The 111,972-nt window shown below is 73.3% G+C and carries 112 protein-coding genes and 2 tRNA genes (2 of these 114 running past the window's edge); 88 read left to right on the plus strand and 26 right to left on the minus strand.

What is annotated here, in order from left to right:
* The 3 genes in view from GFH29_RS06340 to GFH29_RS06350 are tightly spaced (at most 24 nt apart) and all read right to left on the minus strand, a layout consistent with a single transcriptional unit that may run on beyond the window.
* Positions 1–929, minus strand: partial view of a PQQ-dependent sugar dehydrogenase gene (locus GFH29_RS06340; RefSeq protein ID WP_228387799.1) — the 5' portion only. The gene continues 229 nt to the left of window position 1, outside the view; 929 of the gene's 1,158 nt are visible here — the first part of the coding sequence; its start codon is at positions 927–929; its stop codon lies beyond the left edge, outside the window.
* Position 930: 1 nt separating this feature from the next.
* Positions 931–1,869 carry an alpha/beta fold hydrolase gene (locus GFH29_RS06345; protein ID WP_153322549.1) on the minus strand — a complete coding sequence of 313 codons (939 nt, stop codon included), beginning with the start codon at positions 1,867–1,869 and terminating at the stop codon, positions 931–933.
* 24 nt (positions 1,870–1,893) lie between these two features.
* Positions 1,894–2,766: an EamA family transporter gene (locus tag GFH29_RS06350; protein WP_228387800.1), complete on the minus strand. Its 873-nt coding sequence runs from the start codon at positions 2,764–2,766 to the stop codon at positions 1,894–1,896.
* 97 nt (positions 2,767–2,863) lie between these two features.
* Between GFH29_RS06350 and GFH29_RS06355 the strand changes: the two genes are divergently transcribed.
* The 11 genes from GFH29_RS06355 (at position 2,864) to ilvC (ending at position 14,983) form a co-directional block, all read left to right on the plus strand.
* The gene (locus tag GFH29_RS06355) at positions 2,864–3,943 is read left to right on the plus strand and encodes a WD40/YVTN/BNR-like repeat-containing protein (protein WP_153322550.1); all 1,080 of its coding nucleotides are present in this window, start codon (positions 2,864–2,866) and stop codon (positions 3,941–3,943) included.
* 56 nt (positions 3,944–3,999) lie between these two features.
* Positions 4,000–5,679 (plus strand): dihydroxy-acid dehydratase, encoded by a 1,680-nt coding sequence (gene ilvD / locus GFH29_RS06360; RefSeq protein ID WP_153322551.1) that lies wholly within the window; start codon positions 4,000–4,002, stop codon positions 5,677–5,679.
* 80 nt (positions 5,680–5,759) lie between these two features.
* Positions 5,760–6,716, plus strand: coding sequence for a hypothetical protein (locus GFH29_RS06365; protein WP_153322552.1), 957 nt, complete (start codon positions 5,760–5,762; stop codon positions 6,714–6,716).
* A complete protein-coding gene (locus tag GFH29_RS06370; RefSeq protein WP_228387801.1) occupies positions 6,716–7,783 on the plus strand; it encodes an FUSC family protein in 1,068 nt (355 codons plus the stop codon). The genes GFH29_RS06365 and GFH29_RS06370 overlap by 1 nt, the downstream gene beginning before the upstream one ends.
* Before the next feature lie 68 nt (positions 7,784–7,851).
* Complete coding sequence (locus GFH29_RS06375) at positions 7,852–9,087, plus strand: kynureninase (protein ID WP_153322553.1); 1,236 nt, start codon at positions 7,852–7,854, stop codon at positions 9,085–9,087.
* Positions 9,088–9,091: 4 nt separating this feature from the next.
* Positions 9,092–10,117, plus strand: a complete 1,026-nt coding sequence (locus GFH29_RS06380; protein WP_153322554.1) for a S66 family peptidase — start codon at positions 9,092–9,094, stop codon at positions 10,115–10,117.
* Between the two features lie 49 nt (positions 10,118–10,166).
* Complete coding sequence (locus tag GFH29_RS06385) at positions 10,167–10,583, plus strand: VOC family protein (RefSeq protein WP_153322555.1); 417 nt, start codon at positions 10,167–10,169, stop codon at positions 10,581–10,583.
* On the plus strand, positions 10,580–11,266 hold the full coding sequence (locus GFH29_RS06390; RefSeq protein WP_228387802.1) for a VOC family protein: 687 nt from the start codon (positions 10,580–10,582) through the stop codon (positions 11,264–11,266). Before GFH29_RS06385 ends, GFH29_RS06390 begins: the two co-directional genes overlap by 4 nt.
* A 278-nt stretch (positions 11,267–11,544) precedes the next feature.
* A complete protein-coding gene (locus GFH29_RS06395; RefSeq protein WP_153322556.1) occupies positions 11,545–13,299 on the plus strand; it encodes an acetolactate synthase large subunit in 1,755 nt (584 codons plus the stop codon).
* Entirely contained in the window at positions 13,299–13,838 is a 540-nt protein-coding gene (ilvN, locus tag GFH29_RS06400; protein WP_153322557.1) for an acetolactate synthase small subunit, read from the plus strand. Before GFH29_RS06395 ends, ilvN begins: the two co-directional genes overlap by 1 nt.
* Before the next feature lie 116 nt (positions 13,839–13,954).
* The gene (gene ilvC, locus GFH29_RS06405) at positions 13,955–14,983 is read left to right on the plus strand and encodes a ketol-acid reductoisomerase (RefSeq protein WP_153322558.1); all 1,029 of its coding nucleotides are present in this window, start codon (positions 13,955–13,957) and stop codon (positions 14,981–14,983) included.
* 97 nt (positions 14,984–15,080) lie between these two features.
* On the opposite strand, the gene GFH29_RS06410 is transcribed toward ilvC, so the two are convergent.
* Positions 15,081–15,926, minus strand: a complete 846-nt coding sequence (locus GFH29_RS06410) for an ABC transporter permease (RefSeq protein WP_228387804.1) — start codon at positions 15,924–15,926, stop codon at positions 15,081–15,083.
* Positions 15,923–16,822 carry an ABC transporter ATP-binding protein gene (locus GFH29_RS06415; RefSeq protein WP_153322559.1) on the minus strand — a complete coding sequence of 300 codons (900 nt, stop codon included), beginning with the start codon at positions 16,820–16,822 and terminating at the stop codon, positions 15,923–15,925. The genes GFH29_RS06410 and GFH29_RS06415 overlap by 4 nt, the downstream gene beginning before the upstream one ends.
* 142 nt (positions 16,823–16,964) lie before the next feature.
* Here GFH29_RS06415 and GFH29_RS06420 point away from each other — a divergent pair, with 142 nt between their 5' ends.
* Positions 16,965–17,672 (plus strand): DsbA family oxidoreductase, encoded by a 708-nt coding sequence (locus GFH29_RS06420; RefSeq protein WP_153322560.1) that lies wholly within the window; start codon positions 16,965–16,967, stop codon positions 17,670–17,672.
* Between the two features lie 3 nt (positions 17,673–17,675).
* Here GFH29_RS06420 and GFH29_RS06425 read toward each other — a convergent pair whose 3' ends face one another.
* Positions 17,676–18,125: a DUF6069 family protein gene (locus GFH29_RS06425; protein WP_153322561.1), complete on the minus strand. Its 450-nt coding sequence runs from the start codon at positions 18,123–18,125 to the stop codon at positions 17,676–17,678.
* Entirely contained in the window at positions 18,109–19,116 is a 1,008-nt protein-coding gene (locus GFH29_RS06430) for an RNA polymerase subunit sigma-70 (protein ID WP_153322562.1), read from the minus strand. The genes GFH29_RS06425 and GFH29_RS06430 overlap by 17 nt, the downstream gene beginning before the upstream one ends.
* Before the next feature lie 676 nt (positions 19,117–19,792).
* On the opposite strand from GFH29_RS06430, the gene GFH29_RS20900 reads away from it, so the two are divergent.
* The 5 genes from GFH29_RS20900 to GFH29_RS06455 all read left to right on the plus strand — a co-directional run bounded on the left by GFH29_RS20900 (position 19,793) and on the right by GFH29_RS06455 (position 24,503).
* Positions 19,793–20,410 (plus strand): DUF222 domain-containing protein, encoded by a 618-nt coding sequence (locus GFH29_RS20900; RefSeq protein ID WP_153322563.1) that lies wholly within the window; start codon positions 19,793–19,795, stop codon positions 20,408–20,410.
* A 21-nt stretch (positions 20,411–20,431) separates the two neighbouring features.
* Positions 20,432–20,896, plus strand: coding sequence for an MSMEG_6728 family protein (locus GFH29_RS06440; protein WP_153322564.1), 465 nt, complete (start codon positions 20,432–20,434; stop codon positions 20,894–20,896).
* Between the two features lie 133 nt (positions 20,897–21,029).
* A complete protein-coding gene (serA, locus tag GFH29_RS06445) occupies positions 21,030–22,616 on the plus strand; it encodes a phosphoglycerate dehydrogenase (RefSeq protein WP_153322565.1) in 1,587 nt (528 codons plus the stop codon).
* Positions 22,617–22,694: 78 nt separating this feature from the next.
* Positions 22,695–23,393: a YczE/YyaS/YitT family protein gene (locus GFH29_RS06450; RefSeq protein WP_153322566.1), complete on the plus strand. Its 699-nt coding sequence runs from the start codon at positions 22,695–22,697 to the stop codon at positions 23,391–23,393.
* A gap of 12 nt (positions 23,394–23,405) precedes the next feature.
* Positions 23,406–24,503: an NAD(P)H-binding protein gene (locus GFH29_RS06455; RefSeq protein ID WP_153322567.1), complete on the plus strand. Its 1,098-nt coding sequence runs from the start codon at positions 23,406–23,408 to the stop codon at positions 24,501–24,503.
* 41 nt (positions 24,504–24,544) lie between these two features.
* Here GFH29_RS06455 and GFH29_RS06460 read toward each other — a convergent pair whose 3' ends face one another.
* Positions 24,545–25,114: an O-methyltransferase gene (locus GFH29_RS06460; protein ID WP_153322568.1), complete on the minus strand. Its 570-nt coding sequence runs from the start codon at positions 25,112–25,114 to the stop codon at positions 24,545–24,547.
* 401 nt (positions 25,115–25,515) lie between these two features.
* Here GFH29_RS06460 and GFH29_RS06465 point away from each other — a divergent pair, with 401 nt between their 5' ends.
* From GFH29_RS06465 to GFH29_RS06500, 8 genes are all read left to right on the plus strand, one after another.
* Positions 25,516–25,653, plus strand: a complete 138-nt coding sequence (locus GFH29_RS06465; protein WP_153322569.1) for a hypothetical protein — start codon at positions 25,516–25,518, stop codon at positions 25,651–25,653.
* A gap of 10 nt (positions 25,654–25,663) precedes the next feature.
* Positions 25,664–26,749, plus strand: a complete 1,086-nt coding sequence (locus GFH29_RS06470) for a 3-isopropylmalate dehydrogenase (RefSeq protein WP_153322570.1) — start codon at positions 25,664–25,666, stop codon at positions 26,747–26,749.
* Positions 26,750–26,894: 145 nt separating this feature from the next.
* Positions 26,895–27,983, plus strand: coding sequence for a branched-chain amino acid aminotransferase (locus GFH29_RS06475; RefSeq protein WP_153322571.1), 1,089 nt, complete (start codon positions 26,895–26,897; stop codon positions 27,981–27,983).
* 131 nt (positions 27,984–28,114) lie between these two features.
* The gene (locus GFH29_RS06480; RefSeq protein ID WP_153322572.1) at positions 28,115–29,176 is read left to right on the plus strand and encodes a FecCD family ABC transporter permease; all 1,062 of its coding nucleotides are present in this window, start codon (positions 28,115–28,117) and stop codon (positions 29,174–29,176) included.
* Positions 29,173–30,246 carry a FecCD family ABC transporter permease gene (locus tag GFH29_RS06485; RefSeq protein WP_153322573.1) on the plus strand — a complete coding sequence of 358 codons (1,074 nt, stop codon included), beginning with the start codon at positions 29,173–29,175 and terminating at the stop codon, positions 30,244–30,246. Before GFH29_RS06480 ends, GFH29_RS06485 begins: the two co-directional genes overlap by 4 nt.
* 48 nt (positions 30,247–30,294) lie before the next feature.
* Complete coding sequence (locus GFH29_RS06490) at positions 30,295–31,194, plus strand: ABC transporter ATP-binding protein (protein WP_153322574.1); 900 nt, start codon at positions 30,295–30,297, stop codon at positions 31,192–31,194.
* Between the two features lie 83 nt (positions 31,195–31,277).
* Entirely contained in the window at positions 31,278–32,324 is a 1,047-nt protein-coding gene (locus GFH29_RS06495) for an iron-siderophore ABC transporter substrate-binding protein (protein ID WP_228387806.1), read from the plus strand.
* A gap of 57 nt (positions 32,325–32,381) precedes the next feature.
* Positions 32,382–34,106, plus strand: a complete 1,725-nt coding sequence (locus tag GFH29_RS06500) for a serine/threonine-protein kinase (protein WP_153322575.1) — start codon at positions 32,382–32,384, stop codon at positions 34,104–34,106.
* Positions 34,107–34,240: 134 nt separating this feature from the next.
* Here the strand turns inward: GFH29_RS06500 and GFH29_RS06505 are convergent, their stop codons facing one another.
* On the minus strand, positions 34,241–34,837 hold the full coding sequence (locus GFH29_RS06505) for a TetR/AcrR family transcriptional regulator (protein ID WP_153322576.1): 597 nt from the start codon (positions 34,835–34,837) through the stop codon (positions 34,241–34,243).
* Between the two features lie 160 nt (positions 34,838–34,997).
* On the opposite strand from GFH29_RS06505, the gene GFH29_RS06510 reads away from it, so the two are divergent.
* The 3 genes from GFH29_RS06510 to GFH29_RS06520 are packed head-to-tail and all read left to right on the plus strand — an operon-like array spanning position 34,998 to position 37,470.
* Positions 34,998–35,543 carry an NAD(P)H-dependent oxidoreductase gene (locus GFH29_RS06510; RefSeq protein WP_153322577.1) on the plus strand — a complete coding sequence of 182 codons (546 nt, stop codon included), beginning with the start codon at positions 34,998–35,000 and terminating at the stop codon, positions 35,541–35,543.
* Between the two features lie 35 nt (positions 35,544–35,578).
* The gene (locus GFH29_RS06515; protein WP_153322578.1) at positions 35,579–36,982 is read left to right on the plus strand and encodes an amidase; all 1,404 of its coding nucleotides are present in this window, start codon (positions 35,579–35,581) and stop codon (positions 36,980–36,982) included.
* A 29-nt stretch (positions 36,983–37,011) separates the two neighbouring features.
* Positions 37,012–37,470 (plus strand): hypothetical protein, encoded by a 459-nt coding sequence (locus GFH29_RS06520; protein ID WP_153322579.1) that lies wholly within the window; start codon positions 37,012–37,014, stop codon positions 37,468–37,470.
* 11 nt (positions 37,471–37,481) lie between these two features.
* On the opposite strand, the gene GFH29_RS06525 is transcribed toward GFH29_RS06520, so the two are convergent.
* The 3 genes from GFH29_RS06525 to GFH29_RS06535 are packed head-to-tail and all read right to left on the minus strand — an operon-like array spanning position 37,482 to position 39,390.
* The gene (locus GFH29_RS06525) at positions 37,482–38,090 is read right to left on the minus strand and encodes a CbiQ family ECF transporter T component (protein ID WP_153322580.1); all 609 of its coding nucleotides are present in this window, start codon (positions 38,088–38,090) and stop codon (positions 37,482–37,484) included.
* Entirely contained in the window at positions 38,087–38,773 is a 687-nt protein-coding gene (locus GFH29_RS06530; protein ID WP_153322581.1) for an energy-coupling factor ABC transporter ATP-binding protein, read from the minus strand. The genes GFH29_RS06525 and GFH29_RS06530 overlap by 4 nt, the downstream gene beginning before the upstream one ends.
* Positions 38,770–39,390 (minus strand): biotin transporter BioY, encoded by a 621-nt coding sequence (locus tag GFH29_RS06535; protein ID WP_153322582.1) that lies wholly within the window; start codon positions 39,388–39,390, stop codon positions 38,770–38,772. The genes GFH29_RS06530 and GFH29_RS06535 overlap by 4 nt, the downstream gene beginning before the upstream one ends.
* A gap of 99 nt (positions 39,391–39,489) precedes the next feature.
* Here GFH29_RS06535 and GFH29_RS06540 point away from each other — a divergent pair, with 99 nt between their 5' ends.
* Positions 39,490–40,080: a TetR/AcrR family transcriptional regulator C-terminal domain-containing protein gene (locus GFH29_RS06540; RefSeq protein ID WP_228387807.1), complete on the plus strand. Its 591-nt coding sequence runs from the start codon at positions 39,490–39,492 to the stop codon at positions 40,078–40,080.
* 4 nt (positions 40,081–40,084) lie between these two features.
* Here GFH29_RS06540 and GFH29_RS06545 read toward each other — a convergent pair whose 3' ends face one another.
* Positions 40,085–40,684 (minus strand): 2'-5' RNA ligase family protein, encoded by a 600-nt coding sequence (locus GFH29_RS06545; protein WP_228387808.1) that lies wholly within the window; start codon positions 40,682–40,684, stop codon positions 40,085–40,087.
* 176 nt (positions 40,685–40,860) lie between these two features.
* Between GFH29_RS06545 and mraY the strand changes: the two genes are divergently transcribed.
* A complete protein-coding gene (gene mraY, locus GFH29_RS06550; protein ID WP_153322584.1) occupies positions 40,861–41,946 on the plus strand; it encodes a phospho-N-acetylmuramoyl-pentapeptide-transferase in 1,086 nt (361 codons plus the stop codon).
* Between the two features lie 21 nt (positions 41,947–41,967).
* On the opposite strand, the gene GFH29_RS06555 is transcribed toward mraY, so the two are convergent.
* A complete protein-coding gene (locus GFH29_RS06555; RefSeq protein ID WP_153322585.1) occupies positions 41,968–42,843 on the minus strand; it encodes a 3-methyladenine DNA glycosylase in 876 nt (291 codons plus the stop codon).
* Positions 42,844–43,101: 258 nt separating this feature from the next.
* On the opposite strand from GFH29_RS06555, the gene GFH29_RS06560 reads away from it, so the two are divergent.
* The 7 genes from GFH29_RS06560 (at position 43,102) to bsh (ending at position 49,163) form a co-directional block, all read left to right on the plus strand.
* A complete protein-coding gene (locus tag GFH29_RS06560) occupies positions 43,102–44,340 on the plus strand; it encodes a M14 family zinc carboxypeptidase (RefSeq protein ID WP_228387809.1) in 1,239 nt (412 codons plus the stop codon).
* A gap of 119 nt (positions 44,341–44,459) precedes the next feature.
* Entirely contained in the window at positions 44,460–45,269 is an 810-nt protein-coding gene (locus GFH29_RS06565) for a fumarylacetoacetate hydrolase family protein (RefSeq protein ID WP_153322587.1), read from the plus strand.
* 35 nt (positions 45,270–45,304) lie between these two features.
* Complete coding sequence (gene gltX, locus GFH29_RS06570) at positions 45,305–46,747, plus strand: glutamate--tRNA ligase (RefSeq protein WP_228387878.1); 1,443 nt, start codon at positions 45,305–45,307, stop codon at positions 46,745–46,747.
* 10 nt (positions 46,748–46,757) lie between these two features.
* Positions 46,758–47,696: a CPBP family intramembrane glutamic endopeptidase gene (locus GFH29_RS06575; protein ID WP_153322589.1), complete on the plus strand. Its 939-nt coding sequence runs from the start codon at positions 46,758–46,760 to the stop codon at positions 47,694–47,696.
* 55 nt (positions 47,697–47,751) lie between these two features.
* Positions 47,752–47,823 (plus strand) — tRNA-Gln (locus GFH29_RS06580).
* A gap of 111 nt (positions 47,824–47,934) precedes the next feature.
* Positions 47,935–48,007: transfer RNA gene (locus tag GFH29_RS06585), tRNA-Glu, on the plus strand.
* 208 nt (positions 48,008–48,215) lie between these two features.
* Positions 48,216–49,163 carry a choloylglycine hydrolase gene (gene bsh / locus GFH29_RS06590; RefSeq protein ID WP_153322590.1) on the plus strand — a complete coding sequence of 316 codons (948 nt, stop codon included), beginning with the start codon at positions 48,216–48,218 and terminating at the stop codon, positions 49,161–49,163.
* A 19-nt stretch (positions 49,164–49,182) separates the two neighbouring features.
* On the opposite strand, the gene GFH29_RS06595 is transcribed toward bsh, so the two are convergent.
* Complete coding sequence (locus GFH29_RS06595; protein ID WP_153322591.1) at positions 49,183–50,337, minus strand: LCP family protein; 1,155 nt, start codon at positions 50,335–50,337, stop codon at positions 49,183–49,185.
* 116 nt (positions 50,338–50,453) lie between these two features.
* Here GFH29_RS06595 and GFH29_RS06600 point away from each other — a divergent pair, with 116 nt between their 5' ends.
* Both GFH29_RS06600 and GFH29_RS06605 read left to right on the plus strand, forming a co-directional pair.
* A complete protein-coding gene (locus GFH29_RS06600; protein WP_153322592.1) occupies positions 50,454–51,992 on the plus strand; it encodes an Ada metal-binding domain-containing protein in 1,539 nt (512 codons plus the stop codon).
* 2 nt (positions 51,993–51,994) lie between these two features.
* A complete protein-coding gene (locus GFH29_RS06605; protein ID WP_153322593.1) occupies positions 51,995–52,477 on the plus strand; it encodes a methylated-DNA--[protein]-cysteine S-methyltransferase in 483 nt (160 codons plus the stop codon).
* 8 nt (positions 52,478–52,485) lie between these two features.
* On the opposite strand, the gene GFH29_RS06610 is transcribed toward GFH29_RS06605, so the two are convergent.
* Positions 52,486–53,211, minus strand: coding sequence for an IclR family transcriptional regulator (locus GFH29_RS06610; RefSeq protein ID WP_153322594.1), 726 nt, complete (start codon positions 53,209–53,211; stop codon positions 52,486–52,488).
* A gap of 179 nt (positions 53,212–53,390) precedes the next feature.
* Here GFH29_RS06610 and leuC point away from each other — a divergent pair, with 179 nt between their 5' ends.
* The 3 genes from leuC to GFH29_RS06625 all read left to right on the plus strand — a co-directional run bounded on the left by leuC (position 53,391) and on the right by GFH29_RS06625 (position 56,326).
* On the plus strand, positions 53,391–54,803 hold the full coding sequence (leuC, locus tag GFH29_RS06615) for a 3-isopropylmalate dehydratase large subunit (protein WP_153322595.1): 1,413 nt from the start codon (positions 53,391–53,393) through the stop codon (positions 54,801–54,803).
* Between the two features lie 22 nt (positions 54,804–54,825).
* Positions 54,826–55,422, plus strand: coding sequence for a 3-isopropylmalate dehydratase small subunit (leuD, locus tag GFH29_RS06620; protein WP_153322596.1), 597 nt, complete (start codon positions 54,826–54,828; stop codon positions 55,420–55,422).
* A 220-nt stretch (positions 55,423–55,642) separates the two neighbouring features.
* Positions 55,643–56,326 carry an HU family DNA-binding protein gene (locus GFH29_RS06625; protein WP_153322597.1) on the plus strand — a complete coding sequence of 228 codons (684 nt, stop codon included), beginning with the start codon at positions 55,643–55,645 and terminating at the stop codon, positions 56,324–56,326.
* A gap of 17 nt (positions 56,327–56,343) precedes the next feature.
* On the opposite strand, the gene cofC is transcribed toward GFH29_RS06625, so the two are convergent.
* A complete protein-coding gene (gene cofC / locus GFH29_RS06630; RefSeq protein ID WP_153322598.1) occupies positions 56,344–56,997 on the minus strand; it encodes a 2-phospho-L-lactate guanylyltransferase in 654 nt (217 codons plus the stop codon).
* A 144-nt stretch (positions 56,998–57,141) separates the two neighbouring features.
* Between cofC and GFH29_RS06635 the strand changes: the two genes are divergently transcribed.
* Both GFH29_RS06635 and GFH29_RS06640 read left to right on the plus strand, forming a co-directional pair.
* Positions 57,142–57,939 (plus strand): lysophospholipid acyltransferase family protein, encoded by a 798-nt coding sequence (locus tag GFH29_RS06635; protein WP_153322599.1) that lies wholly within the window; start codon positions 57,142–57,144, stop codon positions 57,937–57,939.
* The gene (locus GFH29_RS06640) at positions 57,936–58,943 is read left to right on the plus strand and encodes an NAD(P)H-dependent glycerol-3-phosphate dehydrogenase (RefSeq protein WP_153322600.1); all 1,008 of its coding nucleotides are present in this window, start codon (positions 57,936–57,938) and stop codon (positions 58,941–58,943) included. Before GFH29_RS06635 ends, GFH29_RS06640 begins: the two co-directional genes overlap by 4 nt.
* A 68-nt stretch (positions 58,944–59,011) precedes the next feature.
* Here GFH29_RS06640 and GFH29_RS06645 read toward each other — a convergent pair whose 3' ends face one another.
* Positions 59,012–60,088, minus strand: coding sequence for a trans-sulfuration enzyme family protein (locus tag GFH29_RS06645; protein ID WP_153322601.1), 1,077 nt, complete (start codon positions 60,086–60,088; stop codon positions 59,012–59,014).
* Positions 60,089–60,123: 35 nt separating this feature from the next.
* Between GFH29_RS06645 and GFH29_RS06650 the strand changes: the two genes are divergently transcribed.
* From GFH29_RS06650 to GFH29_RS20450, 3 genes are read left to right on the plus strand one after another with little or no spacing between them, the layout of a single operon-like run.
* Entirely contained in the window at positions 60,124–60,876 is a 753-nt protein-coding gene (locus GFH29_RS06650; RefSeq protein ID WP_153337749.1) for an alpha/beta fold hydrolase, read from the plus strand.
* Positions 60,873–62,393 carry a Mur ligase family protein gene (locus GFH29_RS06655; protein ID WP_153322603.1) on the plus strand — a complete coding sequence of 507 codons (1,521 nt, stop codon included), beginning with the start codon at positions 60,873–60,875 and terminating at the stop codon, positions 62,391–62,393. The genes GFH29_RS06650 and GFH29_RS06655 overlap by 4 nt, the downstream gene beginning before the upstream one ends.
* A 44-nt stretch (positions 62,394–62,437) precedes the next feature.
* Entirely contained in the window at positions 62,438–63,559 is a 1,122-nt protein-coding gene (locus GFH29_RS20450; RefSeq protein ID WP_194289082.1) for a hypothetical protein, read from the plus strand.
* A 76-nt stretch (positions 63,560–63,635) separates the two neighbouring features.
* On the opposite strand, the gene GFH29_RS06665 is transcribed toward GFH29_RS20450, so the two are convergent.
* The 3 genes from GFH29_RS06665 to GFH29_RS06675 are packed head-to-tail and all read right to left on the minus strand — an operon-like array spanning position 63,636 to position 65,406.
* Positions 63,636–64,598 (minus strand): D-alanine--D-alanine ligase family protein, encoded by a 963-nt coding sequence (locus tag GFH29_RS06665; RefSeq protein ID WP_153322605.1) that lies wholly within the window; start codon positions 64,596–64,598, stop codon positions 63,636–63,638.
* Positions 64,599–64,641: 43 nt separating this feature from the next.
* Positions 64,642–65,139: a DUF3515 domain-containing protein gene (locus tag GFH29_RS06670; RefSeq protein WP_153337748.1), complete on the minus strand. Its 498-nt coding sequence runs from the start codon at positions 65,137–65,139 to the stop codon at positions 64,642–64,644.
* Positions 65,140–65,169: 30 nt separating this feature from the next.
* The gene (locus GFH29_RS06675; protein WP_153322607.1) at positions 65,170–65,406 is read right to left on the minus strand and encodes an Lrp/AsnC family transcriptional regulator; all 237 of its coding nucleotides are present in this window, start codon (positions 65,404–65,406) and stop codon (positions 65,170–65,172) included.
* A gap of 173 nt (positions 65,407–65,579) precedes the next feature.
* On the opposite strand from GFH29_RS06675, the gene GFH29_RS06680 reads away from it, so the two are divergent.
* Positions 65,580–66,530 (plus strand): thiamine-phosphate kinase, encoded by a 951-nt coding sequence (locus GFH29_RS06680; protein WP_153322608.1) that lies wholly within the window; start codon positions 65,580–65,582, stop codon positions 66,528–66,530.
* 252 nt (positions 66,531–66,782) lie between these two features.
* On the opposite strand, the gene rpmB is transcribed toward GFH29_RS06680, so the two are convergent.
* Complete coding sequence (gene rpmB, locus GFH29_RS06685) at positions 66,783–66,968, minus strand: 50S ribosomal protein L28 (RefSeq protein ID WP_028645381.1); 186 nt, start codon at positions 66,966–66,968, stop codon at positions 66,783–66,785.
* Positions 66,969–67,157: 189 nt separating this feature from the next.
* Between rpmB and GFH29_RS20615 the strand changes: the two genes are divergently transcribed.
* From GFH29_RS20615 to GFH29_RS06790, 22 genes are all read left to right on the plus strand, one after another.
* On the plus strand, positions 67,158–67,766 hold the full coding sequence (locus GFH29_RS20615) for a DAK2 domain-containing protein (protein ID WP_228387810.1): 609 nt from the start codon (positions 67,158–67,160) through the stop codon (positions 67,764–67,766).
* A 146-nt stretch (positions 67,767–67,912) separates the two neighbouring features.
* Positions 67,913–68,833 carry a hypothetical protein gene (locus GFH29_RS20620; protein WP_228387879.1) on the plus strand — a complete coding sequence of 307 codons (921 nt, stop codon included), beginning with the start codon at positions 67,913–67,915 and terminating at the stop codon, positions 68,831–68,833.
* A 15-nt stretch (positions 68,834–68,848) separates the two neighbouring features.
* Positions 68,849–71,077, plus strand: a complete 2,229-nt coding sequence (locus GFH29_RS06695; protein WP_153322609.1) for an ATP-dependent DNA helicase RecG — start codon at positions 68,849–68,851, stop codon at positions 71,075–71,077.
* Positions 71,078–71,081: 4 nt separating this feature from the next.
* Positions 71,082–71,708 carry a 16S rRNA (guanine(966)-N(2))-methyltransferase RsmD gene (gene rsmD / locus GFH29_RS06700; RefSeq protein ID WP_153322610.1) on the plus strand — a complete coding sequence of 209 codons (627 nt, stop codon included), beginning with the start codon at positions 71,082–71,084 and terminating at the stop codon, positions 71,706–71,708.
* Between the two features lie 5 nt (positions 71,709–71,713).
* Complete coding sequence (coaD, locus tag GFH29_RS06705; protein ID WP_153322611.1) at positions 71,714–72,220, plus strand: pantetheine-phosphate adenylyltransferase; 507 nt, start codon at positions 71,714–71,716, stop codon at positions 72,218–72,220.
* 130 nt (positions 72,221–72,350) lie between these two features.
* The gene (locus GFH29_RS06710; protein WP_228387811.1) at positions 72,351–72,896 is read left to right on the plus strand and encodes a YceD family protein; all 546 of its coding nucleotides are present in this window, start codon (positions 72,351–72,353) and stop codon (positions 72,894–72,896) included.
* A gap of 52 nt (positions 72,897–72,948) precedes the next feature.
* The gene (gene rpmF / locus GFH29_RS06715; RefSeq protein WP_153322613.1) at positions 72,949–73,134 is read left to right on the plus strand and encodes a 50S ribosomal protein L32; all 186 of its coding nucleotides are present in this window, start codon (positions 72,949–72,951) and stop codon (positions 73,132–73,134) included.
* A 25-nt stretch (positions 73,135–73,159) separates the two neighbouring features.
* Complete coding sequence (gene rnc / locus GFH29_RS06720; protein WP_153322614.1) at positions 73,160–73,873, plus strand: ribonuclease III; 714 nt, start codon at positions 73,160–73,162, stop codon at positions 73,871–73,873.
* 3 nt (positions 73,874–73,876) lie between these two features.
* Positions 73,877–74,791: a bifunctional DNA-formamidopyrimidine glycosylase/DNA-(apurinic or apyrimidinic site) lyase gene (gene mutM / locus GFH29_RS06725; RefSeq protein ID WP_153322615.1), complete on the plus strand. Its 915-nt coding sequence runs from the start codon at positions 73,877–73,879 to the stop codon at positions 74,789–74,791.
* A gap of 111 nt (positions 74,792–74,902) precedes the next feature.
* The gene (locus GFH29_RS06730; protein WP_153322616.1) at positions 74,903–75,115 is read left to right on the plus strand and encodes a hypothetical protein; all 213 of its coding nucleotides are present in this window, start codon (positions 74,903–74,905) and stop codon (positions 75,113–75,115) included.
* Positions 75,116–75,433: 318 nt separating this feature from the next.
* The gene (gene smc, locus GFH29_RS06735) at positions 75,434–78,982 is read left to right on the plus strand and encodes a chromosome segregation protein SMC (protein ID WP_153322617.1); all 3,549 of its coding nucleotides are present in this window, start codon (positions 75,434–75,436) and stop codon (positions 78,980–78,982) included.
* Positions 78,979–79,440 carry an acyl-CoA thioesterase gene (locus GFH29_RS06740; protein WP_153322618.1) on the plus strand — a complete coding sequence of 154 codons (462 nt, stop codon included), beginning with the start codon at positions 78,979–78,981 and terminating at the stop codon, positions 79,438–79,440. Before smc ends, GFH29_RS06740 begins: the two co-directional genes overlap by 4 nt.
* 186 nt (positions 79,441–79,626) lie before the next feature.
* Positions 79,627–79,863 carry a hypothetical protein gene (locus GFH29_RS06745; protein ID WP_153322619.1) on the plus strand — a complete coding sequence of 79 codons (237 nt, stop codon included), beginning with the start codon at positions 79,627–79,629 and terminating at the stop codon, positions 79,861–79,863.
* Between the two features lie 112 nt (positions 79,864–79,975).
* Complete coding sequence (locus GFH29_RS06750; protein WP_153322620.1) at positions 79,976–81,571, plus strand: ABC transporter substrate-binding protein; 1,596 nt, start codon at positions 79,976–79,978, stop codon at positions 81,569–81,571.
* Complete coding sequence (locus tag GFH29_RS06755) at positions 81,565–82,602, plus strand: ABC transporter permease (protein ID WP_228387812.1); 1,038 nt, start codon at positions 81,565–81,567, stop codon at positions 82,600–82,602. Before GFH29_RS06750 ends, GFH29_RS06755 begins: the two co-directional genes overlap by 7 nt.
* Positions 82,599–83,444, plus strand: a complete 846-nt coding sequence (locus GFH29_RS06760) for an ABC transporter permease (RefSeq protein ID WP_153322621.1) — start codon at positions 82,599–82,601, stop codon at positions 83,442–83,444. Before GFH29_RS06755 ends, GFH29_RS06760 begins: the two co-directional genes overlap by 4 nt.
* Positions 83,441–84,325: an ATP-binding cassette domain-containing protein gene (locus tag GFH29_RS06765; RefSeq protein ID WP_153322622.1), complete on the plus strand. Its 885-nt coding sequence runs from the start codon at positions 83,441–83,443 to the stop codon at positions 84,323–84,325. The genes GFH29_RS06760 and GFH29_RS06765 overlap by 4 nt, the downstream gene beginning before the upstream one ends.
* Positions 84,322–84,984: an ABC transporter ATP-binding protein gene (locus GFH29_RS06770; RefSeq protein ID WP_153322623.1), complete on the plus strand. Its 663-nt coding sequence runs from the start codon at positions 84,322–84,324 to the stop codon at positions 84,982–84,984. Before GFH29_RS06765 ends, GFH29_RS06770 begins: the two co-directional genes overlap by 4 nt.
* A 48-nt stretch (positions 84,985–85,032) precedes the next feature.
* On the plus strand, positions 85,033–86,214 hold the full coding sequence (gene ftsY, locus GFH29_RS06775; protein ID WP_153322624.1) for a signal recognition particle-docking protein FtsY: 1,182 nt from the start codon (positions 85,033–85,035) through the stop codon (positions 86,212–86,214).
* Positions 86,215–86,484: 270 nt separating this feature from the next.
* Positions 86,485–87,831, plus strand: a complete 1,347-nt coding sequence (locus GFH29_RS06780; protein WP_228387813.1) for an ammonium transporter — start codon at positions 86,485–86,487, stop codon at positions 87,829–87,831.
* Complete coding sequence (locus GFH29_RS06785; protein ID WP_153322625.1) at positions 87,828–88,166, plus strand: P-II family nitrogen regulator; 339 nt, start codon at positions 87,828–87,830, stop codon at positions 88,164–88,166. Before GFH29_RS06780 ends, GFH29_RS06785 begins: the two co-directional genes overlap by 4 nt.
* Positions 88,167–88,387: 221 nt before the next feature.
* Positions 88,388–90,619 (plus strand): [protein-PII] uridylyltransferase, encoded by a 2,232-nt coding sequence (locus GFH29_RS06790; RefSeq protein WP_194289081.1) that lies wholly within the window; start codon positions 88,388–88,390, stop codon positions 90,617–90,619.
* On the opposite strand, the gene GFH29_RS06795 is transcribed toward GFH29_RS06790, so the two are convergent.
* On the minus strand, positions 90,616–90,828 hold the full coding sequence (locus GFH29_RS06795; RefSeq protein WP_153322627.1) for a YbdD/YjiX family protein: 213 nt from the start codon (positions 90,826–90,828) through the stop codon (positions 90,616–90,618). The genes GFH29_RS06790 and GFH29_RS06795 overlap by 4 nt on opposite strands.
* A complete protein-coding gene (locus tag GFH29_RS06800; RefSeq protein ID WP_153322628.1) occupies positions 90,825–93,041 on the minus strand; it encodes a carbon starvation CstA family protein in 2,217 nt (738 codons plus the stop codon). The genes GFH29_RS06795 and GFH29_RS06800 overlap by 4 nt, the downstream gene beginning before the upstream one ends.
* A 169-nt stretch (positions 93,042–93,210) precedes the next feature.
* On the opposite strand from GFH29_RS06800, the gene ffh reads away from it, so the two are divergent.
* Both ffh and GFH29_RS06810 read left to right on the plus strand, forming a co-directional pair.
* Positions 93,211–94,779, plus strand: a complete 1,569-nt coding sequence (gene ffh / locus GFH29_RS06805; protein WP_153322629.1) for a signal recognition particle protein — start codon at positions 93,211–93,213, stop codon at positions 94,777–94,779.
* A 7-nt stretch (positions 94,780–94,786) separates the two neighbouring features.
* Positions 94,787–95,152 (plus strand): hypothetical protein, encoded by a 366-nt coding sequence (locus tag GFH29_RS06810; protein ID WP_153322630.1) that lies wholly within the window; start codon positions 94,787–94,789, stop codon positions 95,150–95,152.
* A gap of 36 nt (positions 95,153–95,188) precedes the next feature.
* On the opposite strand, the gene GFH29_RS06815 is transcribed toward GFH29_RS06810, so the two are convergent.
* On the minus strand, positions 95,189–96,358 hold the full coding sequence (locus GFH29_RS06815; RefSeq protein ID WP_153322631.1) for an ROK family transcriptional regulator: 1,170 nt from the start codon (positions 96,356–96,358) through the stop codon (positions 95,189–95,191).
* 166 nt (positions 96,359–96,524) lie between these two features.
* Between GFH29_RS06815 and GFH29_RS06820 the strand changes: the two genes are divergently transcribed.
* From GFH29_RS06820 to GFH29_RS06890, 15 genes are all read left to right on the plus strand, one after another.
* Positions 96,525–98,660, plus strand: coding sequence for a glycoside hydrolase family 3 protein (locus GFH29_RS06820; protein ID WP_153322632.1), 2,136 nt, complete (start codon positions 96,525–96,527; stop codon positions 98,658–98,660).
* A gap of 53 nt (positions 98,661–98,713) precedes the next feature.
* The gene (locus tag GFH29_RS06825) at positions 98,714–99,793 is read left to right on the plus strand and encodes an amidohydrolase family protein (protein WP_153322633.1); all 1,080 of its coding nucleotides are present in this window, start codon (positions 98,714–98,716) and stop codon (positions 99,791–99,793) included.
* A gap of 187 nt (positions 99,794–99,980) precedes the next feature.
* Positions 99,981–100,514, plus strand: coding sequence for a 30S ribosomal protein S16 (gene rpsP, locus GFH29_RS06830; RefSeq protein ID WP_153322634.1), 534 nt, complete (start codon positions 99,981–99,983; stop codon positions 100,512–100,514).
* Between the two features lie 5 nt (positions 100,515–100,519).
* Complete coding sequence (locus GFH29_RS06835) at positions 100,520–100,762, plus strand: RNA-binding protein (protein ID WP_153322635.1); 243 nt, start codon at positions 100,520–100,522, stop codon at positions 100,760–100,762.
* Between the two features lie 115 nt (positions 100,763–100,877).
* Positions 100,878–101,468, plus strand: coding sequence for a ribosome maturation factor RimM (rimM, locus tag GFH29_RS06840; protein WP_153337741.1), 591 nt, complete (start codon positions 100,878–100,880; stop codon positions 101,466–101,468).
* A 6-nt stretch (positions 101,469–101,474) separates the two neighbouring features.
* On the plus strand, positions 101,475–102,641 hold the full coding sequence (gene trmD, locus GFH29_RS06845) for a tRNA (guanosine(37)-N1)-methyltransferase TrmD (RefSeq protein ID WP_153322636.1): 1,167 nt from the start codon (positions 101,475–101,477) through the stop codon (positions 102,639–102,641).
* A gap of 197 nt (positions 102,642–102,838) precedes the next feature.
* Positions 102,839–103,189, plus strand: coding sequence for a 50S ribosomal protein L19 (gene rplS / locus GFH29_RS06850; protein ID WP_153322637.1), 351 nt, complete (start codon positions 102,839–102,841; stop codon positions 103,187–103,189).
* A 44-nt stretch (positions 103,190–103,233) separates the two neighbouring features.
* Positions 103,234–103,995 carry a signal peptidase I gene (lepB, locus tag GFH29_RS06855; RefSeq protein WP_228387814.1) on the plus strand — a complete coding sequence of 254 codons (762 nt, stop codon included), beginning with the start codon at positions 103,234–103,236 and terminating at the stop codon, positions 103,993–103,995.
* Positions 103,992–104,717 carry a ribonuclease HII gene (locus GFH29_RS06860; RefSeq protein ID WP_153322638.1) on the plus strand — a complete coding sequence of 242 codons (726 nt, stop codon included), beginning with the start codon at positions 103,992–103,994 and terminating at the stop codon, positions 104,715–104,717. Before lepB ends, GFH29_RS06860 begins: the two co-directional genes overlap by 4 nt.
* Entirely contained in the window at positions 104,714–105,022 is a 309-nt protein-coding gene (locus GFH29_RS06865; RefSeq protein ID WP_153322639.1) for a DUF2469 domain-containing protein, read from the plus strand. Before GFH29_RS06860 ends, GFH29_RS06865 begins: the two co-directional genes overlap by 4 nt.
* Before the next feature lie 120 nt (positions 105,023–105,142).
* Complete coding sequence (locus GFH29_RS06870; protein ID WP_153322640.1) at positions 105,143–105,511, plus strand: YraN family protein; 369 nt, start codon at positions 105,143–105,145, stop codon at positions 105,509–105,511.
* Between the two features lie 130 nt (positions 105,512–105,641).
* Positions 105,642–105,812, plus strand: coding sequence for a hypothetical protein (locus GFH29_RS06875; protein ID WP_153322641.1), 171 nt, complete (start codon positions 105,642–105,644; stop codon positions 105,810–105,812).
* Positions 105,813–106,454: 642 nt separating this feature from the next.
* Positions 106,455–108,065, plus strand: coding sequence for a YifB family Mg chelatase-like AAA ATPase (locus tag GFH29_RS06880; protein WP_153322642.1), 1,611 nt, complete (start codon positions 106,455–106,457; stop codon positions 108,063–108,065).
* A complete protein-coding gene (gene dprA, locus GFH29_RS06885; protein WP_153322643.1) occupies positions 108,062–109,198 on the plus strand; it encodes a DNA-processing protein DprA in 1,137 nt (378 codons plus the stop codon). The genes GFH29_RS06880 and dprA overlap by 4 nt, the downstream gene beginning before the upstream one ends.
* 28 nt (positions 109,199–109,226) lie before the next feature.
* Positions 109,227–110,186: a tyrosine recombinase XerC gene (locus GFH29_RS06890; protein WP_153322644.1), complete on the plus strand. Its 960-nt coding sequence runs from the start codon at positions 109,227–109,229 to the stop codon at positions 110,184–110,186.
* Here GFH29_RS06890 and GFH29_RS06895 read toward each other — a convergent pair.
* Positions 110,159–110,821 (minus strand): M23 family metallopeptidase, encoded by a 663-nt coding sequence (locus tag GFH29_RS06895; protein ID WP_153322645.1) that lies wholly within the window; start codon positions 110,819–110,821, stop codon positions 110,159–110,161. The genes GFH29_RS06890 and GFH29_RS06895 overlap by 28 nt on opposite strands.
* A 399-nt stretch (positions 110,822–111,220) precedes the next feature.
* Here GFH29_RS06895 and rpsB point away from each other — a divergent pair, with 399 nt between their 5' ends.
* Positions 111,221–111,972, plus strand: partial view of a 30S ribosomal protein S2 gene (gene rpsB, locus GFH29_RS06900; RefSeq protein WP_153322646.1) — the 5' portion only. Its footprint extends 181 nt past the window's final position; only the first 752 of its 933 coding nucleotides appear in the window; the start codon lies at positions 111,221–111,223; the stop codon falls past the right edge of the window.

A 111,972-nucleotide genomic window follows, 5' to 3' on the forward strand; every position in this document is an offset into this window, starting at 1 on the left:
TAGGCCAGTCCCGAGGGGGAGGCCTCGGCGGTGGTCCAGGTGGCCTGCGGGTCCACGAAGTCCGGCTCGCCACCGGTGCCCTCGACCTCGGGCCAGCCGTAGTTGGCGCCGGCCTCGATGCGGTTCAGCTCGTCGAACTCGTTGGCGCCGAACTCCGAGGCCCACAGCTGGTCACCGGCGAAGGCCAGGCCCTGCACGTTGCGGTGGCCCCAGGACCACACCGGGGAGCCGAACGGGTTGCCCGGTGCGGGGTCGCCGTCGGTGGTGATCCGCAGGATCTTGCCGCCCAGGCTGTCGCGGTCCTGGGCACGCGCGGACTCGTTGGCATCGCCCGTGGAGACGTAGAGGTAGTCGTCGGGGCCGAACAGGAGGCGGCCGCCGTCGTGGATGAAGTCGCTGGGGATCCCGGTGAGGATCGGCTCGAGGTCGCCCAGGGTGTCGCCGCGCAGCGTGGCGCGCACGACGCGGTTGTCCTCGGCGGTGGTGACGTAGAGGAAGACCCGGGCGTCGTCGGCGAAGTCGGGGGACACCGCGACCCCGAGCAGGCCGGCCTCGCCCTCGGGGACGACCTCGTCGATGGTGCCGACCTCGGTGACCCGGTGGCGTGGGCCGCTGATGCGCAGCACCCGCCCGGAGTCGCGCTCGGTGACCAGCGCGTCGCCGTCGGGCAGGAACGCCAGTCCCCACGGAGCCTCGAGCCCGGTCGCGACGGTGCCGACCACCCGCGGCCGCGCCGAGGCGGTGGCCTCCTCGGTCGCCTTCTCGGTGGCGGACGGGCTGCCGGCGCCGTCCTGCGACCCCGCAGCGGACGGCGACGGGCTGACGTCGTACTCGACCTCGTTGCCGCCCTGCCCGCAGCCGGCGAGCGCCAGCGGGACCAGGAGCGCGCCGATCGCGGAGAGCGCCACGGAGCGGGGTCGCGCGGTCACGTCAGCCGACCTTGCGCAGGAAGTCCAGCAGCAGCGCGTGGACCCGCTCGGGCTGCTCCATCTGGATGAAGTGGCTGCCGGGCAGCTCGACGTACGTCGCGTCGCTGAGGCGCGCGGCGGCCTGGGCCATGTGCCGGGCGCCGGCCATCAGGTCCCAGGTCCCGGCCACGAAGACCGCTGGCACCCGCACCTGGCTGAGCCGCACCCGCCGGTGCTCGGCGGTGCGCAGCGCGACGTGGAAGTACCAGTCCAGCGGCACCTGGAGGAACTCGCGGATCGCGGCGGCGGTCAGGTCGACATCGGCCACCGGGAACATGAACCCGCTGTGCGACAGCACGCCCACCGTGCGCGGGCCGATCGGGAGACGCCGGGCGATCGGGCTCAGGGCCCGGCCGGAGAGCCGCACCGCGTGGGAGAAGCCGAGCGTCGCCGCGCGAGCCGCGGCGCGCGGCAGCCGCAGCGGGCCGAGCATCGTGGCGAAGGTGTCTCCGGGGACGCCGGCGACCGCGAACAGCCCCGCGACCCGCTCGGGGTGGCGCGCCGCGAGCTCGAACATCGTGTTCACGCCGATCGACCAGCCGAGCGTGACTGCGCGGTCGACGCCGTAGTGGTCCATCACCGACAAGGCGTCCTCGACGAAGGCCTCGACGTCGACCCGCTCGGGGTCGCGCGGGCGCGCCGATCCGCCGATGCCGCGGTGGTTCCACGAGATCACCCGCACGCCGCAGTCGGGGTCCAGGAGGGCCGGCCAGGCGAAGGCATTGGTGCCGAGGCCGTTGCACAGCAGCACCGTCGGGGCGCCACGCTCGTCGTCCGGGTCGTTGCTCCAGGCCCGGATCCGGGTGCCGTCGTCGGAGAGGACGTCGGTGAACACCACTGCGGGCCGGGGACGCCGGCTGGGGTCCGCGGTCGGCTGGACGGGCTCGGCGGAGGTGGTCATGCGCCGATCATGCCCGAGAGCGCCTCAGTCCGGCACCGGCTCGGCGGGAGCGCGGCCGGAGCGGGTGGCCCCGATGCTCGCCGCCACGACGCAGGCCACGGCCAGCCACTGCACGGGGGAGAGGAACTCGGCCAGCACCACCATCCCGACCAGCGCGGCGGCCGCGGGCTCGATGCTGAGCAGGATGCCGAAGACCCCCGGCCGCATCGAGCGCAGCGCGATCAGCTCGCAGGTGTAGGGGATGACCGAGCTCAGCAGTCCGACCACCGCCCCGATCAGCAGGATCCGGGCGTCGTCGAGGTCGCCCGCGTGCCGGCCCAGCGCGAGCGGGGCGATCAGCGCCGCCGCGACCACGCTGGCGACGGCGAGCCCGTCCAGGCCGGGCCAGCGCCGTCCGGTCTCCGCGCTCATCAGGATGTAGCCGCCCCAGCACGCGCCGGCGAGCAGCGCGTAGGCCACGCCGACCGGGTCCAGGTCCGCGCGCTCGAACCCGAGCAGCAGCACCCCGACACCGGCCAGCCCGACCCACGCGAGGTCGCGCCGGCGCCGGGAGCCGAGCACCGCGACGACCAGCGGGCCCACGAACTCGATCGTCACCGCGATGCCCAGCGGGATGCGCTGGAAGGACTGGTAGAACGACCAGTTCATCAGCCCCAGCGTCGCGCCGAAGGCCAGCACCGTCGTCCAGTCGTGGCGGTCGCGCCCGCGCAGCGTCGGGCGGGCGATGGCGAGCATCACCAGCGCGCTGGCGCACAGGCGCAGCCACACCACCGTCGTGGGGTCCACCTCGTCGAAGATCGTCTTGGCGACGCCCGCGCCGAGCTGCACCGAGGCGATCGCCACCAGCACCAGCCCCACCGGGGAGACCCTCCACAGCGATGACTTCGAGGCGACCACCGGGTCAATCTAGACGTCAAGGTGGACAAGGCCGGGCCGTCGTGCGCACCACGCCGCGGTTCGCACGGCGTACGACGAAGTGGCCAGGAGGTCGGCGATGGCGACGGTGCTGATGGTGGGGACCCGCAAGGGGCTGTGGATCGGGCGTTCGGACGACGAGCGCCGGGAGTGGGACTTCACCGGCCCGCACTTCGACATGGAGGAGGTGTACTCCTGCCTCATCGACACCCGTGGCCCCCGGCCACGGCTGCTCGCCGGCGCCTCGTCGAGCTGGCTGGGCCCGCAGGTGCGGCGCTCCGACGACCTCGGGGCGACCTGGGAGGCGACCCCCGGGTCGGTGCGCTTCCCGGAGGCCTACGACGCCTCGGTCGAGCGGATCTGGCAGCTCGTGGCCGGCACCGAGCCCGGGGTGGTCTGGGCCGGCACGGAGCCGGGTGCGGTCTGGCGCTCGGCGGACGCCGGCGAGACCTTCGCCCTCGTGGAGGGGCTGTGGAACCACCCGCACCGCACCCAGTGGGACGCCGGGTACGGCGGCCAGGCCTTCCACACCGTGCTGCCGCACCCCACCGACCCCGGGTCGGTGACGACGGCGATCTCCACCGGCGGGGTCTACCAGTCCTCCGACGGCGGCGCCTCCTGGGCGCCGCGCAACGTCGGCATCAAGGCCGAGTTCATGCCCGGCGAGGTGCAGTACCCCGAGTTCGGTCAGTGCGTCCACAAGGTGGCGCGGCACCCCTCGCGACCGGAGCGGATGTTCCTGCAGAACCATGGCGGGGTCTACCGCTCCGAGGACCACGGCGCCAGCTGGCACTCGATCGCCGACGGGCTGCCGAGCGACTTCGGCTTCCCGGTGGTCGTGCACCCTCACGACCCGGACACCGTCTACGTCTTCCCGCTCGGCCAGGCCTGGGCCCGCTACCCCGTCGACGCGCGCCCGCTGGTGTGGCGCTCCCCGGATGCGGGGGAGAGCTGGGAGCCGCTCGGCAAGGGGCTGCCCGAGCAGCTGTGGGTCGGGGTGATGCGCGATGCGATGTGCACCGACGACCACCCGTCCGCCGGGGTGTACGTCGGCGCGCGCAACGGCGCGGTCTGGGCCTCGGCGGACTCGGGGGAGACCTGGGGCCCGGTGGTGGCCAACCTCCCCGACGTGATGTGCGTGCGGGCCGCCGCGGTGTGAGGGTCAGCCGTCGGACCGCTCGCGGGACGCGGCGGCGCCGGGACTACCCTGAGCCCATGACCGAGCACGACATGAAGCCCCGTTCCCGCGACGTCACGGACGGCCTCGAGCGTGCCGCCGCCCGCGGGATGCTGCGGGCCGTCGGCATGGGTGACGACGACTTCGCCAAGCCCCAGATCGGCGTCGCGTCGAGCTGGAACGAGATCACCCCCTGCAACCTCTCCCTCGACCGGCTGGCCAAGGCGGTCAAGAACGGCGTGCACGCGGCGGGCGGCTTCCCGCTCGAGTTCGGCACCATCTCGGTCTCCGACGGCATCTCCATGGGCCACGAGGGCATGCACTTCTCGTTGGTCTCCCGCGAGGTCATCGCCGACTCGGTCGAGGTCGTGATGAGCGCCGAGCGCCTCGACGGCTCCGTGCTGCTCGCCGGTTGCGACAAGTCGCTGCCCGGCATGCTGATGGCGGCGGCGCGCCTCGACCTCTCCAGCGTCTTCCTCTACGCCGGCTCCACGATGCCCGGCCAGGTCGACGGCAAGGACGTCACGATCATCGACGCCTTCGAGGCCGTCGGTGCCTGCCTGGCCGGCAAGATCAGCCGTGAGGAGGTCGACCGCATCGAGCGGGCGATCTGCCCCGGCGAGGGTGCCTGCGGCGGCATGTACACCGCCAACACGATGGCCTCGGTCGCCGAGGCGATCGGCATGTCGCTGCCCGGCTCCGCCGCGCCGCCGGCGGTCGACCGTCGTCGTGACGGCTTCGCGCACCGCTCCGGCGAGGCAGTGGTCAACCTGCTCAAGCACGGCATCACCGCCCGCCAGATCATGACCAAGGAGGCGTTCGAGAACGCCATCACCGTGGTCATGGCGCTGGGCGGCTCGACCAACGCCGTCCTGCACCTGCTCGCGATCGCTCGCGAGGCCGAGGTCGACCTCACCATCGATGACTTCAACCGCGTCGGCGAGAAGGTCCCGCACCTCGCCGACCTCAAGCCGTTCGGCCGCTTCGTGATGACCGACGTGGACCGCATCGGCGGCATCCCGGTGGTCATGAAGGCGCTGCTGGACGCCGGCCTCATGCACGGCGACTGCCTCACCGTGACCGGCAAGACGATGGCGGAGAACCTCGCCGAGCTGAACCCGCGCGCGCTCGACGGCGACGTCATCCGCACCCTCGACAAGCCGATCCACGCGACCGGCGGACTCACGATCCTCAAGGGCTCGCTGGCTCCCGAGGGCGCCGTGGTCAAGAGCGCCGGCTTCGACGACACCGTCTTCGAGGGCACTGCCCGGGTCTTCGACGGCGAGCAGGCCGCGATGGACGCGCTGGCCGCCGGCCAGGTCCAGGCCCGCGACGTGGTCGTGATCCGCTACGAGGGCCCCAAGGGCGGCCCCGGCATGCGCGAGATGCTCGCGATCACCGGCGCCATCAAGGGCGCGGGCCTCGGCAAGGACGTGCTCCTCGTGACCGACGGCCGCTTCTCCGGCGGCACCACCGGCCTGTGCGTGGGCCACATCGCGCCCGAGGCCGTCGACGGCGGCCCGATCGCGTTCGTCCGCGACGGTGACCCGATCATCCTCGACGTCGTGAACCGCACCCTCGACGTGCGCATCGACGACGAGGAGCTCGCCCGTCGCCAGGACGGCTGGGAGCCGCGCGCCCCGAAGTACACCCGCGGGGTGCTCGGCAAGTACGCCCGCACGGTGCAGTCCGCCGCGCACGGCGCCGTCACCAGCTGAGCGCGCCACCGACACCAGGGCCCGGGGCCGGCGAGCAGCCGGCCCCGGTCTCGCGTCGCGCGCGCGGCGTACTGCTCCTGGTGATGCTGCTGGTCCTGGCCCTCGCCGGCACCGCGGTGCTCCTCACGGTCGGCCCCGCCGCCGAGGACGCCGAGCCGGTCGCGGTGTCCGCGGCCGACCCGACCGCGTCGGCGACGCCGGCGACCCCTGGGATTCCTGACGCCACCCCTGCGGCGGTGGCGCCGGCGCGCGCCACGCTGCCGCACGGCGGCCGTGCGGTCTTCGAGGGGAACCGGTTCCTGGTGGCCTACTACGGCACCGCCGGAACCGGTGCCCTGGGCGTGCTCGGCGAGGACCGGCCGGCGCTCATGCACCGCCGCCTGGTCGCCGCCGCGGCGCCGTTCGCGCGCCCGGGACAGCCGGTGCAGCCGGTCTATGAGCTGATCGTCACCATCGCCGACGCCGCCCCCGGCCCGGACGGCGACTACCACCACGACCTCGACCGACGCGCGGTGCAGCGCTACATCGATGCCGCGCACCGTCACGGCGCGCTGGTGCTGCTCGACCTGCAGCCCGGGCACGCCGACTTCCTGACCGTGGCGCGGCGCTGGGCGTGGGCGCTGCGCGACCCGTACGTCGGGCTCGCGCTGGACCCCGAGTGGCGGATGCCGGGCGGGGAGGTCCCCGGCCGGGTGATCGGCCACGTGCGTGCCGCGGAGGTGAACCGCACCTCGGCCTGGCTCGCCCGCCTGGTGGCCCGCCACGACCTGCCGCAGAAGCTCTTCGTGCTGCACCAGTTCCGCGGCTCGATGCTGCCGGATCTGGAGCGGGTGCGTGCCCGGCGCGGGCTGGTGATGGTGCAGCACGCCGACGGGTTCGGCACCCGCGGGGAGAAGCTCGCCGGCTACCGCGCGATCGCCCGGCCGCGCCAGTTCACGATGGGCTGGAAGCTGTTCTACGACGAGGACGTCGACCGCATGGGCGCCGCCGCGGTGCACCGGGTGCGACCGCGGGTGCGCTTCGTGAGCTTCCAGTGATGCTGCACCGCGAGACCCTCGGGCGTCTGGGGCGCGTCGGACGCGGGGTGGTCGAGGTCCGTCCCCACGGCGACGCCCACTTCGTCGCGCTGCGCGCCGCGGTCTCCACCCTGGTGCCGCTGGTGGTCCTCGGCGTGGCCGGGCGCCTCGACCTCAGTATGTACGCCGCGTTCGGCGCCTTCACCGCGCTCTACGGGCGCAACCACGTGCACGTGCCGCGCCTGCAGATGCAGCTGCGCCTCGGCGCGCTGCTGACCCTGGTCGTCGGGGCCGGCGTGCTGGTCGGGGTGTCCGCGGAGCGGGCCTGGCTGGCGGTGCCGCTGGCGGCGCTGCTGGCCTCGGCCTGCACGCTGCTCTCGGAGCGCCAGGACTGGCACCCGCCCGGGGCGCTGTTCCCGGTCTTCGCGTTCACCGCGTGCGCCTCGCTGGAGAGCCGGCCGCGCGACGTCGCCGTGGCGCTCGCGGTCGCCGGCACCAGCGCGGTGTTCGCCGTCGTGGTCGGCAACATCGGGGCCTTCTGGCGAGATCGCCGCGACGCCGGCCCGGCGTGGTCCGGGCGCCCCGTGCCCACCCGTCGCCCGGTGCAGGTGCGACGGTTTCCGCGCAACGGCGTCGCCGTGCTCCTCGCCGGCACCCTGGCCACCGGGGTCGGCATCGGCCATCCCTACTGGGCGATGGTCTCCGCGGTGGTGCCGCTGGTCGCGCGCGACTTCGGCGCCCAGCTGGTGCGGGGCACCCAGCGCGTGCTCGGCACCTTCCTCGGCCTGGCGGTCACCGGTGTGCTGCTGGCGCTGGAGCCCTCCGCGTGGGTGGTGATCGCGCTGATCGTCACCCTCCAGGGAGGTGCCGAGCTGCTGATCGGGCGCAACTACGCGCTCGCCCTCACCTGCGTGACGCCGCTGGCGCTGCTGGCCGTGCACCTCGCGAGCGCGGCGAGCGACCCGTGGGTCCTGGTCGTCGACCGCGGCGTCGAGACCGTGATCGGCGTGGCCATCGGCCTGCTCGTCGGCTTCCTCGCCCGGCCCAGCGCGCGGGAGATCGTGCGCCGCCGCGCCATCCCCGGCTGACCGGACCGCACCGCCGGGCGGCTGTCGATCGGGCGCCGGCGCGACCGCGGGGGAGGCAGGATGGCGCCGTGACCACCGTGACCCCCGGGCCCGCCGCCCTCGATGCCGCCGACCCGCTCGCGGCGTACCGGGACCGCTTCGTCGGGGCCGAGAGCCCGCTCGTCTACTTCGACGGCAACTCGCTGGGGCGCCCGCTGCGCGTCACCGGCCCGCGGCTCGCGCGCTTCGTGGACCAGGAGTGGGGCGTGCGGCTGATCCGGGGCTGGGACGAGGACTGGCTCGCGCTGCCCGAGCGCATCGGCGACGACCTGGGCCGCGTCTGCCTCGGCGCGGCGCCCGGCCAGAGCGTCATCGGGGACTCCACGACCGTGCTCCTCTACAAGCTGGTGCGGGCCGCTGTCGCGCTGCGCCCCGGGCGCAGCGAGATCGTGCTCGACCGTGACAACTTCCCGACCGACCGCTACGTCGCCCAGGGCGTCGCCGCGGAGTGCGGGCTGACGCTGCGCTGGATCGAGACCGACCCCGCCGGCGGCGTCGAGCCCGACCAGCTCGCCGCGGTGGTGGGGGAGCGCACCGCGCTGGTGCTGCTCAGCCACGTGGCCTACCGCTCGGCCTGGCTCGCCGACGCCCCGCGGCTGACCCGGATCGCCCACGACGCGGGCGCCCTGGTGCTGTGGGACCTGTGCCACTCCGCCGGCGTGGTCCCGGTCGAGCTCGACGCCTGGGACGTCGACCTGGCCGTGGGCTGCACCTACAAGTACCTCAACGCCGGCCCCGGCGCCCCGGCCTTCGCCTACGTCGCGCGCCGGCTGCTCGAGGACGACCAGCACCCCTTCACCCAGCCGGTGCAGGGCTGGATCGGCGCTGCCGAGTCCTTCGCGATGGGACCGGACTACCGCCCCGCGCCGGGGATCCGCCGGGTGCTGTCCGGCACGCCGCCGGTGCTCGGCATGCTCGCGCTCCGCGACATGCTCGAGGTCCTGGAGGAGGCCGGGATCGCGGCCGTGCGCGCCAAGTCCGTCGCGCTCACGTCGTACGCCGCGGAGCTGGGCGAGGAGCTGCTCGGCGACCTCGGGGTCCGGCTGGCCTCCCCGCGCGACCCCGACCGGCGCGGCGGCCACGTGACGCTCGACCACCCGCTGATGCGCGAGGTCACCGCGCGGCTGTGGTGCCGCGACGTGCTTCCGGACTTCCGCGAGCCGCACGGGCTGCGGTTGGGCCTCTCGCCGCTGTCGACGTCGTTCGCGGAGGTGGCGACCGGCATCGAGGCCGTTCGCCACGAGCTCGAGGACCTGCGACGCTGAGGTCATGCGCTTCCCCCGCCCTCTCCGCCCCGGCGACACGATCGGCGTGGCCGCGCCGTCCTCGGGTGTCGCGCCCTCCTTCGTCCCGCGCCTCGAGGTCGCCTGCGCGGCGCTGAAGGAGCGCGGCTTCGACGTGCGCCTCGGCGAGCACCTCGTCGTCCACGACGGCGGGGTCGCCGGCACCGCGCAGCAGCGCGCCGCCGACCTGATGGCGATGCTGCTCGACCCCGCGGTCGCGGCCGTCGTACCCCCGTGGGGCGGGGAGCTGGCGATCCAGGTCCTCGACGACCTGGACTGGGACGCGCTCGCGGCCGCCGAGCCGACCTGGCTGGTCGGCTACAGCGACCTCACCACGGTGATGCTGCCGCTCGCGACCCGGCTGGGCTGGGCCAGCCTGCACGGCGCCAACCTGCTGGAGACCCCCTACGACCAGCCCGCCGGGCTGGTGCACTGGACCGACGTCCTGGCCACCGCGCCCGGCACCCCGCTCACCCAGCGCTCGCCGGGTCGCCACAAGGGCCCCGGCTTCGACGACTGGGAGGCGGACCCGACCACGGCGGGGGAGCGCGAGCTCCCGGTGCCCGGCTCCTGGGAGGTCGTCGGCGGTGGTGGCGTCGACGTGACCGGGCGCCTGGTCGGCGGTTGCCTGGAGGTGCTCGGGCCGCTGGTCGGCACGCCGTACGGCGACGTGCCGCGGCTGGGCCGCGACCTCACCGAGGACGGGCTGGTGGTCTACCTCGAGGCCTGCGAGCAGGACGCGTTCAGCATCTGCCGCACCCTGCACGGCATGCGGATGGCGAGCTGGTTCGAGGAGGCCGAGGCGGTGCTGATCGGCCGCACGGCGGCCCCCGACTCGCCCGGGCTCACCCAGCACGAGGCGGTGCGCGACGCGCTCGGCGGCCTCGACCTGCCGCTCGTGCTCGATGTGGACTTCGGGCACGTGTGGCCCTACCTGCCGATGGTGAACGGCGCCCTGGCGCGCGTGGTCGTCGACGGCGAGCGGGCCGAGATCACCCAGACCTGGGGCTGATCGCCCGCGGGCCCTGGCCGCTGTCGGCAGCGGCTGGCATCGTGCTCGCATGGACCCACGGATCAGCTTCATCACCCTGGCGGTCGCCGATCTCGAGGCGAGCCGGGCGTTCTACGTCGACGGCCTCGGGTGGCGCCCCGAGCTGCACGTGCCCGGCGAGGTGCTGATGCTCGCGGCCGGCGATCGGCTGGTGTTCTCGCTGTGGCAGCGCGCGCACTTCGAGGCCGAGGTCGGCGCGATCGCGACCGGGCCCGGGGTGGCGCCGTTCACGCTGTCGCACAACGTCGCCACCGAGGCCGAGGTCGACGCGGTGCTCGCCGAGGCGCGCGCGGCGGGCGCCGACCCGGTGGAGGCCGCGCAGCGGCGCGAGTGGGGCGGGTGGACCGGCTACTTCGCCGACCCCGACGGACACCGCTGGGAGATCGCCACCAACCCCGGCCCGATCGGTCAGCGGGTGCTGCCGTGAGCCGGCCGAGCGAGGAGGACCGCCGGGTGCTGGGCGGTCGCGAGGTCGCGGCCGCGGGGTTGTCGGACTGGGTGCTGCTGACCGGTGTGCTGCACGCCCGCTTCCGCACCCCCGACTACGCCACCGGCCTCGCCCTGGTCGCCCAGGTCGGTGCCGCCGCGGTGGCCGCCGACCACCACCCCGACCTCGCGCTGCGCTACGCCGAGCTCGACGTGCGCCTCTCCAGCCACGACGTCGGCGGGGTCACCGCGCGCGACCTCCGGCTGGCCCGCGAGATCAGCGTGGCCGCGGCCCGGGCCGGTGCCCGGCCGTCCGTGGTCGACCTCTCCGTCGTCGAGGTCGCCCTGGACACCTCCGACGTGGCGCTGGTGCGGCCGTTCTGGGCGGCGGTGCTGGGCTACACCGATCGCGAGGGCACCCCGCACGGCGGTGCCGACGAGGTCCGCGACCCGCACGACACCGGGCCGTCGCTGTGGTTCCAGGAGGCCGGGCCCGACCCGGCGCCGCCCGCGCAGCGCTTCCACCTCGACGTGTGGGTGGCGCCGGAAGCGGTGGAGGCCCGCATCCGCGCCGCGCTCGCGGCCGGCGGCACGCTGCACAGCGACGCCGAGGCCCCGGCGTACTGGGTGCTCGCCGACCCGCAGGGCAACAAGGCGTGCCTGTGCACCTGGCAGGCCCGCTGAGGTGCGCCCGCCCAACCACATCGTGGGACTGCCGTCCCGCATCGTGGGACGACGTGAGAGGGTGGACACCTGGACGAGGGACCAACGGTGCTATCGTGCCTACATGCGCCAGGACATTCTTGTACGCACGCGACGCGCCCGCTGACCACAAGTCAGCCAGCGCGTCACCCCTCGTTGCCCAGCAACCGAGGGGTTTTTTGTTGCCACGATGGCCCACGACCGTCGCCGGGGCAGCACTGCACAGCCACCCGCATGGTCACAGACAGGGAAAGCAAGGAATGAGCGAGCAGATCACCGGCGCGCAGAGCCTGGTCACGTCGCTGGAGGCGGCCGGGGTCGAGCACATCTTCGGGATCCCGGGCGGCGCGATCCTCCCGGCCTACGACCCGCTGATGGACTCCACCATCCGCCACATCCTCGTGCGCCACGAGCAGGGCGCCGGACACGCCGCGCAGGGCTACGCAACCGCGACCGGCAAGGTCGGCGTCTGCATGGCCACCTCCGGTCCGGGTGCGACCAACCTCGTGACGCCCCTCGCTGACGCCCACATGGACTCGGTCCCGCTGGTGGCGATCACCGGCCAGGTCGGTGCTTCCCTGATCGGCACCGACGCGTTCCAGGAAGCCGACATCCGCGGCATCACGATGCCGATCACCAAGCACAACTTCCTGGTGACCGACCCCGCCGAGATCCCGCAGAAGATCGCGGAGGCCTTCCACCTCGCCTCCACCGGTCGTCCCGGCCCGGTGCTGGTCGACGTCACGAAGTCCGCGTTGCAGGCGATGACCACCTTCCGCTGGCCCACCGAGCTGCACCTGCCGGGCTACCGGCCGGTGACCAAGCCGCACGCCAAGCAGATTCGCGAGGCCACCAAGCTCATCCTCGAGGCGCGCCGCCCGGTGCTGTACGTCGGCGGCGGCACCATCCGCGCCCGCGCCCACCGCGAGCTGCGGGTGCTCGCCGAGCTCACCGGCATCCCGGTCGTGACCACCCTGATGGCCCGGGGCGCCTTCCCCGACAGCCACCCGCAGCACCTCGGCATGCCGGGCATGCACGGCACCGTCGCCGCCGTGGCCGGTCTGCAGAAGAGCGACCTGATCATCAGCCTCGGCGCCCGCTTCGACGACCGCGTCACCGGCAACCTGGACTCCTTCGCGCCCGGCGCCAAGGTCATCCACGCCGACATCGACCCCGCCGAGATCGGCAAGAACCGCGCCGTCGACGTCCCGATCGTGGGCGACTGCCGCGAGGTCATCTCCGACCTGGTCGTCGCGCTCAAGGCCGAGGCCGACGCCGGCAACACCGGCGACTTCGAGGGCTGGGTCGACTTCGTCGCGGGCATCAAGCGCAGGTACGCCCTGGACTACGAGCGCCCTGCCGACGGCTCGCTGGCTCCGCAGTACGTGCTCGAGCGCCTCGGGAAGATCGCCGGCCCCGACTCGATCTACGCCGCGGGCGTGGGCCAGCACCAGATGTGGGCCGCGCAGTTCATCGGCTACGAGAAGCCCAACACCTGGCTGAACTCCGGCGGCCTCGGCACCATGGGCTACTCGGTGCCCGCCGCGATGGGCGCGAAGGTCGGCATGCCCGACACCACCGTGTGGTCCATCGACGGCGACGGCTGCTTCCAGATGACCAACCAGGAGCTCGCGACCTGCGCGATCGAGGGCATCCCGATCAAGGTCGCGATCATCAACAACGAGTCGCTGGGCATGGTGCGCCAGTGGCAGACGCTCTTCTACAACGAGCGCTACTCCAACACCAACCTCCAGCGCCACGGCGGCCCGGTGCGGATCCCCGACTTCCCCAAGCTCGCCGAGGCCTACGGCTGTGTGGGGCTGTCGTGCGAGCGTCCCGACGACGTCGACGCCACCATCGAGAAGGCGATGTCGATCAACGACGCGCCGGTCGTCGTGGACTTCCGCGTCCACCGCGACGCCATGGTGTGGCCGATGGTCGCGGCCGGTACGAGCAACGACGACATCAAGTACGCGCGCGACCTCGCGCCCGAGTTCGACGAGGACGACCTCTGATGAGCAAGCACACGCTGTCGGTCCTGGTCGAGGACAAGCCCGGCGTCCTGGCCCGCATCGCCGCCCTGTTCAGCCGGCGCGGCTTCAACATCGAGTCGCTCGCCGTGGGCCCCACCGAGCACCCCGAGGTCTCGCGGATGACCATCGTGGTCAACGTCGACCGCTCGCCGCTCGAGCAGGTCACCAAGCAGCTGAACAAGCTGGTCGAGGTGATCAAGATCGTCGAGCTCGACCCCAACGCCTCGGTGCACCGCGAGCTGCTCCTGGTCAAGATCGCCGCCACCGCGGAGACCCGCGGTCAGGTGCTCGACACCGTCCAGCTGTTCCGCGCCAAGGTGGTCGACGTGACCGTCGACGCCCTCACCGTCCAGATCACCGGCAACGCCGACAAGCTGGCCGACTTCCTGCGCGTGGTGGAGCCGTTCGGCATCCGCGAGCAGGTGCAGTCCGGCATGGTCGCGATCGGTCGCGGGTCGCGCTCGGTCTCCGAGCGCAGCCTGCGCCCGGTGCCGATCCCCGCGCCCCCCGCCGCGATCTGACCGGCGTACGCCGCGCACGCCAGGGGGCCCCGCGCGCCCCGGCGTACCGGCTTGCAGACTTGTCCCACTTCCCAGACTCACTCAACTGAAGTTCCAAACCCGAAGGAGAAGCCCCCGTGGCTGAGATGTTCTACGACGACCACGCCGACCTGTCCCTGATCCAGGGCAAGAGCGTGGCGGTCATCGGCTACGGCAGCCAGGGCCACGCCCACGCGCTGTCGCTGCGCGACTCCGGCGTCGACGTGCGCGTCGGTCTGCAGCCGGGCTCCAAGAGCCGCCCCAAGGCCGAGGCGGAGGGCCTGCGCGTCCTCACCCCCGCGGAGGCGGCGGCCGAGGCCGACGTCGTCGTCATCCTCGCTCCCGACCAGCACCAGCGGAAGCTGTACGCCGAGGAGATCGCCCCCCACCTCAACGCGGGCGACACCCTGGTCTTCGGCCACGGCTTCAACATCCGCTTCGGCTACATCACCCCGCCCGAGGACGTCGACGTCTTCATGGTGGCCCCGAAGGGCCCGGGTCACCTGGTCCGTCGTGAGTACGTCGACGGCCGCGGCGTGCCCGTGCTCGTCGCGGTGGAGAAGGACGCCTCGGGCAAGGCCTGGGACCTCGCGCTCTCCTACGCCAAGGCGATCGGCGGCCTGCGTGCCGGCGGCATCAAGACCACCTTCACCGAGGAGACCGAGACCGACCTGTTCGGTGAGCAGGCCGTCCTGTGCGGTGGCGCCTCGCAGCTGGTCATGTACGGCTTCGAGACCCTGATCGAGGCCGGCTACCAGCCCGAGGTCGCCTACTTCGAGTGCCTGCACGAGCTCAAGCTCATCGTCGACCTGATGTACGAGGGCGGCATCGCCAAGCAGCGCTGGTCGGTCTCCGACACCGCCGAGTTCGGTGACTACGTCTCCGGCCCGCGGGTCATCACCCCCGAGGTGAAGGAGAACATGAAGGCGGTCCTCGCCGACATCACCAGCGGCGCGTTCGCCGAGCGCTTCATCACCGACATGGACAACGGCAACCCGGAGTTCACCAAGTTCCGCGAGCAGGGCGAGGCGCACCCGATCGAGAAGACCGGCCGCGAGCTGCGCAAGCTCATGGCGTGGGTGAAGAGCCACGACTCGGACTACACCGAGGGCACCGCTACTCGCTGAGGTCCACGCCGGACCGCATCACCATCGCGAAGGGCCTCCCACACAGCAGCTGCTGTGTGGGAGGCCCTTCTCGTGTCTGCGGGGAGCGGCGGGCGGGCTACTTCACCTCGGCGCGGAGGATGAGGCGCAGGCCGATCGCGAGCGGGACCAGCAGCCAGATCGTGCCGGAGGTGGCCAGCTGGGCCCACTGCTCGGCGGTGGGCACCCCGTCGAAGAGCGGGGTCGTGGCGTAGTTGAAGTCGATCCACGGGCCGAGGTCGCGGTACCACTCCTGCGCGGCGGCCAGGGCGCTGGTCGCGCCCGGGAGCACGAAGGAGTAGACGAAGTAGGCCACGATCGCGGCCGCCGAGCTGCGCAGCAGGGTGCCGAGCATGAAGCCGACCAGCAGCCCGAGCACGTTGGCGATCATGATCATCCCCAGGGTGGCGGCGCTGATGTCCCAGACCGTGTCGGTGCCGGCGATCGCGGTGCCGACGATGTTGCCGAGCGCCCCGATCGCGGCGGCGAGCAGCATCGAGACGACGCCGATGGCGATCGCGAGGCCCGCCTTGACCGCGATCACGCGGCCCCGGTCCGGCACGAGGGTGAACGTGGTGAGCCCCGTGCGCTGGCTCCACTCGCTGGTGACCGCGAGGATCGCGACGATCGGCAGGATCACCGCCATCGGGACCCCGATCGCCGTGGCGAACGTGTCGTAGGTCAGCGCGGAGTCCGGGGCGAAGACGATGACCGCGGCGGTCGCGCCGATCGCGAGGATCGCGATGCCGGCCATCAGCCAGAAGCCGGAGCGGGTGTCGAACATCTTGCGCAGCTCCACGCGGACCACGCGGGACAGCGGGATTCGTGCCGGCGGCGTACGCGGGCCGGTGTGCTGCTCGGCGATCGTGGCGAGCGGGTCGCTCGACTCGAGGGTGCCGGTCGATGCGGATGAGGTGGTGCTCATGCTGCTGCTCCTTCGCGCTGGGTCTCGGCGGTGAGCTCGAGGAACATCTCCTCCAGGCCGGCGCCGTCGGCGGACCTGAGCTCGGTGAGGGGTACGCCGGCGGCGTGGGCGACCTGCCCGACGTGGGCGAGGTCGGCGTCGGTGCGCAGGGCCCCGTGGCCGGCGGCGGTGACGGTGATCCCGGCGTCCTGCAGGGCGCGGGCGAGGCGGTCGGGATCGGCCGCGCGGACGACGGTGCCCGCGGCGGCGAGCAGGTCGGCCTTGGTGCCCTGGGCGACGATCCGGCCGTGGCCGATGACGAGGATGTCGTCGGCGATGACCTCGATCTCGTGCAGCAGGTGGCTGGAGAGCAGCACGGTGCCGCCGCGGTCGGCGTACCCGCGCAGCAGGTCGCGCATCGCCCGGATGCCGGCGGGGTCGAGGCCGTTGGCGGGCTCGTCGAGCACCAGCACCTCGGGGTCGCCGATCAGGGCGGTGGCGATGCCGAGGCGCTGGCGCATGCCCAGGGAGTAGTGGCGCACCCGACGCTCCGCCTCGGCCTCGGTGAGGCCGACGTGGGCGAGGGTCTCGGCGACCCGCGCGCGGGGCAGGCCCATGGTGAGCGCGGCGAGGGTGAGGATCTCGCGGCCGGTGCGTCCGGCGTGCTGGGCGGAGGCGTCGAGCAGCACGCCGATCTCGCGGCCGGGGTTGGGCAGGTCGGCGAAGCGCCGGCCGAGCACCGTGGCGGTGCCCGAGGTCGGCGGGGTGAGGCCGACCAGGATGCGCATCGAGGTGGACTTCCCGGCGCCGTTGGGGCCGAGGAAGCCGGTGACGCGGCCGGGCCGCGCCGTGAAGGTGATGTCGTCGACGGCGGTGAAGGGGCCGTACTTCTTGGTCAGGGACTCAACGGTGATCATGGCTTCGAGCCTGTGTCCTGGAGCACGGTCGGCGCATCGGGGACCTGGCCCCGACGGCCCCTGATCCGACCCTGAGGCGTCTCGGGGGTGAGGCGTCGGGGTCGCGGGGGAATGGTCCGGTGCGCGGCGGGGTTCGACCGGCATGCGTATCGAGATCTGGAGTGACGTCGTCTGCCCGTGGTGCTACGTCGGCAAGCGCCGCCTGGAGGCGGCCCTGGCCGGCTTCGCGCACGCGGACGAGGTGGAGGTCGTCTACCGCTCCTTCGAGCTCGACCCCTCGGCCCCGCAGCACGGCACCGAGCCCAGCGTCGTCTCGCTGGCCCGCAAGATGGGCCGCCCCGAGGAGCAGGTGCGCGAGATGGTCGGTGGGCTGATGGAGACCGCGGCCGCCGACGGCCTCGAGCTGCGGCTGCTCGACACCGTGCACACCAACACCGTGGACGCGCACCGGCTGCTGCACCTCGCGCTCGAGACCGGCGGCCCGGCGCTGCAGGGGGCGCTCAAGGAGGAGCTGCTCGCGGCGTACTTCACCCGCGCCGAGGACATCGGCGACCACGCGGTCCTGCGCACGGCCGCCCTCGCCGCCGGCCTCGACGCCGAGCGGGTGGACGCCGTCCTGGCGGGACAGGAGTACGCCGACGCGGTGGCCGCCGACGTCGCCCAGGCGCGGGCCTACGGCGCCACCGGCGTGCCGTTCTTCGTGGTCGAGGGCACCTACGGCATCTCCGGCGCCCAGCCGACCGAGGTCTTCAGCCAGGTGCTCGAGCAGGTCTGGACCGAGACGCACCCGGTGCTGCAGACCGTCGGCGGCGACGCCGAGGCCTGCGGCCCGGACGGCTGCGCGATCTGAGCCTCACCCGGTCCGGGTGCGCAGGCCCCACCACAGGGCCGGGACCATCACGCCCGCCGCGACCAGGTGGAGCCCGACCAGGGCACTGGCGGTGGCGGCGTCCGCCCCGGACAGGAGCGGCGGGACCAGCGAAGCCGCGGTCAGCGCCCCGGCCGTCCACGCGAACCGCGGGGCGGGTCGGGCGCTGAACCGCAGGAACGCCGCCGCCAGGACGACCCCGAGGAGCGAGAAGACGCCGGTCATGGTCGTGACACCTGCCAGGGGGATGCGCTCGCCGTCCGCGGGCACCTCGAGGTCGACCCCACCGGCCGCGGCCAGTGCGGCGACGGCCGTGGTCAGCGCCATCGCGACGACCGTGGCCACGAGACCGGTGACGGCGAGCCCGCGGAACCGGTGAGTCGTGCGGTCGGGTGCCGGGGCCGCCACGATCCGGGGGTCACGTGTCCTGGTCATGCCCGTCCTCCATCAGACGCTCGGGCAGCGCGAGGCGCGGGAACTGGTCGGCGTGGAAGGTCAGGATCTCGGTGATCGCGCCGCCGGTGATCCGCAGGACGTCGAGCGTCAGCGGCAGGTACGCGCCCTCGGAGTCGTGCCACAGGTAGAAGGCGACGGCGGGCTGCCGGTTCACCGAGGTGGGTACGGCGCGCAGGCGCCCGAGCTCCTCGAAGCCGTCCTGCACCCAGTCCTCCACCACCGCGTCCCGCCCGACCCGCAGGCCGGGCGTGGGCGGCATCGAGCAGCGCACGTCCTCGCGCAGCAGCGCGGCGAGCGCACCGACGTCCGTGGCGAGGCTGGCGTCGGTGAACCGGCGTACCAGCTCCCGGGTCGCGGCGTCCTCCTCGCCGTAGGTCCAGTCCTGCCGCTCGGCCGGCAGGTGCGCCCGCATGCCGGCGCGGGCCCGCTGCAGCGCGCTGTTGACGGAGTTGACGGAGTCCCCGAGGAGCGCCGCGACCTCCTTGGCCGGCCAGCCGAGCACGTCGCGCAGGACCAGGACGGCGCGGGGGCGCGGGGCGAGGTGCTGGACCGCGGCCAGGTAGGCCAGCTCGATGGTCTCCTGCGCGACGGCGACGGCCTCCGGCTGCTCCGTGTCGTCGGCCACGAGCTCGTCGAGCAGCCGGTCGGGGTAGGGCTGCAGCCAGCGCACCTCGCCGCCGGCGGCCGCCTGCGGGCGGCGCTTGGCGAGCAGGTCGAGGCAGGCGTGGGTGGCGATGCCGTAGAGCCAGGCGCGCACGGTCCCGCGACCCTCATAGGTCTCGCGGCGCCGCCAGGCCCGCAGGTAGGTCTCCTGCACGGTGTCCTCGGCGTCCTCGAAGGACCCGAGCATCCGGTAGCAGTGCACGTGCAGCTCGCGGCGGTGGCGCTCGGTCAGCCGCGAGAACGCCGCCTCGTCGGCCTCGCCCAGCCCGCTCACCGCCGGCTCCTCACGTTGTGTGTCCGTGCTCATCGCGTGATCCTCAGCTTCTCGGTCTCGTCGTGTCATACGTGTGACGGCAGCCGGCGGGAGAACTCATCACCGAGGGCGCGAGGCCCCGGAACTGTCCCCGGTCATCTCTACGATGACGCCATGTCGTAGAGCTCCGCAGGACGTGATCTCGGGAGGCCCCGGATGGCCGCAACGCTCGATCCCTACCTGGCGGATCTGGAGCGCCTGCACACCGATCTCGACCGGATCGCGGAGCGGGACCCGGTGTTCCTTCCGGTGGGCACGAAGCGGCAGGCGCTGCTGCTGATGGCGTCGGCGTCGTCCCGGGCCCAGGCTGTCCTGGCGCGGCTGGTCGCGTGCGCCGACGACGTCGCCGACGCCGAGGGGCACCGGGATGTCGCCTCGTGGCTGACCCATCGCACCCATGACTCGCTCACGACGTCGCGGCGTGCGCAGCGGCTGGGAGTGGCGTGCGAGCAGCGCTGGCACCGGGTCGGCCTGGCGCTGCTCGGCGGGCGGGTGACGCCCGACCAGGGTCAGGTGATCGCGGCGGCGCTCGACGAGCTCGCCTGTGGCCGCGACCTGGTGGACGCGCCGGCTGAGGAGTGGGCCGAGGTGCTGGTCCGTGCGGAGGCCTACCTGGTGGCGCAGGCGGTCGACTTCGGAGCGCGCGGCCCGGCGGCGTACGACGCTGTCAATGCAGCACCAGGGCGACGGCACGGCGTTGGTCCGGGCTCGCGTTCCGGAGTCGGTCGCGCTGAGGCTGACCACGATGCTGGAGTCGTTCACCAACCTTCGCCGGGAGAGCGGCGAGGCGGTGGCTGCGGACGGCGACGGGCGACGGGTGCCGTACGAGCGGCGGCTGGGGGAGGCGTTCTGCTCGCTGATGGAGGCCCTCGACCCGGCGAGGTTGCCGCTGCACGGCGGTGACGCGACCACGCTGGTGATCACGATGGACCTCGCCACGCTGACCGCAGGCCTCGGGACCGCGTCGCTGGCGGACGGCACGCGGATCTCCGCCGGCGAGGCGCGACGGTTGGCCTGCACCGCAGGTCTGGTGCCCGCGGTGCTCGGCACCCGCTCGGTACCGCTCGACCTGGGCCACGCGAGCCGGCTGTTCAGCCCGGGCCAGCGCAAGGCGCTGGCGATCCGGGACCGGGAGTGCCGGGCGGACGGACCTCGTGAACGCGGTCCTGCTCTGCTCCCACCACCACCATCTGGTCCACGACGACCGTTACCTGCACCAACGGATGCCGAACGGCGACCTCCGGTTCGCCCGGCGGACGTAGACACCGCTGCGACGAGTGAGTGCTGACCGGCGGGTCACCGGTGGCTCGTGCAGACGTTCCTGCCCTACCCCGGCTTCGAGGCCTCGGCGCGGGTGCTCGACGCGCGGCGGCTCGGCAAGCAGCGGGTGGAGGGGATCCAGGTGATCCGCGGGCTGATCGTGCCGGGGTACGGCTGGCGCCACCACCCGGCGGTGAAGATGTGGCGGGGGTACGTCGAGGCGCTGGGGCGCTACGCGCTCACCTGCTGCGAGGTGTGGGTCGAGGCGGGCCGCGCCGACACCTGCGCGGCCACCATCCGCACGGACCTGGCCGGGGCCGGCGTGGAGCGGGTGCGCAGCCAGGCCGCGCTGGGGCGTGCCGGCGCGCTCCCGCCGTGGCTGGGGGAGGAGGCCTTCCACCGCAGCCACCGCTCGGCGCTGGTGCGCAAGGACCCGGACTTCTACCGCCCGCTGTTCCCCGACGTCCCCGACGACCTGCCCTACGTGTGGCCCGCGGCCTCGCCGCCGTCGTGAGGCTGGACCGGCCCGGGGCCACGGGTCTGCTCCGGTAGGCTCGGCCACCGGCACAGCGTCGTGCACCACCGGCCCCGGCGGCGCCCACCGGCACCTCGGGTCCGTCTCCTCCAACGATCTAGGAACGCCCGCTGTGAGCAAGCCCGTCGTCCTCATCGCCGAACCCCTGAGCCCCGCCACGGTGGAGGCGCTCGGAGGAGACTTCGACGTGCGCCACTGCGACGGCACCGACCGGGCGGCGCTGCTGAGCGCGGTGGGGGAGGCCGAGGCGCTCCTGGTGCGCTCCCAGACCCAGGTCGACGCCGAGCTGCTCGCCGCCGCGCCCCGGCTGCGGGTGGTCGCGCGGGCCGGCATCGGCCTGGACAACGTCGACGTCCGCACCGCCACGACGTGCGGTGTCATGGTGGTCACCGCGCCGACCTCGAACGTCGTCTCGGTCGCGGAGCTGACGGTCGCCCTGATGCTCGCTGCGGCTCGGCACGTGACGCGCGCCGACGCCGCGCTGCGCGCCGGCAGCTGGGACCGGGCCCCGTTCGTCGGCACCGAGCTCTTCGACAAGACCGTCGGCATCGTCGGGCTGGGGCGCATCGGCGTGCTGGTCGCGCAGCGGCTCGCGGCCTTCGGGATGCGGGTGCTCGCCCATGACCCCTACGTGCAGGCCGGCCGGGCCGCCCAGATGGGCGTGCGTCTCGTCGACCTGGACACGCTGCTCGCCGAGTCCGACTTCATGTCGGTGCACCTGCCGCGCACCAGCGAGACGATCGGCCTGATCGGCGAGGCCGAGCTGCGCCGGGTCAAGCCCTCCCTGGTGCTCGTCAACGCCGCCCGCGGCGGCATCGTCGACGAGGCGGCGCTCTACGCGGCGCTGTGCGAGGGCCGGGTGGCGGCCGCGGGGCTCGACGTGTTCGCCGATGAGCCCTGCGTGGAGAGCCCGCTGCTCACCCTGCCCAACGTCGTCGCCACGCCGCACCTGGGCGCGTGCACCGCCGAGGCGCAGGAGAAGGCCGGCCTCGCCGTGGCCCGCTCGGTGCGGCTGGCGCTCGCCGGCGACCTGGTGCCGGACGCGGTCAACGTGCAGGGCGGGGTGATCGCCGAGGACGTGCGCCCCGGCATCCCGCTCACGGAGAAGCTCGGCCGGATCTTCACCGGCCTGGCCGGCGGGGTGGCCCAGCAGCTCGACGTCGAGGTCCGCGGCGAGATCACCGACCACGACGTCAAGGTGCTCGAGCTGGCCGCGCTCAAGGGCATGTTCGCCGACGTCGTCGAGGGCAACGTGTCCTACGTCAACGTCCCGCTGCTGGCCGCCGAGCGCGGCACCCTGGTGCGCCTGGTCGTCGACCCGGAGAGCCCCGACCACCGCAACCTGATCACGCTGCGCGGCACCATCGCCGACGGCTCGCAGGTGTCGGTCAGCGGCACGCTGGTCGGCATCGCTCAGCGTGAGCGGCTGGTCGAGGTCAACGGCTTCGACGTCGACCTCGAGCCGACCGACCACCTCGCGTTCTTCGCCTACACCGACCGCCCGGGGATGGTCGGCGTCCTCGGGCGCGTGCTCGGCGAGGCCGGCGTCAACATCGCCGGCATGCAGGTCGCGCGCGACACCCGCGGTGGCCGCGCCCTGGTCGCGCTCTCCGTGGACTCCGTGATCCCGGTCGGTGCGCTCGAGGAGATCGAGAGCTCCCTGGACGCCGCCACCGTGCGCGCGGTCGACCTGGTCTGAGCCTCAGGCGATGACAACCCTCGGCCAGTTCCACGATTGGCACTGGGCAAGCAGGCCAACCCGGGATGGGGTGGACCCATGACCCGCACGTCACCCGCCGGCCTGGCCGACCTGGGCCCGGTGGCCCAGCTGCGCGCCGGGCGGCTCGGGCGCCGCCTGCCCCAGCTGTTCCTGGGACTGGTCCTCTACGGCGTCTCGCTGGCGATGATGGTCCGCGGCGACCTGGGCCTGGCGCCGTGGGACGTGCTGCACTCCGGGCTGATCCGGCACCTGCCGATGAGCCTCGGGCAGGCGGTCGTGCTGATGAGCTTCGTGGTGCTGGTGCTGTGGATCCCGCTGCGGGAGGTTCCGGGCCTGGGCACGGTCGCCAACGCCTTCGTCGTGGGGATCTCCGCGGACGCCACCCTGGCGGTGCTCGACGCCCCGGCCGCACTCGTCTGGCGCGGAGGTCTGTGCGTCGGCGGGGTGGCGCTGTGCGGGCTGGCCGGCGCGATGTACATCGGTGCCCAGCTGGGCCGCGGGCCCCGCGACGGGCTGATGACCGGCCTGGCGCGGCGTACCGGCGGGTCGCTGCGGCTGGTGCGCACCGGCATCGAGGTGACGGTCGTCGTGGTCGGCCTCGCCCTCGGTGGTGCGCTCGGCGTCGGCACGGTGCTCTACGCCCTCGCGATCGGGCCGCTCACCCAGCGCTGGCTGACGGCCTGGACCGTCCGACTGCCCACTGATAGCAGGATATATGATCTGCGTCATGGCCCGTCGGGCCGTCATCCTGCCTGAGAGGGAGCAGCCATGGCCTTCAGCACCATCACCGATCTCGACGTCGCCGCCGCGCAGGGCCACAGCCGCGAGCTGCGCAGCCGTCTGCTCGAGACCGAGTCGACCACCTATGTGACCGGCCCGGTCGGCACCGGCAACGGTGAGCGCGTGCTCCTGCTCGGCGGCACCGGCTACATCGGGCGCGCCGTGGTCAAGGAGCTCGCCGCTCGTGGCTACCGTCCGGCCGTGCTGGCCCGCAGCGCCGAGACCAAGAACGACCCCGACTACGCCGAGGCCGAGGTCGTCGTGGGCGACCCGACGCGCGCCGCCGATGTGGAGTCCGCGGTGGCGGCGGCCCCGACGGCGGTGGTGATCTCGCTGCTGAGCGGGCGCAAGCCCAACGACGCCGAGGAGTGCGAGATCGTCGACCACGACGCGGTGGTCAACGGGATCCGCGCGGCCGTCGCGCACGAGGTCGAGCAGTTCATCCACATCAGCGACTTCGGCGCCTACCGCCCCGAGCTGATCCCGCAGGTCTACAAGCTCCAGGTCGAGGGCGAGCTGATCGGTGAGCACCACGGCCGGCTGAACTGGACGATCGTGCGCCCCACGGCGTACTACCCCTACCTCTCGATGACCTTCGGTGATGTCAAGAACGGCGAGCCGTACCGGATCTTCGACCACGGCGAGTACAGCGTCGTGAACCCGATCGCGCGCGAGGACCTCGCCGAGTTCATCGTCAACCAGGTGCTCGCGCCGGACGCCTACCGCCGGGTGCTGCCGGTCGGCGGCCCGTGGGTCCCCGAGAACGTCGTGACGCTCAAGGCCGCCGGCGAGATGATGTTCGACGTGCTGGGCCGGACCCCGGAGTTCAACGTGGTCACGATGGCGTCGTGGGACAAGAAGATCGCCCGCCTGACCCGCCTCGGCAAGATCAGCAAGCAGCTCAAGCCGGTCGCCTTCTACCTCGAGGCCGCGAAGTACTGGTCGGTCGTCGACCACGTCGCCCCGGCGTACGGCACCCGCACGCTGCGCGGCTTCATGGAGAAGCTCAAGGACCGCGAGTTCCCCACCGGCAGCTTCAAGGAGCGGATGAAGAACGGCACCCAGATGATGCCGACCGACATCTGACCCACCCCGCGCCCCTCCCGTCGTACACCGACTGGGAGGGGTCAGCGGCGGGTGGCGACGATCACGGAGGCGTCGGAGGCGACCATCACCTCGACGGCCGTGAACCGCTCGTCGGTGAGCCACTGCTCGCGCAGGGTGTCGACGCGGCCGTAGGTGACCGGCGGCCAGATCTCGCACGGGGTGAAGTCGTCGAGCACGACGAGGCCGCCGTCCTCGACCAGGTCGGCGATGGCGTCGACGCCGACGTCGCCGGGCTCGGTGGAGTCGAGGAACAGCAGCGAGAACGGGCCCTTGTCGAGCAGCGTGGACCAGTCCGCGGCGAGCACCTCGACCTGCGGGTCGTCGGCGAAGATCGTCGCGGCCGCCCGCGCCAGCTTGGGGTTGAGCTCGGCGGTGATGATCCGCGCCGCGTCACCGCGTACGCCGGAGCGCAGCCAGGCGGTGCCGACGCCGCAGCCGGTGCCGAACTCGGCCATGGTCCCGCCCCGGGTCGCGGCGAGGGTGGCCAGCAGCCGCCCGGTCTCGTTGCGGCAGAACGACACGTACCCCGCGGTCCGGGAGACGGCGAACGCGCGGGAGACCACGTCGGGAAGGTCGGGCGGTGCGCTCATGTCGGCGAGTCTTGCACCTGCACGAGCCCGTCTCGCATGGCGAACAGTTCCTGAGAACCCGGTTCCCGCGGCGGCGAACCCGGGAGTAACATCACCGCCACCATGCGGAGCGTCTTCGTACTTCTCGAGCGCCGCGGCGAGGCCTGAGCAGCACTGCTCACGAGAGGCCACCTCGCCGCGGTGGTCGGCGTTGACGGCTTCTCGCACATCTGTCGATGTCTCCGCGGCGGGTACGCCCTCGAGCTGGCGTGATCCGCACTTCTCCTGACCGGCTGGTGCCGTTCCCCGGGTGATCCCCGGCCCGGCGCCGCCGCACCGTCGTCCCGCCGCGGGGCCGTCGTACGGATGTGGCACCACGTCATCCGCACCGCACCCGTCCCGCGACGACCAGGAGAGCACCGATGTATGACATGTATCCCGAGTGGGGACCCGCCAGCCACCACCCCGACAACCCGCACAGCCGCGAGAACACCGCGCTGGCCGTCCAGCGGGCGCTCGACCTGCGGGACAACGGCGGTCAGCGCCCCGACGACAACTAGCGTGAGCCCCATGACCAGCACGAACTCCGCCCCCGCACCCGCCTCCGGCACCGTCCGTCTCGCCGTCGTCCCCGGCGACGGCATCGGCAAGGAGGTCACCCCCGAGGCCCTGAAGGTCCTCGAGGCGGCGGCCCCCGCGGGCGTGAAGTTCGAGCAGACCCACTACAGCCTCGGTGCCGAGCACTACCTCGCCACCGGCGAGGTGCTGCCCGACGGCGCGCTCGCCGAGATCCGCGAGCAGGACGCGATCCTCCTCGGTGCGATCGGCGGCAAGCCCAACGACCCGAACATCCCCCCGGGTCTGCTCGAGCGCGGCCTGCTGCTGCGCCTGCGCTTCGAGCTCGACCACTACGTCAACCTGCGACCCTCGCGCCTCTACCCCGGCTCGAGCTCGCCCCTCGCCGACCCCGGCGAGATCGACTTCGTGGTCGTCCGTGAGGGCACCGAGGGCCCCTACACCGGCAACGGCGGCGCGCTGCGCGTCGGTACGCCGGCCGAGGTGGCCACCGAGGTCTCGGTCAACACCGCGTACGGCGTCGAGCGCCTGGTGCGCGACGCCTTCGCCCGCGCCCAGCGCCGGCCCCGCAAGAAGCTCACCCTGGTCCACAAGACCAACGTGCTCGTGCACGCCGGCTCGGTGTGGTGGCGGCTGTTCAACGAGGTGGCCGCGGAGTACCCCGAGGTCACCACCGACTACCTGCACATCGACGCGGCCACGATCTTCATGGCCACCGACCCCGCACGCTTCGACGTGATCGTCACCGACAACCTCTTCGGCGACATCATCACCGACCTCGCCGGCGCCGTCACCGGCGGCATCGGCCTGGCCGCCTCCGGCAACGTGAACCCGTCGGGCACCGCCCCGTCGATGTTCGAGCCGGTGCACGGCTCCGCTCCCGACATCGCCGGGCAGCAGAAGGCCGACCCGACCGCGGCCATCCTCTCCGCGGCCATGCTGCTGGACCACCTCGGTCACCCCGAGGCGGCCCGTCGCATCGACGACGCCGTCGTCGCCGACCTCGCCGCCCGCACGCCCGGCCAGGCGCGCCGTACTCCCGAGGTCGGCGACGCGATCGCCGCCCGAGTATCCGGCTGACGCCCGCTCCGCCCTCCGGTCGGACGCCGGGCACCCCAGACGGTGCCCGGCGTCCGCCATTTCCCGCTGCTTCCCCGACTGAGCGCGCGTGCTCGTTCCCGCACCGCGAGCCCGCGCCGACCCGACTAGGACTACCGTGCCTTCTATGCAGATCCGCACCACGACCAACCCGAACCCGGTCAGCGACGAGCGCCTCGCGGAGGTGCTCGCCGACCCCGGTTTCGGCAACCACTTCACCGACCACATGCTCACCGTGGAGTGGACGCCCGAGGCGGGCTGGCACGACGCCCGCATCGAGCCGTACGGCCCGATCACCCTGGACCCGGCCACCGCGGTGCTGCACTACGCCCAGGAGACCTTCGAGGGCATGAAGGCCTACCGCCACGCGGACGGGTCGATCTGGACCTTCCGTCCCGAGGCGAACGCCGAGCGCATGGCCCGCTCCAGCCAGCGGCTGGCGCTTCCGGTGCTCGAGGTCCCCGACTTCCTCCAGGCGGTCGAGGAGCTGGTCCGCATCGACCAGCGCTGGGTGCCCGACACCACCGCGCCGGGCGCGGGGGAGAAGAGCCTCTACCTGCGTCCGTTCATGTTCGCCTCGGAGAAGTTCCTGGGCGTGCGTCCCTCCCAGCACGTCACGTTCATGGTGATCGCCAGCCCGGCCGGCTCCTACTTCAAGGGCGGGCTGAAGCCGGTCTCGCTGTGGCTGACCGAGGACTACACCCGCGCCGGCCGCGGCGGCATGGGCGCGGCCAAGACCGGCGGCAACTACGCCAGCTCGCTGGTCGCCCAGCAGCAGGCCACCGCGAACGGCTGCGACCAGGTCGTGTTCCTCGACGCCCAGGAGGGCAAGTACGTCGAGGAGCTGGGCGGCATGAACATGTACTTCGTCTACGCCGACGGCCGCATCGTCACCCCCGCGACCGGCACGATCCTCGAGGGGATCACCCGCAGCAGCATCATCGACCTCGCCCAGCAGATGGGGCACAAGGTCGAGGAGCGCCGCTTCGGCATCGACGAGTGGCGCGAGGGCGTCGCCAGCGGCGAGATCGTGGAGATCTTCGCCTGCGGCACCGCCGCGGTGGTCACCCCCGTCGGCAGCCTGAAGTGGGACGGCGGCGAGGTGCCGTGCGTCCACGAGAGCGGCGAGGTCACGATGGCGATCCGCTCCGCGCTCGTCGACATCCAGTACGGCCGCGCCGAGGACACCTTCGGCTGGATGCGCCGCGTCGTCTGAGCCGTGACGGGCGCCCGGGCTCGGGCCCGGGACCCCCAGCGGTACGCCGGTGGGACTCGCCACCTCGCAGACGTGAGGTTAGCCTTACCTTCGAGGCGCGCCGTCCGGGCGCGCGCACAGCGGAGGTGGCGATGAGCTCGACGCTCGACCGGCCCCCCGCCGTACCCTCCGCGCCGCCGCGGGTGCGCACCACCCGGGTCTCCCGCGGCGTGGTGAGCGTGCTGGTGCTGCTCGCGCTGCTGGCCCTGGTCGCGCTCGCCAGCCTGATGTGGGGCGCGCGCGACATCAGCCCGGGCCAGGTCTGGGCCGGGCTCTTCTCCCCGGACGCGGACGACAACGACCACGCGGTGGTGCGTGACCTGCGCGTGCCGCGGACCCTGATCGGCATCGTCGGGGGAGCCGCGCTCGGGGCAGCCGGGGCGCTGCTGCAGGGCGTGACCCGCAACCCGATCGCCGACCCCGGCCTGCTCGGCATCAATGCGGGGGCCTCGCTCGCGGTCGTCACCGCGATCTCCGCCCTCGGCGTCTCCTCGGTGGCCGGCTACCTGTGGTTCGGCTTCGCCGGGGCCGCGATCGCGGCGGTGGTGGTCTACGGAGCCGCCTCGCTCGGCTGGGAGGGCGTGACGCCGATCAAGCTCGCGCTGGTCGGGGCCGCGTTCACCGCGACCGCGACGTCGCTGAGCAGCGTCGTGCTGCTCACCGACCAACGCACGCTGGGGGAGTACCGCTTCTGGCAGGTCGGCTCGCTGGCCAACCGACCCCTCGACGTGCTGGTGGTCGTGCTCCCGTTCGTGGTCGTCGGCCTGCTGCTCGCGCTCGCCTCCGGGCGGGTGCTCAACGCCCTCGCCCTCGGCGACGACGTCGCCCGCGGGCTGGGCCAGGACGTCGCCCGCGGCCGGCTGATCGTCGTGGTCGCCGTGGTGCTGCTGTGCGGCTCCGCGGTCGCGCTGGTCGGCCCGATCGCCTTCATCGGTCTGGCCGTCCCGCACCTCGCGCGCGTGCTCGTCGGCCCCGACTACCGCTGGCTGGTCGCCCTCTCCGCGCTCCTCGGCCCGGTGCTGCTGCTCGCCGCCGACGTGGTCGGGCGCCTCGTCGTACGACCCGGCGAGCTCGAGGCCGGGCTGGTCGTCGCCGTGCTCGGCGCCCCGGTGCTGATCGGCATCGTGCGCCGCTCGCGGGCGGTGGCCGCATGAGCACGCCCACGCTGCTTCCCGGGGTCCCCGACGAGCGCCTCGAGGTCGCCGCCCGCGGCCTGCGCGCCACCCGTCGGCACCGGCAGACTCGGCGCGCCGTGGTCACCCTCGGACTCCTCGTCGTCGCCGTGGCACTGTGCCTGACCTCGCTGATGATGGGCGACTACCCGCTCTCCGTCGGCCAGGTGCTGGCTGCGGTCGCCGGCTCCGACGCCGCCCCGGCGTCCTTCATCGTCACCGAGCTGCGTCTGCCCCGGGTCGCGCTCGGCGTGCTGGTCGGGGTCGCCTTCGGCATCGCCGGGGCGCTGTTCCAGTCGGTGCTGCGCAACCCGCTCGCCAGCCCCGACGTCATCGGCATCTCCCAGGGCGCGAGCGCCGGCGCGGTCGCCGCGATCCTGCTCGGCGGTGCCAGCGGCGCCCTGGTCTCGCTCTCCGCGATCGCCGGGGGAGCGGCCGTCGGCCTGCTGCTGTACGCCGTGGCGTGGCGCGGCGGGATGACCGGGCACCGCTTCGTGCTCGCGGGCATCGGCGTGGCCTACGTGTGCTCCTCGGTGATCGGCTACCTGCTGACCCGCAGCGAGGTGCAGCAGGCCCAGTCCGCGCTGCTGTGGATGACCGGCAGCCTGGCCCAGGCCGACTGGAGCCTGGTGCGCCAGCTGGCGCTCGCCCTGGTCGTGCTGGTCCCGCTCGTCGCCGGCGTGGCGCGCGCGCTCGACGTGCTCCTGCTCGGCGACGACCAGGCCCGCAGCCTGGGCCGTCGCCCCGACCTGACCCGCGGGCTGGTGATCGCCCTCGGGGTCGCCCTGGCCTGCGTGGCCACCGCGGCCGCCGGCCCGGTCGCGTTCGTGGCGTTCACCGCCGCGCCCATCGCCCGGCGCCTGCTCGGCGACGGCACGCTGGCGCTGCTCCAGGCCGCGCTGGTCGGGGTGGTCCTGGTCGTCGGCGCCGACCTGGTCGCCCAGCACCTGCTCCCCGCCGACATGGCGGTCCCGGTCGGGGTCGTGACCGGCGCCATCGGCGGGCCCTACCTGATCTGGCTGATGGCCAGCGGGCGCGCCCGCGCCGCCTGAGCCCGCCCCACCGAGACCCGCAGGCCACCAGTGAGAAGGAGAACCGCGATGACGCTGACCGCGCACCGGTCGGAGGAGACCGGCACCCGCGACGGGGCGCCGGTGTCGCTGGTGGCCCGTGGCGTGCACCTGGCCTACGACCAGCGCACGGTCGTGCACGGCGTCGACCTGGCCGTCCCGTCGGGACAGGTCACGGTCATCGTCGGGGCCAACGGCTGCGGCAAGTCCACCCTGCTGCGCGGCCTGGGCCGGATCCTGCGCCCCACCGCCGGCACCGTGGAGCTCGACGGCACCGACCTGCAGCGGCTGCGCCCGCGCGACGTCGCGGCCGTGCTCGGGCTGCTGCCCCAGCAGCCGATCGCGCCCGAGGGCATCACGGTCAGCGATCTGGTCGCCCGCGGGCGCCACCCGCACCAGGGCGCCTTCCGGCGCTGGAGCTCGACCGACGCGGACGCGGTCGCCGCCGCCCTCGCGCTCACCGACACCCACGAGCTGGCCGGGCGCCGGGTCGAGGAGCTCTCCGGCGGCCAGCGCCAGCGCGTCTGGGTCGCGATGATGCTGGCCCAGGACCCGCGCATCATGCTGCTCGACGAGCCCACGACGTACCTCGACATCGCCCACCAGGTCGACCTCCTCGACCTGCTCGCCGAGCTCAACGCCACCCGCGGCACCACCGTGGTGATGGTGCTGCACGACCTCAACCTCGCCGCGCGCTACGCCCACCACCTGGTCGTGATGGCGGACGGACGGCTGCTGCGCGAGGGCCCGCCCGCGGAGGTGCTGGACGTCGACTGCGTGCGCGACGCGTTCGGCCTGGAGTCGCGGGTGATCGCCGATCCGGTGACCGGCTGTCCCCTCGTCGTACCGGTCGGGCGGTACGCCGCGGGCGCGCCGACGCACCCCGTCCCGCCGACCGCTCCGCCAGCGGCCCCGCGACCCACACCGTGACCGGGGCCCCGACCGCGCGTTAAGGTAAGGCTGTCCTAATCAGTCGGGTCGCTCGCTGACCCCCTCCACCCCGAGGAGTGGACGTGACGTCCGTTCGCCAGATCCCCACCCGGTCCCGCTCCCGCGCGGCCCTGTCGCTCGCGGCGGCCGCCCTGCTCGCCCTGCCGCTGGCCGCCTGCGGCTCCGACGACGACTCGGACGCGCCCGCGGCGGGCACCAGCAGCGACACCTTCGAGCCCGTGACCATCGAGCACGCCTTCGGCGAGACCGAGATCGAGGAGAAGCCCGAGCGGGTCGCCACCTGGGGCTGGGGCTCCCCGGATGCCGCCCTGGCGCTCGGCGTCACCCCCGTCGCGATGGAGAAGCTCAGCTACGGCGCCTCCGAGGACGGCTTCATGCCGTGGCAGGAGGAGGCCTTCGAGGAGTCCGGCGACGAGACCCCCATCGCGCTGACCCCGGGTGAGGCGCCGCCGTTCGAGGAGATCGCGGCCGCGGACCCGGACGTCATCCTCGCGACGTACTCCGGCATCACCGAGGCCGACTACGAGAAGCTCTCGAAGATCGCCCCGACCGTCGCCTACCCCGACCAGCCCTGGGCGACCCCGTGGCGCGACGTGGTCACCACCGTCGGCGAGGCGCTCGGCCAGTCCGAGGACGCCGAGCAGCTGCTCGAGGAGATCGACGCCGAGGTCGCCGAGGCGGCGAAGGAGAACCCGGAGTTCGAGGGCAAGACGATCGCCGCCGTCGCGATCGACCCCAGCGCCTTCTACGTCTACCGCGGCGCCGACCCGCGCGTGGAGTTCCTCGAGGACCTCGGCTTCACCCTCGCCCCGAGCGTGGACGAGCTCGACACCGAGGAGACGAGCTTCTACTACACGCTGAGCACCGAGGAGGTCGACAAGCTGACCTCCGACGTGCTGCTGTCCTACGTCCCGACCGAGGAGCGGGCCGAGGAGATCGCGAAGGACCCGACCTTCAAGACCATGCAGCAGTTCCGTGACGACACCGTCGCCACCGTGGTCGGCGAGGACGTCGTGGCCGCCGTCTCGCCGCCGACCGCGCTGTCGCTGACCTGGGGCCTGGACGTCTTCGTGGACGCGCTCGCGGACGCGACCGCCAACGTCCGCTGACCCGCCGTACCTCGAGGGTGGCGCGGGCGGCCGGCCGGCACGGGTAGATTTCGACCCGTGTCAGAGCTCCCGGCCTCCCGCGCCGCCGCGAAGGTGGGGGACTACACCCTCCTGGCCAAGATCGGCGAGGGCGGGATGGGAGTGGTCCACCTCGCCCGCCACGACGACGGGCACCGCGTCGCCCTGAAGGTGATGCGCCCCCACATCGTCGGCGACGACGAGGCGCGCGCCCGGCTGGCCCGCGAGGTCAGCTCCTTGGAGCTGATCCGCAGCCGCTGGGTGGCGGAGATCCTGGACGCCGACCCGTGGGCCGAGGTGCCCTACGTCGCCACCCGCTACGTGCCGGGGCTCTCGCTGCACGACCACGTGGTCGAGGAGGGGCCGATCACCGGCCCGGACCTGCTCTGGTTTGCCGCCGGGCTCGCCGAGGGCGTCGCCAGCGTCCACGCCGCGGGCGTCCTGCACCGCGACATCAAGCCCTCCAACGTGCTGATGGAGGGGCGCACCCCGATCCTCATCGACTTCGGGCTGGCACGGGTCGCCGACGACCCTCGGCTGACCCACACCGGGTGGCTGCTCGGCACGCCCGGCTACCTCGCCCCGGAGATCCTCTACGGCGACGACGCCACCGCCGCCTCCGACCTCCACTCCTGGGCCGCCACGGTCGCCTACGCCGGCACCGGCCGCCCGCCGTTCGGGCGCGGCCCCGCGATGGCGATCATGGACCGGGTACGCCGCGGCGAGCACGACGTCAGCGGGCTGCCCGACGACCTGCCCGAGGACCTGCGCGGGCTGGTCGAGGCCGCCCTCGACCCCGACCCCCAGCACCGGCCGACGCTTGCCGACGTGCTGCACCGGCTGCGCCCGCGCACCACCCGCTCCACCGCCCCGGTCCCGCCGCCGCCCGCGGCCGAGGACATCCACACCGTGCCGCTGGCGTTGGCGTCGCACCAGGCGGCGTACCAGCCGACCGACCGGATCCTCGAGCCCGTCGAGGACGACTGGGACGAGGACGGGTACGACGACGGGTGGCACGACGACGCGCCGCCGACCCGGGTGGAGCCGGCGCGCGCCACCCGGATGCTGCCGCGGGAGCACTGGGACGATTCGCCGGAGCGTTGGGACGGCTACGCCGAGCCCGTCGACCTCGTCGACCCCGTCGACCTGGTGCCGCCGCGCGCAGGGTTCGCCGAGCGCGCCCGACGTGCGGTGCTGTGGTCCGGTGCCGCGACCGGGGTGGGCGTCGGCGTCGCGGCGTACCCCTGGCTGGCGACGGCCGTGGTGCTCGTCGCGGTCTGGTTGCTGCGCAGCGGATCGCTCACCGCGAGCGCGGTCGGCGACCGCCGCCGGCTGCGCGGCCGGCGTTGGTACGACGGGCCGCAGCTGCTGCTGAGCGCGCCGTGGGGCCTGGTGCGCTCGATCCCGAGCACGCTGGTGCTGGTCCTGTGGAGCGCCGGCCTGGCCGCCGCTGCCGGACTGATCTGCTACGCCTTCGCCGCGGCGATGCCGGCGACCCTGCTCGTGTGCGGGACCGTGCTCGGGCTCGCGCTGTCCTGCGGCCCGGGCGGTGACCGGGTGCGCCGTCCGCTGGCGCGGCTGGTCCACCCGGCCGCGGCCTCGGGGTCGAGCTGGGTGCTCGCCGCGGGCGCGCTCGTGGCCCTGGTCGGGGTGCTCGCCTGGCAGCTGGCGGACGCCGGCCCCAGCTGGGCCCCCGCGACCGACCGCCCGCTATCCGGGATCTCCGACCTCCCCGGCCTGCCCTGGGACGACAACCCCTCCTGAACCCCGGCCGACGGGTTGAGTCGAGACTTTTGACGGTCGAGTCGTGAGCTCGGACCACATGAGTCGAGACCTGCCCCGCCATTGGCGCCGACTCGCGCCACCACACGGGCCGACTCGGCGCGGAGGGGGAGGGGTCAGCGGCCGACGACGCGGGAGGCCAGGTCCACCCAGGCGGCGTGGATGCGGTCCACGTCGATGCCCTCGACGGTGACCTGGCGGTGCAGCACCGGCTGCTCGAGCGGGGCGAGCAGCGCGATCGCCAGCAGCGGCAGGTCGCCGGGGGTGTCCAGCTCGGCCAGCAGGTGGCGCACGTGGAGCGCCGCGAAGGAGTGCACGGTCGCGGAGCGCGCGTCGGTGAAGTCGGCCGCCCAGATCAGGTCGGCGGCCTCCAGCACGCGCTCGAGGCGGGAGCGGCCGAAGGCGACCAACCGGTCCCACGGCGGCGCACCCGGCCCCAAGGGCGGCGGCCCGCTGATCACCGAGGCCTGCCACTCCGCCTCGGAGAAGTCCAGGACGGCGGCCATCAGGCCGGCGCGGGAGCCGAAGCGGCGAAAGACGGTGCCCTTGCCCACGCCGGCGGCGGTGGCCAGCGCCTCCATCGTCAGGTGCTCGGGGCCGTTCTCGCGGATCAGCCGCTGGGCCGCCTCGAGCAGCCGCTCGCGGTTGCGAGCGGCGTCGCTGCGCTCCGCGGGTGCGGAGCCGAGCAGAGGCAGCGGGCGGGGGTCGTCCATGGTACGGCCAGCCTAGAGAGCCAAACGAGCGCGCGGAGGAGAACGCCTCGGAGCGGCGCGACCCAGATCACGCCGGTATGGACGGGTGAGGGGAATGAAAACGGACCGTGGTCCGTTTAATTCGGTTGAGACCTGACCCAGATCGAAGGAGCACCACATCGTGACCACCACCCGTGTCGCCGTCCTCGTCGGCAGCCTGCGCGCCGACTCGCTCAACCGCAAGGTCGCCGAGAAGCTGGCCGCTGAGGCCCCCGAGGGCGTGACCCTCTCGATCATCGACGGTCTCGAGCAGCTGCCGTTCTACAACGAGGAGCTCGACGCCGGTGACGCGCCGGCCGCCGCCGTCGCGGTGCGCAAGGCCGTCGCCGAGGCCGACCGGGCCCTGGCCGTCACCCCCGAGTACAACGGCACCATGCCGGCCGTGCTCAACAACGCCATCGACTGGCTCTCGCGCCCGTACGGCGGCGGCGCGCTCTCCGGCAAGCCGTTCGCGGTCCTCGGCGTCACCCCCACGCCGTACGGCGGCAAGTGGGCGCACACCGACACCGCCCGCTCGGCCAACATCGCCGGCGCCGTCGTGCTCGAGGACGTCACGGTCTCCCAGTCGGCCCTCGAGGTCGACGTGCTCAACGACGCCGAGGTCTTCGGCAAGCTGCAGGCTGCCGTGCAGGCGCTGGTGGACTACTCCGAGACCGCCGCGGCCTGAGGCCGCTCAGCGGGCAGGTCCGCTAGCGTCGGCGCATGGCCGACCTCCACGACCTGACCGCGCTCGAGCAGGGCGCCCTGGTGCGCCGCGGCGAGGTGTCGCCACTCGAGCTCACCGAGCACTACCTCGAACGCGCCGACCGACTCGACTCGGTCGGCGCGTTCGTCACGCTCACCCCCGGCCGCGCCCGCGCGGCCGCCCGCGACCTGGGCGCCGGTGCGCCGGACGGCGCCGGCCCGCTGTACGGCGTCCCGAGCGCGATCAAGGACCTCAACCTCACCGCCGGGGTCCGCACCACCTTCGGCTCGGCCGCCTTCGACGACTACGTCCCCGAGGTCTCCGACGGCGTCACCTTGTCGATGGAGGCGGGCGGCCTGGTGAGCCTGGGCAAGACCAGCACGCCGGAGTTCGGCTCGCCCTGCTACACCGAGCCGGACATCGCGCCGCCCTCGGTGACTCCCTGGGACCGCACCCGGGGCGCGGGCGGGTCCTCCGGGGGCGCCGCCGCCGCGGTCGCGGCCGGGCTGGTGCCCCTGGCCCAGGGCTCCGACGGCGGCGGCTCGATCCGGATCCCGGCCTCCTGCTGCGGGCTGGTCGGGCTCAAGCCGACGCGCGGGCGGATCAGCGGCTTCCCGATGTACGGCGACCCGGTCGGGCTCGGCACGGCGGGCTCGATCGCACGCACCGTCCGCGACGCCGCGGCGCTGCTCGACGTGCTGGCTGGTCGTCGCTCCGGCGACCCGTTCTGGTCGCCGCCGCCCGCCGGGTCGTTCCTCGCGGCCTGCGACCGGGAGCCCGGGCGGCTCCGGGTCGCGCGCTTCATCGCCCCGGTGATCGCCGACGTCGCGGTCGACCCGGAGTGCGTGCAGGCGTGGGAGGACGCCTCACGGCTGCTGGAGTCGCTGGGCCACGACGTCGAGGACGTCGCCGTGCCGCTGCCGCCCGAGGCGGTCGGGGTCTTCGAGACCTGCTGGGCGGTGCTGACCGCCCTGTCGACCGCGCCCGCCGGTCGCGAGGAGCAGCTGCGCCCGTTGACCCGCTGGCTCAGCGAGCGCGGCCGCGCCGTGAGCGGGCCGGAGTTCGGCCTGGCGATCGGGGCGATGCGCCGCTTCGCCGCCGAGGCGCTCACCGCGCTCGCGGCGTACGACGTGGTGCTGACGCCGACGCTGGCCGCCCCTCCGGTGCGGGTGGGTGCGCTGCGCGACGACGCCGATCCGCAGCGTGACTTCGAGGCGCAGAAGGCCTTCACCCCGTGGACCTCGGCGTGGAACGTCACCGGCATGCCCGCGGTCTCGCTGCCGCTGCACTGGACGGCGGACGGGCTTCCGGTCGGGGTGATGCTCGCGGCCCGCCCGGCCGAGGAGGAGCTGCTGCTCTCGCTGTCCGCACAGGTCGAGGCCGCGGCGCCCTGGGGGCACCGCCGGGCGCCGGGATGGTGAGCGCGGCCCCGCAGCGGGGGAGCGCCGGCGTGCTCACGCTGGTGCGGGAGTGGGGTGAGCTCCCTCCGCCCGACCTCGCCTCGCTGCGCGTGGAGGTCGCGGGTGACCTGCGCGCCTCCTTCGTGCGCCCGCTCACCCGCCTCGCCCCGGCCGGGCTCGGACTGGTCGGGTTGCCGCACTGGCAGGGCAAGCGGTTCCGCGACGCGGCGGACGGGCGCGACGGGCTGGCCGGGGCCAACGTCGTACGCCGCGGCGACGGGGCGCTGGAGGAGGTCCTGGCGATGCGGGCCACCCTCGGGCCCTCCCTCGCCGACGGGCGGCCCGCCGTGGTGGTCGCCTACGCCGCCGACGCCCCGCGCCCGTGGCGCTGGGTCCGCGACGAGCTGCGCCAGCGCCCCGACGGCACGCTGCTCGGCATGACGTGGGTCGACGCACCACTGCTGCGCCGGCTGCCCGGCACGCCGTTCCTGCTCACGCCGTCGGCCTGAGACGCCCGCCCTCAGTCCTCGCCGATCCCGCGAGCCTGGAGCGCCTGGCCGGTGCTGCGGGCCTGGGCGACCACCCGGATCACCAGCGGGGTGAGCAGGGCGCGTGGGTCGCGCTGGAGGCCGCGGGCGATCGCCGCCTGTCGGGTCTCGCGGGCGATCTCCAGGGTGGTCGGGATCGCTCGGAGGGTCAGCGAGAAGGCCAGTGCCACCAGCCCCGGGTCCACCCCGAGGCGGCGCAGCGGGCGCAGCAGCCGGGTGAGGGTGTCGAGCAGCTCGTCGACGGCGGTGGTCGCGGTGAGCACGGTGGCGGCCAGCACCAGCGCGACCAGGTCGGCGACCGACTCGATCGCGCGCCACCAGCCGTGCTGCCACACCGAGAACGCACCGAGCAGGACCACGACCACCACGATCCGACGCAGCGCGCGCAGCGTGCGGCGCAGCTCCATCCCGGACAGCGCGACCAGGACCAGGGAGACCGCGAGCGCGACCAGCCCGATCGCCGGGGAGCGCAGCGCGACCACCACGCCGCCCACCGCCAGGGCGAGCAGCTTGGCGCCGGCCGGCAGCCGGTGCAGCACGCTGGTGCCGGGCCGGTAGTCCCCGAGCAGCGGGTCGCTCACGCCATCGCCCGGTAGCGCGCGACCGACTCCGGTCCGGGACCGTCGTGGACGATCTTGCCGCCGTCGACGACCAGCGCCCGCTCGCAGCGTGCCGCCAGCTCGAGGTCGTGGGTCACCAGCACCAGCTGCTGCTCGAGGCCGAACAGCAGGTCCGCGACGTGGCGGGAGTTGCGCAGGTCGAGCAGGGTGGTCGGCTCGTCGGCGACCAGCACCGACGGCCCGGTCGCCAGTACGCCGGCCAGCGCCAACAGCTGGCGCTGGCCCCCGGACAGGGCGTGCACGCTGCGGTCGGCGAGGTCGCCGAGACCGTGCCGCTCGAGCACCTCGAGCGCGGCCCGCTGGCGCGCGGTGCGCCCCCGGTGGGTGCGCCGCAGCGAGAGCGCGACGTCCTCCACCGCCGTCGGCATCACCAGCTGCGCCGCCGGGTCGGTGAAGACGAACCCCACGCGGCGGCGTACCTCCCGGCCCTGGGCGGCGACGTCGAGGCCCTCGACGGTGACCGTGCCGGTGGTGGCGGTGACGAGGCCGTTGACCAGCCGGGCGAGCGTGGACTTGCCCGAGCCGTTGGGCCCGATCAGCGCGATCCGCCGCTCGGTGAGGTCGAGGGTGGTCTCCTCGAGGATGGTCAGCGGCCCGTCGGGGCCCGGGACGGTGACGCTGACGCGGTCCAGCCGGACGCTCACGCGGCGGCCGGGGTACGACGCGCGCGGACGGGCGAGCGGCGGGGCAGCAGGTCGGGGAAGGCACGGTGCACAGCGGTGGCGACCAGCGCCATGCAGGCGTTCTTGACGACGTCGCCGATCCAGAACACCTTGTCGACGTCCCAGGCCTGCGCCCAGGTCATGTCGGCGCGCCAGACCAGCCCGGCCATCCCGAGGGTGTGGATGCACAGCGCGCTGCTGAGCAGGCCGCCCAGGAAGACCAGCGGTACGCCGGCCCGGCTCGCGCGGCGCGGCAGCAGCCGGCTGACCAGCAGCCCGCACATCCCCGCGGCGAGCGGGAAGCCGACCAGGTAGCCCGCGGTCGGCCCCTGCAGCACCGCCAGTCCCGCAGCGCCTCCGGAGAAGACCGGCATCCCGGCGGCACCGACGGCGAGGTAGAGGCAGACGGCGAGGAACCCGCGCCATGGCCCGAGCAGGGCGCCGGCGAGCAGCACCGCGAAGGTCTGCAGGGTGATCGGGACCAGCCCGGCGCCGACCTTGAGCGCCGGCAGCAGCGCGCACACGGCGATCAGCGCGGCGAAGGCCGCCACCAGCGCCAGGTCGGCGGGGGTGAGGCGGCGGGCAGCGGTGGTGCTCATGGGACCTCTTCCGGCAAGCGGACCTGAACGGTGGTCAGGTGAACGGCGTTCAGGTTAGGCTCCTCGGAGCGCGGGGTCAACGACGGTCCCGTCATCCTCGTGCCGAGCAGGGAGGACGTGCGGATGCGCAACCACCGCCAGGACGTGATCGACCGGGCGTTCGACGTGCTGGACCGCTACGGCCTGGCCGACCTGACGATGCGGCGCCTCGGCGCTGAGCTGGGGGTGCGCCCGAGCGCGCTCTACCACCACTTCGCCGACAAGCAGTCGCTGCTCGCCGCGGTCGCCGACGAGCTGCTCGCCCGCGGTGCCCGCCCGGTCGCGGCGGGTGAGTGGGACGCGCGGGTGACCTCGATCTGCGCCGGGCTGCGCGAGGCGCTGCTGGCCTACCGCGACGGCGCCGAGCTGGTGGCGACCGTGCGGGCGTTCGGCCTGGGGGCCACCGGTCCGTACGACGCCCTGCGCGACTCGCTGGCGCAGGCCGGGCTGGACCCGGCGCTGGCGGCGACGGCGGCGGACACGCTGCTGCACTTCGTGCTCGGGCACACCCTCGATGAGCAGACCCACCTCCAGGCGGGCAGCGCCGGCGCGATCGCCGACGACCCGCGCCCGGCCTCGGACTTCGCGCTGGGACTGGCGATCGTGGTGGACGGGATCGGCGTGCGCGTGCGCGAGGCCGCGCGACGCTAGGTCATCACAGCTGGGCCCGGCCGCCGAGCTGCCACGAGGCGAGCGTGCGGCAGCGGTGCTGCTCGTACCACGCCAGGTCGACCCGCTCCGCGCGACAGGCGAGCGGCAGGGGCCGGTCGAGGAACGTGTCGAGCAGGGCGCGGGTGCTCTCCTCGGTCACCCTCTCCGCCGGGTCGCCGCGCTCGTCGGTGCGCAGGTCGAGGGTGAGGTGCGGCTGCAGGTCCGCGAGGCGGCCGAACCTGCCGGCGTACGGCGGGAACTGCGGGAACGCCTCGACCAGTCGCGCGGTCAGCGCCCGGAACCCGTCGTCGGGCTCCGGGACGAGGTGGATGATCCCGTCGGGGAAGGTCGCGATCCGGGTCAGCCGGTAGTCGAACGGCGCGACAGCGGCGACCGCCTCGGCGACCAGGGCGGCCGTCTCCGGGTCCACGCCCTCACCGTCCCCGGGCAGCGGCCCGAGCACGGTAACGTGGGCGTGCACGTGGTCGGCGTCGGGGGAGAGGTACGCCGGGTCGTGGTGGCGGGTCCGCGCCCGCACGAACCCCTCCAGTGCCGGCACCGGCACCTGCAGCACCGCGTGCCCCGGCCACCGTTCCTCTCCCACACCCGCCACCCTCTCAGCCCCCTCGGCGAGTCGGCGCCAACGGTGCGGTCTAGGCCGCGCCACGCTCCGGCGGGTGGCTCCCGAATCGCCGGCCTGTGGCGTCATAGTCTCCGGCGAGACGGCTCGCTCTCGACACAAGGGATCGACCACCCGATGGCCGAGAGGGGCTGCACCTCGTGCGGGCAGTACTGCTGGGCAGCGCCCTCGCGGTGCTCCTCTCGCTGCTCGGGACCCGAGTCGCGATCGGGTGGTTCACCCGGCGCGGCTTCGGTCAGCCGATCCGGGCCGACGGGCCGACGACGCACCACCTCAAGCGCGGTACGCCGACCATGGGCGGCGTCGTCATCCTGCTGGCGGCCACCGCGGCGTACCTGACGGTGACCCTCGCGACCCGCGGGTCGCCCAGCGCGAGCGCCTGGCTGCTGATGCTGCTGTTCCTCGGGTGCGGGGCGGTCGGCTTCCTCGACGACTTCATCAAGGTCCGTACCCAGCACAACCAGGGCCTGAGCAGCCGGGCGAAGATGGCCGGGCAGACGCTCGTCGCGGTCGTCTTCGGGATCCTGGCCACGCAGCTCTTCGCCGACGAGCGCGGCGTGAACCCGGCGTCGCAGTACATCTCCACCACCCACGACGTGGGGATCAAGCTGCCCCTGGTCGTGGCGCTGGTGTGGATCTGGTTCATCGTCACCGCGAGCTCCAACGGTGCCAACCTCACCGATGGCGCGGACGGGTTGCTCGCCGGTGCCTCGGCGTTGATCCTCGGCGCCTACGCGGTCGTGAACATCTGGCAGAACAACCAGCTGTGCGGCTCCACACGGCCCACCGTGGTGGAGGCGAGCTGCTATGAGGTGCGCGATCCGCTCGACCTCGCGGTCTTCGCGGCCGCCATCGCGGCGGCCTGCGTCGGCTTCCTGTGGTGGAACGCCAAGCCCGCGAAGATCATGATGGGCGACGTCGGCTCCCTCGCGATCGGCGGTGCCCTGGCCGGGCTGGCGATCATGTCCCGCACCGAGATCCTGATGGTCCTCATCGCCGGGCTGTTCGTGTTCGAGACGGCGTGCGTGCTCCTGCAGATGGGCTACTTCAAGCTGACCCGGCGGCTCACGGGCACGGGACGGCGGATCTTCCGCATCGCTCCCATCCACCATCACTTCGAGCATCTGGGATGGGACGAGGTCACCGTCGTGATCCGCTTCTGGATCATCGCGGCGATCTTCGTAGCGTCCGGCCTGGGGATCTTCTACGCCTCGTGGCTGGCCTAACCCTGCTGGCCTGAGCCCGCGTCACAGCGCGGCGGGGACCGCCAGCAGCCGCTCGCACTCCGCGAGCAGGGCGGCACGCAACGCGGCGCCGCGCTCGGCGAAGGCGCGCTGGTGCGCGACGTACTCGGCCTTGCCCTCGGGGGTCTCGATGCGCACGGGGGTGAACGGCGAGCCGTCGTGGTCGCTGAGCCCGGTGAGGTCGTACGGCGCGGCGCGCATGTCCAGCACCCGGATGTCGCGGGCGAGCTCGAAGCAGTCCGCGACCAGGTCGGAGCTGATCATCGGGGTGAGCCGGAAGGCGTGCTTGTAGAGATCCATCCCGGCGTGCAGGCAGCCCGGCTGCTCGAAGTCGACCCGGTCGCGGCTGGTCGGGGCGAGCGCGTTGAGCGGGCGCGCCGGCTCGGTGAAGAACCGGAACGCGTCGAAGTGGCTGCACGCGATCTTGTGCGACTCCACGACCTCGTCGGTGCCCGCGGCGCCGAGGCGCAGCGGCCAGGCGTTGTGCCGGGTCTGCTCCTGGGTCTGGCGGTAGACCATCGCCCACTCGTGCAGCCCGAAGCAGCCGAAGCTCGCCGGCCGCGCCGCCGTCGCGCCCAGCAGCGCGCGCAGCGACTCCAGCAGCGGGCGCTGGGCGGCCACGTGCGCGTCGGTGACCGCTCCGTCGGCGTACCCCTTCAGGCCGTCGTACTCCGGAGCGTCCGCGAGGCGTACGCCGTACCCCGGGTGCCAGCGGCGCAGCTGCGCCGGGCGGTGGGAGTAGTAGGTGAAGAGGAAGTCGTGGACGGGGTGCTTGACCGCCTTCTCGCGACGGGCGAGGTGGGGTGCGAGGAACGCGTCGACCCGCGCCGCGTGCGCCGCGGCGCGCGTCTGCCACTCCAAGCGGGCCAATGTCGTCACGGGTCGAGGTTAGGCGCTGTCCCTCCCGGGTTCGTCGAGCCCCTGAGGCGCTCTCCGCGCCGGCCGTGCGCGGGCCGACGAAGCTACCCGCCCGTATTCGTTGACGGGGGCAAGGGGCCGCCATAGCTTGCGATGGAAAGTAAAGAGCACATCCCATGTGGTCCGGCCGCGCGCTCGCGTGGCGCGTCCCGTCGAGCCACTCGGACAAAAGGACCCCCCATGCATCGAGTTTCTCGGGCCAGATGCGCTGGGCGTGCCATGTGGGCGACGCTTGTCGCCGGCACCCTCACCGTGACCCTTCTCGCCGGCACCGGATCGGCTGCCGAGGTGCAGTCCGCAGCCAAGCGGGACCGACCCGGCTGCCAGACCACCGACGACCCGCCCACCAACCGGTGGACCTTCCACAACGAGCTGGGGCGCGAGCTGAGCGCCATCCGGCGCAAGAGCCTCGGCCGCGTCCAGGTCAAGAAGTACGGCGAGACCGTCAACGGCACCGCGATGTGGTCGGCGCGGGTCGGCTTCGGCGACCAGGTGCTGATGGTCCAAAGTGCCATCCACGGCAACGAGCGCACCGGCACGGAGGCGCTGCTGAACATCCTGCGTGAGCTCGGCACCAAGAACAACCGCGCCACCAAGCAGATCCTGCGCAACATCACGCTGGTCGCGCTCCCGATGGTCAACCCCGACGGCGGCGAGCTCAACCGTCGTCAGAACGTGATCACCTGGGACCAGGTCGTCGACCAGTTCCCGCAGCTCGAGGGCGCTCCTCCGGCCTGGTACTTCTCCACCCGGCTGACCCCCACCGGTTTCGACCTCAACCGCGACTTCCACCCGCAGCTGGACTACCAGCCGCGCCCGCAGGACCTTCCCGGTGAGCAGGTGGGTGCCGGCTTCTACCTCTCACCGGAGTCCCAGGCCATCCGTGACACCTACCTCAGCCTGCGCGAGGAGTTCGACACCCCGCCGGTCGTCGTCGACCTGCACCACGCCGGTCCGTGCGGCCGTCTGGTGGGTGGTCCGCAGGACGGCAAGCTGGTCTCGGTCGAGCTCGACTACCCGCCGCTCGGCCCGAACGACGGCGAGGCCTACGAGGCCGAGTGGCCGCTCCTGGACCAGGAGATGTCGCGCCGGTACGCACTGGCAGCCGCCAACGGCATGCAGGACGCCGTCGTCAACGACCAGTCGCCGCTGGCCGCCGTTGGCCGCTACGTGCACTTCGAAGAGCGTGAGTACGCCGGCCAGGGCCGCTCCGCGTTCGCGCTCAACGGCTCTCCCACCGTCCTCTTCGAGGTGCGCGGCCAGGCCGACGACTTCGGCCAGAAGGGCATGAAGATCTTCATCCAGGCGGTGGAGAACGGCCTGGGCGGCATCATGGACGCGATGGCCACCGACGAGATCGAGGAGCTCGACGGCAACGACTTCTTCGACCTCGGCCACACCGGCTGGGAGACAGAAGCCGACCGCGAGGCCCGCGAGAGGTGGCTCAGCCCGAACTGATCCCGGACGGATCTGGCGCGCGGCGGCGGGTCGTCGAAGGACGGCCCGCCGCCGCGACCACGCGCGCACGCCTCACGACCCACCAGGCCAGATCTCGCCAGGCTCGATAGGGTCAGGGGGTGCGCATCGCAAGGTTCACCACTGGTGAGGACCCGCTCTACGGAGTGGTGTCAGGAGAGCTCGACGACTTCGGGCAGCCCGACGAGGACAGCGTGGTGGTGGCCCTCGCGGGCGACCCCCTGTACGTCGGGCTCAAGCCGCTGGAGAGGGAGTACCGCCTCGCCGACGTGCGGCTGCTGGCGCCGGTGCTCCCGCGCAGCAAGGTGATCGGCATCGGGCGCAACTACGCCGCCCACGCCGCGGAGCTCGGCAACGAGCTGCCGAGCGAGCCGCTGATGTTCCTCAAGCCCAACACCAGCGTGATCGGGCCGGGGGACGCCATCCAGCGCCCCGCCCAGTGCGAGGACCTGCACTACGAGGGCGAGCTCGCCGTGGTCATCGGCCGGATCTGTCGCGACGTGCCGGTCGAGAAGGCCACCGACGTCATCCACGGCTACACGATCGCCAACGACGTCACCGCGCGCGACCTGCAGCGCCGCGACGGGCACTTCACCCGCGCGAAGGGCTTCGACACCTTCTGCCCGCTCGGGCCGTGGATCGAGACCGACCTCGACCCGGCCGACTTCGCGGCCGGTCGCACGGTGCAGACCTTCCTCAACGGGGACCTGGTGCAGGACGGCTCGACCGCCGACATGGTCTTCGACATCCCCACGCTGGTGGCGCACGTCTCCAGCATCATGACGCTGCTCCCCGGCGACGTCATCCTCACCGGCACCCCGGAGGGTGTCGGTCCCATGGAGCCCGGCGACGAGATCGAGATCTCGATCGCCGGACTCGGCTCTCTCACGAACAAGGTGGCACAGCGTTGAGCACCCAGACCCCCGACCGCCCCGTCCGCGTGCGGATGGCGCCGTCCCCCACCGGCAGCCCGCACGTCGGCCTCGCCCGCACCGCGCTCTACAACTGGGCCTTCGCCCGGCACCACGGCGGCACCTTCGTCTTCCGCATCGAGGACACCGACAAGGAGCGCAACACCGAGGAGTCCTACGAGGCGCTCATCGAGGTCATGCGCTGGCTGGGCCTGGACTGGGACGAGGGCGTCGTCGTCGGCGGCCCGCACGGTCCCTACCGCCAGTCCGAGCGCACCGACATCTACGCCGACGTGCTGGCCAAGCTGCGCGGCTCCTCGCGCACCTACGACTGCTTCTGCACCACCGAGGAGGTCACCGCGCGCCGCAAGGAGTCCGGCTCCAAGGTGCTGGGGTACGACGGCTTCTGCCGCGAGCTCTCCGCCGAGCAGCGCGCGGCGTTCGAGGCCGAGGGCCGCCAGAGCGTCGTGCGGTTCCGGATGCCCGACGGCGAGATCAGCTTCACCGACCTGGTGCGCGGCGAGGTCTCCTTCCAGACCGAGTTCGTCCCCGACTTCGCGCTGGCCCGCGCGAACGGCGACCCGCTCTACACGCTGACCGCACCGGTCGACGACGCGACGATGGAGATCACCCACGTGCTGCGCGGGGAGGACCTGCTGTCCTCCACGCCGCGGCAGATCGCGCTCTTCGAGGCGCTCAAGGAGATCGGCGTCGCCACCGAGACGCCGGCCTTCGGCCACCTGCCCTACGTGATGGGCGAGGGCAACAAGAAGCTCTCCAAGCGCGACCCCGAGGCCAACCTGCTCGGCTACCGCGACGCGGGCTTCCTGCCCGAGGGCCTGCTCAACTACCTCGCGCTGCTCGGCTGGTCGATCGCCGCCGACCGCGACATCTTCACCCTCGAGGAGATGGTCGAGGCCTTCGACATCGCCGACGTGAACCCCAACCCGGCGCGCTTCGACCTCAAGAAGGCCGACGCGATCAACGCCGCGCACATGCGCCTGCTCCCGATCGAGGAGATCACCGACCGCGCGCTGCCGTTCCTCAAGGACGCCGGCGTGGTCTCCGACCCGGTCAGCGACGCCGACGCCCAGCTGCTCGAGCTGGCGATGCCGCTGGTCGGCGAGCGGATCAACAAGCTCGCCGAGGCCCCGGCGATGCTCGGGTTCCTCTTCGTCGCCGAGGCGGACTTCGTGCGCGACGAGGCCGACGTCGCCAAGCTGCTCGACGAGTCCGGTCGCGCGGTCGTGCAGGCGTCGTACGACGCGCTCGCCGGGCTCGAGGAGTGGTCGACCGCCGCGATCCAGGAGGCCCTCCAGGCCACGCTGGTCGAGCGGATGGGCCTGAAGCCCCGCCACGCCTTCGGCCCCGTGCGCGTCGCGGTGACCGGACGCCGGGTCTCCCCGCCGCTGTTCGAGTCCCTCGAGCTGCTCGGTCGCGAGCGCGGCCTGGGTCGTCTCCAGAGCGCGCTCGCCTGAGGCGCCGAGGATGAGCGAGCCGCTGGAGTATCACCGCCTCCAGCGGGCGACCCGCTGGGCATGGTGGCGTCCGCTCGCGGGCGTCCTCGTGCTCGGCGGGTTCTTCGTGGTGGTGGCGCCGGTCGTGGCGCTCCTGGCCTTCACCGTGGGTCTGGGACTCACCGGCGCCGACGTCGCGGACTCGGTCGACCGGATGCTCGACACCGACGACCTGACGCCGTTGGCGCTGGGCTACCTCAACGCCTCCATCGCGCTGATGATCCCGGCCACCTGGCTGGTCGCCTGGGCCTTCCACCGCCAGCGCCCGGGATGGCTGGCCTCCGTGGCGCCCCGGATCCGCTGGCGGTGGCTGCTGCTCTGCCTCGGCCTGGCGCTCCTCGCGCTGGTGCTGACGCTCATGGTGGCCGCCGTACTGCCCGCGGCCGGTGATACCGGCGAGGTCAGCACCGAGGTCAACGACTGGACGACGACCACGCGCGACTTCGTGCTGATCGTGCTGCTGCTCACCCCGCTGCAGGCGGCGGGGGAGGAGTACGTCTTCCGCGGCTACCTGACCCAGGCCTTCGGCGGCCTGATCGCCTCGCGCTGGCTCGCCGTGGTCGGTCCGGCGCTGCTGTTCGCGCTCGCGCACGGTGCCCAGGACCCGCAGATCTTCGTGGACCGGTTCGCGTTCGGTCTGGTCGCCGGGGTGCTGGTGATCCTCACCGGCGGGCTGGAGGCCGGCATCGCGATGCACGTGCTCAACAACTTCTTCGCCTTCGGCCTGGCGCTCGCGTTCGGCGACATCACCGGCGTGCTCAACCCCACCGGCGGCAGCTGGTGGAGCCTCGCGACCACGCTGACCCAGTCGGTGTCGTTCCTGCTGCTGAGCGTCGGCGCCGCCCGTCTGCTCGGCCTGCGGACCGTCACCGAGCCCCCCGTTTTGGCACCGTCGGACACCCGTGTGTAATGTTTCCGATCGTGCCCAGCCGCGCAGCGGAGGGACACAAACACTGGTAAGACAGTGGGATATGGTGTAATTGGCAGCACGACTGATTCTGGTTCAGTTAGTCTAGGTTCGAGTCCTAGTATCCCAGCGAGATCGAGACCACACGGTCACGATTTTGAAGCAGAACTGCGAAAGCGATAAAGTTCTGCGAGTCAGGCCGAGAGAGATCCGCAAGGATTGATCGAGGATGACAAGGCAAGCCCCCGTTGTGTAGCGGCCTAGCACGTCGCCCTCTCAAGGCGGTAGCGCCGGTTCGAATCCGGTCGGGGGTACGTCGAGCGAAGGGCCCGGATCCGCAAGGATCCGGGCCCTTCGGCATTTCCGCATCCGCGCGACGTCGGAGGTGTCGCTCGTCACCCCGGGGTTACCTGCACAGGACAACCACCGAGGCCCGTCGGGCCGAGGGCACCGGACGAGCGAGGCCGGCGCGACTGTCACCTGAGGCCGTCGCAGCTCTGCCCCGCAGGCAGGGGCAACGACATGTGCACGAGCATCAGGTTCTCCGACGCAAGCAGCAACTTCTATCTCGCACGCAACCTCGACTGGACGTTCGGCTACGGCGAGCGAGTGGTGGTGACACCCACCGCATACGAGACGAACTCACCGTTCGGCGCGGTGCCGCGCATCCAGCACGCCGTCATCGGCATGGGGATCGTGGAGGAGGACACGCCGCTGTACTTCGACTGCGGCAACGACGCCGGCCTGGCCGTGGCGGGCCTCAACTTCCCGGGCTACGCGCGCTACGCGCCGGAGCCGGTCGAGGGTGCCACGAACGTCGCGGCGTTCGAGTTCCCGCTCTGGGTGGCCTCCCAGTTCGCCAGCGTCGAGGAGGTCGAGGCCGCACTCGCCGACGTCGTCATCGTCGATGAGCCCATCAACGAGAAGTACCCGAGCTCGCTGCTGCACTGGATCATCGGTGACGCGACGCGCGCCATCGTGGTGGAGCACACGGACGAGGGCCTGCAGGTCTTCGACGACGACCTCGACGTCCTCGCCAACCAGCCTGGCTTCTCCTGGCACCACGAGAACCTGCGCAACTACCTCAACACCTCGCCCGACTTCCCCGAGGAGATCGTGCTCGGGCGGGCGCACCTGGGTCCGTTCGGCTCGGGGTCGCACATGCGAGGGATCCCCGGGGACTACTACTCGCCGTCCCGGTTCGTGCGTGCGGCGTACGTCAACGCGCACTACCCGGACAAGACGAGCGAGGAGGAGAACGTCAGCAGGGCGTTCCACACCCTCCAGCAGGTGGCGATGGTGGACGGCAGCGCAGCCATGGGCGACGGCGAGTTCGAGAAGACCATCTACACCGGGCTCTACTCGGCGCGGACCCGGACGTACTACTGGAACACCTACGACGACCCCGCGATCCAGCGCGTCGCGATGGCCGACCACGCGCTCGACGGAACCAAGCTCGTCGTCGTCTGAGGGCCCCCCGGCATCGGGGTCAGGCGCAGAGGCCGTTGGCGAGGGCCTGGGCGCGGCGTGCCTCCTCGCCCTCGCGCGGACCAGCCGGCGCCGAGGGCCCGCCCGAGGGGCCGCCGACCGCGGGGGAGCCGTCGGGCGGGTCGGCGGCGCTGATGCTGTCGTCGGCGAACTCGCGGCCCAGCGGCTCGTCGGCGGCGATGCGCTGCCACAGCTTGTCGGCCTCGGGCGCCCACTGCAGCCGGTTGTCGTCGGGCGGGTACTCCTCGAAGGGCACCGTCACGAAGCGGATCTCGCCCAGATCGGTGTGGCGGAACTCCAGCGCCATGTCGGTGAGCTTGCGCAGGCTGTCGAGGCCTTCGTCGACCCGGATCGAGTCGGCGACCGCGGTGAGGAAGTCGTAGACCCGCGTGGGCTGGGCCAGCGTGCCCGCGGACAGCACCCGGTTGAGCAGCGAGGCGATGAACGCCTGCTGGCGCTTCATCCGGCCGATGTCGCCGGTGACCGAGAGCTGGCTGCGCTCGCGCACGTAGTTGAGCGAGTCGCGGCCGTCGAGCTCCTGGGTGCCGGCGTCGAGGAAGATGTTGTGCTTCGGGTCGTTCACGGCCTTGGGCAGGCACACGGTGACCCCTCCCACCGCGTCGACCATGTCGACGAAGCCGCCGAACTCCAGCACCAGGTAGTGGTCGATGTACAGACCGGTCAGGCTCTCCACGGTCTGCACCGCGCACAACGGCCCGCCGACGGCGTACGCCGTGTTGAACATCGCCGGGTCCTCGCCCGCGACCATCCCGTCCGGCGACGCGCAGTCGGGACGGGCGACCATGGCGTCGCGCGGCAGGCTCACGCCGTACGCCGAGCGCCGGTCCGCGGACACATGGAGCAGGATGCTGACGTCGGAGCCGCCGGCGCCGCCCTCGGTGTCGATCCCGCAGCCCTCGCAGTCGCGCTCGTCGATGCCCATCACCAAGATGTTGAGCGGCGGCTTCGGGCCGGTGTGCTTCTTCTTGCGCACCTGGTGCGGGATCTCCTCACCGGCCTCGATGCGCCCGTCGATGCGCTGGTAGGCCACCGTCACCACGAGCGCCGTGAGCAGCGCGAGCACGAGCTGGGTGACCAGGACGACGCGGAGCACGGTACGGCGGTGCGGCGGCGTCGGGCTCGCGGTCTCGGGCACATGTCCATGCTGACACCCCGGTGGTGCCGGTGGCCGCCGTTCGCGCAGACGGGCCCCGGGCAGCCGTGTCCGATTCCCGCCGGAGTCCGCTGTGCGGGGGGAGGGATGATGGAGCCATGACGACGCCGAGCCTGCTGGACCGCGAGTCCTGCTACCGCGCGGTGAAGTCGCGCGACCGGCGCTTCGACGGCACCTTCTACACCGCCGTGCGCACCACCGGGATCTACTGCCGTCCCAGCTGTCCGGCCCGCACGCCGGCGTTCGGCAACGTCACCTTCCACCCGACCGCCGCCGCCGCGCAGGCGGCCGGCTACCGCGCCTGCAAGCGCTGCCTGCCCGACGCCACCCCCGGCAGTCCCGACTGGGACGTCGCGGCCAGCGTGGCCGGCCGGGCGATGCGCCTGATCGCCGACGGGGTCGTCGATCGCGAGGGAGTGGAGGGCCTGGCGCGCCGCGTCGGCTACACCCCGCGTCACCTCGGTCGCATCCTGCTCGCCGAGCTCGGCGCCGGACCGCTCGCGCTCGCCCGCGCCCGGCGCGCGCAGACCGCCCGGGTGCTGGTGGACACCACCGACCTGCCGTTCAGCGACGTCGCGTTCGCGGCCGGCTTCGCCAGCGTGCGGCAGTTCAACGACACGGTCCGTGAGGTGTACGCCGCCAGCCCCACCGAGCTGCGGGGGCGCCGCGGCGGTCGTCCCGCGACCGGCACCGTGACCCTGCGTCTCGCGGTGCGGGCCCCGTTCGCCGGGCGCGCGCTGCTGGCGTTCCTGGCGCACCACCTGATCCCCGGCATCGAGGTGGCCAGCACCGGGCCGGACGGCAGCGGCAGCTATGCACGCACCCTCGACCTGCCGCACGGGCCGGGCACCCTGCGCCTCGACCTCGACGACGAGCCGCAAGCCGGGGTGACGGCCTTCGTCCCGCTCACCTTGAGCCTCACCGACCTGCGCGACGTCTCCGCGGCGACCGAGCGGGCCCGCCGCCTGGTCGACGGTGACTGCGACCCGGTGGCCGTGGACGAGCACTTCGCCGGTGACCCGCTGATCGGGCCGCTCGTGCGCCGAACGCCCGGCCTGCGGGTGTCCGGCCAGGTCGACGGTGACGAGCTCGCGGTGCGCACCGTCATCGGCCAGCAGGTCAGCGTCGCGGGTGCCTGCACGGTCACCGGCCGACTGGTCGCGACCCATGGGCGTCGCGTCGAGACCGGCGTGCCCGGACTGACCCACCTGTTCCCCCGCGCGGTGGACCTCGCCGACGTGGACCCCGAGACCCTACCGATGCCGCGCTCCCGCGGGCGCGCGCTCGCCGGCCTGGCCGCCGCCCTCGCCGCCGGGAGCCCGGCGCTCGACCGTGGTGCCGACCGCGACGACGTACGCCGCGCACTGCTCGCGCTGCCCGGGATCGGGCCGTGGACGGCCGACTACGTCGCGCTGCGCGCGCTCGGCGACCCCGACGTGATGCTGGCCAGCGATGTCGGCGTCCGCAACGCGCTGGTGGGCCTGGGCCACGACCCCGGCACCGTGCTGGCCGCCGCCGAGCGGTGGCGCCCTTGGCGCTCGTACGCGCTGCTGCACCTGTGGGACACCCTGATGCCCCGCCCCGACTCGATCCACCCCGACTCGATCCACCCCGCCCCGATCCGCCGGGAGGCCTGACCATGTGGACCACCATCGAGAGCCCCATCGGCGAGCTGCGGCTCGTCGAGCAGGACGGCGCCCTGTGCGCCATCGAGTTCACGCCGTTCCGCGAGCCCGGCCCCGCCGGACCGCGCGCCGACGACGTCCCGGTGCTGCGCGAGACCGCCCGCCAGCTCGCGGCGTACTTCGCCGGCGACCTGCACGACTTCGACCTGCCCCTGGCGCCGCACGGCACCGAGTTCCAGCAGCGCGTGTGGGCCGAGCTGCGGGCGATCCCGTGGGGACGCACCGCGAGCTACGGCGAGATCGCGCGACGCCTCGGCCTGGTCCCCGGCGCCTCGCGCGCGGTCGGGCTGGCCAACGGGCGCAACCCGATCCCGATCGTCGTGCCGTGCCACCGGGTGATCGGCGCCAACGGCACCCTCACCGGGTACGCCGGGGGGCTGCCGCGCAAGCAGCTGCTCCTCGACCTGGAGCGGACCGATGACGCGGTGCTGTTCTGAAGCGGTGCTCAGCCCTCGGCGGCGGCGCGACGCAGCGACTCCGAGAGCCGCTCGGCGGCGGCGAGCACGGCCGGGGCGTGCATGCGCCCGGGCTGGCGCGAGAGCCGCTCGAGCGGGCCCGAGACCGACACCGCGGCGATGATCTTGCCGCTGGGGGAGCGCACCGGGGCCGAGACCGACGCGACGCCCTGCTCGCGCTCGCCGACCGACTGCGCCCAGCCGCGCCGGCGGATGCCGGAGAGGGCGGCGGCGGAGAACGCGGCGTTCTGCAGGCCGCGGTGCATGCGCTCGGGGTCCTCCCAGGCCAGCAGCACCTGGGCTGCCGAACCGGCGCGCATGGTGAGCTGCGAGCCGACCGGGATGGTGTCGCGCAGACCGCTGGGGCGCTCGGCGGCGGCGACGCAGACGCGGTGCTCGCCCTGGCGGCGCCACAGCTGGGCGGACTCGCCGGTGATGTCGCGCAGCCGGGCCAGCACCGGGCCGGCGGTGGCCAACAGGCGGTCCTCGCCGGCGGCGGCGGACAGCTCGGACAGGCGCGGGCCCAGCACGAAGCGGCCCTGCATGTCGCGGGCCACCAGGCGGTGGTGCTCGAGGGCCACCGCGAGGCGGTGGGCGGTGGGGCGGGCCAGGCCGGTGGCACCCACCAGGCCGGCGAGGGTGGCGGGTCCCGACTCGAGGGCAGTGAGCACGAGGGCTGCCTTGTCAAGCACGCCCACGCCGCTGGAAGTGTCCATATGCCAATACTGCCGTCTCAGAAAGTGGGATGCAAGTTGCTGACGTTCCTGCCCTCACGCAGCGGAAGACGACCCCGATGTGACCGACGAGCGTCTCAAATATTGAGAATCGAATCTCAGATCATGGGATTCGCGGAGTAGCCTCGCTGAGTAAGCGAGACGTACACGAGGGAGTGGACATGGGTAGGACACTGGCGGAGAAGGTGTGGGACGAGCACGTCGTCCGATCGGCCGAGGGCGAGCCCGACCTGCTCTTCATCGACCTCCACCTCATCCACGAGGTCACTTCGCCGCAGGCGTTCGACGGACTCCGGCTGGCCGGTCGCACCGTCCGCCGTCCCGACCTCACGCTCGCGACCGAGGACCACAACGTCCCGACGCTGAACTGGGACAAGCCGATCGCCGACCCCGTCTCGCGCACCCAGATCGAGACGCTGCGCAAGAACTGCGCGGAGTTCGGCATCCGCCTGCACCCGCTCGGTGACATCGAGCAGGGCATCGTCCACGTCGTCGGCCCGCAGCTGGGGCTGACCCAGCCGGGCATGACGATCGTGTGCGGCGACTCCCACACCGCCACGCACGGCGCGTTCGGCGCGATCGCGCACGGCATCGGCACCTCCGAGGTCGAGCACGTGCTCGCCACCCAGACCCTGTCGCAGGCGAAGCCGAAGACCTGCTCGGTGACCGTCAACGGCAGCCTCGCCGAGGGCGTCACCGCCAAGGACCTGATCCTCTACCTGATCACCAAGGTCGGCACCGGCGCCGGCATGGGCTACATCGTGGAGTACCGCGGCCAGGCGATCCGCGAGCTCTCGATGGAGGGCCGCATGACCGTGTGCAACATGAGCATCGAGTGGGGCGCGAAGGCGGGCATGATCGCCCCCGACGAGACCACGTTCGCCTACCTCGAGGGCAAGCCCGAGGCGCCCCAGGGTGCGGAGTGGGACGCCGCGGTCGAGCACTGGAAGACCTACTACACCGACGAGGACGCGGTCTTCGACAAGGAGATCGTCATCGACGCCTCCGAGGTCACCCCGTGGGTCACCTGGGGCACCAACCCCGGCCAGGGCGCCCCGCTGGGCGGCAGTGTCCCGGTCCCGGCGGAGTTCGCCGACCCGATCGAGCGCACCGCCGCCGAGAACGCCCTGGAGTACATGGGCCTGGAGCCCGGCACCACCCTGCGCGACGTCGCCGTCGACCACGTCTTCATCGGCTCGTGCACCAACGGCCGCCTCGACGACCTGCGGGCCGCGGCGGAGGTGCTCGAGGGCCACCGCGTCGCCGACAGCGTGCGGATGATCGTCGTCCCCGGCTCGGCTCGGGTGCGCCTGGAGGCCGAGGCCGAGGGCCTGGACAAGATCTTCCTCGCCGCCGGCGCCCAGTGGCGCGGCGCGGGCTGCTCCATGTGCCTGGGCATGAACGACGACAAGCTCGACGGCCCGGTCCGCACGGCCTCGACGTCGAACCGCAACTTCGAGGGTCGCCAGGGCACGGGCGTGCGCACCCACCTGGTCTCGGTCCCGGTCGCTGCGGCGACCGCGATCCGCGGCACCCTCTCGTCCCCGGCCGACCTCGTGTCGGTCACGGCCTGATTCGCAGGAGCACTGACACCACATGGAGAAGTTCATCAGCCACACCGGCGTGGCCGCTCCGCTGCGCCGCAGTGACGTCGACACCGACATGATCATCCCGGGAGACTTCCTCAAGCGGATCACCCGCACCGGCTTCGAGGACGGGCTGTTCTTCGGGCTGTTCAAGGACCCCGACTTCGTGCTCAACCGGGACGGGTTCCGCGGCTCCTCGGTGCTGGTCGCCGGGCCCAACTTCGGCACCGGCTCCTCGCGCGAGCACGCCGTGTGGGCGCTGCAGGACTACGGCTTCAAGGTGATCATCTCGCCGCGCTTCGGCGACATCTTCCGCGGCAACTCCGGCAAGTCGGGTCTGCTCACCGTGCAGATCGAGGAGGCGAAGGTCGTCGAGCTGTGGGACCTGCTCGACGCCGCCCCGGGCACCGAGGTCACCATCGACCTGGAGAACCGCGAGGTGCGCGTCGGCGACGGGTTCCGAGCACCGTTCCAGATCGACGACTACACCCGCTGGCGCTTCATGGAGGGCCTCGACGACATCGGCATCACGCTGAGCCACGAGGACGACCTGATCGCCTACGAGGCCACCCGGCCCAGCTGGAAGGCCCGCACCATCCCGGCCTGACCGGTTCACGCGTACGACGGGCCGCGGCCCCCTGACGAGGGGGCCGCGGCCCGTCGGCGTACCGCAGAAAAAGAAGGTGGGCTGCGGCGTGGCCGTTGTGGCCGGGCCTGCGAGTGCCTACGGTGCCGTGCAGAGCGGCGCTGCCCACGCGTCGCCGCGACCACGCGGGTCCTCGGCCGGGCGCCGGTCCATCCGCCGGTCCCAGGCAAAGGGGAACCACGTGAACAAGACCCAGCTCATCGACGTGCTCGCCGTCCACTTCGAGGGCAACCGTCGCGCCGCGGCGTACGCCCTGGACTCGGTGCTCGACACCATCACCCGCGAGGTCGCCAAGGGCGAGAAGGTCGCGATCACCGGGTTCGGCTCCTTCGAGAAGCGGATCCGCGAGGCGCGCTGGGTGCGCAACCCGCAGACCGGCGACCGGCTGCGCACCTCGACCAAGGAGGTGCCGGCGTTCCGTCCCGGCGCCGACCTCAAGAACATCGTCTCCGGCGCCAAGCTGCTCCCGCAGCTCACCGTGGCGGCCGCCACCGCCCCCATGAAGGTCGCGGTGGCCGTCGCCCGCAAGGCCGCCGAGGGCGCCGGCGCGCCGACGCGTGCGACCCCGACGAAGGCGGCCTCGAGCACGACGACGGAGACGAAGGCACCGGCCAAGAAGGCACCGGCCAAGAAGGCGCCGGCCACGAAGGCCCCCGCGGCGAAGTCGGCCACGAACGGCACCGCGAAGACGTCGGCGGCGAAGTCGACCGCCGCGAAGAAGGCCTCGCCCGCGAAGAAGGCCTCCACGGCCAAGAAGGCGTCGCCGGCGAAGAAGACCTCCACCGCGAAGAAGACCTCCACCGCCAAGAAGACGTCGACGGCCAAGAAGACGTCGACGGCGAAGAAGGCCGCGTCAGGCTCCTGAGCCGGGTGCGTACGCCGTCAGGGGGCGAGGTCGAGGCTCGCCGCGAGCTCCCGGGTGCGCGGACCGACGCCGAGCGCGAGCGCCCGGGTGAGGTCGTCGAGGTCGTCGACGTCGAGGCGCAGGCTCCTCAGCTCGCCGCGCACCTCGAGCGCGAGCTCGTCGTGCGCGGCGCGGGAGTCGACGCCGAATCGCGGGGCGAACTGCTCGACCGGCGCGGTGTAGAGCGTGGTGCCGCTGCCCGCGGCGTCGGCGACGAAGAACGACTGGTCCGCTCGGGCCTCGACGACCGCCAGCGCCTCGTCGAGGTCCGCAGGTCGCAACGCGGGCAGGTCCGCGCACAGCGCCACGGGTTGCAGGTCCGGCCAGCGGCGCGTCGCCTCCAGTGCGGCCTGGCGCAGGCTGGAGTTGAGGTCGCCGGTGACGGCGTCCGGCACCGCGACGCAGCCGGCGGCGCGCACCTCCAGGGCGAACGCCGCGTCGTCGGTGGCGACCAGCACCGCGCCCACGCGCTGCGCCGCGCGGCAGGCGGCGATCGTGTCCAGGGCGAACGCGGCGGCCAGGCCGCGGCGTACGGCGTCGGGCAGGCCGACCAGGCGCGACTTGCCGAACGCGGGGGGCTTCACCGGGACGACGACGCAGAAGGCGGGCGGAGACGGGGCGGGCGCGGACATCGTCGGCGATCCTGTCAGGTCCGACGCGGCTGCGCGAGGCCGGCCGGGTCCGCGCGGACGACGCAGCGAGTAGCCTGCCGATGTCGACGTGGGCACCACGTGGGCTGGTCGATCGATGGTCGAGAGAGATGGGACGAGGCTCGCGTGACGGTACGCAAGGTGGAGGCGGAGCGGGGCTGGCCCTGGCGCCTCGCCGTTCTCCTGGTCAAGCCCGCGCTGCTTGCCATGACGAGGCAGGACTGGCAGGGCGGTGAGCGGATCCCCGCCTCGGGCGGCTGCCTGGTGGTGCTCAACCACGTCTCGCACGCTGACCCCTTCACCGCTGCCCACGTGGTCTACGACCACGGTCGGCTGCCGCGCTACCTCGCCAAGTCGGGGCTGTTCCGCAACAAGCTGCTCGCCCGGTTCCTGACCGCGCTCGGGCAGATCCCCGTCGAACGACACTCCGCCAACGCCGCCGGCGCCTACGACGCCGCGGTCGAGGCCGTACGCCGCGGACAGTGCGTGGTGGTCTATCCGGAGGGCACCATCACCCGTGACCCCGCCGGCTGGCCGATGGTCGGCAAGTCCGGGGCGGCGCGGATCGCGCTGGCGACCGGGTGCCCGGTCATCCCCGTCGGGCAGTGGGGCGCGCAGGAGCTGCTCGCGCCGTACTCCGCACGGCTGCGGCCGTTCCCGCGCAAGACCATCCACATGCGGGTGGGGGAGCCGGTGGCGCTCGACGACCTGCGCGAGCAGCCGGTGAGTGCCGAGACGATCCGCGCGGCGACCGACCGGATCATGACCGCGATCACCGATCTGGTCGCACAGATCCGCGGGGAGGAGCCGCCGGCGGTACGGTACGACCCGCGCCGCGACGCGGACCCCGGCTCCGGGGACCAGCGCTCGCCGGACGCGACTCCCGAGCAACCCCGTCAGCAGCACCGGAGGGACCAGGCATGAGCGCAGGCAAGGTCGCGGTCCTCGGCGCGGGCTCGTGGGGGACCGCGTTCTCCCTCGTGCTCGCCGACGCCGGCAACGAGGTCACCATGTGGGGACGCCGCGAGGAGGTCTGCGCGGCGATCAACGAGCAGCACGAGAACGCCGACTACCTGCCCGGTGTGCAGCTGCCGCCGACGGTCAGCGCGACCCACGACCCCGAGAAGGCCATGGCGGGGGCCGACGTCGTCGTGCTCGCCGTGCCCTCGCAGTCGCTGCGTGCCAACCTCACCGAGTGGGCGCCGTTCATCGACGACTCCGCGGTGCTGGTCTCGCTGATGAAGGGCGTCGAGCTCGGCACCTTGAACCGGATGAGCGAGGTGATCGCGCAGGTCACCGGCGCGGGTCCCGAGCGGATCGCCGCGATCAGCGGCCCCAACCTCGCCAAGGAGATCGCGCGCCGCGAGCCGGCCGCCTCGGTCGTGGCCTGCGCCGACGAGGACGTCGCCCGGATGCTGCAGGCGCGCTGCCACTCCCCGGCGTTCCGGCCCTACACCTCCGTCGACCTGCTCGGCTGCGAGCTGGGTGGTGCCTACAAGAACGTCGTCGGGCTCTGCGTCGGCATGGCGGTCGGGCTCGGCTTCGGCGACAACACCACCGCCTCGCTGATCACCCGCGGCCTGGCCGAGACCGCGCGGCTGGCGATGAAGCTCGGCGCCAACCCGCTCACGCTGATGGGCCTGGCCGGCCTCGGCGACCTGGTCGCCACCTGCTCCTCGCCGCTGTCGCGCAACCGCACCTTCGGCGAGAAGCTCGGCCAGGGGATGACCACCGACGAGATCGTCGCCTCCACGCGCCAGGTCGCGGAGGGGGCCAAGTCCTGCTCGTCGCTGCGCGCGCTCGCCGAGCGCAGCGGCGTCGACGCCCCGATGGCCAGCCACGTCGACGACGTCGTCGCCGGCAAGATGACCGCCTTCGAGATGATGGACGCCTTCATCGCCCGGGAGACCAAGGCCGAGACCGACTGACGCCGTTCGGCCCCCGGCGGTCGAGCCTGTCGAGACGCGCACCCACCAGGGCCGACTCGGCGTACGGGTCAGGTGAGGTCGTCCAGGGCGGTGGCGAGGTCGTTCCAGAGGTCCTCGACGTCCTCGACACCGACCGACATCCGCACGAGGGCGTCGGGGACGGTGGCGGGCTCGCCCTTCCAGCGCCGGCGGCGCTCGAAGGTGGACTCGACGCCGCCGAGGCTGGTGGTGTGCACCCACAGCCTGGTCTTGCGGGTGAACAGGTCGGCGGCCATCGCGCCCTGGGCGAGGACCACGGAGACCATCGCGCCGAAGCCGGGGTAGCGCACCTCGCCGATCGCCGGGTGCTCACCCAGGCGGCGCGCGAGCTCGGCGGCGTTGGCCTGGGCGCGCTCGACGCGCAGGTGCAGGGTGCGCAGGCCGCGCAGCGCCAGGAAGGCCTCCAGGGTGCCCGGGACGGCCCCGACCAGGTCGCGGCGGCCCTTGAGGACGCCGAAGAGTTCGGGGTCCTCGACCACGAGCGCGCCCATCAGGATGTCGCTGTGCCCGGAGAGGTACTTGGTGGCCGAGTGCACCACGATGTCGGCGCCCAGCTCGAGCGGCTTCTGCAGCAGGGGAGTGGCGAAGGTGTTGTCCACCACGACGTGGGCGCCGGCCTCGCGCGCCGCTGTGGCGATCGTCTCGATGTCGGCGACCTCGAGCATCGGGTTGGTCGGTGACTCCAGCCACACCAGGGCGGCGTCCTCGCAGGCCGCGACGTACGCCGCGGTGTCGGTCACGTCGACCAGGCGCGAGCGGATCCGGCCGCGGGCCTCGAGGTCGCCCAGCTGCATGATCGTGCCGTTGTAGGAGTGCCGCGGCGCGACCACCGTGGCGCCCTGTCCGACCAGGTCCAGCACGGTGGCGACGGCCGCGAGGCCCGAGGAGAAGGCGAGCGCGCGCCCGCCCTCCAGCGCCCCGAGCGCCTGCTCGAAGGCCTGCCAGGTCGGGTTGCCGTAGCGGCCGTACTCGCGGTCCCCGCCGGCGACGTAGGTCGAGGCGAGGGTGATCGGGGTGTTGAGCGGCTGGTCCGGCTCATGGGGAGGACGCCCGGCGTGGACGCCGAGGGTCGCAGGGCTCACGTGGTCGAGGGGGGTGTCCGTCACTTCTTCACGGTATCGGCCCGGCTAACCTCGTCGTCGTGCTGACCACCCTGCTGAACGGACGTGCCTTCGGGGAGAAGTTCGGCTCCAACGAGGCCAGCGTGGTCGCCCTGCATGGCTGGGGCCGCTCGCGAGCCGACTGGAGCTCGACCCTCGACGGGTACGACGCCCTCGCCCTCGACCTGCCCGGCTTCGGGGCCACCCCGGCGCCCGAGACCGGCTGGGACACCGCGGCGTACGCCGACTGGACCGCCGAGATCATCGGCGACCTGGACCGCCCGGTGCTGGTCGGCCACTCCTTCGGCGGCCGGGTGGCCGTGCAGCTCGCCGCCACCCGTCCCGAGCTGGTCCGCGGTCTCGTGCTGACCGGTGTGCCGCTGCTGCGCCCGGAGCGCACCGGGAGCACCGGCGGACCCAAGCTCGGCTACCGCGTGGTCCGCGCCCTGCACCGCCGCGGCCTCGTCGGCGACGCCCGCATGGAGGCGCTGCGCCAGAAGCACGGCTCGGCCGACTACCGCGCCGCCCAGGGGGTGATGCGCGAGGTGCTGGTCAAGGCCGTCAACGAGGAGTACGCCGACCAGCTCGCCGCCGTCCGCGAGCACGGTGTGCCGGTGGCCATGGTCTGGGGCGAGCACGACACCGCCGCCACCGTCGCGATGGCGCGCCGCGCCCAGACGCTCCTCGGCGCGCAGGCCACCCTCGACGTGGTCCCCGGCTCCGCCCACCTGCTCGACCCTGCGCTGGTCACCGCGATCCGCGCCCAGATCGACCGCCTCGGAGGCACTGCATGAGCACGCTTGAGATCCTCTGCGCGGTGGGGGTCACGCTGCTGGTCCTGCTCAGCCAGCTGCGCTGGCTGCGCGTCGCCCAGCGCGAGCACTACGAGCCCGGCCGGCTCTTCGCGATCGCCGCGATCTGGGCCCGTGCCTACTGGGTCAACGGACTGATCCTCCTGGGCATCGTCCTGGCCTCGCTGCTCACCCTCGGTGCGTCCGCGGAGTGGGCGGTGCTGATCCCGGCCCTGGTCTGGGTGACCTGGCCCGAGGGACTGGCCCTGTGGCCCTCGTCCTCCCCGCTGGTGTTCACCGACCGGGTCAAGCGCCTCACGGGCGTCCTCGTCGTGCTCGTGCTCGCGCTCGCCGCGGGGCTGACGGCCCTCGATCTCATCGGGCTGCTGCCGATCCTGGCGCTCCCGGTGGCCGAGCTGGCGCTGCTGATCATGGCTCCGGTCGAGCGCTCGATGGGTCGCAAGTACCAGGTCTCCGCGGCCGCGAAGATGCGCAAGCTCGACCCCCGGGTCGTCGCGATCACCGGCTCCTACGGCAAGACCTCGACCAAGAACTACGCCGCCCACCTGATGTCCGGGCGCTGGGCCACGCTGGCCAGCCCGGCGAGCTTCAACAACGCGATGGGCCTGTCCCGGGCCGTGAACGACCGGCTCGACGGCGGCACCGACGTGTTCGTCGCCGAGATGGGCACCTACGGCCCCGGGGAGATCGCCTCGCTGTGCGAGGTGTTCCGTCCCGAGGTCTCCGCGATCACCACGATCGGCGAGGCCCACCTGGAGCGGATGAAGAACCGCGAGACGATCGTCCGCGCCAAGTCCGAGATCCTGCCGCCGGCGAGCACGGTCGTGCTCAACGTCGATGTCCCCGAGCTCGCCGCGATCGCCGACGACCTGGCCGCCACCAAGCGGGTCATCCGCGCCTCCGGCGGCCCGACGCCCGACGCCGACGTCGTCGTACGCCGTGCCGGCGACGGCTGGGAGGTCGTGCTCGGCGGTGTCGTGCACCGCGTCGAGCTGCCGGCCGAGGTCGGGCACCCGATCAACGTCGCGGTGGCCATCGGCCTGGCCCAGGCCGTGGACGTGCCGGAGCGAACGATCCTGGACCGGCTCCCCGGCGTACCCAGCACGCCGCACCGCGCGGAGACCACCCGCACCGAGACCGGGCTCACGGTCATCGACGACACCTACAACTCCAACCCGCAGGGCGCGGCGCAGGCGCTGGCGCGCGCTCGCGAGCTCGTCGGCGAGGGCGGGACCGTCTGGACGATCACGCCCGGTATGGTCGAGCTCGGCGCCTCCCAGCACGAGCGGAACGCCGAGCTGGCTCGCGCGGCGACGGCGGACGAGGGCATGGTCCTCTGCGTCGTCGGGCGCACGAACCGCGCTGCCCTGGACGCCGGCATCGCCGGACGGACCCGCCACTTCGCCAGTCGCGAGGAGGCGGCGAAGCACGTCATGGCGCAGGCCGGACCGCACGACGTGGTGCTGTACGAGAACGACCTCCCCAACCACTACCCGTAGACCGCGGGCGGAGCGGGAAAACCGAAGCGAGACGAGGAGACACAGTGGCAACCAAGGCGACCGTGGTGTTCGGCGGTCCGTCCGCCGAGCACGACATCAGCATCCTGACCGGGCTCCAGGCCGAGCGGGTGCTCGCCGGTGCCGGGCACACGGTGCAGTGCATCTACTGGGCGCGCAGCGACCAGTGGTTCCTGGTCCCGAGCAACACCGAGGCCCGCGACTACCTGGGCGGCCCGCCGGCCGGCGCCAAGCGCGTCGAGCTGCGCATCGGCGCCGAGAAGGGCGACGGCTTCTACATGAAGGCCGGCCTCGGCGGTGCCAAGCCGCTGGAGACCGGCACGATCATGAACTGCTTCCACGGCGGTGCCGGCGAGGGCGGCGGCGCCCAGGGCCTGTTCGCGCTGGCCGGGCTCAAGGCGACCGGCGGCACCGTCGCCGCGGCCGCGCTGGGCATGGACAAGCTGGCCTTCGGCGCGGTCATGGAGACCGCCGGCGTGCCGTGCCTCAAGCGGGTGCTGCTCTCCGCCGACGCCCCGCCGCCGTACGACGGCCCCTACATCGTCAAGCCGCGCTTCGGCGGCTCCAGCATCGGCATCGAGGTCGTCGAGGACCACGCGACGGCCGTGGCGCTGCTGCAGACCAGCCCGCACCTGCGCGAGGGCGCGGTGGTCGAGCCGAACCGCCCCGACCTGTTCGACCTCAACATCTCGGTGCGCACCGCCCCGACCGTCCAGGTCTCCGAGATCGAGCGGCCGCTGCGGCCCACCGACGGCGCGATCTACTCCTACGCCGCCAAGTACCTGCACTCCGACGGCCTGGCCAGCGCCCCGCGCGAGTTCCCGGCCGACATCTCCGACGCGGTGCGCGACCGGATCAAGGAGCTCGCGGTCCGCGTCGTGGAGCTCACCGGGCTGACCGGCGTGCTGCGCATCGACTTCCTCTCCGACGGCACCGAGGTGTTCGTCAACGAGGTGAACTCGATCCCGGGCGCGATGGCGCTCTACCTGTGGCCGCAGACCGCACCCGGCGAGGTGCTCGGCGCCGCGCTGGCCGAGGCCGAGCGGGCGCGTCCGCGCGCCACCAGCAACTTCGAGGAGGGCGTGGCGCTGCAGGCCGCCGGCGGCATCGCCGGCAAGCTCGCTGCGCTGCCCCAGCAGTCGCGCTGAGGTACGACGAGGGCCCGGTCCCGGAGCAGGTCTGCTCCGGGACCGGGCCCTCGTGGTGTCGCGGTCCGGGTGGGGCTCAGGCGCCGCGGCGTACGGCGCGGTCGAGCAGGGTGCGGGCGACCTGGCCGAGGGAGGTGCCGCTCTCCTTGCAGGCGAAGGGGAACACCGAGGTCTCGGTCGTGCCCGGGGTGATCGCGGTCTCCAGCAGCACGAAGGAGCCGTCGGGCGAGACCACGAAGTCGGAGCGGGAGACGTCGGTGAGGCCGAGCACCCGGTGCGCCTCGCAGGCGACCTCACCGAGGCCGGCGAGCAGCTTGTCGTCGAGGTCGGGCTTGTGCAGGGAGACGAACTCCGCGGTGTAGCGGGCGCTGAAGTCGAACTCGTGGCCCTTCTCGTACTCGATCGCGATCGGCACGAGGGACTCCAGCCCGTCCTCGCCCTCCAGCACCACGACGCTCACGTCGATGCCGTCGTGGAAGCGCTCGATGAGGGCGTCCTCGCAGTAGGCGTAGCTGCCGACCAGGGCGGAGGGGAGCGCGCCGAGGCCGTCGACGCCGGTCACGCCCAGCGCGCTGCCGCCGCGGGCGGGCTTGACGACCACCCGGTCGCCGAGGTGGTCCATGACGTGCGCCATCAGCGCGGTGGCGCCGATGTCGCGGAAGGTCTGGGCGGACAGGCCCACGCTGTCGGGCACCGGGATGCCGGCGCGGTGCAGCAGCTCGCGGGCCGTGCCCTTGTCGTAGGCGACCCGGCAGGCGCGGCTGCGGGAGCCGACGTAGGGCAGGTCGATGAGCTCGAGCAGCGTCTGGATCTCGCCGTCCTCGCCGAACTGGCCGTGCAGGGCGGGCAGCGCGACCGCCACCTGGTCGCGCTCGAGGTCGTGGAGCAGGTTGCGGTCGAAGTCGTAGGTCTGTGCCTCGACTCCGAGCCCGCGCAGCTCACGGACCAGGTTGCGCCCGCTGGACAAGGAGACGTCCCGCTCGTGGCTGAGACCGCCGGCGATGATGGCCACGGGTCCTGAGAAGTCCTCGATCGTCATGGGACGACGATCCCACATCGCACCGACGTCGCGGCGCGCAGGCTCAGCTGCAGCGCCGGGTGGTCTCGAGGTGGGTCCGCACCGGTTCGGCGAGCTCGCCGAAGGCGTCGAAGGCGATCTGGCCGCGGTACTCCGCGGGCACCACGAGCGCGACCCGAGGCGTGGTCTCGACGGCCGTGGCGATCAGGTCCGAGCCCTCGTCGCGCTGACTCGGCGGCACGAACCAGGCGACCCCGGCCACGATGTCGCACTCGGCGGCCGGCGCCAGCTCCTCGGGCTCCGGTACGCCGCAGACCACGGCGAGCCCGTCACCCCAGGCCTTGGCGGGGGCGTCCGCCGGGTCCACCTCGGCGGGCTCCAGCCCGGCCAGGTCCTCGGGGAGGGCGTCGAGGAAGTCCGTGCAGGTCGCCCGCTCGGCGTCGGACAGCGAGGGGTCGGCCAGCGCGGGGGAGTCCACCTCCACGGCGTCGCCGCCGCAGCCGGCGAGCAGTGCGAGCGGAAGGAGCGAGGACGCGACGACGCCCCGTGCCCGGAGGGACACGGGGCGCACTCGCGGCTGCGGGCGGTCCACTCAGATGTGGACGACCGGGCAGGTCAGCGTGCGGGTGATGCCCTCGAGCGTCTGCACCTTCGCGACGACCAGCTTGCCCAGCTCGTCGACGTTGCGCGCCTCGGCGCGGACGATCACGTCGTACGGGCCGGTGACGTCCTCGGCCAGCGTGACTCCCTTGACCTGTGCGATGGCTTGGGCGACCTCGGCAGCCTTGCCGACGTCGGTCTGGATCAGGATGTAGGCCTGGACGACCATCGCTCGTCTCCTCGTGTGAAGGGGTGCAGGGGCGCGGGCGGGGTGCCGGCCGGCGGTTCAACCTACCCTGGCCCGCGGCGTGCGGGACAGCCCGTGTCACGTGGCGAAGGCCTCGCTCCCGGGCCTGAGCGCGCCGCCGGGCAGCGTCGGGGGATGTCTGGTGGACTGGGGGCATGCCGTTTGCACCCGACGCCACCCTCGCCGACGCCGGCGAGTTCGGCCTCCTGGCCGAGCTCCTGCCTCTCTTCCCGCAGGGCGAGCAGGTGTTGATCGGCCCCGGCGACGACGCGGCCGTGCTGCGCGTGCGCACCGGCCACGTGGTCGTCTCCACCGACCTGATGGTGGAGGGCCGCCACTTCCGGCGGGAGTGGTCCTCCGCGGCCGACGTCGGTCACCGCGCGGCCGCGCAGAACATCTCCGACATCAACGCGATGGGCGGCACCGCCGCCTCGCTCACCCTCGCCATCGGCGCCCCCGCGGACCTGCCCGTGCAGTGGGTGCTCGACCTCGCTCGTGGCTTCGCGGAGGAGTGCGGGGAGGTCGGGGCGAGCGTCGTCGGCGGCGACCTCACCCGCGCCGACCAGGTGGTCATCGCGGTGACGGTGCTCGGCGCCTGCACCCAGGCGCCGGTCATCCGCTCCGGCGCCGCACCCGGCGACGTGGTGGCGATGGCCGGCCGGCAGGGCTGGGCCGCAGGCGGGCTCGCGGTACTCAAGCGCGGCTTCCGGTCCCCGCGGGTGCTCGTCGAGGCCCACCGCCGCCCCCAGCCGCCGTACGCCGCCGGCCCGATCGCCGCCGCGGCCGGCGCGACGGCGATGATCGACGTCTCCGACGGCCTGCTCGCCGAGGCCGGGCACCTGGCCGACGCCTCCGGTGTGGCCATCAACGTCCGCTCCGAGGCCTTCGAGGTCGCCGAGCCGCTGCACGCCGTGGGTGCGGCGCTCAACGCCGAGCCCCTGCAGTTCGTGCTCACCGGCGGCGACGACCACGCCCTGCTCGCCACCTTCCCCGACGCCGCCTCCGTGCCGCAGGGCTGGCGCGTGGTGGGCGAGGTCATCGAGGGCAGCGGCGTCACCGTCGACGGGCGCTCCTACATCGGCTCGCCGGGCTGGTCGCACTTCTGAGGGACCTCGGCGGCCGGCTGTTGCTGTGGTCGCCGGCTGCCGGCTGCCGCACGTAACTGCGCAATTGCGCGGATAAGTACCGGTTCCCGGCCGCCGGCGGTGCTTCTCCCAGCAATTGCGCAGTTACGCGCACCCCGAGGCCGCCCCGCGGCCCCGCGGCACCCGCCGCCCCGCGACGCCCGGACAGCCCCTGAAATGACAGAACGGCCGCCGTCCCGGGGGACGACGGCCGTTCTGTTCAGCTGACCTGGGTCAGCGGGAGACCTTGCCGGCCTTGAGGCAGCCGGTGCAGACGTTGAGGCGCTTCGGGGTGCCGTTGACGGTCGCCCGGACGCGCTGGATGTTGGGGTCGAAGCGACGCTTCGTGATCTTGCGCGACCAGGGTCGGTTGTTGCCGAAGCCCGGCTTCTTCGCGCAGATGTCGCAGACGGCAGCCACCGTGAACTCCTGAAAAATCGAGGTTGTGAACGTGGGGCCCGGCGGAGCGGGCAACCGGACGAGAGTATCCGATCCAAGGGCTCGCGAGAAAATCGCGGCTCACCCCGGGTTCCCCGTGGGTGGGTCACCCCGTTCGGGCAAGGGGGACACTACCCTGACTCCTCCATCCGACGTACGACGAGGCAGGCGATGCAGCAGGTACCCGTGGGCGGCGAGCTGAGTCTCGGCGTCGTGCTGCGCTTCGTCGACGTCGCCTTCGACGCCCTCGCCGGTGCGCGCGAGGAGATCGACGCGCTCAACGTCTACCCGGTGCCCGACGGCGACACCGGCACCAACATGTACCTCACGATGTCGGCGGCCCGCGACGCGCTGCGCGAGGCCTGCGCCGGCGACGAGGACGCGCCGCTGGGGGAGTCGCTGGCGACGTTCGCGCGCGGCGCCCTGCTCGGCGCCCGCGGCAACTCCGGGGTGATCCTCAGCGAGATGCTCGGCGCGATCGCGCGCCGGATCGGCCGCGCGGGCGCCGATGAGACCAACGCCACGGTGATGGCCGAGGCGCTCCAGGCGGCCAGCGACGCGGCGTACGCCGCGGTGGGCACGCCCGTCGAGGGCACGATGCTGAGCGTCATGCGCGCGGCGGCGGCCTCGGCCGTGGAGTGCTCGGGTCGCTCCGCGCCCGGGCCCGCGACGTCTTCGCCGCCGCCGCCGGCGCGGCGCGCGAGGCGCTGGCCCGCACCCCCGAGCAGCTCCGGCTCCTGGCCGATGCCGGTGTCGTGGACGCCGGCGGGCGCGGCCTGAGCGTGATCCTCGACGCGGCCGAGACCGTGCTCACCGGGCGCCGCCCGGTGCCGGTGACCGCCCCGATCGGCACCCACCTGATCCCGGTCCCCGTGGCGCCGCTGCCGCAGGGCGACCTGACCGCGGACGGGCCGGCGTACGAGGTGATGTACCTCCTCGACGCCGAGGACGCGCAGATCGCGCCGCTGCGCGCGACGCTCGCCGGCCTCGGGGACTCCCTGGTCGTGGTCGGTGGCGAGGGTCTGTGGAACGTCCACGTCCACACCGACGACGTCGGTGCGGCGATCGAGGCCGGCATCGAGGCCGGACGACCCCGCCGGGTGCGGGTCACCCACTTCGCCGAGCAGGTCGAGCGGCAGGCCGCCGAGCGACCCGCGCCGCGAGCCCGCAGCGGACGGCGGATCGTCGCGGTCGCGGCCGGGCCCGGCCTCGGCCGGCTCTTCGAGGAGGCCGGCGCGGTGGTGCTGCCGGGTGGACCCGGACGCCGCCCCTCGACCGGCGAGGTCCTGGCGGCCGTGCGCGACTGCGGGGCCTGCGAGGTCGTGGTGCTGCCGAACGACGCCGACTCGGTGCGCGTGGCCCGGGCCGCCGCGTCGACCGCGGAGAACGACCCCGACCTCGAGGGCATCCGGGTGAGCGTGATCGCGACCCAGGCGCAGGTGCAGGGGCTCGCGGCGCTCGCGGTCCACGAGCCGGGGCGCGCCTTCGACCACGACGTGCTGGAGATGACCGCGACCGCCCGGCACGCCCGGCACGGCGCGATCACCCTCGCGGCCCGCCAGGCGATGACGATGGCCGGCCCGTGCGAGCCCGGCGACGTGCTCGGTGTGGTGGCCGGTGACTTCGTGGTCGTGGGGGAGGACCGCTTCGCGGTCGCCACCGACGTCCTCGAGCGGCTGCTCGGCGGTGGCGGCGACCTGGTGACGATCGTGGCCGGCGCCGAGGACAGCGACGGCGAGCTGGCGGCCCGCTGCGCGGCGTACGTCGAGGCGCACCACCCGGCTGTCGATGTCGTGGTGTACGACGGTGGCCAGGAGCGCTACCCGCTCCTGGTGTCGGTGGAGTAGGCCGGAAGGAGCCGCGTGATCACGCTGGAGTCGCCGATCGAGACGGTGCTGGCCGGGCACGCCAAGGCCGACCGGATCACCGAGGGCCTCGGCCTGCGCACGGTCGGGGACCTGATGCACCACTTCCCCCGCCGCTACCTGCGCACCGGCGAGCTGACCCGCCTCGACGATCTCGAGGAGGGCAGCGTGCTGACCTTCGTCGGCGAGGTGGTCGCGAGCGCGGAGCGCACCTACCAAGACCGGCGCACCGGTCGCACGGCCTACCGCCTCGACGTCACGGTCCGCACCGAGGGGCCGGCGCTGCGGATGTCGTTCTTCGCCAAGAACGCCTACGTCAACGGATGGCAGGCCGGGCGGCTGCGCGTCGGGCGCCGTGGGGTGTTCCTGGGCAAGGCCAAGCTGTTCCGCGGCGAGTGGCAGCTCACCAACCCGCAGATGTCGCTGTTCGGCAGCGGCGATGAGGACTCCGCGCTGATGTCGCTGGACGCGATGCGCGAGCTGTTCCCGATCTACCCGCTCACCAAGGGCGTGGAGTCCTGGGACCTCCAGCGCGCCGCGACCTTCGCGCTGACCGTGCTCGACGAGGTCCCCGAGCTGCTGCCCGAGCAGGTCCGCGGGACCTACTCCCTGCCTGACGCGCGCCAGGCCCTGCAGTGGATCCACGCCGCCGACTCGATGGAGGACGTACGCCGCGCGCAGCGCCGCTTCCGCTTCGAGGAGGCGCTGGTCACCCAGGTCGTGCTCGCCCGCCGCCGGCGCGAGCAGATGGCGCTGGGCGCCCAGGCGCGCCCGGGGCGACCCGGCGGCCTGCTGGAGGCCTTCGACGCCCGGCTGCCCTTCGAGCTCACCGCCGGGCAGCGCGAGGTGGCCGGCGAGATCGAGCACGACCTGGCCCAGCCGCACCCGATGAACCGGCTGCTCCAGGGCGAGGTCGGCTCCGGCAAGACCCTGGTGGCGCTGCGCGCGATGCTGCGCGTGGTCGACTCCGGCGGCCAGGCCGCGCTGCTGGCGCCCACCGAGGTGCTCGCCCAGCAGCACCACCGCACGATCTCCGCCATGCTCGGCGACCTCGGCATGGGCGGCCTGCTCGGCGCCGCCGAGGGCACCACCGTCGAGCTGCTCACCGGGTCGATGACCAAGGCCCAGCGCAAGGCACCGCTGAGCCGGCTGATCACCGGCGAGGCCGGCATCGTCATCGGCACCCACGCCCTGCTCGAGGAGCAGGTGATGTTCGCCGACCTCGGCCTCGTCGTCGTCGACGAGCAGCACCGCTTCGGGGTCGAGCAGCGCGCCGCCCTCACCGACAAGGCGGGCAGTCCGCCGCACGTGCTCGTGATGACCGCCACGCCGATCCCGCGCACGGTCGCGATGACGGTCTTCGGCGACCTGGAGATCTCCACGCTCACCGAGCTGCCGGCGGGGCGCGCGCCGATCCAGACCAACGTCGTGCCGCTCGGCGAGCAGCCGCTGTGGATCGACCGCGCCTGGGCACGGCTGCGCGAGGAGATCGAGGCCGGCCACCAGGCCTACGTCGTGTGTCCGCGCATCGTCCGCGACGAGATGGAGGCCGGCGAGCACGACCAGCTCGACCTCGACGAGGACGACAACCTCGTCGTCGACCGCACCGGCACCGGTCTCAGCTCAGTGGTCGACGTCGCCGCCGACCTCGCCGACGGACCGCTGCGAGGCCTGCGGATCGGGGTGCTCCACGGCAAGCTGCCCGCCGACGAGAAGGAGCGCACGATGCGCGCCTTCGCCGCCGGCGACGTCGACGTGCTGGTGTCCACCACCGTCATCGAGGTCGGCGTGGACGTCGCCAACGCGACCGCCATGGTGATCCTCGACGCCGACCGGTTCGGCGTCTCCCAGCTGCACCAGCTGCGCGGTCGCGTCGGTCGTGGCGGGCTGCCCGGGCTGTGCCTGCTGGTCACCCGGTCCGAGGCCGGCACCCCCGCGCGGGCGCGCCTGGACGCCGTGGCCGGCACGAGCGACGGCTTCGAGCTCAGCCGCGTCGACCTCGAGCAGCGCCGCGAGGGCGACGTGCTCGGCAAGAACCAGTCCGGCTACCGCTCCAGCCTGCAGAACCTCCGGGTGCTGCGCGACGAGAAGACCATCCGCGAGGCTCGCGAGGCCGCCTCCCTCCTCCTCGACACCGACTTCGAGCTGCGCCAGGCGCCGGAGCTCGCGGCGGCGGTCGCGGAGATGGAGCGCTCCGTGCAGTCCGACTACCTCGAGAAGTCGTGAACCGATGACCCGCATCATCGCCGGCCGCGCCGGCGGCCGCCGCCTGTCCACCCCGCCGGGCACCGCCACCCGCCCCACCAGCGACCGGGTCCGCGAGGCGCTGTTCTCCGCGATCGAGTCGTGGTGCGGCTCGCTGAGCGGCCTGCGCGTCCTCGACCTGTACGCCGGGTCCGGCGCGGTGGGCCTGGAGGCCTGGTCGCGCGGTGCCGCGGCGGTCACGATGGTGGAGTCCGACCGGCGCACCGCCGCCCTGGTGGCCGCCAACGCCCGCGACCTCGGCGCCCGTGAGGCCCAGGTCGTCACCGGCGCGGTCGCCGCGGTGCTGGCCCGCCCGCCGGCCGCGGGCTACGACGTGGTCTTCGCCGACCCGCCGTACCCCCTTCCCGACGAGGCGGTCGCCGACGACCTGCGGGCCCTGGTCGAGCACGGCTGGCTGGCCCCCGACGCGCTGGTGGTCGTGGAGCGCTCGGCGCGCAGCCCCGAGCCGGCCTGGCCGGCGGGCCTGGAGCCGCACCGCCGCCGTGCCTATGGCGAGACGGTGCTTTGGTACGGTCACGCCGCCTCGCCCGTGGCGGACGAGGACGACCAGCCCAGCACCCAGCCCAGCACCGATCCCAGCGAAGGGGAGTGAGTTCCGTGCGCCGAGCCGTCTGCCCGGGATCGTTCGACCCGGTCACCAACGGCCACCTCGACGTCGTGGGACGCGCCTCGTCGCTCTTCGACGAGGTCGTCGTCGCGGTGGGGGTCAACGCCTCCAAGAATCGGCTGTTCAGCGCCGAGGAGCGCATGGAGATGCTCCGCGAGGTCTGCGCGGACCTGCCCAACGTGCGCGTCGCGGGCTTCACGGGCCTGCTGACCACCTTCTGCGAGGAGCAGGGCATCCAGGCGATCGTCAAGGGCCTGCGCGCGGTCTCCGACTTCGAGTACGAGCTGCAGATGGCGCAGATGAACGCCTCGCTCACCGAGGTGGAGACCGTCTTCGTGCCCACCAGCCCCGAGTACTCCTTCCTCGCCTCGAGCCTGGTCAAGGAGGTCGCGACGTTCGGCGGCGACGTCTCCAGCCTGGTCCCGCCGAGCGTGCACGCGCGCCTCACGGCCCGCCTCTCCGAGGTCGCCGCCCGCGCTGCGGGGGCCGGAGGATGACCGCGGCGTACGCCGTAGGCCGCCCGGGTTTGGTGACCCGTCTCCCGGGCGGATACGATTCCCGACGATCTGTTCGTGCCCGGAACCGGAAGTGATTCAACTGTCAAGCCTGGACCCGAGAGCGCCGCTCGTGCTCGACACTCGCGAGCTCGGCCGCCGCCCGGGGTCCCAGCGACAGCTGACACTGACGGTGCCGGCGCCGCCAGATCTTGGCATCGAGGTTCTCAAGGTCCCCGAAGGTGCGCCGGTCGAGCTTGACCTGCGCCTGGAGGCGGTCATGGAGGGCGTCCTGGTCACCGGCACGGCGAAGGCCGTGGTGGAGGGCGAGTGCGCGCGGTGCCTGGAGGAGATCGCCGACGAGCTCGAGGTCCGCTTCCAGGAGCTGTTCGTGTACGACGACCTGGGTGACTCGGACGCCGACGACGAGGACAACGGGGTCAGCAACCTCCAGGACGACCTGCTCGACCTGGAACCCCTGCTGCGGGACTCGGTGGTGCTCGCACTACCGTTCCAGCCGCTGTGTCAGGACGACTGTCCGGGACTGTGCACCGAATGTGGTGCGCGCCTGGCGGACGATCCGGACCACCAGCACGAGGACGCGATCGATCCGCGATGGGCGGGGCTGAGCGCGCTGAACAAGCTCGACAAGAAGGACTCGGAATCCTCCGAGAACTGATCAAGCACATCAATGCGGCCGGACCTCCCGGCCACGGTATGAGGAGAGAACAGTGGCTGTCCCGAAGCGGAAGATGTCGCGCAGCAACACGCGTCACCGTCGCTCGGCCTGGAAGGCCGTGGCACCGACCCTGGTGACCTGCGCGAACCCCGCCTGTGGCTCCAAGCACCTCCCGCACCGTGCGTGCGGCGAGTGCGGCCAGTACGGCGCCCGTGCCGACCGTCGTCAGGTCCTCTGAGCCCGCTCAGGGTCTCTGACCACGGTTGACCAACTACGCGGAGCTGCGTCGAGCGCTCGGTGATCCCCAGCTGGATCCCGAGCTGCTCGAGCGCGCGCTCACCCACAGGTCCTACGCCTACGAGAACGGCGGACTGCCCACCAACGAGCGCCTGGAGTTCCTCGGGGACTCCGTGCTCGGGGTCGTCGTCACCGAGACGCTCTACCGCACCCACCCGGACCTCTCCGAGGGCCGGCTGGCCAAGCTGCGGGCCGCGGTCGTCAATGCGCGCGCCCTGGCCGAGGTCGGGCGCGGGATCGGCCTCGGCGAGCACGTCAAGCTCGGCCGCGGCGAGGAGGCGACCGGCGGACGCAACAAGTCCTCGATCATCTCCGACACCGTCGAGGCCGTGATCGGTGCGGTGCACCTCTCCGGCGGCATGGAGGTCTCCGCGCAGGTCGTGCACCTGCTCTTCGACCCGCTGATCGAGGCCGCCTCGGCGCTCGGCGCCGGGCTGGACTGGAAGACCTCGCTGCAGGAGATCGCCGCCGAGCACTCCCTCGGCGTGCCGGAGTACGTCATCACCGCCGACGGCCCCGACCACATGAAGACCTTCACCGCGCAGGTGCGGGTCGCCGACCGGCTCTACGGCAACGGCGTCGGCCGCTCCAAGAAGGAGGCCGAGCAGGCCGCCGCGGAGACGGCGTACGGCGAGATCGTGGCGCAGCTGGGCGTCTCCGCGGCCTCCGACGCCGGCTGAGCCGTGCCCGAGCTCCCCGAGGTCGAGGTCGTCCGGGCCGGCCTGGAGCGCCACGTCGTCGGCCGCACGGTCCGTGGCGTCGAGGTGCTGCACGAGCGCCCGGTGCGCCGCGACCTGCGCGGCCCCGCCGGCTTCGTCGCCGCGCTGACCGGGCGCCGCATCATCGATGCGCGGCGTCGCGGCAAGTACCTCTGGCTGCCGCTGGACAACGGCGACGCGCTGCTGGCCCATCTCGGCATGAGCGGGCAGATGCTGGTGCAGCCCGCCGCCGCGCCGGACGAGAAGCACCTGCGGGTGCGCCTGGTGCTCGACGACGCCCGCCAGCTGCGCTTCGTCGACCAGCGGATGTTCGGCGGGCTGACCGTCTCCGCGGGCGGCGCCGAGCTGCCGCCCGAGATCGCCCACATCGCCCGCGACCCGCTGGACCCGGACTTCGACGACGCCGAGTTCGTACGCCGGGTGCGCCGGCGGGCCTCGGGGATCAAGCGTCAGCTGCTCGACCAGGGGCTGGTCTCCGGTGTCGGCAACATCTACGCCGATGAGTCGCTGTGGCGCTCCCGCCTGCACGGCGAGCGCCCGGGGGACCGGCTCAGCGCCGCCCAGGTGCGCGAGTTGCTCGGCCACGTGCGCGACGTGATGGGGGAGGCCCTCGCCCAGGGCGGCACCTCCTTCGACGCCCTCTACGTCAACGTCAACGGCCAGTCGGGCTACTTCGACCGCTCGCTGCGCGCCTACGGGCGCGAGGACGAGCCCTGCGAGCGCTGCGGCACGCCGATGCGCCGGGTGGCGTTCATGAACCGCTCGTCGTACTTCTGCCCCACCTGCCAGCCGCCCCCGCGGCGACGCCGGACGCCCGCGCCGGGGCGCGGTGTCGTGGCGGCTCCGGGCCCGGCCGCGGAGACCGCGCTGCCAGATTGACCCGGCCCGCGTGCGGGTGGGACTCTTGAAGACGGTCCGCGGCGAGCGGATCATCCGTGCGGTCGCGATCGCCGCCGCCCGGCACCACCACGAGAACCCGGAAGGCTCACCATGGCCAAGGCACTCATCGGCCACCTGAGCAGGGACCTGCGGACCCCCAGCCACCTGATGGTCGAGAACTCCCGACTGCGCGCCCGCGTGGGCGAGCTCGAGGCGCTCGTCCTCCGGCTGGCCGAGGAGAACGACCGCCTCAGCGCGGCGCACCGCACCGACCTGCTCGAGCTCGACAACGCCGCCTCCTTCGAGGACATGCAGCCCGCCTGACGATCTCCTGCTGGGAGTCGCCGGTAGCTGGTCCGCGCCGCGTGGCCCGCGGGAGGCGCCTGGTCGAGGCCTGCTCCGCGATTGGTCACGAACGACACCTCGGTGGGGCGTTTTGTTGTCGTTGGGGACCAAACGTCGACGTGAGGTGGCCCGGCACCCCACCCCCACGCCACCCGCGTGGGAACGCCGAACCGCCGGAGCACATCGGTAGGCTGGCGCGCGCCGCGCTTCCCCGCCTGCGGTGCTGTGCCGGTGCTGTGCCCCTGCTGTGCCGGCCGAGCGCCTCGTCCCTGAAGTCCAGCGTGATGGGAGCCCCGGGTGTACCTGAAGAGCCTGACCCTCAAGGGGTTCAAGTCCTTCGCCTCCGCGACCACGCTCCAGCTCGAGCCGGGGATCACCTGCATCGTCGGGCCCAACGGCTCCGGCAAGTCCAACGTCGTCGACGCGCTCGCCTGGGTGATGGGAGAGCAGGGGGTCAAGTCGCTGCGCGGCGGCAAGATGGAGGACGTCATCTTCGCCGGTACGTCGGGGCGCCCGCCGCTCGGTCGCGCCGAGGTGGTGCTGACCATCGACAACTCCGACGGCGCGCTGCCGATCGAGTACACCGAGGTGACGATCAGCCGCACGATGTTCCGCAGCGGCGGCTCGGAGTACGCCATCAACGGCAACACCTGCCGCCTGCTCGACGTCCAGGAGCTGCTCTCCGACTCCGGCATCGGCCGTGAGATGCACGTGATCGTGGGGCAGGGCCAGCTCGACCAGATCCTGCACGCGACGCCGGAGGACCGGCGCGGGTTCATCGAGGAGGCCGCGGGGGTCCTCAAGCACCGCAAGCGCAAGGAGAAGGCGCTGCGCAAGCTCGACTCCACCGACGCCAACCTGCACCGGCTCAACGACCTCATCGCCGAGATCCGGCGCCAGCTCAAGCCGCTGGGCCGCCAGGCCGAGGTGGCGCGTCGTGCGGCCGGTGTCCAGGCCGACGTCCGCGACGCCCGGGCCCGCCTGCTCGCCGACGACCTGGTCACCGCCCGCACCGCGCTGGAGCGCGAGATGGCCGACGAGTCCGCCCTGCTGGAGCGGCGTGCGGAGCTGGAGCAGCAGACCGCCGCGGCGCGCGCCCAGGAGAGCGAGCTCGAGGCCGCGCTCCGCGAGGACCTGCCGGCCCTGTCGCGTGCCCAGGACACCTGGTTCGCGCTCTCCGGGCTGCGCGAGCGGCTGCTCGGCACCCAGTCGCTGGCCGCCGAGCGGCTGCGCAACGCCACCGCGACCGCTGAGAGCGAGCACCGCGGCGGCCGCGACCCCGAGGAGCTCGAGGCGCAGGCCGAGCAGGCGCGCACCCAGGAGCAGCAGATCGCCGCGGAGGTCGAGGCCCGGCGCCTCGCCCTCGAGCAGGCCGTCACCGCCCGCCGCGCCGCCGAGGACGCCGCGACCGAGGAGGACCGCAGGGTCGCCGCCCTCCAGCGCGCCGCGGCCGATCGCCGCGAGGGCCTGGCGCGGCTGCACGGTCAGGTCAACGCCATGCGCTCGCGCGCCGTGGCCGCCGACGAGGAGGTCGGCCGCCTCACCGCCAACCGCGAGGACGCCCTCGCCCGCGCCCAGCGCGCCCAGCGCGACTTCACCGCCCTGGAGACCCAGGTCGCCGGGCTCGACGCGGGGGAGGAGGACCTCGACGCCGAGCACGAAGCGGCCGTCGCGGCCCTCGACGACCTCGAGGCGCGCCTGGTCAAGCTCCGCGAGGAGGTCCAGCAGGCCGAGCGGGAGCGCTCCTCGCTCGCCGCGCGCAAGGACGCCCTGGAGATCGGGCTGAACCGCAAGGACGGCGCCGGCGCCCTGCTCGCCGCGACCGACACCGTCTCCGGCCTGCTCGGCTCGGTGGCCGCCTTGCTCACCGTCCGGCCCGGCTACGAGGCCGCGGTCGCGGGCGCGCTGGGTCGGGCGGCGGACGCCGTGGCCGTCGCCGACGCCGACACCGCGGTGGCCGCGATGACCCACCTGCGCGCCGAGGACCTCGGGCGCGCCGCGCTGCTGCTCGGCGGGGGAGCACCGGACGACGACGACTGGCCGGCCCTGCCCGAGCACGCGGCGTACGTGCGCGACGTCGTGGAGTGCCCGGGCGAGCTCCGCGCCGCCCTCGCCCGGCTGGTACGCCGGGTCGCGGTCGTCGAGGACCTCGACGCCGCCCGGGTCCTGGTGCGCGAGCTGCCAGAGCTCACCGCGGTGACCCGTGAGGGCGACCTGATCGGCACCCACTTCGCCTCCGGCGGCTCCGCGAGCCAGCCCAGCCTGATCGAGGTCCAGGCGGCCGTCGACGAGGCGGCCGAGCAGCTCGCCGAGGTGACCGCGAGCGCCGAGCGGCTCGGCTTCGAGGTCAGCCGGCTCGAGGCGGAGCGGCACGAGGCCCAGCAGCGTGTCGACGTCGCGCTGGCCCGCCTGCACGAGTCCGACGCGACCCTGGCCGCCGTGGCCGAGGAGCTCGGCCAGCACGGCTCGCTGGCTCGCGCCGCCCGCGGCGAGGCGGAGCGGCTCGCCCGGGCCATCGAGGCCGCCCAGCAGGCCCGCGAGCAGGCCGTCGCCGGGCTGGCCGAGCTGGAGGCCCGGCTGGCCAGCGCCGAGGAGACCCCCGAGGAGGAGCCGGACACCGGCACCCGCGAGCAGCTGACCGAGGCCGCCCGCGCGGCCCGCCAGGAGGAGACCGAGGCCCGGCTGGCGCTGCGCACCAGCGAGGAGCGGGCCCGCGCGATGAGCGGGCGCGCCGACTCGCTGCTGCGCGCCGCCCGCAGCGAGCGCGAGGCCCGTGCCCGGGCCGCCGAGCGCCGCGAGCGCGCCCGCCAGGAGGGTCGCGCCGCGAAGGCCGTCGGCGCCGCCGTGGCGCACGTGCTCACCCGCCTGGAGGACTCCGTGGCGCGGGCCGCCGAGCACCGCGCGGAGGTCGAGCAGGCCCGCCGCGCCCGCGAGCAGGAGCTGATGGCCGTGCGGTCGAGCCTGCGCGACCTGGCCCGCGCGCACGATGAGCTCCTCAACGCCGCCCACCGCGACGAGATGGCCCGCGCCCAGCAGCGCATGCGCATCGAGCAGCTCGAGGAGCGCGCGGTCGAGGAGCTCGGCACCGCCCCCGATGCGCTGGTCGCCGACTACGGCCCCGACCAGCCGGTGCCGGCCACCGAGCCCGGCCCCGACGGGGAACCGCTCGAGCCCACGGCGTACGTCCGCGAGGAGCAGCAGAAGCGGCTGCGCGCCGCCGAGCGCGCCCTGGCCCAGCTGGGCAAGGTCAACCCGCTGGCGCTGGAGGAGTTCTCGGCGATGGAGGAGCGGCACAAGTTCCTCACCGAGCAGCTGGAGGACCTGCGCCGCACCCGCAAGGACCTCCTCGACATCGTCCGAGAGGTCGACGCCCGCGTCGAGCAGGTCTTCACCGAGGCCTACGCCGACGTGGAGCGCGCCTTCGACGCGACCTTCGCCCGGCTCTTCCCCGGAGGGGAGGGCCGCCTGGTCCTCACCGACCCCTCCGACATGCTCACCACCGGCATCGAGGTCGAGGCGCGACCGGCCGGCAAGAAGGTCAAGCGGCTCTCGCTGCTCTCCGGCGGCGAGCGCTCGCTGGTCGCGGTGGCCTTCTTGGTGGCGCTGTTCAAGGCGCGCCCCTCGCCGTTCTACATCCTCGACGAGGTCGAGGCGGCCCTGGACGACACCAACCTGGGCCGGCTGCTCGAGATCTACGAGGAGCTGCGGGAGAGCTCGCAGCTGCTCGTCATCACCCACCAGAAACGGACCATGGAGGTCGGAGACGCCTTGTACGGAGTCACGATGCGTGGAGACGGCGTCTCGGCCGTGATCAGCCAGCGGCTGCGGGAGGTGGAGCCCGCATGAGCGAGGAGCGCACCCGTCCGGCCCGCCCCACCCGCGCGGACTACGTCGCCTGGCGCACGGTGACCACCCGCTGGCGCGACGACGACGCCTACGGCCACCTCAACAACGCGACGTACTACGAGCTGTTCGACACGGCCGTCAACGCGCACCTGTTCGAGGCGACCGGCACCAACGTGCGCCACCTGCCCCAGATCGGGGTGGTGGCGGAGACCTCGTGCCGCTACTTCCGCGAGATCGGCTTCCCCGAGCCGATCGAGACCGGGATGGTCGTCGACAAGGTCGGCACCTCCTCGATCGTCTACCGGATCGGGCTCTTCCAGGGCGACTCCGACGAGGCGGCCGCCGAGGGCCGCTTCGTGCACGTGTACGTCGACAACGCCGCCGGCGCGGGCGACCGCCCGGTGGCGCCGATGCCGGACGTGATCCGCGCCGCGGTCGAGCCGCTGCTGCGCCCGTAGCGCACACGGGGGCGCCACGCGCCGACGGGCACCGGCCAATGGCCACGCGGTGCGGGGAGTCGGTCCTGCGACGAGGAGGACCAAGGACCGGGTGCCGGCCGGCGCGGCCGGACTGGGACGCTGGACACCCCCCTCGGGCCGGTGCCTGCACCGGTCGCCCCTCGTCTCACTCGGGAGATCCCCCTCATGACCTACGTGGTGCTGTCCATGGTCCTCATCGTCGCCGTGGCTGCCGCCGTCGTCGTGTACGCCGCCTACCCGCACCGCGGCCGCGACATCCCGAAGCTGCCCCGGCTCGGGCGCGCGATGCGCCGGGTCAAGGGCTCGGTCTCCGTGGTCGAGCACGACGGCGCCGACGACCACGACGCACACCTGGCCGCCTCGCTGAGCGACGGCCGCAAGCGGCGCCCTCGCACACGCTGACTGCCAAAAACGAAACGCCGTCTCGTCTGCAGGAACGGCCGCACGGAGCGCGCGCCATGCCTTAGGGTCTGCTATTGCGAACAACTCGCAATAACGACCTGAGAGGGTTCCCGTGCGTCGTCCCGCCCGATCCACCGCGCTGGCCGCGGTCGCCGTGCTGGCGACCGCTCTCCTGGGCGGCTGCGCCTCCGACCCCTCCCCGGCCACGGCGGGGGAGAAGCCGGCCCAGCTCACGCTGGCCCTGGGCGGGGAGCCCGACGACGGGTTCGACCCCACCCTCGGCTGGGGTCGCTACGGCTCGCCCCTCTTCCAGTCCACGCTCCTGCAGCGCACCGCTGACCTGGAGGTCACCGGCGACCTCGCCACCGACTGGGAGGTGAGCCGGGACGGTCGGGTCTGGACCGTGCAGATCCGCGACGACGCGCGGTTCACCGACGGCTCGCCGGTGACGGCCGAGGACGTCGCCTACACCTTCAACCAGGCCTCGCGCTCGGGCGGGCTCACCGACGTCACGGTCCTGGAGCGCGCCGAGGCCACCGGTCCCACCACCGTGGAGCTGCGGCTGCGCCGCGCCCAGAGCACCTTCGTCAACCGCCTCGTCAGCCTGGGCATCGTGCCCCGGGACGCCCACGGGCCCGCTTATGCCCGGCAGCCGGTCGGCTCCGGGCCCTACACCTTCGTCTCCTGGGAGCCCGGGCAGCAGCTGGTGGTCGAGCGCAACGACGACTACTACGGCGAGCAGCCCGACTTCGAGCGGCTGGTCTTCCTCTTCACCGACGAGGACGCGACGCTCGCCGCGCTCCGGTCGGGGCAGGTCGACCTGGCCGGCGTCCCGTCGTCGATGGCGTCGCAGGACATCGCGGACATGTGGCTCCTCACCGTGCCCAGCCTCGACAACCGGGCGCTGTCCTTCCCCACCCTGCCCGACCAGGGGCGGACCACGCCCGAGGGTCGCCCGATCGGCAACGACGTGACCTCCGACGTCGTCGTACGACGCGCGATCAACCTGGCCGTGGACCGCGAGGCGCTGGTCGCCGGCGTGCTCGACGGCCACGGCTCCCCGGCGTACGGCCCGGTCGATGAGGCGCCGTGGTTCGAGCCGTCCACCGCGATCGAGGACGCCGACCCCGAGGCCGCCGCCACGCTCCTGGAGCAGGCCGGCTGGACCGACGAGGACGGCGACGGCGTACGCGAGAAGGACGGCGTGGCCGCCGAGCTGACCCTGCACTACCCGGCCGGCGACTCGCTGCGCCAGAACCTCGCACTCGCCGTGGCCGACATGGTCGACGACGCCGGGATCGCGATCACCGCCCAGGCGGGCAGCTGGGAGGAGATCGAGCAGCGGCTGCACGCCGACCCGGTCCTCTTCGGCTGGGGCAGCCACGACCCGATGGAGATGTACAACCACCTCGCCTCCTCCCAGGCCGGCATCGAGTACAACAACCCCGGGATGTACGCCGACGACGAGGTCGACCGGCACCTCGAGGCCGCGCTGGCGGCCACCGACCCCGACGTCGCCACCCGGCACTGGCAGGCCGCCCAGGTCCCCTCCGGCCCGGCCGCCGACGCCCCGTGGGCCTGGCTGGTCAACCTCGACCACACCTACTACGTCCGCTCCTGCCTCGACCTCGGTGAGCCGGTGGTCGAGCCGCACGGCCACGGGTGGCCGCTGACCGCCGGCATCGCCGGGTGGCGGTGGTCGTGCTGAGGCTGGCGAGGGGCGTCGCGGGCAAGGCCGCCCAGCTGGCGCTGCTGCTGGCCGCGGTGGCCGTGGCGTCCTTCGCGCTGATGTCGGCCTCGCCGGTCGACCCCGTCGACGCCTACATCGGCGCGGAGCTCACCGCCGTCGGCCCCGAGCAGCGCGAGCTCATCGAGCAGCGCTGGGGCCTGGACGACTCGGCACCGGAGCGCTTCGTGACCTGGGCCGGCGAGCTCCTGCAGGGCAACGCCGGGCAGTCCCACATCTACGGCCAGCCGGTCACCGAGGTCATCGGGTCCCGCCTGGTGGCCAGCCTCGGGCTGATGGCCGGGGCCTGGCTGCTCTCCGGGCTGTTCGGCTTCGTGCTGGGCGTGCTGGCCGGGGCGCGTCGCGGCACCCTGGTGGACCGCGGCATCACCTGGTGGGCCTACACCCTCTCCTCGGCCCCGACGTTCTGGGTCGGCCTGATCCTGCTCTACGTCTTCTCGGTCTGGCTGCAGTGGACCCCCGTCTGCTGCGCCGGCCCGATCGGGGTGCTGAGCGAGGACGTCACGCTGTGGCAGCGCCTGCACCACATGCTGCTGCCGATGCTCGCGCTCAGCGTCGTCGGGGTCGGCCCGATCACGCTGCACACCCGCCAGGCCGTGGCCGAGGTGCTGGCGCAGGACCACGTCACGTTCGCGCGCTCGCTGGGGGAGACCCCGCGTGGGGTCCTGGTACGCCGGGTGCTGCGCAACGCCGCCGCCCCGGCGGTGATGCTGCAGTTCGCGAGCATCGGCGAGCTGTTCGGAGGCTCCGTTCTCGCCGAGCAGGTCTTCTCCTACCCGGGGCTGGGGCAGGCGACCACCCAGGCCGCGCTGCGCCAGGACGTGCCGCTCCTGCTCGCCATCGCGCTCGTCACCGCGGCACTGGTCTTCGTCGGCAACACCCTGGGCGACCTGGTGCACCGCCGGCTCGACCCGCGCGCCGCCCGGGACGTCCAAGGCAGGTCCGCGGCGCGCCCGGATCGCCACGCCGCCGTCGGGCAGGTGAGCGCATGAGCACCCTGAGCCTGCCGGTCCCGACCCGCAACACCCGCCGCCGCACGCTCAACGTCACCCTGGTGGCGCTGGGGATCGTCGTCGCGGTCGTCGTGGCCGCCTTCGCGCTGGAGCCGCGCGCCGGGGCCACCGACCTGGCGGACAAGCTCGTGGCGCCCTCGGCCGCGCACCCGTTCGGCACCGACTGGCTGGGCCGCGACCTGCTCGCCCGGGTGCTGGTCGGGCTGCGGCTCAGCCTCGTCGTCGGCCTGGTCGCCGCGGCCGGGTCCGCGGTGATCGCGCTGCTGCTCGCCGCCTTCGCCACCACAGCCGGGCGGCGCGCGGAGGCGTGCGTGACCTGGCTGGTGAACCTGTTCCTGTCCGTCCCGCACCTGGTGCTGCTGATCCTGGTCACCTTCGCGCTCGGCGGCGGCACCGAGGCGGTCGTGATCGCGGTCGCCGTCACGCACTGGCCGAGCCTGACCCGGGTGCTCATCGCCCAGGGACGGGTGGTCGCCCGCTCCGACTACGCCGCGCTCGCGCGCGGCTTCGGGCACGGGCGCTGGCACGTCGCCCGCCGCCACGTCATGCCCCACCTGCTGCCGCACGTGCTCGTCGGGGGGGTGCTGCTGTTCCCGCACGCGATCATGCACGAGGCCGCCCTGTCGTTCCTCGGCCTGGGCGTGGACGCCTCCCAGCCCGCGGTCGGGGTGCTGCTGCGCGACTCGATGCGGTTCTTGTCGACCGGCCAGTGGTGGCTCGCGGTGCTGCCCGGCCTGTGCCTGCTCGTCCTCGTCCTGCTCGTCGACACGATCGGCGACAACCTGCGTGCCCTCACCGACCCCAGGAGCCACCACCGATGAGCGTTCGACCCGTCTCGACCGACACCGCCCCCGGCGCGCCGCTGCTCGACGTACGCGACCTGTCGGTGAGCTTCACCCAGTACGCCCGCGGGCTGCGTCGACGCCACCTCACCCCGGTGCGCGGCATGACGCTCCAGGCCCGGGCCGGGGAGGTCACCGCCCTGGTCGGTGCCTCCGGGTCCGGCAAGACCCTGCTCGGGCTCGCGGTGCTCGGCCTGCTCCCGACCAACGCCTCCACCAGCGGTGAGATCCGCTACGACGGGGCTCCGCTGAGTGACGCGCGCCGCGCGGCACTCGTGGGTGGCGAGGTCGCCATGCTGCCGCAGTCGATGAGCCACCTCGACCCGACCGCGACGGTGCGTGCCCAGGTGGCCCGAGCCCTCGAGCTGGGGGGACGCCCGGCGGCCGACGCCGAGGCGGTCCTCGCCGCCCGCGGTCTCGGCCCGGAGGTGCTGGCCCGCTATCCCCACGAGCTCTCCGGCGGGATGGCCCGCCGGGTGCTGCTGGCGATGGTGCTGTCCTCGCCGCGCCGCCTGCTCGTGGCCGACGAGCCCACCCCCGGCCTCGACCCCGACTCCGCCCGGCGCACGCTGGCGGAGATCCGGGGGCTCGCCGACGCCGGCGCCGCCGTGGTGCTGATCAGCCACGACCTCGTCGGCGTGCTGGACATCGCGGACCGGATCGTGGTCACCGACCACGGCACCACCCTCGAGACCGCGCTCCCCGCCCAGTTCGCCGGCGACGGCGCCGGGCTCGTGCACCCGTACAGCCGTGCGCTGTGGCGCGCGATGCCCGCCAACGGGTTCCACCTGCCCGGCGAGGAGGCGCTGGTACGCCGCGCGCTCGCGGAGCCGGTGGGCGGCGCGGCGGCGGTGGCATGACGCTGCAGGCAGACGAGGTCTGGTTCCGCCACGGCGGCGACGACCCCTGGGTGCTGCGCGCGGCGAGCCTCCAGGTGCGCGCCGGCGAGGTCGTCGGGCTGCGCGGGCCCTCCGGCATCGGCAAGTCCACCCTGGGCCGCGTCCTGGCCGGCCTGCTGCGACCCGCGCGGGGCGAGGTGCGTACGCCGCGGGGCCGGATCGTGCGTCCCTGCCGGGAGGTGCAGTACCTGGCCCAGGACGCGCAGGCGGCCATGAACCCGCGCTGGCGGGTCCGCGACGTCCTCGCTGAGGCCGGCCCCCACGAGGCAGGCCCCCACGAGGCTGGTCCCCACGAGGCTGGTCCCGACGAGGCTGGGGGAGGCACGGACGGCGGGCTGGTCGACCCGGGCTGGCACGACCGGTTCCCCCACGAGCTCAGCGGCGGCCAGCTGCAGCGGGTCAACCTGGCCCGGGCACTGCGGGCCGGGCCGACCTACCTCGTCGCCGACGAGATCTCGGCGAGCCTGGACGCGGTCAACCAGGCGGTGGTGTGGCACGACCTGATGGCGGCGGCACGCGCCGCGGGTCTGGGCGTGGTGGCCATCTCCCACGACGCGTCGCTCCTGGAGCGGGTGGCGGACCGGGTGGTGGAGTTCGTCCCCGGCGGTCCGACCGGCTGAGCGCCTGCGGCGCGGATCCGCGCCGGGGCCTCTGGTTGGATTGGGCCCATGGAATCTCTCGCCCTCGTGATCCTGCTCGTCGCCGTCGTCGGCGTCGCGCTGGTCGTCACTGTCGCCGGCCTGCTGGTGAGCGGCCGGCGCAAGCCCAAGCCGCTGCCGCGCACCCACACCGACGTCATCGCGACGCCGCCGACCGATCCCGACGCGCCGCCGGTGGAGCTCAGCTCGCCGCCGGCGACCATCGAGCCCGAGGTCGAGGCCGAGCCGGCCGTCATCGTCGAGGAGCCGGAGCTCCCGGCCCTGGAGCGGCCCGAGGGCACCGCCTCGCGCCTGGTGCGTCTGCGCCAGCGCCTCGCCGGCTCCCAGGGTGGCCTGGGCCGCGGCCTGCTCGCGCTGCTCAGCCGCGACCGGATCGACGAGGACACCTGGGAGTCCATCGAGGACACCCTGCTCACCGCCGACGTGGGCGTCGTGCCCACCCAGGAGCTGGTCGAGCGGCTGCGCACCCGCATGCGCGTCGAGGGCCTCTCGGCGGCGGAGACGCGCACCATCCTGCGCGAGGAGCTGCTGACCCTTGTCGATCCCGACATGGACCGCCGCCTGCAGGTCAGCGGCGAGGACGGCAAGCCCGGCGTCGTCCTGGTCGTCGGCGTGAACGGCGCCGGCAAGACCACGACGGTCGGCAAGATCTCGCGCATCCTGGTCGCTGAGGAGCGCAGCGTGGTGCTCGGCGCGGCCGACACCTTCCGTGCCGCCGCTGTCGAGCAGCTCGCCACCTGGGGCGAGCGCGTCGGCGTCGAGGTCGTCCGCGGCCCCGAGGGCACCGACCCCGCCAGCGTCGCCTTCGACGCGGTCAAGGAGGGCGTCGACCGCGGCGTCGACACCGTCATCGTCGACACCGCTGGTCGGCTGCAGAACAAGGCCGGCCTGATGGACGAGCTCGGCAAGGTCAAGCGGGTGATCGAGAAGCAGGCGCCGGTCACCGAGGTGCTGCTCGTCCTCGACGCCACGACCGGCCAGAACGGCATGATCCAGGCGCGGGTCTTCAGCGAGGTCGTCGACGTCACCGGCATCGTGCTCACCAAGCTCGACGGCTCGGCCAAGGGCGGCATCGTCGTGGCCGTCCAGCGCGAGCTCGGCGTACCGGTCAAGCTGGTGGGGCTCGGCGAGGGCGCTGACGACCTCGCGCCGTTCGACCCGGGCGCGTTCGTGGACGCCCTGCTCGGCTGAGCTTCGTCCCGCACCCTGCCTCGACCCCGGTCCGCGTCCGCGCGGCCGGGGTCGCGGCGTTCCCAGGCGCTACGACGGGCAAACGGCCGGACTCCAGGCGACATCCAGATGTAACAAACACCTCGGACTCGTTTCCTGCCAGCAACAAACAGCGGTCCATGGCGAAACCTCCGGGACCGAGGGTCTAGGAGAACGGACACGGAGCCGGCCCGAGGAGACAACGCCGTCAGGGGTCCCCGTCGTCCACAGATCGCTAACCCTGGAGGTTCGATGGACTACGGCTACCACGCCTTGATGCTGATCGCGGCGTCACTCGTCCTGATGATGACGCCCGCCCTCGCGCTGTTCTACGGCGGCATGAGCCGGTCCAAGTCCGTGCTCAACATGATGATGATGTCGTTCTCCTCCATGGGAGTCGTCGGTGTCATCTACGTCCTGTGGGGCTGGAGCATGTCCTACGGCGACACTGACATCGCGATGCTCTTCGCCAACCCCTTCGAGCTCTTCGGCCTCGACGGCGTCGCGGGCCAGGACTACATCTTCGTCGGCTTCCAGCTGACCTTCGCGGTGCTCACCGCCGCGCTGATCAGCGGCGCGATCGCCGACCGGATGAAGTTCTCCGCCTGGCTGCTGTTCCTCCCGCTGTGGGTGACGCTGTCGTACTTCCCGCTGGCCCACATGGTCTGGGGCGGCGGCTTCCTCAGCCACTCGACCAACGGCCTGGCCGACCTGCTCTTCTCCGGTCCTGACGGCGCCGAGGTGGCGCCGATCGACTACGCCGGCGGCACGGTCGTCCACATCAACGCCGGTGTCGCCGGCCTGATCCTGGCCCTCATGCTCGGCAAGCGCCTCGGCTTCGGCAAGGAGCCGATGAAGCCGCACAACCTGCCGCTCACCATGCTCGGCGCCGGTCTGCTCTGGTTCGGCTGGTTCGGCTTCAACGTCGGCTCGATCGTCTTCGCCGGCGACAGCGCCGAGGGCGACGCCGCGCAGTTCCTGAGCGAGACCAGCCTGGTCTGGCTGAACACCACGGTCGCCGCGGCCGCCGCGATCCTCGGCTGGCTGGTCATCGAGAAGCTGCGTGACGGCAAGGCCACCTCGCTGGGTGCCGCCTCGGGCGTCGTCGCCGGTCTGGTCGCGATCACCCCGGCCTGTGGGGCCGTCTCGCCGATCGGCGCGATCATCCTCGGCCTGGTCGCCGGCGCCCTGTGCGCCCTGGCCGTCGGCCTGAAGTACAAGCTCGGCTACGACGACTCCCTCGACGTCGTCGGCGTCCACCTCGTCGGTGGCATCGTGGGCACCGTCGGCGTCGGCTTCGTCGCCACCGCGGGCGGCCTGTTCTACGGTGACGGCCTCAAGCTCCTCGTGGTCCAGTTCGTCGTCGCCCTGTTCGCGATCCTCTGGTCCGCCGTGGCCACCGTGATCGTCGCGCTCATCGTCAAGGCGGTCATCGGCCTGCGTCTCCCCGAGGAGGACGAGGTCACGGGCATCGACTTCGCCGACCACGGGGAGGCCGCCTACGACTTCACCGGCAGCGGCGCCACCCGCCGTGCGTCGGTCCTCGCCGGTGGCTCCGCCCCGGCGTCCACCACCCCCAGCGAAGGAGCCAACGCATGAAGCTCGTGACCGCGGTCATCAAGCCGCACAAGTGGGAAGACGTCCGTGAGGCCCTGGAGACCTTCGGGGTGACGGGCATGACCGTCAGCGAGGTCAGCGGCTACGGCCGCCAGAAGGGCCACACCGAGGTCTACCGGGGCGCGGAGTACGACATCGCGCTGGTGCCCAAGATCCGCATCGAGATCGTCACCGAGGACGAGGACACCGACGACGTCGTCGGGATCATCGTCAAGACCGCCCAGACCGGGCGGATCGGGGACGGCAAGGTCTGGGTCAGCCCGGTCGAGACGGTCGTCCGGGTCCGCACCGGCGACCGCGACGAAGCGGCCCTCTGATCCGAGCTCTGTGATCCGACACCGCTGAACCACCACGGCCCGGCTCCCCGATGGGGGGTCGGGCCGTGGTGCGTCCTGCGAGATGATGCAGCCCCCGTCGCGCGGCGTCCGCCCGCGCGGCCCTGGCCCGGCCCGCCCCCGACCGCACCACCAGGAGACCACCGGATGAACCCCGGCAGCGCACGCCCCGCACGCCCCGCAGGAACCCCAGGACCGCTCTCGTGACCGCAGCCGAGCGGGCCCGTCGTACGAGCGAGGCCGACGCGCTGTGCGCCACGGCGTACGCCGCGTGCGGGGGGCCGGACACCGGGATCGCGCTGGTCGCGGTGGGCGGCTACGGCCGCGGCGAGCTGGCGCCGCACTCCGACCTCGACGTGGTCCTGGTCTGCGACGAGGGGGTCGAGCCGGGGGAGCTCGCCGAGCGGGTGTGGTACCCGCTGTGGGACTCCGGCGCCCGGGTCGACCACGCGGTGCGCACGCTGGCCGAGGTGCAGCGCGCCGCGGAGGACGACCTGCGGGTGGCGCTCGGGCTGCTCGACGCGCGCCACCTCGCCGGGGACCCGAACCTCACGCTGCGGCTGCGCACCCAGGTGCTCGCCCAGTGGCGCCGCGGCGCGCTGCGCCGCCTGCCCGAGCTGCAGCGTCTGGTGCGCGAGCGGCACCGCCGCGTCGGTGAGCTCGCGCACCTCTCGGTCCCCGAGGTCAAGGAGGCCGGCGGCGGCCTGCGCGACGCCGGGGTGCTCAAGGCGCTGCTGGCGACCTGGCTGGTCGACGTGCCGCACGTCGAGCTCGAGCAGAGCCGCCGCGCGCTGCTCGACGTGCGCGACCTCGTGCAGACCTTCGCCGGGCGCGCCTCGGACCGGATCGCCCCGGAGATGTGGACCGACCTGGCCGAGGGGCTGGGGCTCGCCGACGCCCGGGCCGCGCAGGTGCACGTGCGTGAGCTCGGACGCCGCATCACCCACCTCTCGCGGCTCTCCTGGCGCCGGGTGGACGCGCGGGTCGCCCAGCCGGCAGCGGTCGGCGTACGACGTCCTGCGCTGGTGTCGGTGGCGCCCGGGGTCGCGGTGTCACGAGCGGAGGTCGTGCTGGCGAAGGGCGCACAGCCCGACCGGGACCCGCTGCTGCTGCTGCGGGCGGCGACCGTCGCGGCCGAGCGCGACCTGGTGCTGTCGCCGCTCACCGCGGCCCGGCTGGCGCGCGAGTGCCCGCCGCTGTGCGACCCCTGGCCCGACGAGGCGCGGCACCTGATGGTGCGGCTGCTGGCCGCGGGGCCGGGGCTGCTCCCGGTCTGGGAGACCCTGGAGGAGACCGGCGCGCTGGACGCGTTGTTGCCCGAGTGGGAGGCGATCCGGCTGCTGCCGCACGCCTCGGTGATCCACCGCTTCACCGTCGACCGGCACGTGGTCGAGACCTGCATCGAGGCCTCGGCGCTGATCCGGGAGGTGAACCGTCCCGACGTGCTCATGGTCGCCGCCCTGCTGCACGACATCGGCAAGGGCCGGCTCACCGAGCACAGCGTCGCGGGGGAGCCGATCGCCCGGGCGATTGCGACCCGGATGGGCTTCGACGACGACGCCGTCGACCTGGTGGCCCGCCTGGTGCGCTGGCACCTGCTGCTGGCGGAGACCGCGACCACCCGCGACCCCGACGACCCCGCCACCGTCGCGCTGGTCGCCGAGCGGCTGCGCGACGCCGAGGCGCTCGACCTGCTGGCCGCCCTGACCCAGGCCGACGCCCGCGCGACGGCGCCGCAGGCCTGGACCACCTGGCGTGCCGGGCTGGTGCGCGACCTGACCCGGCGGGTGCGCGGGGTGCTGCAGGGGGAGGTCTCCCCGGCGCGGGTGGTCGGCGAGGACGTCGTACTGCCCCGGGAGGCCGCCCGGGGTCGCCTGGTGCTGGACATCGAGCCGGTGCGCGACGGCTCGCGGGTGACCGCGATCGCGCCGGACCGGGTCGGGCTGCTCGCCGACGTCGCCGCGACCTTCGCGCTCCAGCGGCTGCCGGTGCGCGCCGCCCGGGCGTGGGCGCAGGACCACTACGGCGTCAGCGTGTGGCAGCTCGACGGTGAGGACCTCGACCCCGCGCTGCTGCGTGAGCGTTACGAGGCGATCCTCGAGGGCCGCCTCGACCCGCAGCCCCGCCTCTCGCGCCAGTCGGCCCGGCAGACGCTCGCCCCGAACGTCGCCGTACGACCCGAGGCGTCGGCGCAGGCCACGGTGCTGGAGGTGCGCGCCGACGACCGCCCGGGCGTGGTCTACCTCGTCTGCTCCGCCCTCGCGCACCTCGACGTGGCGGTGCGCTCGGCGCACGTGGACACCCTGGGGCCGCAGGCGGTCGACGTGTTCTACCTGCAGGAGGCCGGGGCCGGCGCGCTCTCGGACTCCCGGGCCGCCGAGGCGGCGCACGCCGTACGAGCCGCGCTCGGCGGGGAAGCCCCTCCGTCGCCCTAGCAGCAGCGGCCGGTCTGCTGGTGCTCGCGCAGGTCGGCGCGGTGCCGCTCGAACTCGCGACGCGACATCGGGGTGCGACCGTCCGCGGCACACCGGGCGAGGTAGTCGTCCCAGCGCGACTCGCCGCTCACCTCGCGCAGGTACCAGCGCAGCCCCGCCGCGGCCCGCCGCAGCGGGCCGGGGCGGGCCGTCGTACGCGAGGTGCTCATCGCGGGTCACCGGCGAGCCGGGTCGGGTCCTCACGACGCGACTGCTCCCACTCGCGCACGGCGACCTTCTCCTCGGCGGTGGCGAAGAAGTCGCTCGGGGCGACGATGTGGGAGGGCGTGTAGGGCACCTCGGTCGTCGGCAGCCCCCCGGCGCGGGCGGCGCGCACGCAGACCACCGCTGCGTTGGCGACCACGACGATCACCAGCACGGCGAAGGTCGCCTGCAGCACGCCGTTCAGCGTGGAGTTGAAGACCACCTGGTCCATCTGTGAGGCGTCCGCGGCCGGAGCCAGGACCTCGCCGGCGTCGCGGGCCGTGCGGTAGCGGTCGGCCTGGGCGAAGTAGCCGATCGCCGGGTCGTCGGAGAACACCTTCTGCCAGCTCGCCGTCATCGTGACCACGAGGTCCCACACGAGCGGGACACCCGGCACCCAGGCCCAGCGCAGCTTGCCGTGCTTGATCAGCAGCGTGACGCACAGGGTCAGCGCGATCGCGGCCAGCAGCTGGTTGGCGATGCCGAACAGCGGGAAGAGCTGGTTGATGCCGCCGAGCGGGTCGCTCACGCCGATGTAGAGCATCGAGCCCCACGCGGCCACGACGACCGCGCTGGCGCCCCAGGCCGCGGGCTTCCAGGAGGTGTCGCCGAAGCGCGTCCACACGTTGCCGATGGTGTCCTGCAGCATGAACCGGCCGACCCGGGTGCCCGCGTCGACGGCGGTGAGGATGAACAGCGCCTCGAACATGATCGCGAAGTGGTACCAGAACGCCGCGAGCCCGCCGCCGAACGCCTCCTCGAAGATCTGGGAGATGCCGAACGCCAGGGTCGGCGCCCCGCCGGTGCGCGAGACGAGTGTCTGCTCCTCGACCGCCGCGGCGGCCGCCTGGAGCTGCTCGGGGGTGATCGTGAAGCCGAGCCCGGTGACGTACTCCGCGGCGGAGGTGAAGTCGCCGCCGGTCGCGCCGGCCGGGCTGTTCATCGCGTAGTACATGCCCTGGTCGATGACCACGGCGGCGATCAGTGCGCTGATGGCCACGAAGGACTCCATCAGCATGCCGCCGTAGCCGATCATCCGGACCTGGCTCTCCTTGGCGATCATCTTGGGCGTGGTGCCCGAGGAGATCAGCGCGTGGAAGCCGGACAGCGCGCCGCAGGCGATGGTGATGAAGACGAACGGGAACAGCTCGCCGGCGAAGACCGGGCCGTCGCCGTCACGGGCGAAGCTGGTGACGGCGTCGGCCTGGAGGACCGGGCGGGCGAGGACGAACCCGATCGCGAGCAGCACGATCACCCCGACCTTCATGAACGTCGAGAGGTAGTCGCGCGGGGTCAGCAGCGTCCACACCGGCAGCACCGAGGCGATGAAGCCGTAGACGACCAGGCACAGGGTGAGCGTCTCGGGGGACAGAGTCAGCGCGTCGCCGAGGGCGGTGCCGTCGACGTAGCCGCCGCCGATGATGGCCAGCAGCAGCAGCACGACCCCGATCGCGGTCACCTCGAGCACCCGCCCGGGGCGCAGGAAGCGCAGGTAGACGCCCATGAACAGCGCGATCGGGATGGTCAGGCCGATCGAGAACACGCCCCACGGCGACTCGGCCAGTGCATTGACCACGACCAGCGCGAGCACCGCCAAGATGATGATCATGATCGCGAAGACCGCGATCAGCGCCGCGGTGCCGCCGACCACGCCGATCTCGTCGCGCACCATCTGCCCCAGGCTCTTGCCGTCGCGGCGCATCGAGAAGAACAGCACGATCATGTCCTGCACGGCACCGGCCAGGATGACGCCGACGACGATCCAGATCGTGCCGGGCAGGTAGCCCATCTGCGCGGCGAGGACCGGTCCGACCAGCGGCCCGGCGCCCGCGATCGCGGCGAAGTGGTGCCCGAACAGCACCCGGCGGTCGGTGACCTCGAAGTCGACGCCGTCATCGAGCCGCTCCGCCGGGGTGGCCCGGGTGTCGTCGACCTCCAGCACCCGCCGGGCGATGAACCGGGAGTAGAACCGGTAGGCGATGGCGTACGACGCGAGCGCGGCGAACAGGATCCACAGCGCCGAGACCTCCTCGCCGCGGGCGAGGGCGAGCACCGTCCAGCACACCGCGCCGACGACGGCGACGAGGACCCAGATCAGGATCGAGAGCGGGCCCGGTCGGCCACGGGGCGCGGGGGAGCGCGGTCGGTCGGCGTGCGGGCTGGGCGTGGTGGTCTCCATGGGTCCTCCAGGTGCCGTTTCGACGACGTCATTGTGACCTACGTCGCATTGCGGGACGGGTACCCCGCGCGGCCCCGCAGGTCGATTCGTCGCGCCGGGGCGGCGGATCGACGCGCGCCCGTTAGGATTTGCGCTGATCACCCACCCACAGGACCGAGGACCACCTTTCGTGTTCGCCACTCTTTCCGACCGCCTCGCCGACACCTTCAAGAACCTCCGGGGGAAGGGCCGGCTCTCCGAGGCCGACATCGACGCCACCGCGCGCGAGATCCGCATCGCGCTGCTGGAGGCCGACGTCGCCCTCCCGGTCGTCAAGGAGTTCGTCGGCGCGGTCAAGGACCGGGCCCGCGGCGAGGAGGTCAGCCAGGCGCTGAACCCCGCCCAGCAGATCGTCAAGATCGTCAACGAGGAGCTCGTCGAGATCCTCGGCGGCGAGACCCGGCGCCTGCGCTTCGCCAAGACCGGTCCGACCGTGATCATGCTCGCCGGCCTCCAGGGCGCCGGCAAGACGACGCTGGCCGCCAAGCTTGCGCTGTGGCTCAAGGAGCAGGGCCGCACGCCGATGCTGGCTGCCTGTGACCTCCAGCGGCCCAACGCGGTCAACCAGCTGCAGGTCAACGGCGAGCGCGTCGGCGTACCCGTGTTCGCGCCGCAGCCGGGCAACGGCGTCGGCGACCCGGTCGCGGTCGCCCGCGAGGCCCTCGACGAGGCCAAGCGCAAGCTGCACGACGTCCTCATCATCGACACCGCCGGTCGACTCGGCGTCGACGCCGAGCTGATGCAGCAGGCCGCCGACATCCGCGACGCGGTCAACCCCGACGAGGTCCTCTTCGTCGTCGACGCGATGATCGGCCAGGACGCCGTCACCACGGCGCAGGCGTTCCTCGACGGGGTCGGCTACGACGGCGTCGTGCTCACCAAGCTCGACGGTGACGCCCGCGGTGGCGCGGCGCTCTCGATCCGCTCGCTCACCGGCAAGCCGGTCATGTTCGCCTCCAACGGCGAGAAGATGACCGACTTCGACCTCTTCCACCCCGACCGCATGGCCTCGCGCATCCTCGACATGGGCGACGTCATGACCCTGATCGAGCAGGCCGAGAAGACCTTCGACGCCGAGCAGGCGATGAAGGCGGCCGAGAAGCTCTCGGGCAAGGGCGACTTCACCCTCGACGACTTCCTGCAGCAGATGCAGCAGGTCCGCAAGCTCGGCTCGATGTCGAAGATCATGGGCATGCTGCCCGGGATGGGTCAGTTCCGCGACCAGCTCGAGAACTTCGACGAGCGCGAGATCGACCGCATCCAGGCCATCATCCAGTCGATGACCCCGGCCGAGCGGGCCAACCCCAAGATGATCGACGGCTCGCGCCGGGCCCGCATCGCGAAGGGCTCGGGGCGCCAGGTCTCCGACGTCAACAATCTCGTCGACCGCTTCTTCGAGGCGCGCAAGATGATGATGCAGATGGCGCGCGGCGGGGGGATCCCGGGGATGCCCGGCATGCCGGGGATCCCGGGCATGCCCGGTCCGGGCAAGAAGGCGAAGCAGGCCAAGCAGGCGAAGAAGGGCAAGAAGCGCGTCTCGGGCAACCCGGCCAAGGCGGCGCAGGAGAAGGCCGCCCAGGCCGAGCGTCCGGCCGCCGCGGCGAACCCCTTCGGCAAGCCCGACGGCGAGGACGTGGACTACGAGCAGGCGGCCGCCGCGCTGAACCTGCCGAAGGACTTCTCCAAGTTCCTCAAGTGAGCCGGTGATGAGCACCGTCCTCGTCGTCGACGGCGCCAACGTGGTCGGGGCCAACCCCGACGGCTGGTGGAAGGACCGCGCCGGCGCCGCGCGGCGCCTGCACGAGCGGCTGCTGGTCGGCGACACGGCGTACGACGAGGTCGTGCTGGTGCTCGAGGGGCAGGCCAAGGGCGGGGTCCGCGTCGGTCGCGACGCCCACGTGCGCACCGTGCACGCCCCGCGCGACGGCGACGCCACGATCCTGGCCGAGGCCCGCGCCGCGGCCGAACGCGGGCACCGGGTCACGGTGGTCACCGCCGACCGCGCCCTCGGCGCCAGTGCCTCCGCCGTCGCCCAGGTCCTCAGCCCCTCCTGGCTGCTCTCCCACATCTGACGCCGACGGGGCGCGCCATCGGCGCCGACTCGGCGATCAGGGGTGGGAGGTGGAGAGGCGGGCGTTGGCCAGCGCCACGGCGCCGAGCGCCTCGGCGCGGTCGCCCAGCTCACCGGCCACGACGCGTACGGCGCTGGCGGCCCCGGGCTGGGCGAAGCGGTCGATGGCCTCGCGGGCGCCGGCGACCGTGGACGCGGTCGCTCCCAGCACCCCGCCGAGCACGACCACACCGGGGTTGAGCACGTTGCACAGGTCGGCCACCACCCGGCCCACGGCCCGCCCCGCGTCGCCCAGCACGCGCGCGACCCCGGGGTCGCCGTACAGGTCGAGCTCGCGCACCCGCGCTGCGCTCAGCGGTTCGTCGTACGCCGGCTGGAGCTGCTCCACCAGGCGGGATGCGGAGACCCGGGTCTCCAGGCAGCCGCGGTTGCCGCAGCGGCACAGCGCGCCGTCCTCGGCGACCTGCACGTGGCCGATCTCGCCGGCGATGCCGCTGGCACCGCGCTGCAGGCGCCCGCCGAGCACCACGCCCGCGCCGAGCCCGCTGGAGATCGTGACGTAGACGAGGTCGGCCGCGCCGCGCCCGGCCCCGTGGTGGAGCTCGGCCAGGGCGCCGAGGTTGGCGTCGTTGTCGGCGCGCACCGGGACCGCGAGCCGTTCGCGCAGCTCGGCCGCGGGCGCCAGGCCGCGCCACCCGCGCAGGATCCCCGAGTGGATCCGGCCGGTGCTCGCATCGACCGGAGCCGGCACGCACAGCCCGGCGGCCAGGAGCGGCCCGGCGTCGCGCTCCTGCCCGGCGAGCCTGCGGGTCATCGCCGCGGCCAGGTCGAGCGATCGGGCGCCGTTGGGGTCGACGTCCACCTCGGTGTGGGTCTCCGCGAGGAGCGCCCCCGACCGGTCGGCGAGCAGCACCCGCACATGGCGGTGGCCGATGTCGACGCCCGCGACGGTGCCCGGCGGGGTGCCGATCTCCAGCAGCACCGGCGGGCGCCCGCTGCCGCCCTTGTGCGGCACCCCGCGGGCGCTGCGCTCCACGACCTCGCCGCTGCCCAGCAGCTCGGTCACGACGACCGAGACCGTGGAGCGGGCCAGGCCGGTGCGCCGGCCGATGTCGGCGCGGCTCAGCGGCCCCTCGGCGGCGAGGAGCGCGACGACGGCGCGCCGGGTGGCCGCCCGCAGGCGGTCCCCGGGAGCGGGACGAGCCACGTCCGGCAGCCTAGGTCTATTCGTGCGGGGCGTGAACTAACAAGTCGGGTGAGACGCCGAGTTCTGCATTGACCCGGGCCGAATCGCCGCTCGAAGGTGAGGCACGTGCCAGGGCGCGTCGGCGGGCGCACGCCCCGCCGTTCTTGATCGGGCAAGGAGGCCCCTCATGACGCTGCACACCACACCGGTCCCACCCCCGCGCACCCGAGCGCCACGACGGCGCACCGCCCCGCTGGCCGCGGCGGCGCTGTCGCTGGCCCTGGTGGCCACCGGCGCTCTCGGCGCGTCCACTGCCTCGTCCGCGGAGACCGCCGGCGCCGGCAGTACGACGGGCGCGGCGGGGGCGCCGGGCAAGGGCCGCCCGGCGTACCGCAACCCGTCGCTGCCGACCCACCAGCGGGTCGCGGACCTGCTGTCCCGGATGACCATCGAGGAGAAGGTCGGCCAGATGACCCAGGCCGAGCGCGCCGACGTGGCCGCCGACCCGAGCCTGGTCACCACCTACGGCCTGGGCAGCGTGCTGTCCGGCGGCGGCTCGGTCCCGGCCGACAACACCCCGGCCGGCTGGGCCGACATGGTCGATGAGTTCCAGCGGGCCGCGCTGGACACCCGGCTCGGCATCCCGCTGTTGTACGGCGTGGACGCGGTCCACGGCCACGGCAACCTGCGGGGTGCGACGGTCTTCCCGCACAACATCGGGCTCGGCGCCACCCGCGACCCCCGCCTGGTGGAGCGCATCAACCAGGTGACCGCGGAGGAGACCCGCGCCAGCGGGCCGCAGTGGAACTTCGCGCCCTGCCTCTGCGTCGCGCGCGACGACCGCTGGGGACGCACCTACGAGTCGTTCGGGGAGAACCCGCGCCTCGCCGCGGTGCTCGGCGGCGCCGCGATCGACGGCCTCCAGGGCCGGCGCCACCGCGACCTGCGGCGCCCGGACCGGGTGCTCGCCACCGCCAAGCACTTCGCCGGCGACGGGCTGACCACCTTCGGCACCGGTGAGGGCGACTACACCATCGACCAGGGCATCACCGAGGTCTCCCGCGCGGAGTTCGCACGCCTCGCGCTCTCGCCCTACGTCCCGGCCGTGCGCCGCCACGACGTCGGCTCGGTGATGCCGTCGTTCTCCAGCGTCGACTGGACCGACGACGGCCTCGGCGACCCGCTGAAGATGCACGCCCACGAGGAGCTGATCACCGGCGTGCTCAAGGGTGACCTCGGCTTCGACGGCTTCGTGATCTCCGACTGGCGCGGCATCCACCAGATCCCGGGCGACTACCCGACCCAGGTCGCGACCTCGGTCAACGCCGGTGTCGACATGTTCATGGAGCCCGCCAGCGGCACCGAGACGGCGTGGCGCGACTTCATCCCGACGCTGGTCTCGCTGGTCGAGGACGGCACCGTCTCGACCGAGCGGATCGACGACGCGGTCGGGCGCATCCTCACCGCCAAGTTCGACCTCGGCCTGTTCGAGCGTCCCTTCACCGACCGGCGCAACCTCGAGGAGATCGGCAGCCCTCAGCACCGCGCCCTGGCCCGCGAGGCCGTGGCGAAGTCGCAGGTGCTGCTGCGCAACCGCCGGCACACCCTCCCGCTGCCCTCCGCCTCGCGCGCACCGGTGTACGTCGCCGGCAGCAACGCCGACAACATCGGCAACCAGGCCGGGGGCTGGACCCTCACCTGGCAGGGCGGGTCGACCAACGTCATCCCCGGGGAGACGATCCTCGACGGGATCCGCGACGCGGCCCGCGGGTCGGTGACCTTCAGCGAGACCGCGTCCACGCCGGTCCCGCGCGGCGCCCACGGCGTCGTGGTCGTGGGCGAGACGCCGTACGCCGAGGGCTTCGGCGACGTCGGCGGTCCGCAGTGGGGCTTCGACCCCGGTGACAACGGGGTGCTGCGCCCGCAGCAGACCATGCAGCTCAACGCCGCCGACCAGGCGGCGGTCGAGACGGTGTGCGCCCAGGCCCGCACCTGCACGGTCGTGGTCGTCTCCGGGCGCCCGATGATCATCGAGCCGGCGCTGCTGGCCGAGATCGACGCCCTGGTCGCCTCGTGGCTGCCCGGCAGCGAGGGCGCCGGGGTGGCGGACGTGCTGTTCGGTCGCCGCCCGTTCACCGGACGGCTCTCGGTCAGCTGGCCGCGGTCGCTGGAGCAGGAGCCGATCAACGTCGGTGACGGCCAGGACCCGCTCTACGGCTACGGCTGGGGGCTCCGCACCCGCGGCCACGGCCACGGCCACGGGGGCCACGGTCACGGGGGACACGGCCACGGCGGACACGGTCCTGGGGGCGGACACCGCTGAGCACACCCCTCATGGCCCCTCATGGCCCCGGACGCGCGATAGCGTCCGGGGCCATGACGGCACTCAGGTTCAGCGGACCGGTCCTGCCCGACGGCGACACGCGCGACGTCTACGTCGTGGACGGGCGGATCACCTTCGAGCGCCAACCCGGGGCCGAGACCGCCGCCCGCGGCTGGATCGTCCCCGGCCTCGTCGACGCCCACAACCACCTCGGCCTCGAGGACACCGGCGCGGTCAGCGACGAGGAGACCGAGCGCCAGGCGCTCGCCGACCGTGCGGTGGGCGCGCTGCTGCTGCGCGACTGCGGCTCGCCGGCCGACACCCGCTGGGTGCACGAGCGCGAGGACCTGCCGCGCCTGGTGCGTGCCGGGCGCCACATCGCCCGCACCCGCCGCTACCTGCGCGACTACGGCCACGAGGTCGAGCCCGCGGACCTCGTCGCCTGCACCGTCCGCGAGGCGCAGGCAGGCGACGGGTGGGTCAAGCTGGTCGGCGACTGGATCGACCGCGAGGCGGGCGACCTCACCCCGTCGTTCCCCGCGGAGTCCTTCGCCGCGGCGATCTCGGCCGCCCACGAGCACGGCGCCAAGGTCACCGCCCACTGCTTCGGGCGCGACGTGCTCCCCGCGCTGCTCGATGCCGGCATCGACTGCATCGAGCACGGCACCGGGCTCTCCCTCGAGCACGTGGAGCAGATGGCTGCGCGGGGCGTGGCGCTGGTCCCGACGGTCATGCAGACCGCGAAGTTCCCGGCCTTCGCGCGCGACGGGCGCGCCAAGTTCCCGGCGTACGCCACGACGATGGAGGATCTCTACGCCCGCCGCCGCGAGGTGCTGATGAGCGCCCACGAGGCCGGCGTCGCGATGTACGTCGGCAGCGACGGCGGCGGCCCGGCGCGCCACGGGCACCTGCCCGGCGAGGTGCTGGCGATGGTCGAGATGGGCCTGCCCGCCGACTACGTGCTGGGCGCGGCCTCGTGGCGCGCCCGGGAGTGGCTGGGCTGGAACAGCGGCCTCGAGGAGGGCGCACCCGCCGACTTCGTCGTGTACGACGCGGACCCGCTGGCCGACCTGTCGGTGCTCTACCGCCCCGCGTGCGTGGTGCTGCGGGGCCGAGTGGTGGAGACCGCCTGACCCGGGCACATCCCGCGCACGGCCGGATTTCGGTGGTGCGGAGGTGTCTGGCATCATGTTCTGTTGAGTCCTGTGCGCCCGGGACCCTCTCACCCCGGGCGATGCAGTGCCATCGGCGGCCAAGGCCCGGTCCCCACCTGGAGACGAGGCCGTCACCCATTCACGATTCCAAGGAGACACCACAAACGTGGCCGTCAAGATCCGTCTGAAGCGCCTCGGCAAGATCCGGGTTCCGCAGTACCGCATCGTCGTCGTCGACTCGCGCAAGAAGCGCGACGGTCGTGTGATCGAGGAGATCGGCAAGTACCACCCCAAGGAGGAGCCGTCGTTCATCGACGTCACCTCGGAGCGGGCGCAGTACTGGCTGGGCGTCGGCGCGCAGCCGACCGAGGCCGTCGAGGCCATCCTCAAGATCACCGGCGACTGGCAGAAGCACAAGGGCCTGCCGGGCACCGAGGGCACCCTGCGCGTGGCCGAGCCCAAGCGCGACAAGCTCGAGGTCTTCAACGAGGCCCTCAAGGAGGCGCACGGCGCCGCGGCGGCCGAGGCCGTCACCAAGAAGGCCAAGAAGGACGAGTCCAAGAAGGACGAGTCCAAGAAGGACGAGCCCAAGGCTGAGGCGAAGACCGAGGACGCTCCGGCTGCCGACGTCAAGGCCGGTCAGAGCCCTGAGGACGCCACCGTCGAGGCGGAGACCGCCGAGACCAAGGGCGAGGCCTGAGCGCCATGCTCGCCGACGCTCTCGAGCACCTCGTGCGCGGGGTCGTCGAGCACCCCGATGACGTCTCCGTCCGTGACAAGGAACTGCGTCGCGGATCGATCCTCGAGGTCCGGGTCCACCCCGACGACCTCGGCAAGGTGATCGGCCGAGGCGGGCGCACCGCCTCGGCGTTCCGGACCGTCATCTCGGCGCTCGCCGGCAAGGGTGGCGCCCGGATCGACTTCGTCGACGTCGACCGCCGCCGCTGAGCGGAGGCCGACGGAGCACCGACACGGGTGCCGCGCCGCGAGGCGCGGCACCCGTGCTGCATTTCTGGCCGACACCCGGCCACCCCCTGTGACGACGTCTGGAAGAAGGAACGCGTTGGAGACCATCGAGGTCGTGGTTGGCCGCATCGGCAAGCCGCACGGCATCCGCGGTGAGGTCACCGTCGATGTCCGCACCGACGAGCCGGAGCGCCGCTTCGCACCCGGCACCGTGCTGCGCGCGACGCCCCCGCGGGGCTCGGAGTCGCGCCTGCGTGAGCTGCGGGTCGAGCGGTTCCGCTGGCACCAGCAGGTGCTGCTGGTGACCTTCGCCGAGCTCGGCGACCGCAATGGGGCCGAGGCGGCCCGGGGCAGCGTGCTGCACGCCGACATCCCGGTCGACGCCACCCCCGAGGACCCCGACGAGTTCTACGACCACCAGCTGGTCGGGCTCGCGGTCTCCGACCTCGACGGCACCCACCTCGGCGAGGTGACCGGGCTGACCCACGGCGCCCAGGACCTGCTGATGGTCCGCACCCCCGACGGCCGCGACACCCTGGTGCCGTTCGTCAAGGCCCTGGTGCCCGAGGTCGACCTGGCCGCCCGCCGGGTCGTCGTCGCGGACCGCCCGGGCCTGGTGACGCCTCTGCCCGACGACGAGCCGTCGGACGAGGCCGGCCAGCACAGCAACCGCGACGGGCGGGGCTGAGCCGCCGTGCGGCTGGACTACCTGACGATCTTCCCCGACTACCTCGCCCCGCTGCAGCTCTCGCTGCCGGGCAAGGCGGTCGCCTCCGGGCTGCTCGAGATCCACGTGCACGACCTGCGCACCTGGGCCCACGACCGGCACCGCACCGTCGACGACACGCCGTACGGCGGCGGCGCGGGCATGGTGATGAAGCCCGAGCCGTGGGGCGAGGCGTTCGACGAGCTCGGCCTCGACGGCGCGACCCTGGTGGTCCCGACGCCGTCGGGTGAGCCGTTCAGCCAGGCCACGGCGCGCGAGCTGGCCACCCGGGAGCGGCTGGTGTTCGCCTGCGGTCGCTACGAGGGCATCGACCAGCGGGTGCTCGACCACGCCCGCACCCGGACCGAGGTCCGCGAGATCTCGATCGGCGACTACGTGCTCAACGGCGGCGAGGTGGCCGCGCTGGCGATCACCGAGGCGGTCGTGCGCCTGCTGCCCGGGTTCATGGGCAACGCCGCCTCGCTGCTGGAGGAGTCCCACGAGGACGGGCTGCTGGAGTACCCCGTCTACACCAAGCCGGCCGCCTGGCGCGGGCACGAGGTGCCGCCGGTGCTGCTCTCGGGCGACCACGGCCGGATCGCGACCTGGCGCCACGAGCAGGCGCTGCGGCGTACCGCCGAACGGCGCCCGGACCTGCTGCACGCCAGCGCGGCGGCGGGGGAGTGGGAGATCGTCCCCGCCGGGCCCGGGGACGCCGCCGAGATCCTGGTCCTGCAGCGCGCCTGCTGGGTGCAGGAGGCGCTGGTCAACGACTCCCTGGCGATCCCGCCGCTGCACGAGTCGCTGGACGACGTGCGCGCGGACCTCACGACCTGGGACACCTACGTGGTGCGCTCCGGCGGGCGCCTCGTCGGTGGCGTCCGCGGCCGGCTGAACGGCACCGAGTGGGACATCGGGCGGCTGATGGTCGTCCCCGACCTGCAGGGTCGCGGCCTGGGCCGGATGCTGCTGGAGCACGCGCAGGCCGTCGCCCACCCCGATGCCACGAGCTACGTGCTGTTCACCGGCGTGCACAGCGCGCAGAACCAGCGGATGTATCGCAAGGCCGGCTTCCGGGTGCGCGACGACGTCGAGGCCCCCGCCGGCGCGGTCGTGATGACCAAGCCGGTGCGCCGGCGGATTTCGAGGCGCTGAGCGCGGTGTGGCAGACTGGCTCGTCGGCCAGTCGGTCGAAGGGCGGCTCCGAGACACACACGGAGGGCCCGCGCGGGGATCCTGCCACAGGGGGACCGGCGCCACCGACCACCGCACCGCCCGCCGGTGCAGCTGAGCCGCGACCCGACCAGCACCACCGAACCGCGTCTGACCTGTGGCACACGCGAGGAGAGACAATGACCAACATCCTTGCCGAGCTCGGCAACGCCGCGAAGCGCGACGACGTCCCGGCCTTCCGCGCCGGCGACACCGTCAAGGTCCACGTGAAGGTCATCGAGGGCAGCCGCTCGCGTGTCCAGATCTTCCAGGGCGTCGTCATCCGGATCCACGGCTCGGGCATCGGCCGCACCTTCACCGTCCGCAAGGTCTCCTTCGGCGTCGGCGTCGAGCGCACCTTCCCGCTGCACTCCCCGATCTTCGAGCAGATCGAGATCGTGACCCGCGGTGACGTGCGTCGCGCCAAGCTCTACTACCTGCGCAACCTGCGCGGCAAGGCCGCCAAGATCAAGGAGCGCCGCGAGTTCTGATCCCGTCGGGACCGGCTCTCAGGGCCGGTTCCTAGGATCGACGCGTGACCACCGAGGACCGCGAGACCCCCGCCGACGATGTTGGCCCCGGGGACTCGCGGTCCTCGTCGTCTCGGCGGCACCGGTTGCGCTGGTGGCACGAGCTGCTCGTCGTGGCGGTGGTCGCGCTGGTCGCCGCCGTGCTGGTCAAGACCTTCCTGATCCAGCCGTTCTACATCCCCTCGGAGTCGATGGAGCCCGGGCTGGTCGAGGACGACCGGATCCTGGTGGAGAAGTCGTCGTACTGGTTCGGCTCGCCGCAGCGCGGGGACGTGGTCGTGTTCGCCGACCCGGGCGGGTGGCTGGAGGACACCGGCGGCGACGTCGGCACGCTGAGCAGCGCGCTGTCCCGCCTCGGGCTGCAGCCGACCGGCGGGCACCTGGTCAAGCGGGTCATCGGCACGGCGGGGGACACGATCGTGTGCTGCGACGAGGAGGGCCACCTCGAGGTGAACGGCGAGATCGTCATCGAGCCCTACGCCCGGCCCGACGCCGACGGCTGCTACGGGCCGATGCTGGTGGGCTCGGGCTGCGCGTGGAGCGCGGGGCCGGTGCCCGACGGGCAGGTCTTCGTGATGGGCGACAACCGGGCCCACTCGGCCGACTCCTCCTACCGGCTGTGCCTGCCCGCGGCCGTGGGCTGCGAGCCCGACCCGTACGTCGACGTGGACCTGGTGGTCGGCAAGCTGGCCGCGGTGGTGTGGCCGCTGGGCCGCCTCGACCTGGGTGGCGGCACCGACGTGTTCCTCGAGGTGCCCGCGCCATGAGCGTGCTGCCACGCGGGGTGACCGTGCGGCGCGACGCCGGGATGTACGGCTACGAGCGCGCGCTGGTCCGCCACGGTCTTGACCCGGTGGCCGGCGTCGACGAGGCCGGCCGCGGGGCCTGCGCCGGCCCGCTCGTCGCCGGGGCGGTCGTGCTGAGGCCCGGACGCAGCGGCATCGTGCCGGGGCTCGCGGACTCCAAGCTGCTCACCGAGCGGGCCCGGGAACGCTGCTACGAGGAGGTCGTGGCCCGGGCGCTGTCGTGGTCGGTGGTCGTGGTCTCCCACGAGGAGTGCGACCGGCTCGGCATGCACGTCGCCAACGTCGAGGCGCTGCGTCGCGCGGTCGCGCTGCTCGATGTCCGCCCGGCGTACGTGCTCAGCGACGGGTTCCCCGTCGACGGGCTGGGGGTGCCCAACCTCGCGATCTGGAAGGGCGACCGAGTGGCGGCCTGCGTCGCAGCCGCGTCGATCATCGCCAAGGTGACCCGCGACCGGCTGATGACCGGACTGGACGCGGAGTACCCGGCGTACGACTTCAAGACCCACAAGGGTTACATCACCCGCACCCACACCGCCGCGCTGCGCGAGCACGGCCCGTGCCCGGTCCACCGGATGCGGTTCGTCAACGTCCGGCGGGCCGCGGGCCTCGAGGTCGACGGAGCGGGGCACAATGGCGAGATCCTGTCGGTCGCGGCAGGGGAGAGCCTGGAGGAGACGCGATGAGCACCGAGGACCTCGAGCGCTACGAGGCCGAGATGGAGCTCACCCTCTATCGCGAGTACCGCGACGTCGTCGGCATCTTCAAGTACGTCGTGGAGACCGACCGCCGCTTCTACCTGTGCAACCAGGTCGACGTGAAGGCGCGCACCGAGGCCGGCGAGGTCTTCTTCGAGGTCTCGATGACCGATGCCTGGGTCTGGGACATGTACCGCCCCGCCCGCTTCGCCAAGAACGTCAAGGTGCTGACCTTCAAGGACGTCAACGTCGAGGAGCTCAACGCAGCCGACATCGACCCGCCCAAGCCGTAGCCCGCGCCGGGCCACCGGGCGTCCACAGGCGAGCTGGTCCCGCGGCCTGTCCACAGGCACCGCAGGGTCGCCCCGGGACGGGGGCCGGGCGCACGGAGGCTGACCGCAGGAGGTCAGCCCATGACGACGACAGCAGCCCGCAACCTTGCCCTCGGGCAGTACGGCGAGACCCTGGCGGTGCGCCACCTCACCCAGCGGGGCATGGTCCTGCTCGACCGCAACTGGCGCTGCGACGCCGGCGAGATCGACCTGGTGCTCCGCGACGGCCCGGTGCTGGTGGTGTGCGAGGTCAAGACCCGCTCCAGCACCGAGCGCGGCACACCCCACGAGGCGGTCGACGAGGTCAAGCTCGCCCGGCTGCAGCGGCTGGGCGAGCGCTGGCGCCAGGCGCGCGGCATCGGGCCGGTGGACATCCGGGTCGACCTGGTCGCGGTGCTGCGCCCGCGCAAGGGCGCCTCGGTGGTCGAGCACGTCGCCGGGATCGGCTGAGGCCGTTCGCCACCGCGCGCGCACGGTGTCGCAGCGCGGCGCGATGGTCTGGGCGAACGGTCGGGGGCGCCGTAGATTCGGGCCGTCGGGGCGAGAGCCCAGTGGCTGGCGCTGAGGGAGGTGCACGGCAATGGCGCACGAGCGAGACAGGTGGAGCATCGGGCGGCATCTCGACCCGTGGTTCGACGCCCGGTTCGAGTCGACCTGGTCGCGTCGTCTGGCAAAGGTTGTCGCCGTCGTGGTCGTCGTGGGCCTGGGCTCCTACCTGCTCGGTGTCGGGCTCGGCCGGGCAGCGAGCTGAGGCAGGTTCGCAGCACATCACCGCACGGACGTGAAGAGACCCTCGAGATCGCGGCACCTGCCGGACGAACGCCCGGTCGGCCATGATGTCCAGCCCTGCCTCCTCCGCGGACGTCTGCAGCCGCCTCAGGGCGTCGTCCAAGGAGGCGATCCCGGGCGGCTGCCTGAGCAGCCACAGCCGACCGGCGGGCGTGGGGGCAGACCGCACTCGGCGAGGAGCTCGTTGGCGTCCGACTCCATCTCGAAGTAGTCCGCAGCGGACCACGGCACCGTTCGAGCCGGGTCCAGAGCGGTGCCTCGGGCGCTGGTTCGAAGCGGGTGTGCCCCGAAGGTGGAGGGGGTCCGTCTCCACGCCCCAGTCGACCGATGTCATGCCCCGGAGGCTGGCACCTGACTGCCCGCGATGTCCCGGGCCGCGGTGGGGCCGCTGACCGTCCACAGACGCCCGGCCCTGGCGGTGGGTCCACAGGGGCGGCCGCTGGCCTGCGGCACGGGGGCCGGGCGCACGGAGGCTGACCGCAGGAGGTCACCACATGACGACGACAACAAACCGCAACCCTGCCCTCGGGCAGTATGGCGAGACCCTGGCGGTGCGCCCGCGCACGGGCGCCTCGGTGGTCGAGCACGTCGCCGGGATCGGCTGATGCCGTTCGCCACCGCGCGCACGGTGTCGCTGCGCGGCGCCCTCGGACACGTGATCGACGTGCAGAGCGACGTCTCGCCCGGCCAGGTGGGCACCACGATGGTGGGCCGCCCCGACGTCTCGCTCAACGAGTCCCGTGATCGGGTGCGGATGGCGATCATCAACTCCTCGCTGCCCTGGCCGGCCACGAAGCGGATCACGATCCTGCTCTCGCCCGCCGACCTCCACAAGTCCGGCACCCACTTCGACCTCGCGATCGCGGTGTCGCTGCTGGCCGCCGCCGGGTGCGTTCCGCCGCGGGCGCTGGAGGAGGCGCTTTTCATCGGCGAGCTCTCGCTGGACGGGGCGCTGCGCCCGGTGCAGGGGGTGCTGCCGATGGTGCTCGCTGGCTCGGCGCGCGGGCTGCGCCGGGTGTTCGTCCCCGAGCCCCAGGCCCAGGAGGCGGCGATGGTGCCCGGCACCTCCGTGCTCGGCATGCGCTCGCTGGCTCAGGTGGTGGCCGAGCTGCGCGGCGAGGAGGTGCCCGAGGCGCCGCCGGTGGTCACGTCCTCGGGCTCGCGGCTGCTCTCCTGGCGCGGGGAGACCCGCATGGAGGAGGTCGACATGGCCGACCTGATGGGCCTGGAGGACACCCGCTACGCCCTCGAGGTGGCCGCCGCCGGCGGACATCACCTGATGCTGTCCGGGCCCAAGGGCGCGGGCAAGACCAGCATCGCGGAGCGGCTGCCCTCGGTGCTGCCCGACCTCGAGCCCGACGAGTCCCTCGAGCTGACCGCGCTGCACTCCCTGGCCGGCACCCTCGACCCCGACCAGGGGATGCTGGTGCGCCCGCCGTTCTCGGCTCCGCACCACGACGCCAGCAAGACCAGCATCGTGGGCGGCGGCTCGGGACAGGTGCGCCCCGGCGCGGTCAGCCTGGCCCACGGGGGCGTGCTGTTCCTCGATGAGTTCCCGCTCTTTCGCAGCGACGTGATCGAGGCGCTGCGCCAGCCCCTGGAGAGCGGCGACATCGTGATCGCCCGCACCGAGGAGCAGGTGCGCCTCCCGGCGCGCGGCATCGTGGTGCTGGCCTGCAATCCGTGCCCCTGCGGGGAGTACACCGTCAGCGCGCGCACCAACCGCTGCCAGTGCCCGGAGGTGCGCCGCCGCGACTACCGGGCCAAGGTGACCGGCCCGGTCGCCGACCGCGTCGACATCGTGCGCCACGTGCCGGCGTTCAGCCCCCACGACGACCACCGGTTCGCGGTGCGGGAGTCCTCGGCGGTGATCCGGCGCCGGGTGCACGCCGCGCGGCGCCGCCAGGCCGAGCGGTACGCCGGACTCGCGTGGCGTCTCAACGCCCACGTCCCCGGCGCGGTGCTGCGCGAGGAGTGGCCCCTGGACGCGGCCGGCCAACGGCTGCTCGACGACCGCATCTACGCGGGGCGCCTCACCGCGCGCGGCGCGGTCCGCGTGCACCGTCTGGCGCTGAGCGTGATGGACCTCGCCGCGGTGCGCAACGGCGCGGTGCGCCCCGGCCCGGGCCCCGGCGCCGAGGACGTCGCCGCCGCGCTGCAGCTGCGCCTGGGCGAGCCGCTCGCGCTCGAGGTGATCGAGGTGCGCGCCGGATGAGCGCGCCGGAGGAGGAGCGCCTGGCCCGGGCCGCGCTGTCGCGCCTGACCGAGCCGGGGGAGCCGCGGCTGACCAGCCTGGTGGCCCAGCTCGGGCCGGTGGTGCTGCGCGACCGGCTGCTGGAGGGCCGGGGCAGCGACGGGCTCCAGGACGACGTCGCGACCCGGCTGGCGGCGTGCGACCCGGTCGCGGAGCTGGAGCGCGCCGACCGCCTGGGCCTGCGGTTCGTGATCCCCGGCGACGAGGAGTGGCCCACCCAGCTCGACGACCTCGCCGCGGTCGAGCCGCTGCACCGGCGCGGCGGCGTACCCGTGGGCCTGTGGGTCCGCGGCCCGCTGCGCCTCGACACGTTGCGCCACCCGGTCGCGGTCGTCGGGTCCCGGTCGGCGACCACCTACGGCACCGCGGTTGCCGCGGAGATCTCCGCGATCGTCGGCCGGGAGGGCTACGCGGTCGTCTCGGGTGCGGCGTACGGCATCGACCACGCCGCCCACCGGGGAGCGGTGGCCGCCGACGGCCCGAGCGTCGCGGTGCTGGCGTGCGGGGCCGACCGGGTCTACCCGGTCGCGCACCGGGCGATGCTGGAGTTCCTCGCTGCCGAGGGCGCGGTCGTCTCCGAGGCGCCGCCGGGGTGCTCCCCGACCCGGATCCGGTTCCTCAGCCGCAACCGGCTCATCGCCGCCCTGGCCGAGGGGACGGTGGTGGTCGAGGCGGCGGTGCGCAGCGGCGCCCTCAACACCGCGACCTGGACCTCACGGCTCAACCGACACCTGATGGGCGTGCCCGGCCCGGTCACCAGCGCGTCCTCCCAGGGCGTGCACGAGCTGGTGCGCAGCGGCGCCGCCACGCTGGTGACCTCCGGCGCGGACGTCCTGGAGGCGCTCGGCGCGGTGGGGGAGCACCTGGTCGAGACCCCACGGGCCCGCGAGCGGTCCCGCGACCGGCTCACCCGGCGCCAGCAGCAGGTGCTCGACGCGGTGCCGGTGTTCCAGGGCGCCCCGGTCGACTCGGTGGCGCGCGCCGCGGGGATCGCCCTGCTGGAGGTGCAGACGGCGCTGGCCGGCCTGGAGCGCACCGGCTACGTCGAGCGTGACGAGGACGGCTGGCGGCTCGCCGCCCTCGCTCACGACTGAGACGGGACGGCGTTCCTAGACTCGGCCCATGACCGACGACGACGCCGGGACGCCGGCGCCCGCCGCCGAGGACGATGCCCTGCCCGAGCCGATGGCGCGGGTGCTGGGCGACTACGAGCGCCACCTCGTCTCCGAGCGCGACCTGACCCCGCACACCGTGCGCGCCTACCTCGGCGACGTCGCCGGACTGCTGGAGCACGCCTCGCGCCTGGGCCACACCGACGTCGCCGAGCTCGACCTGCGCACCCTGCGCAGCTGGCTGGCCAAGCAGCAGACCCTCGGGCGCTCGCGCACCACCATCGGACGCCGGGCCACGGCCGCCCGGGTCTTCACCGCCTGGCTGGCGCGCACCGGGCGACTGCCCACCGACGTCGGCTCGAGCCTGGGCTCGCCGAAGGCCCACCGCACCCTGCCAGCGGTGCTGCGCGCCGACGAGGCCAGCGACCTGATCGCCGCGGCCACCGACCTCGCCGACGACGGCCCGGTCGGCCTGCGCGACGTGGCGATGCTGGAGCTGCTCTACGCCACGGGCATCCGGGTCGGGGAGCTCGTCGGCCTCGACGTCGACGACCTCGACGACGACCGGCAGCTGGTGCGGGTGCTGGGCAAGGGGCGCAAGGAGCGCTCCGTGCCGTTCGGGCGCCCGGCCGCCCGAGCCCTGCGGTTCTGGCTGCGCCAGGGGCGTCCGATGCTCGCCCAGGACCACTCCGGGGCGGCGCTGTTCCTCGGCGTGCGCGGTGGGCGCATCGACCAGCGCGCGGTCCGCACGCTGGTGCACCGCCGCATCAGCGCGGTGCCGGGCGCACCCGACATCGGTCCTCACGGGCTGCGCCACAGCGCGGCGACACACCTGATCGAGGGCGGCGCCGATCTGCGCTCGGTGCAGGAGCTGCTCGGCCACGCCTCCCTGGCGACCACCCAGCTCTACACCCACGTGAGCAGCGAACGGCTGCGTCGCGCCTACCAGCAGGCGCACCCGCGCGCCTGAGCCGCCACGGCCCGGGCCGCGAGCGGACGCCATGCGGGCTCGGGCCCGGGCAGGAGCAGCGGCATCGCACCCGACGGGGGCCGCGCCACGCGGGACACCCCGGGCGGCGCCGCCAGCGGGAGCAGCCGCACCGGGCCGCCGCCGACGAGCCGCAGCGGGTCGAGGTAGGTCTCCGCGCCCTCGATCCATCCCCAGTGCAGGCACGCCCGCGGGGCGCAGTGCGAGCCCGCGGTCTCCAGGCTCCCCAGCGCGCCGCCGGCCGGCACGGCGGCGCCGACCTCCAGTCCCGCCGTCACCGGCTCGTACGTCGTGCGGGTCGCGCCGTGGTCCACCACGACCACGCCGCGACCGGCCAGGCGGCCGGCGAACGTCACGGTGCCGGGCAGCGCTGCCCGCACCCGCGCCCCGGGGACCCCCAGCAGGTCCACCCCGCGGTGCCCCGGCCCCCACGGCTGCTCCGGTGGGTCGAAGCGCGCGACGACCTCGGGCACGGGGGCCAGGGGCCACACCCCGACCGGGTCCTCGGCGCCCGCGGCGGGACCCCCTCCGAGCAGCGGCACGCACCCGAGGGCGAGCCCGACGACGGCCGCCCGCAGACGGGAGGAGACCCTGGGGGAGAGACGCGAGACCACCATGTCGGCAAGGCTCGGTCCCGCCGGCGCCGGGCGGGCGCTGCAGCGCCCATGCGGGGGACGACGGGGCGCGAACGGCGGGCTGTGGGCGGCCGGTGGCTCGATTGGTCGGGTGCCCCGGTCCTCCCGTAGGCTGGGCGTCGCAATCTGTGTGACTTCGCGCGGATTGACTTCGCACGTCGGCTGACCACGACGGGCCCTGCTCCAGGGTTCGAGCACCCGTGGGCGGCGGTCCTCGGTCCCGGGCAACCGGGTCGGACCCCGCGCCGGCGTCAGGGCGAACGGCACCCGCCGGATCGCACGAACTGAAAACGACCGGACTTACCGCCGGTGGGCCCTCCTGCGCGAACAGGTGAAGGGCGCACACGTCGGCGGTGGGCCCACACAGGAGAGAGAATCACCATGGCAGTCGTGACCATGCGCCAGCTCCTCGAGAGCGGCGTCCACTTCGGACACCAGACCCGTCGCTGGAACCCGAAGATGAAGCGCTTCATCATGACCGAGCGCAACGGCATCTACATCATCGACCTGCAGCAGTCGCTGGCCTACATCGACCGCAGCTACGCCTTCATCAAGGAGACCGTGGCCAAGGGCGGGACGATCATGTTCGTCGGCACCAAGAAGCAGGCCCAGGAGGCGATCGCCGAGCAGGCGACCCGCGTCGGCATGCCCTACGTCAACCAGCGCTGGCTGGGCGGCATGCTCACCAACTTCCAGACCGTGCACCAGCGGATCAACCGCCTCAAGGAGCTTGACGACGTCGACTTCGACAACGTCGCCGGCTCGGGCCGCACGAAGAAGGAGCTCCTGCAGATGAAGCGGGAGCGCGACAAGCTCGACAAGACCCTGGGCGGCATCCGCGAGATGGGCCGCGTCCCGTCCGCCGTCTGGATCGTCGACACCAAGAAGGAGCACCTCGCCGTCGAGGAGGCTCGCAAGCTCCGGATCCCGATCATCGGCATCCTGGACACCAACTGCGACCCCGACGAGGTCGACTTCCCGATCCCGGGCAACGACGACGCGATCCGCGCCGTCGGCCTGCTGACCCGCGTCGTCGCCGACGCCGTCGCCGAGGGCCTCATCGCCCGCTCCGGTGGCAAGGCCGAGGGCGAGACCGCCACGCCGGCCGAGCCGCTCGCCGAGTGGGAGCGCGA

Source organism: Nocardioides sp. dk884, from assembly GCF_009557055.1.
Taxonomy (GTDB): Bacteria; Actinomycetota; Actinomycetes; order Propionibacteriales; family Nocardioidaceae; genus Nocardioides.

What these genes read in the sequence shown, in the direction of transcription:
- GFH29_RS06605 (WP_153322593.1), top strand. Translation starts at nt 51,995, where the DNA reads ATGTGGACCACCATCGAGAGCCCCATCGGCGAGCTGCGGCTCGTCGAG.
- GFH29_RS06880 (WP_153322642.1), top strand. Translation starts at nt 106,455, where the DNA reads ATGCCGTTCGCCACCGCGCGCACGGTGTCGCTGCGCGGCGCCCTCGGA.
- GFH29_RS06345 (WP_153322549.1), bottom strand. Translation starts at nt 1,869, where the DNA reads ATGACCACCTCCGCCGAGCCCGTCCAGCCGACCGCGGACCCCAGCCGG.
- GFH29_RS06875 (WP_153322641.1), top strand. Translation starts at nt 105,642, where the DNA reads ATGGCGCACGAGCGAGACAGGTGGAGCATCGGGCGGCATCTCGACCCG.
- bsh (WP_153322590.1), top strand. Translation starts at nt 48,216, where the DNA reads ATGTGCACGAGCATCAGGTTCTCCGACGCAAGCAGCAACTTCTATCTC.
- GFH29_RS20900 (WP_153322563.1), top strand. Translation starts at nt 19,793, where the DNA reads ATGCAGCACCAGGGCGACGGCACGGCGTTGGTCCGGGCTCGCGTTCCG.
- rplS (WP_153322637.1), top strand. Translation starts at nt 102,839, where the DNA reads ATGACCAACATCCTTGCCGAGCTCGGCAACGCCGCGAAGCGCGACGAC.
- GFH29_RS06835 (WP_153322635.1), top strand. Translation starts at nt 100,520, where the DNA reads ATGCTCGCCGACGCTCTCGAGCACCTCGTGCGCGGGGTCGTCGAGCAC.
- GFH29_RS06810 (WP_153322630.1), top strand. Translation starts at nt 94,787, where the DNA reads ATGAGCACCGTCCTCGTCGTCGACGGCGCCAACGTGGTCGGGGCCAAC.
- GFH29_RS06765 (WP_153322622.1), top strand. Translation starts at nt 83,441, where the DNA reads ATGAGCGTTCGACCCGTCTCGACCGACACCGCCCCCGGCGCGCCGCTG.
- GFH29_RS06865 (WP_153322639.1), top strand. Translation starts at nt 104,714, where the DNA reads ATGAGCACCGAGGACCTCGAGCGCTACGAGGCCGAGATGGAGCTCACC.
- ilvD (WP_153322551.1), top strand. Translation starts at nt 4,000, where the DNA reads ATGACCGAGCACGACATGAAGCCCCGTTCCCGCGACGTCACGGACGGC.
- GFH29_RS06355 (WP_153322550.1), top strand. Translation starts at nt 2,864, where the DNA reads ATGGCGACGGTGCTGATGGTGGGGACCCGCAAGGGGCTGTGGATCGGG.
- GFH29_RS06455 (WP_153322567.1), top strand. Translation starts at nt 23,406, where the DNA reads ATGGCCTTCAGCACCATCACCGATCTCGACGTCGCCGCCGCGCAGGGC.
- ftsY (WP_153322624.1), top strand. Translation starts at nt 85,033, where the DNA reads ATGGAATCTCTCGCCCTCGTGATCCTGCTCGTCGCCGTCGTCGGCGTC.
- GFH29_RS06370 (WP_228387801.1), top strand. Translation starts at nt 6,716, where the DNA reads ATGCTGCACCGCGAGACCCTCGGGCGTCTGGGGCGCGTCGGACGCGGG.
- dprA (WP_153322643.1), top strand. Translation starts at nt 108,062, where the DNA reads ATGAGCGCGCCGGAGGAGGAGCGCCTGGCCCGGGCCGCGCTGTCGCGC.
- GFH29_RS06860 (WP_153322638.1), top strand. Translation starts at nt 103,992, where the DNA reads ATGAGCGTGCTGCCACGCGGGGTGACCGTGCGGCGCGACGCCGGGATG.
- GFH29_RS06470 (WP_153322570.1), top strand. Translation starts at nt 25,664, where the DNA reads ATGACCAGCACGAACTCCGCCCCCGCACCCGCCTCCGGCACCGTCCGT.
- GFH29_RS06515 (WP_153322578.1), top strand. Translation starts at nt 35,579, where the DNA reads ATGGCCGACCTCCACGACCTGACCGCGCTCGAGCAGGGCGCCCTGGTG.
- GFH29_RS06430 (WP_153322562.1), bottom strand. Translation starts at nt 19,116, where the DNA reads ATGAGCACGGACACACAACGTGAGGAGCCGGCGGTGAGCGGGCTGGGC.
- GFH29_RS06895 (WP_153322645.1), bottom strand. Translation starts at nt 110,821, where the DNA reads ATGGTGGTCTCGCGTCTCTCCCCCAGGGTCTCCTCCCGTCTGCGGGCG.
- GFH29_RS06760 (WP_153322621.1), top strand. Translation starts at nt 82,599, where the DNA reads ATGAGCACCCTGAGCCTGCCGGTCCCGACCCGCAACACCCGCCGCCGC.
- cofC (WP_153322598.1), bottom strand. Translation starts at nt 56,997, where the DNA reads ATGTCCGCGCCCGCCCCGTCTCCGCCCGCCTTCTGCGTCGTCGTCCCG.
- GFH29_RS06640 (WP_153322600.1), top strand. Translation starts at nt 57,936, where the DNA reads ATGAGCGCAGGCAAGGTCGCGGTCCTCGGCGCGGGCTCGTGGGGGACC.
- GFH29_RS06610 (WP_153322594.1), bottom strand. Translation starts at nt 53,211, where the DNA reads ATGGACACTTCCAGCGGCGTGGGCGTGCTTGACAAGGCAGCCCTCGTG.
- GFH29_RS06505 (WP_153322576.1), bottom strand. Translation starts at nt 34,837, where the DNA reads ATGGACGACCCCCGCCCGCTGCCTCTGCTCGGCTCCGCACCCGCGGAG.
- GFH29_RS06480 (WP_153322572.1), top strand. Translation starts at nt 28,115, where the DNA reads ATGAGCTCGACGCTCGACCGGCCCCCCGCCGTACCCTCCGCGCCGCCG.
- GFH29_RS20620 (WP_228387879.1), top strand. Translation starts at nt 67,913, where the DNA reads ATGTACCTCCTCGACGCCGAGGACGCGCAGATCGCGCCGCTGCGCGCG.
- GFH29_RS06420 (WP_153322560.1), top strand. Translation starts at nt 16,965, where the DNA reads ATGCGTATCGAGATCTGGAGTGACGTCGTCTGCCCGTGGTGCTACGTC.
- GFH29_RS06575 (WP_153322589.1), top strand. Translation starts at nt 46,758, where the DNA reads ATGAGCGAGCCGCTGGAGTATCACCGCCTCCAGCGGGCGACCCGCTGG.
- GFH29_RS06870 (WP_153322640.1), top strand. Translation starts at nt 105,143, where the DNA reads ATGACGACGACAGCAGCCCGCAACCTTGCCCTCGGGCAGTACGGCGAG.
- GFH29_RS06740 (WP_153322618.1), top strand. Translation starts at nt 78,979, where the DNA reads ATGAGCGAGGAGCGCACCCGTCCGGCCCGCCCCACCCGCGCGGACTAC.
- GFH29_RS06535 (WP_153322582.1), bottom strand. Translation starts at nt 39,390, where the DNA reads ATGAGCACCACCGCTGCCCGCCGCCTCACCCCCGCCGACCTGGCGCTG.
- GFH29_RS06745 (WP_153322619.1), top strand. Translation starts at nt 79,627, where the DNA reads ATGACCTACGTGGTGCTGTCCATGGTCCTCATCGTCGCCGTGGCTGCC.
- GFH29_RS06825 (WP_153322633.1), top strand. Translation starts at nt 98,714, where the DNA reads ATGACGGCACTCAGGTTCAGCGGACCGGTCCTGCCCGACGGCGACACG.
- GFH29_RS20615 (WP_228387810.1), top strand. Translation starts at nt 67,158, where the DNA reads ATGCAGCAGGTACCCGTGGGCGGCGAGCTGAGTCTCGGCGTCGTGCTG.
- GFH29_RS06380 (WP_153322554.1), top strand. Translation starts at nt 9,092, where the DNA reads ATGCGCTTCCCCCGCCCTCTCCGCCCCGGCGACACGATCGGCGTGGCC.
- GFH29_RS06460 (WP_153322568.1), bottom strand. Translation starts at nt 25,114, where the DNA reads ATGAGCGCACCGCCCGACCTTCCCGACGTGGTCTCCCGCGCGTTCGCC.
- GFH29_RS06780 (WP_228387813.1), top strand. Translation starts at nt 86,485, where the DNA reads ATGGACTACGGCTACCACGCCTTGATGCTGATCGCGGCGTCACTCGTC.
- GFH29_RS06415 (WP_153322559.1), bottom strand. Translation starts at nt 16,822, where the DNA reads ATGATCACCGTTGAGTCCCTGACCAAGAAGTACGGCCCCTTCACCGCC.
- GFH29_RS06395 (WP_153322556.1), top strand. Translation starts at nt 11,545, where the DNA reads ATGAGCGAGCAGATCACCGGCGCGCAGAGCCTGGTCACGTCGCTGGAG.
- ilvN (WP_153322557.1), top strand. Translation starts at nt 13,299, where the DNA reads ATGAGCAAGCACACGCTGTCGGTCCTGGTCGAGGACAAGCCCGGCGTC.
- GFH29_RS06800 (WP_153322628.1), bottom strand. Translation starts at nt 93,041, where the DNA reads ATGGAGACCACCACGCCCAGCCCGCACGCCGACCGACCGCGCTCCCCC.
- leuC (WP_153322595.1), top strand. Translation starts at nt 53,391, where the DNA reads ATGGGTAGGACACTGGCGGAGAAGGTGTGGGACGAGCACGTCGTCCGA.
- GFH29_RS06655 (WP_153322603.1), top strand. Translation starts at nt 60,873, where the DNA reads ATGAGCACGCTTGAGATCCTCTGCGCGGTGGGGGTCACGCTGCTGGTC.
- GFH29_RS06465 (WP_153322569.1), top strand. Translation starts at nt 25,516, where the DNA reads ATGTATGACATGTATCCCGAGTGGGGACCCGCCAGCCACCACCCCGAC.
- GFH29_RS06450 (WP_153322566.1), top strand. Translation starts at nt 22,695, where the DNA reads ATGACCCGCACGTCACCCGCCGGCCTGGCCGACCTGGGCCCGGTGGCC.
- GFH29_RS06680 (WP_153322608.1), top strand. Translation starts at nt 65,580, where the DNA reads ATGCCGTTTGCACCCGACGCCACCCTCGCCGACGCCGGCGAGTTCGGC.
- GFH29_RS06600 (WP_153322592.1), top strand. Translation starts at nt 50,454, where the DNA reads ATGACGACGCCGAGCCTGCTGGACCGCGAGTCCTGCTACCGCGCGGTG.
- GFH29_RS06425 (WP_153322561.1), bottom strand. Translation starts at nt 18,125, where the DNA reads ATGACCAGGACACGTGACCCCCGGATCGTGGCGGCCCCGGCACCCGAC.
- GFH29_RS06485 (WP_153322573.1), top strand. Translation starts at nt 29,173, where the DNA reads ATGAGCACGCCCACGCTGCTTCCCGGGGTCCCCGACGAGCGCCTCGAG.
- GFH29_RS06475 (WP_153322571.1), top strand. Translation starts at nt 26,895, where the DNA reads ATGCAGATCCGCACCACGACCAACCCGAACCCGGTCAGCGACGAGCGC.
- GFH29_RS06785 (WP_153322625.1), top strand. Translation starts at nt 87,828, where the DNA reads ATGAAGCTCGTGACCGCGGTCATCAAGCCGCACAAGTGGGAAGACGTC.
- GFH29_RS06675 (WP_153322607.1), bottom strand. Translation starts at nt 65,406, where the DNA reads ATGGTCGTCCAGGCCTACATCCTGATCCAGACCGACGTCGGCAAGGCT.
- GFH29_RS06560 (WP_228387809.1), top strand. Translation starts at nt 43,102, where the DNA reads ATGTGGGCGACGCTTGTCGCCGGCACCCTCACCGTGACCCTTCTCGCC.
- GFH29_RS06820 (WP_153322632.1), top strand. Translation starts at nt 96,525, where the DNA reads ATGACGCTGCACACCACACCGGTCCCACCCCCGCGCACCCGAGCGCCA.
- leuD (WP_153322596.1), top strand. Translation starts at nt 54,826, where the DNA reads ATGGAGAAGTTCATCAGCCACACCGGCGTGGCCGCTCCGCTGCGCCGC.
- GFH29_RS06730 (WP_153322616.1), top strand. Translation starts at nt 74,903, where the DNA reads ATGGCCAAGGCACTCATCGGCCACCTGAGCAGGGACCTGCGGACCCCC.
- gltX (WP_228387878.1), top strand. Translation starts at nt 45,305, where the DNA reads ATGGCGCCGTCCCCCACCGGCAGCCCGCACGTCGGCCTCGCCCGCACC.
- GFH29_RS06385 (WP_153322555.1), top strand. Translation starts at nt 10,167, where the DNA reads ATGGACCCACGGATCAGCTTCATCACCCTGGCGGTCGCCGATCTCGAG.
- GFH29_RS06410 (WP_228387804.1), bottom strand. Translation starts at nt 15,926, where the DNA reads ATGAGCACCACCTCATCCGCATCGACCGGCACCCTCGAGTCGAGCGAC.
- GFH29_RS06795 (WP_153322627.1), bottom strand. Translation starts at nt 90,828, where the DNA reads ATGAGCACCTCGCGTACGACGGCCCGCCCCGGCCCGCTGCGGCGGGCC.
- rsmD (WP_153322610.1), top strand. Translation starts at nt 71,082, where the DNA reads ATGACCCGCATCATCGCCGGCCGCGCCGGCGGCCGCCGCCTGTCCACC.
- GFH29_RS06665 (WP_153322605.1), bottom strand. Translation starts at nt 64,598, where the DNA reads ATGACGATCGAGGACTTCTCAGGACCCGTGGCCATCATCGCCGGCGGT.
- GFH29_RS06490 (WP_153322574.1), top strand. Translation starts at nt 30,295, where the DNA reads ATGACGCTGACCGCGCACCGGTCGGAGGAGACCGGCACCCGCGACGGG.
- GFH29_RS06770 (WP_153322623.1), top strand. Translation starts at nt 84,322, where the DNA reads ATGACGCTGCAGGCAGACGAGGTCTGGTTCCGCCACGGCGGCGACGAC.
- GFH29_RS06890 (WP_153322644.1), top strand. Translation starts at nt 109,227, where the DNA reads ATGACCGACGACGACGCCGGGACGCCGGCGCCCGCCGCCGAGGACGAT.